Origin of the sequence: Lachnoclostridium phytofermentans, assembly GCF_000733755.1 — a bacterium.
In the GTDB taxonomy this organism is placed as follows: domain Bacteria; phylum Bacillota; class Clostridia; order Lachnospirales; family Lachnospiraceae; genus Lachnoclostridium; species Lachnoclostridium phytofermentans_A.
Window position 1 is genome coordinate 57,672 of sequence record NZ_JPOF01000007.1, and the last position, 115,343, is coordinate 173,014.

The following is a 115,343-nucleotide window of genomic DNA, read 5'->3' on the forward strand; positions in this document are numbered from 1 at the left end:
CCGAGACAATTTTTCATGGTACAGATGTTGGACACCAATACCAAACAACCGGTAAACGATTTTTGGATTATCTTAAACAGAATAACAAGGAAAGTTCTGAGCAATATTTGTTAGCACAGGAAGCAATCGAACAAGGTAAGTATTTTTATAAGAATACGGCTGATGCGTATCGTGAAAATAAGATGGCAGAGAACTTTATTCGAGAATTTGACAAGCTAAGTGGCGAAAGTGTTATGGGGATATTTGGTGCAGCGCATACTGAGTTTGATGCCATGGACTACAATACACAATCTGTTCCCTGTATGGCAAATCAGTTAAAGGAGAGTTACAATGACAATATTCATTCGGAGAATTTATCCCAGTTAGTAAAAGAAATAGAACCGACTAGGGTGGATACTTTCGTAATCAATGAAAATAATTATGAAGCATCTTATTTTGGAAAACAAGATTTGACTGGATTTAAAGATTATTCTTACCGTGAATTCTGGCGCTTGGAAAATGCGTATGATGATTTCAAGGATAAGCCTAAAACAGGAGATGAGCTACCTTCTGACAATTATCCTATGCTGATAGACATAGGTCAAGTTTTTGTTATAGACTATGCTAAAACAGACGGTTCGATTGCAAGGAAGTATTATATATCTGACGGAAAATTATGTGAAGATATGCTATCTACGCAGGAGTTTACGGCGGAGTAAAAAGTTAATGTAGGGCGTATCGTAGTTTGATAATCTATTATCAATTTTTTTGAATATAAAAACAGATAAAGAGGCTTATATAGATGTTTCTCGCATTTATATAAGCTTTTTTGTATAAAAGTCATAAAATATCAGATATTTTAACACAAAAATAGTTAATTTAATATCTAAATTGCATAATACGACACAATGTGATAAAATAAGATTACAAACAATTAAATGTCGTACAATTATTGTTGCAATAGATAGTAAAAGATTTTTATAGAATACGGAGGTATATTATGAATATACAATTACAAAATAAATATAAACTATATATCAATGGAGAATGGAAAGATGCATCGGATGGTGCAACCATTAAAACTTATAATCCATCTAATGGAGAATTTTTAGCTGAAATCGCAGATGCTACGAATAGTGATGTTGACGAAGCGATTGCTGCTGCAAGAGAAGCATTCAAAACATGGGGTAAAACAACTCCAGTAGAAAGAGCAGCTGTGCTTAATAAAATAGCAGACATCATTGATGAAAATGCAGAATTTTTAGCAACTGTTGAAACAATGGATAACGGTAAACCAATTAGAGAGACAACTGGTGCAGATATCCCTTTAGCAGCAGATCATTTTAGATATTTTGCTGGGGTAATAAGAGCAGAAGAGGGTACCTCTACTATGATTGATGAAAATACTCTCAATTTAATTCTTAGAGAACCAATTGGTGTGGTTGGACAAATTGTACCATGGAATTTCCCATTTTTAATGGCAGCTTGGAAGTTAGCACCAGTACTTGCAGCAGGTGATGTAAGTGTATTTAAGCCATCTAGTACAACTTCACTTAGTGTTTTAGAATTGATGAAACTAATTGAACATGTTGTTCCAAAGGGAGTGATTAACATTGTCACTGGCAAAGGTTCTAAGAGTGGTGAGTATTTACAACATCATAAAGGGCTTGATAAGTTAGCATTTACAGGTTCTACAGAGGTTGGTAGGGAAGTTGGTATATCCGCTGCACAGAATCTAATCCCTTCTACACTCGAACTTGGTGGTAAATCTGCAAACATTTTCTTTAGCGACGCAGATATGGATATTGCATTAGAAGGTATACAATTAGGTATCTTGTTTAATCAAGGTCAAGTTTGTTCCGCGGGATCAAGAATTTTTGTTCAAGAAGATTTTTACGATGAATTTTTGGAAAAAGCAGTTGCTGCTTTTGAAAAAGTAAAGGTTGGAAATCCACTTGATCCAACAACTCAGATGGGTGCTCAAGTAAGTGAGCAGCAATTAAATAAGATTTTAAGTTATGTGGAAATCGGCAAAAAAGAAGGCGCTAAAGTTGTTACGGGTGGCGAACGATTTGTAGAAGGTGATGCTGCAAACGGGTACTTTATGAAACCTACTTTATTAGTAGATGTAACAAACGATATGAGGGTTGCCAGAGAGGAGATCTTTGGACCAGTGGGCGTTGTGATTAAATTTAAGACAATAGAGGAAGTAATCGACATGGCGAACGATAGCGATTATGGTTTAGCTGGTGGTGTATTTACAAAAGATATTAACAAAGCAATTAGAGTTGCAAGAGGTATTAGAACTGGACGTATCTGGGTAAATACTTACAATACTTTCCCAGCGGGAGCATCCTTTGGTGGTTATAAAGACTCTGGTATTGGTAGAGAAACGCACAAGGTAATACTGGATCATTATAGTCAAATGAAGAATATCATAATTAATTTATCGGAAAAACCAGGTGGCATGTACGTGAAGTAATGAGTTATTAAACACGTATCTTAGTGTTTGATATAAGAAAAGAATCGGTTATATAGCCGAATTTTATCAACGTAAAAATGGAATCAGGGAAGAATTCATTATTGTGAATTTCTTCTCTGATTTTTTATACAATAAGAAATTCCTCAAACATACCTTCTCTAACTTCTAAAATAAGGTATCTGTGAGAAATGGTATAGAATATCTTGAGAGAAATGTTTGCCTTATCCCTAGAATCAAAAAAGAAAATTATTTACAACAGCTACTGCATTCGGTAAGATAGGAGATGAGATTAAATGTTAGGAGAATAGGGGATATGGGATGTTTAGGTAATGTTTTATGGTTCTTATTTGGCGGTTTCGTAAGTGGTTTAACTTGGCTTTTGGCAGGTTGCTTATGGTGCATTACCATTGTTGGAATACCAATTGGAATGCAGTGCTTTAAGCTTGCAGGATTGTGTTTCTTCCCGTTCGGGAAAGAAGTACAATATGGTGGTGGAGCGGCTTCGTTTTTATTAAATGTTTTATGGATTGTATTTTCTGGACTTATTTTAGCAATTGAGCATGTTGTCATGGGATGTATTTTATGTGTTACCATTATAGGAATACCGTTTGGATTACAACACTTTAAGCTTGCAAAACTGGCACTTATGCCGTTTGGTGCAGTAGTATATTAAGAAGGAGAACTACAGTAATTTAAAGGATTAGAAGGAAGAGCTATGCTTTACCTTTTTCTTAGTTGCCAATTCTTATAAAGATGAACTGAGTTATGATATAATTAGAAAAATCAAAAATACCAGGGAAGATACCTGGTATATATGCAGGTACAGCAGTACAAGCAAAGATGCGGATTGTACAAGGATTCCAGTATGCTGCCATAGGTACGGTAGAAACCATAGTTGATAATTCATTAAAGCAATTGTTAATGGAGTAAGAAATTAATATGAAATATTTTTATAAAAGTAATGAAAGAGAGAATACATTGATTTAGCGTGGGAGGAATTACAGAGTATGTAATTCCTCCTGTTTTAATTTACTGAGAATTCCTTCTATTTTTAAATACTGGATTTTTAAGCAAAATAATAAAAAAGAAAGATATCAAGAAAGAATTAAAATGTGTTTATGTAGTTGACAAATGAATATATCTAATAGTAATATTACTATTAGATATATAAAGCGTAAAAGGAGAGTGCAATGGAAAATATAATATTAAGCTTACTACTGATAAAGAGCATGACTATTTACGAAATGAGAATGTATATTCAGCAAAGTTTAAGTACGGTGTGTAGTGACAGTCTAGGAAGTATACAAGTAGCCATTAAAAAATTGAAAAGTAAAAATTGTGTTGAGTATCGTGAGTATATAGAAAATAACATTATGAAAATAGAATATAGCATAACTGAGATTGGATTAAATCAATTTCGAGATTGGATTCAAACTCCTATGAATATTCAGAAAATCAAGAATATGGAGGAAGGTAAATTCTTTTTCCTAGGAATGGCGCCAAAGGAGATTAGGATTCAATCTATCCGTGGCTATATTGACAGTTTGATATCCGAACAAGAGAAATTAGTATCCATTCAAACATATGTAGAGAGCACAAAAGAGGATGCGATACAAACGAATGTGGAACGAATAGCGAAGGAGTCGCAATTAGAAGATCACTTATTAGCAGTGTCTGGAGAAAAGACATTGGATAGCGTTGTTAAAAATATTTATGATTATCAAGTTTACAACTTAGAATATGGCTTGAAGCGTATTAAAGAAGATATTGCATTTTATCAAGCAATACTTGAAAGAGAACTAAATAGTAAGGAAAAATAAAGGGATAGAGGAAAGAAGTTAAAAGACAAGAAAAAATATGACAAGAAAAAGTAAGACAAGATAAAGGAGGGAAGATAGGAAAAGATGAGAGAAGAAGAAAAAGAAATATTCGCAACCAAGTTAGAGGAGCTATTTCATAAATCATCAAACTCATCGTTGATTTATGAAACTACGATGCATGTGGAAGATGGTAGTGGTGACTTTAGCTGGAGTAAAGGATATGGAGGAAGAACGGTAGATTCTATTATGAATCTAGCAAGCATAACAAAACTATTCACAACTTCATGTGTTGTTAATCTGTTACAGCAAGGAAAATTATCACTAGAGGATAAACTGGATCAATTTTTTGGTGCGGATATATTAGATGGATTACATTGTTACAAAGGAAAAGATTATTCTCATGAGATTACGGTTGGCAACTTGTTATTTCAAAATAGTGGTTTTCCGGATGTATTTGCGAAAGGTAAAGATAATCTAAACAAAAGGATGATAAGGGAGGATTTAAAGCTAACCTTAGAGGATTATGTAAAGATTGCGAAAGAAAACAAAAAGAAATTTGCTCCTGGAACACCTGGAAAAGCCCACTATTCAGACTTGAATTTTGAATTATTAGGGAAAATAATAGAGCAAATAGAGGGTAGTAGCTTACATGATGCTTTCAAGAAATACGTATTTTTACCGCTTCAATTAAAACACACCTATTTACCTGAAAAAGATAGTGATTATAGTGCTAAGATTTATTTCAAAAAAGAAGCGTTAGATCGCTCCAATTTATGGAGGAGTATTCCAGCCTGTGGGGGATGTATGAGTACCTCGGTAGAGGTTATGATCTTTTTAAAAGCATTTTTTAAAGGGCAATTGTTTGATAAAAGTATTTTTAAGCAGTTGAGAAAGTTTGCGATGATACAATATTGTCCTCCGCTTGGCCAATATGGTGGAGGATTTGTGCGGTTAAATATCTCAGGTATTGCAAGTATGTATCGTTGTAAGGGAGAATTAATAGGGCATATGGGAGGATCTGGTAGCTATGCATACTATTATCCGGAGAAGGACTTGTTTTTTGTTGGTGATGTCAATCAATTTGCGAAACCTGGTGAAGTATTTATATTACCTTTAAAACTCGCAAAACTCGCGAATAAATTTATCAGTTAGCACATGGAAAGAGAGGAAGGAGAATGATTTCAGGTGATATTATAAAGTATGGGCAACTGGACAATGTACAAAAAGATGAAGCAGTAGAGGTGTTTTTAGAAGGTTTTGGACATATGATGACTTTTTCTAAAAATAAGCAAGATTTAAAAGATTTATTTTCAGCCGCGTTTCATCCTGAATATATCTATACATACTTAGAGAATGGGATAGTTCTTGGAATATTAGGAATAGCGACAAATCATATACGACCTATAAAATTTGATTTAAATCAATGTGTGAAAACTTTGGGAAAACAGAAAGGCTATATAGTTTGTAAGCAGATAAATTTGATATTTCAAAGTCAAGCAGTAAAAAAGGAAACAGATATCTATATTGACGTACTAGCTACAACGAAGAGCGCGAGAGGAAAAGGTATTGCTACAAAATTACTGGAATACGCATTTGCTTTACCTAGATATAAAGAATACTATATAGAAGTTCTTTCTAAAAATCAGAATGCGAAAAGACTTTATGAAAAGAAAGGTTTTGTTGCATATAAAAGAAATTATGTTTCATTTATTAATCTAATGGGATTTGGATATCCAATTAAGATGAAACGCAATATGACTTAAAAAAATGATAATAGATGCTAGAATCGCTTGAGAAGTTATCTCAAAAGAATCGTAGCATCTATTTATTTGTATGCATTTCACCCCTAGTAGGGTAATTCTAAGTTATTTTTTTATTAAACATTATATATCGAATGTTTTTTTATAGTACAAAAATCTAACTAAACACCATTTGTAAGTGAATAGTAAAGAATTGTTTGTTTATTACCACAAGGACAAGTACAGCCTAGAAAAATTGTATCTTCATGGTTGAAACAAATGTGGTAAAGGTATCCATAATGATTTACTAGGTAGAAGAAGTAACTTAATTCTTCCTCAAAATCACAAGTGTTACAATAAGTGAAAACTTTAGCATACCAAGCTTTGCATGGTCCTTCTGGAACATACCAATCTATACCAAAATTTTCTGCAAGTATTTGCTTCATTTCATCTTCTTTTTTACCTTCAAGAAGTAGCGTTAATTCCTCTTTATTTAACATAATATCATCTCCTTTCTATATCATAGTATTCAATAAAATCTTATTTGACACCAAAATTTTTCTTAATTAGTTATAAATGTATTTTATTCTACAATATATAAATTATTGAGTTTTCATTTTCCTACAGGAAAAATAGATATAGTTATGGGATTATTTTAAGGGTTGATGATTCTATTGCAAAACCTTTTAGGTCGATGGATCTTATCGCAAGAGCGTAAACCCAACTCGAAAAAGATGAAGCAAAGAAAAGTTTTACTGAGTTTAATAGAGTTTTTAGACGGACAAAATTAAATTAACTATGACAGGAATCCTTCATTTTCTTTTGATATAATATAAGTATAAAGTTAGGAGGAAGCATTATGCAAGAGAAAGAAGGAAAAGAGATGGGTTACGGTATAACTAAGTTACAGGAAGTCATTGATTATATCGAGTCAAATCTTCTGGACGAGTTAACACTAGATTGTGTAGCAAGACAATTTTATTTTAGTAACAATGCTATTAATCAATTATTTCGTTGTGTGTGTGATCTTACGATTATGGAATATGTACGATATCGAAGGCTTTCTTTAGCAGGAAATGACCTCATGACTACGAACATACATATTCTTGATGCAGCATTAAAATATGGTTATGAAACACCAGAAGCTTTTTCAAAAGCATTCACTAGATTTCATGGATTTCCCCCTAGCTTAGTAAGAAGAATATACCCCAAAATAAAAGTATTCCATCCTATACAAATTAATATAGACGTAAAAGGCGGATGGCAAGAGGGAATAACAGTGGATAAATCGCTTTCATTGACAAAATCAGGTGAATTAGGACAGGAAAAATACATCCAGTACAGATATAATAACAGTACAAATTTAAGAGGAGGTTACTCTATGGAGCATCAAAATTGTAAATATCATATCAATACAAGTGATATGAAGCAAAAAGAGGATTGGAAAATTCTGTTACAACTTGTAAAAGGGTTAAAAGAAGCAGGAATCATTTTTAAGGTGGATGGAAAAACTATGATTTTTGCACATGGTCTAGAATTTAAACTTGATAAAATCTGTTTCACCTTCAAATGGAATGATGAGCAGAAAGTACTAAACTTCTTTGGTGAAGATGGAAATTTTTCAGAAACCTATCCGGGCTTTAAGTATTATGATACAAAGTATTCTGGGATGAAAGTAAGGTGTATTCTTTATGGAGAATTTCCAGGATCAGATACCAATGAAGTATTGTACCAAAATACTGATCTAGTGGAGATTGATGGAGTGATGACTCGTGTACAGTCATTGGAGTTCTATTATGAGAATGGAAATCCAAACGATAAATACTACAAGATGGTAGAAGAATATATCAAAAACAATAAAAAAAGTAAAAATTATTAAGTAACAAGCAAAAGCATGCTCTGTGAACTTTTCCTTGTCATGAATTATGCAGTCAGCCTTTTATAGTCTGGCTGCTTTGTTGTATAATAGTAGATGAAACCCTACATAAGTTTATTTCAAAAGTCGGGATAGAAACATTTCAGTCTGATATGATAGGAGCATGATGATGGACCTAATAACTGAATTAAACCTTGCAATTGAATATATGGAAGAAAACCTAATGGATCAGATGGCTTTAGAGGATGTCGCCAGCGTAACTTCTTATTCCTCCTATCACTTCCAGTAGAGTACTTCCTGACTATGAACAAGAAGAACAGGTACTTGATTTACTATACGGAGCTGTTTTTAACCGTGCCCTAGAACTTAGGAAGGGATTAAGCAATCGCGCATGCCAGTTGTGTATTGGTAATTATGATAAGGAAGAAGTTTATAATGCGCATATTCAGAAAAAAGGATGGCCAGAGCATGGAAATATATATCATCTATCAGCCCAAACGAAAGTAATGAATCACTATAGGGAAGAGAACGTAGTTGATGTCACATTTAAAGAGTTTGATTTAGCCAAACCTCATGTTTTAACTAACTTAGTTACGAATGATCAGATTTGCTTTAGAAATAGTATTTCAGGCCTTGATACCTATCAAAACATTACAGAAAACGAATATATTGCTTACGGTGCATTCGCTAATAACGATAGAGGGTAAGAAATTATTGTTGGTTCTGTTATCGTTGAAATTGACGAAAAATATACACCGGAGATTGTTAGTGTAATGGTTCTACCAGAATATCGCAGAAAGCATATTGCAGCAATTATGTTGGAATACACATTAGATGAATTGAATAAAAAAGGAAAAGAAAAGGTATGGCTTGTTACCCCATGTGACAATGACTCAGCTATATTGATGTATAAGAAACTTGGGTTTTCAATTGAATCCCATGAAAAAAGGTATATGAAGTATATATAGACGTGAAGATAAGGATGCTATCTGCTATTAGTAGAATACATCCTTATCAAGATGAATTCATTAGTAGTAATTGCATTTATTTTAAAGAAAGTTAGATATGTTATCAGTTATTGATACAAATATGGTATCAGATATTGATATATTTCTTAATATTAGATATTGATACAATGGTGATATAATTAATATTAGACATTGATACAATTATTGACACAATAGGATAATTATGTTAATGTATAATGAAATATACGTAAAGAGAGGCATTCCGATGAAGCGTTGTCTGTGATTGAAGCAACTAAATAATTTGTTTAAACCATGCGATACACATGGTTAATTGTTGTGGAAAATCGTAGACACATATATTACATTGCTTTAGGAAACTTAAAAATCGTGTATGATATTAGTAACTTACAGTTAAAATCTGTTAGGTGAATCATATACTTTATTTCTGCATGTATTTATATGTTTATTAGACCTTTTCCAAACATGGAAAAGGTTTTTTTAATATTAGTTGATAGGAGATTAAAGATATGGTTTATCAGATGAAGAATGCAATAATCGGATATCCAGGAAACAGATTGTTAGAAGGTGTTTCTTTGGAAATTAAAAATACAGAAAAGATTGCAATTGTAGGAAGAAATGGTTGTGGAAAGACAACCTTACTAAAAGTGATTGCAGGTAAACTTGAAGTAGATAATCTAGATAGTGATGAAGAGTTTTTTATACAAGCAGATGGAGAACCTAGTATTGGTTATCTGGAGCAGATAAGTTTTGATAAAGAAACAATTACGGTAAAAGAAGAATTACGAAAAGTTTATGAGAGAATATTTACTTTACGAGACAAGATGGAGGAACTAACAAGTCTTATGGAAGTAGAAGCGAGTGAGAAACTATTGGAACAATATGCGAAAGTCTCTGATCAATTTGAAAGACTTGGTGGTTATACCTATCAATATGAGATGGAACAGATTTTTACGAAATTTGGCTTTGAACTATCTGATTTAGACCGTCAAATATTAACTTTTTCAGGTGGGCAGAAGACAAGAATCGCATTTGTAAAATTACTTCTTAGTAAGCCAGATATTATGCTGCTTGATGAGCCGACCAATCATCTTGATATGCCAATGATTGAATGGTTGGAAGGATATCTAAAAAAATATAATCATGCTGTGGTTATTGTTTCTCATGATCGTATGTTCTTAGATAGAATTGTGGATGTTACTTATGAGATTGAGCATAAGAAAATGAAACGATATCCTGGTAATTATACTGCATTTTTAGAACGCAAACGTCTTGATTATGAGAAACTATGCAAAGATTATGAAGCCCAGCAAAAAGAAATTGAAAGATTAACAATATTTATTGAAAAATGGAAGAACACACCGACCAAGGTATCGATGACGCGTTCTAAACAAATGCAGATTGAACATATGGTGAAAATTCCAAAACCAATGCGTTTTGATACAAGAGCAATGCATGCAAAGCTTCAGCCAAACAAAGAATCTGGGAAAGAGGTTCTAAAGATGAAAGAATTAGAGATAGGATATGAAGCTGTGTTAGCCCGTGTTTCTATGGAATTAAAAAAAGGTCAAAAGCTTGCAGTGATTGGTGAGAATGGGAAGGGAAAATCAACCTTATTAAAGTCAATTGTAGGTCAGATAGGAGTACTTGGCGGAATGTATAAGTTTGGAAGAGATGCGGACTGGGTTTACTTTGATCAGGAACTACTGAACTTAGATGAGAGTAAAACCGTGATTGATGAGTTTTGGGATGCCTATCCAAGCCTAACACAAACAGAAGTAAGAACGATATTAGGCAATTTCTTATTTACTGGTGATGATGTATTTCAACCGTTAAGTCAGCTATCTGGAGGAGAAAAAGTTCGACTTTCACTGGCAAAGTTGATGAAACGTCAGGCAAATTTTATAATTCTTGATGAACCAACCAACCATTTGGATATGATAGGAAAAGAAGTACTAGAATCTATGCTAAAAAGCTATCAGGGAACTCTTCTTTTTGTATCGCATGATCGTTATTTTGTGCGTAATGTGGCGGATAGTTTACTTATTTTTGAGAATGGTGAGGTCAATTATTATCCTTATGGTTATGAGGAATATCATGAGAAAAAAGAAAAGAATTTATTAAGTAACACTGTCCATCTAAGAAATGAGAAGAGAGATGAATTATCAGAGAATACAGTTTGTGAACAAAAAATAATGACAGGTGATCAGCAATCTTATCTTAGTGGGAAGGAAAAAGCAAAGCGAGAACGGAGATTAGTTCAGGTTGAAAATGAAATATCTGTTTTAGAAGAAAAAATCAGCAGGCTAAAACTAAAGTTTAGTGATACTGAAATAGCTACGGATTATCAACAGCTTAGTGAACTCCAAGATAATATTATGAAAGAAGAACAGATATTAAATGATTTGTTGATCGAGTGGTCTGGTTTAGTTTAAGATAACTTCATCTGGGAAGTACGGGAAGTTCCTCGCTTTTAAGAGGGGTAAGGACTTGCCTGTTATAAAATGCCACAAGTGACAATGAGGTAGAGCTGGTAGCGTAAGGTTGCGAATATTCGCTTTGTATATTATAAGAGAGATAAATCTACTAGTATGCATAGGAGGAAAAATGATTAAGGGGGATAGGACAGAGGATGAGGACAGAAGAAATAAAAAAGAAAAATGAAACAAAGAGAGAAAGCCTTTTTGACGCAGTAAAACGATACTGGTATTTATTTGCGGTTTATATCGTGATGTCATACATCTTGACACAGGTACTTGTGAGTGGTAGCAGGCGAATTGCGTCTGCTACAGACAGCCTGTTTGCAGGGGAACAGCTTATCTTATCGGATTTGATTCAACCATTCTTGGTACTTACGGTAATAGGCACTTTGGCAGCATTTATTAAGAGTATTATGAAAAATACCTTTAGTATCAATGTACAGACAGCAATTAAGAATATGACTACAAAAAAGCTAGTTCGAATACAATATAGTTATTTTGATCAGACTGGAACCGGAGCTATTATGAATAAATTAATCTCTGACGTATATCAGGTGGAAGGGTTATTCTCAGAAGTATTGCCGGAATTTATTGTGGGAAGCATCACAATACTTACGGTGAGTATTTATATAGTTACAATAGATGTTAAGCTATTCTTTGTAACCGTTATAAGCTATCCATTGCTTTTATGGTTAGCGAATATACTGTCAAAGAAGATGGGAAAGTTATCTGGAAACCGAAGGATGTTATATGATGATTTGGAGAATACGGCACTAGACACATTTAACGGGATGACGGTGGGGAGAAGCTATAATTTATATCAAGAGGTGGAAAAACGTATTCATAAAGTGGTAACGGGGATTCTTGAGAATGAATATACAAGAACAAAAATCAGCGCTATTTCGCAAATATTGGGTAACATCATTCGTTGGATTCCAAGGATTATTTGTTATCTGTTTGCTCTATATGAGGTACAGAATGGAAGTATAACAATTGGTTCCTTGCTGGCATTTGTTATGCTTTTAGATCAGATTGTACATCCATTTGGCGAGATTCCAGGAATCATCAATGCAATACGAGAGCAGTGGATTTCATTTCAACGAATTGATGAGATAATAAAACAACCCGATGAAGTAAGCGGCACAGGTACCTTTTCACCAGTCCAAGGTGAACCAGTGATAGAGCTTTCTGATATTGAATTTTCTTATGATGGGGAACGTACCATCTTACATAATCTAACGATGAAAATTGAAAATGGAAAGCAAGTAGCGTTCGTTGGTACATCGGGAGGAGGAAAGTCAACAATATTTCGAATTCTATGTGGTTTTTACCTTCCTAAGAATGGTACGTATAAATTATATGGTCATGCCTATAAGGAGTGGGATGTGAAAGCCTTACGAAGTCAATTCGCTTTGGTATCGCAAAATGTATTCCTATTTTCAGGTACTATTGCTGATAATATAGCGTACGGTAGGGAGGGGGCAACCAAGGAGGAAGTAATCAGTGCTAGCAAGAATGCAAACATTCATGACTTTATCATGGGGCTACCGAATGGATATGAGACACAAGTTGGGGAACGGGGGGCAAAATTGTCTGGCGGACAACGACAAAGAATATCGATAGCAAGGGCATTTTTAAAAGAAGCACCAATCTTATTACTGGACGAGCCTACTTCTGCGGTAGATGTGGAGACAGAAAAACTAATTCAGGATGCAATTGATAGAATCTCAGATGGTAAGACTGTGCTTACGATTGCTCATAGATTAAGTACGATTGAACATGCTGATGTTATATTTGTTTTTGATCAGGGCAGAATCGTGGAAAGTGGCACACATGAGAAACTGCTTTCTGATGGTATCGTATATCAAAGCTTGTATCGGAAGGAAAAGGAAGCAGTAAATGTCGAAAGCGAGAAGGATTACGAAGTCATGATAGAGCAGGAAGAGCAGGAAGAGCAGGAAGAGCAGGAAGAACAGGAAGAGCAGGAAAATCAGGAAGAGCAGGAAGAGCAGGAAGAGCAGGAAGAGCAGATGACAGAAAAGCATCAGGGGGTGACAGCATATGAGCATCAGTGATCAGCTTATCTATGAATGTGGTAAGGAGACAGAAAGAAGTAAGACGAATGGAAAAGTGTTATTGCGGTTATTAAAGATGATGAAGGGCGGCTTTTTTCTCTATTTAGCATCGATTATTGCTATGAGTTTATCTATGTCAGGTTTTAATATTATTATAGCATTTTTACTAAAAAATATAATTCAGATGGCACAGTCAGGGTCATATCAGGGACTTTTATCCATGGTTTTAATTAATATAGCACAGGGATTAGGTGCTCTTTTGATTTATGCAATCAGCTTTTATACTTATACGATTCAAGCAAAGAAAGGATGTGCAAATCTCCAAAAAGCGATGCTTAATAAGGCGATGCGTATGCCATTTTATTACTATGAGAATACGCACAGTGGCGATTTTATGTCTAAGTTAATGTATGACTGTGGGAGGACTGAGGATGTTTATGGTTCCCGTTTTCGCCGAATTTTAATGCCTTGCCTTATGGTACTCTTTTATTTAGTTCCAATGTTTTATCTAAGCTGGCAAGTTACCGCGTGCTTGGTTGGTGTTAGTATCATAACATTTATTATCAATGGCTTGTTTATAAATCCTATGAAGAAAGTAAGTAAAGAGCTATCGGATTCTCATATGTCCCTCACAGAACGCTTAACTAATATCTTATCAGGTATCGAGCTTGTTAAAATATTTAACTTGGATAAAAAGCTAGTAGATCAATATGTGGAGGATAATGAAAGATTTAAAAAAGGACAAAAAAGGATGAATATGTTGTCGGCTGGTCTTGAAAGCCTGAACGAATGTTTTAATTTGCTTAGTTCTCTGGTATTCATTGCAATCTCTATCTTTTTTGTCAGTTTAGGAATTACAACGCTAGATAAACTAGCCGCGATCTATCTTATGTATGGTTCCATGAGCTGGAACTTTTTACAGATTGGTATCTATATTCCCTCAATGGCAAATTGTCTGATCAATGGACAGAAAGTACTCGATTTCATAGATTCTAAGGAAGAACCTGAAAGATATGCTAAGGTAGGTAAGGCAGCAGGAGATGGTTTTATTGAAATGGAGCATGTAGATTTTTCTTATGAAGAAGGATTACCGGTATTAAAAGATTTTAATCTGCATATAGAAAAAGGAAGTATAGTAGCGTTAAAAGGAGAATCTGGAAAGGGAAAGAGTACGATTGCTAAGATTATGCTTGGCTTTTATCCAATTCAAAAAGGAAATATAACGATAGATGGTAAAGCATTTAGTGAGATGCCTTTAAGCGTAATCCGAAATATGATTGGCTATGTACCACAGGAACCTTATCTATATGACGTAAGCATTGCTGAAAATATCGGGTATGGTAAGCCAGGTGCAACCTCGGAAGAAATTTATGAGGCAGCAAAGGCAGCGAATGCTCATGATTTTATCATAAAACAAGAAAAAGGCTATGAGACAAAGGCGGGTGAACGAGGAAATAGGCTCTCTGGTGGTGAAAAGCAAAGAATTGCAATCGCTAGAGCAATTCTTAAGAATGCACCAATCTTGATTCTTGATGAGGCAACTTCAGCTCTTGATAATGAGTCAGAGCGATTGGTAAATGAAGCATTGGAGCGTCTGATGGCAGGAAGAACCATCATCATGATTGCGCATAGACAGTCAACGCTTAAACGAGCAGATGTCATTGTGGAGATATAGTAAAAATCGTATGAGGTAAATAATGCTCTTGCTTATGGTGAACTGCATCCTAGGTAAGGGCATTCATATTATTATGATTTATTATATTCAAGATAAAAGCGAACAATTGTGAGGTTAATATTATAGATATGGAAAAGAGAAGGAAGTAAGATGACAAAGGAAGCTATAAAACAAATTTTATCGATATTAGATAAAGAATATGGAACCACCAAACAAGGATTTTTACATTATGCTGATTGGCAGCTTCTACTTGCAATTATGCTAAGTGCACAAAGTACGGATAAACAAGTATATGAGGTGCTACCGGAGTTGTGGAATAGATTTTCTTCTATCTGGCAGATGGCAGAAGCACACGTAGAGGAAATAGAAGATTATATTAGAACAATTGGATTATATAAGAGTAAAGCAAAACATATGAAGCAATGCTGTAAGCAAATCATAGAAGAATATGCTGGTAAAGTTCCTAAAGACATAGAGGAATTAGTTAAATTATCTGGAGTTGGAAGAAAAACAGCCACGTTATTTCTTGCAGATGCTTATCATATACCAGGGGTCACTGTGGATACCCATGTTTTACGAATTGCAAAGCGACTTGGTTGGGCTAATGGAAAGAACCCCATACAGGTGGAGAAGGAATTAATGCAAGTACTTCCAAAAGAAAATTGGAACCGTATTAATTTTCAGTTGATTTATCATGGACGTAGTATTTGTACTGCGAGAAAATGTTATTGCGACCGATGTTACTTAAATCAATGGTGTGAAAAGATAAGTGATTATTAGTTAGAAATTATCTCTTTTGTTAAGCAGATGAAAGTATCAAAAGTATATTGATTATAATAAAAGAATAAACCATTATTCACATATCGTGTGTTTTAAATCCTCTTAGATGAATTAAACTAAGAGGATTTTTTTAGTATTCCTATTTTTATCTATTTATTGTGACTACTTTTCTCATTTTAAAGTAAATGATGTTCTAGTTAGAAGATTTTACTAAAAATTCAGGGTTTTTCTAAATACGCGAACCAATTACACGCAAAGAAAAATATAGCAAATATATTGCTTATTTAGTTACATAAAATTGTCTATTTTAAGAAAGTCAAACAAATATTGACATATGGTAATAATTGGTATAACATGATAAAAAAATGAGCGCAGGCTCTCTTGATAAATTAAATCATGACTTCTGTAAAGTTTATAAAAAATACTTCGAATATTGCATCTACATATATCATAAGATGAAGTCAATAACTCCTGATTTTTGGGATGAGTATTATAAGAATTATAGGAAAAAAGTTGATAATAGTGTACTAAAGCAAGGAACCATCAACCATTTTATTTTGATAATATGGAGGTAAAAATGAAAATAGAATTACAGAATGTATCAAAGTCATTTTCAAAAAATAAAGCATTAGCGAATGTAAGTCTAGAAATTGATAAGGGGATATTTGGACTTCTCGGCCGTAATGGTGCAGGAAAAACTACTATGATGAGATTGATTTCTAATATACTGCGCCCAGATGAAGGTAAAGTATTAGTTGATGGAAAAGATATTAATGCGCATGAGGGTTATATGCAATCTATTTTAGGCTATCTTCCACAGAATTATGGTCTTTATCCATATCTTACAGCTTATGAAACATTAGATTACTTTACCAGGCTAAAAGGAATTACAAGTAGCGAGGATAGAAGGTCACAAATCAATCAAATATTAAAGAGAGTTGGACTTATAGATAAAAAGAATGTCAAGATCTCTAAATTTTCAGGAGGGATGAAGCAAAGAATCGGGATTGCTCAAGCAGTCTTAGGAAATCCTAAAGTGATTATAGTTGACGAACCAACTGCAGGGTTGGATCCAGAAGAAAGAATGTATTTTAAAAATATATTGGCTGAACTTGCAGAAGATAAAATAATAATATTATCAACTCATATAGTAAGTGATGTAGAGGATATCGGTAGTAGATTAGCAATTATAAATGAAGGGAAACTAATTTTTAGCGGAAGTACTAACACGCTCATAGATAGGGTATCTGGATTAACTTATGAGACGGTGATACCACAAAATGACGTAGAAAAGTACCGAAAAGAGTATTGTATAGTTTCAACGATACACACTGGTAATGAGGTTAAGATGAAATATGTAACTACTCATAATTTAATTGCAAATTCAAAAAAGGTTACAGCTTCTTTGATTGATTCCTATATTTATTCGATTGGGGGATTGGAACGTTGAGCAAAGTATTCGCAATAGGAAACTATGACTGTAAAATGAAGATGAGAAAGATTAGTTTCTGGCTAATCACGATTTTAATTACTATTTATACTTTACTTGATACGATACCTAGCAATTATACTAGATCCATGGATGTATTTAATAATCACAAATATGTTGCATTGCGCATCATGAAGGATACAATGCAGTTATTAAGTATATACATTGCTTTTTTATGTGGAGATTGTTTATTAAAAGATGAAAGATTAGGAATTTCAGAGATGATGGCTAGTACATCTTTAAAAAAGAGAGAATACATATATGGAAAGTTTATTGGAAATATAAGTATATCCACTGCTATTCTTTTCATCGTAACCGTGATATGTACCATTCCACAAATCTTTATGCATCCGAATGCATTTGAATTAAAACCTTATGTTATGTCATTTATCATTCTTGGAATAATTCCTGTGATCTTTATTTCAGGATTGGCAACGTATTTGCCGTATTATATTAGGAGTTCAAAGGTATTTTTAGTTATTTTTATATTATATTGGGCTCTTTGTGAGTTTGCGGAATTTAAAGGCATTGAATATATAAAATACATTGGATATGCAAAATTTAAGATTTTTCAAGGACAGGGAATATCTCCTCCTGAGTTAGGACCAGTACTAAACATGTGTTTTTTGTTAGCTGTTGGTATTATTCCAGTAGTGGTTTTAGCTAATACTAAATATATGAAGGATATCGGAAGGATATAGGAAGGATATTGAGATTGAACTAGTATGATTTGAAAGAGGTGAACTACGGATATGATAAAAATCGAAATGAAAATATTGAAGTATGAAACTTTTTTTATTATGGGATTATTAATGTTTATATTTAGTATTATTATCTACACTAGTACAGAAAAAAGCTTGCTAATACCTAATATATTTTTTGAAATAGTAGTTCCAGGTGTATGCTGTATCCTTTTTTCATTTCTTCTGAATATTGAAAATGATCCACCACTGGAATTATTACTTTGTACTAAATATTCTGTTATGAAAATTATACTACACAGATTTTTAGTACTAATGAGTGAAATAGCAATCACGTCTTTTGTTTATATGGTTATTCTAAAATATTTGTATATTGACTTTAATCTAGGAGAGCTGATGCTATGTAGTATTGTATCGGTCTTCTTTTTATCTGTTTTCTCAGTGACTTTATCAATTGTGTTTAATAGTAGTATAACGGGTAGTGCATTTGGCATTTTATACTGGATATTATTTTTATTAACTGGTGATAGATTAGGAAATAATATACTTTTTCAGTATTTAAATCCATTTGGTTATCTTAGAGGTTATTCAACTAATATTTTAATATGCAATAAAATAGTTTTGTTAGTAACCTCTTTCATTTTATTGTTAGTTATTTATAGGATATCAAGAAAAAGGGAGCACTTTATTAAATGAAGATTGCAACTCCTTTGGTTTTAAATGATGGTTGCGGTACACTGACTCTTAAATATAAAATAGAAAAGTATGCTGATATTAGACAGAAGTTAAAAAGGGATATTCCTAGTATGAAGAAGATTGAAGGAAAAAATTCAATGAAAAGTTATGTTGGAGTGTTTGATGCTGAAAATTATGGAAGAGCTAGAGTATATTTAGAAGACAAAAACAGCTCTAACTGTATAGCCTTAAAAACTAATGAGGAATATGTATTTATTAATCTAAAGTCAGAAAAAGAATCAAAAAGATTCTATGAAGAAATATCTAGCTTAATAGCAAATAAATGAAAAGACTAATACCATTATGGTATTAGTTAAAAAAAATATTGCATTTTAGAAAAAAGAGTATAAAATATACCAAGGACAAAAGAGTATAGGGAGAGTAACAGATGAAAAGTAATGCAATAAAGAATATGACAGTTGGATCCCCAATGAAATTAATCATGAATTTTTGGTTACCATTATTTATAGGTATGTTGTTTCAGCAATTCTATAATATGATGGACACAATGATTGTCGGACGTACTTTAGGACCAAAAGCGTTGGCAGCTGTTGGAGGAACTGGATCTATAAATTTTATGATTATCGGTTTTTGCATGGGAGTATGCAATGGGTTTGCGATTCCGGTTGCACAGTCCGTTGGTGCAAAAGATGAGTCTTCTCTTAGAAAATATGTAGCGAATAGTGTTTGGTTGTCTTCTGTTTTTGCGGTGATTTCAACAATTGTTGTGTGCTTTCTTTGCCGTAATATCCTTATCTGGATGGATACCCCAAGTGATATATTTGAAGGTTCTTATGAATATATTTTCGTCATTTTTCTAGGAATTCCTGTGGTTTATCTGTATAACTTATTATCAGGAATTTTAAGGTCACTGGGGGATAGTAAGACACCGCTTTATTTTTTAGTGATATCATCATTATTAAATATCGTACTTGATTTAATCGCTATCTTGGTTTTTAATATGGGTGTTAGCGGAGCAGCTTGGGCAACTGTTATTTCTCAGGCAATCTCAGGTGTTCTTTGCCTATTTTACATTGCCAAAAGATATCCAGTACTTAAGATCTCAAAAGAAGAATGGCGGCCAAACTTCTGGTTCATGCAAAAACTTTGTATGATGGGTATTCCGATGGGACTTCAATATTCTATTACTGCTATTGGTAGTGTTGTGTTACAAACCGCCGTGAATTCTTTAGGTTCTATGTCTGTAGCAGCAGTAACTGCCGGTAATAAAATTAGTTCGTTATTTTGTTGCCCATTTGATGCTATGGGTTCAACTATGGCTACTTATGCAGGTCAGAATAGAGGAGCAGGTAAATTAGACCGAGTAACGGATGGTATCAAAACCTGTAGTCTCATCGCATTGATATATTCTGTGATTGCATGTGTAGTATTGATTATTTTTGGAGAGGAATTATCCTTACTGTTTGTAGATGGTAAAGAAATTGCAATTATTAAAGATGCTGCAATATTACTTAAATGGCTAAGTATTTTCTATTTTCCGTTGGCATTAGTTAATATCATACGCTTTGCAATCCAAGGATTAGGTTTTGGTACATTAGCCATCTTTGCGGGAGTATTTGAGATGATTGCAAGAAGTATAGTTGGTTTCATATTTGTACCAATGTTTGGATATATAGCAGCTTGCTTTGCTAGTCCTGTCGCTTGGATTATGGCGGATATTTTTTTGATTCCAGCTTATTTCTTCGTAATTAGAAAATTGAAAAGAGAAAGTGCAAATATCATGGTTCAGTAAATTCTAATTGTAACAAAACCATACCTCAAAAAGGAATATGAGAAATTTACAGATCATAATAAATTTTAATTTTAAATCTGGACTATATTCGATAATGAATCGCATATTAGGAGACTCTTTCAATAATCTCCTAATATGCGATTTTTTCATATCAAATACTTATAAATTAATCTAAAAGGGATTATTCTTATCTTATTTTTCAGCTGTATTCTCAGAATTTTTACTAAATTTATGGCTTGAGGAAGATGGAAACTCATCACCACTTACATAATTATCTGCACTGTTCTCTGTGCTTTTAGGGCTAATGATAGAATTACCATTTCCTTTGCCTTCTTTCTTTTTGTTACTGGCGTTTAAATTATTATCAATCATAATTTACCTCATTCCTTAATATGTTTAACTTATTTATCACATTTATTGTTTACTAAACCTCAAGAAGTATTCTTTTTCTGTATTTTTAGTATTTATCCATCCAGATTTGTTATGTCGTTCCTTATTTTCGGGTAAAATATAGTTGGCGATTCCTAGGATTATGTATTACAATAAAATAAAAAGAAATATTAAAGGAAAATTATCAATGAAAAAAATATTACTATTCCAAGTGGACAACCCATTAAAAGTGAAACAGACAGTTGCTACCATGCGTTTGCGTGTAGAGTCCATACCAGCGGCGAAGTTTAATCAAACAGTAGGAAGCCTTGTAAGCGGTGGTAAGGAGGAAGAACTACCTTATAGTGGAGAAATACCAGAAGGTAGTCTTTTATTAATGTGTGGGCTTAGCAATTCTGAGGTTGATCAGGTGTTATATCGACTAAGAAGTCAAAAAATATTCACGACGTACAAGGCAATTCAAACGCCTACCAATACAGGTTGGAATGTTTTAGAACTTTATCAAGAAATGAAGAAAGAAAAGGAAGAAATTGAAGCAAGAAAAAAGCAACTGAAAACACAATAAAAGAGTGAGATAATAAAGCTGATATATCAAAAAAGGATATGCTCGCTGACTACTTAAAAGAGAGCAGTTCAAAACATGATGTATCAGCTTTTATTATTCATGACAAGGCACAAACAACGGAATTGCCCTTCATTCCTCTTACCTTGGCTTAAGATTAGAAGATCCAATGGAAAGAGCAATCAATTATCTAGGATTAACCGAAGATGTAGACAATTATTTTGGATATTAGTAGTTAGGCTTTATCGTAGGATAAAGGTATAGAATCATTTCATTCTATGCCTTATTGCAATTAAATATTTTAAAATGTTATTGACTTCGACACCGTGTCGTACTTTACAATCTACTCAGAAAGGAGATGAGTGTATGAAAACAATGACAATCAGCCAGGTATCTAAAACTTTTGATGTCTCAACGAGAATGCTTCGCTATTATGAAAAAATGGGCCTTTTGAATAGTCATCGTAAGGAAGATTATTCTTATCGATTATATGATGAAAATGCTGTAAGACGTCTACAGCAGATTCTTGTTCTTCGAAGACTTCGCATTCCACTAAAACAAATAGCGCTAATATTAGAGGATACGAAGCAGATGGAGATTATACATATTTTTCAAGAAAACATAGCTGAGATTGATGATGAAATGAATGCTCTTGGTACTATTCGGGATATATTAAGTACTTTTGTATCCAGACTTAGTTTGGGAGTGCAAAAAAACATCCGGTTGAACTTGTTAGAAGACAGTGAAATAATGAAGGTCGTTGACACTCTATGCCTTTCAAAATCAAATTTGAAGGAGGAACGGTCGATGTCAGAACTTAACAAAGCAAATGAAATTTTAAACAAAAATCTAAATATTAGAATGGTGCTATTATCACCCTGCACGGTAGCTTCTTATCATTATGTTGGTGAGAATCCAGAAGAAGTGGTTGGAGAACAAATGAGTAAATTTATACAGGAAAGTAAACTTTATGAGAAAAAGCCTGATGCAAGAATGTTCGGATTTAATCATCCAAATCCATCGGAATATACAGAATATCATGGCTATGAGGACTGGGTTACGATACCGGATGATATGGAAGTTCCAGCACCGCTAACGAAGAAGTATTTTGAAGGCGGTTTATATGCTGCACATACAATTACGTTTCCCAATTTCAATGAATGGTCACTTTTATCAAAGTGGGTAGAGGATAGTGATAAATATATTGCTAATTATAGCAAGCTTGGCGAGGAAATAATGGGAGGATGTTTAGAAGAACATCTCAACTGGATTTATTCTGCGCATAAGGAATGGCCGGAAAACGGTATTGATGGCCAAATGGACTTACTTCTTCCAGTAAAACTCAGATAACAAGTAATAGATTATTTAATGAGTTTATTTTATCAACTTCCTTCACTATAGTAGGAAGCCTTGCATATTCTATATAGTGATTGCTATTAAAGTAAGGATTCTATATGGAGTATTATGTAGTTTCATCATTGGAAATCCACTTGTTTTTCGCAAGAATTATGAAAGAACATTCATTTTTCTTAGAGGTTGGATTTACACAAGCAAATTGTGATTATAGGTCAGAAGCAATTTGCTATAAAGAAGCTTTCGAGGATTTACTGAATCAAGTAATCAGTTGTAGTGATGGCATTGTTGGCCCTTGTATCTTTGAGTCAGGGGAAGTATTTACGAACTATACACTTTGTTCTGAAGAAAAGTCCGCTAGACTGACAGGTAGTTGTATCGATACTAATATTACAAGACGTGAAGCAAAGCTATGTAAGTGCATGTGTCAACAAAGGTGTATTGATGATCGCTTAGTTCATGCAGTAAAGCAAATCAATTGCCGTTCCTTGGAGCTGTTAGAAGGTTTGATATGTTTAAAAGAGAATATACTTCATAATGTATTAAATTGTTGTATGTTTACAATGAATTATCCATTACTCATTGAGCATATTATCCGTGAAGCAAAATTATATCAGAAATATATTATGTATTTAGAGCAAGGGAAAGATTGCGTTCAAGAAGATCTAAGAGATATTGAATTGTTCTGGAATCAAATTATGATGGAACATGCATTATTCATTAGAGGACTATTAGATCCAACGGAAGATGATTTAATTATGACGGCGGATGATTTTGCAGATGAGTATGCCAAATTATTAGAGGAAGCTAGATGTATGACACAAAGGACTATGCAAGGTTTGACAAGTAAAACATTAAAAGAGACTATGAAATATCGTGATTTTAAACTTGCAGGAACCAAAGGAATCAACGAATGCGAAATTCGTAGTTTGATTCTTCCATTGTTAGCAGATCATGTATTGAGGGAAGCAAATCATTATATTAGAATCTTGGAAGAGGAGCAAACAAGCTGCTAGTAGAGTTTAAAAAAATTAACGCATATTTGAATTCTGAGATAAGAATTCTGGAGCATATTTAATTCTACTAATAATAAAAATGAGATTATCAAAATGATGTGACCTTTTGGATTGAAGAGTCGAGATGCTTGGAAAGAGTATTTTGACTCTTCAATTTTTCGTTTCAAGGTTTTGTATGCAGGTGTATGCAAGCTCCTATTTATTAATCTAATACATCGACCATTGGCTCATAGCAATCGCTTCTCGGAGTAATATCCCTCAAATAATGGAGGGTCATTGCCAGAGTAGAGTGCCCAAGGAGTTTCAGAATTCTATGAATTCCCTGTTCTTTGTTTCAGAGAAATTCTTATCACGTTTTGCAGCTTTTCGGCTAGTAGTACACATCTTTATTTATTGACTTCATAGATAGGAAAAAATATAATTAGTTTAATTATAAATTTATATTTACGTCTTTTTATCAAATTCACAACTTATATCAAGACTTTTTTTGCTTACATATATTATTCTACTTATGAAAGGAGGCGAACTAACTTGTATGAATGGAATGAAGCAGTTCAAAAAATGATTTATTGGCTGGAAGATAAATTGCATGATAATCCATCACTTCTTGACATGTCGGAGCAGATTGGATACTCACCATATTATTGTTCAACCAAGTTTCATGAAATAGTAGGTATGACGTTTAAAAGCTATATTGCTGGACGTAGACTTGCAAAAGCCACACTTGAAATACGTGATACTAACGAGCGTATTCTCGATATAGCTATTAAGAACGGTTATTCCTCGCAGGAAGCTCTGACGAGAGCTTTTGTAAATGCCTATGGATGTACACCAGCGGTATATAGAAGGAAGCCCATACCAATTGCTCTTTCAAATATACAGGTAGTTTTACATCCCGAATATTATAATAAAGGAGAGAAAACGTTGAGTAAAACATGCTTAAAAAATGCCGAAGTACGCATGGAATATCTTCCGGCACATAAGTACATCGGTATATGGAGTGATGAGGCAAATGGATATGGTAATTTTTGGAATAAACATAATTGTGATGAGGTGTGTGGTATTATTGAGAGTATGAGACATTTGTCAGACCCAGTTATTGGGTGTCATATGGCTGGCTGGCATTATGTAAATGGAGCCCGTAAGTATTTTTATGGTTTTGGTGTATCGCATGACTATGAGGGTGATATTCCTCAGGGCTTTGCTATTAAAGAATTCCCTGCAAGCTATTATTTAGTTTTTTTCCATCCATCCTTCGATTATTTAAAAGATAACGGTGAGGTAATGAAACAGGTAGAGAACCTTGCATGGAATTATGATATCGAGGCTGAAGGCTTTAATAATCAGAAATATCTATGGAATGAAGAAGTTTGTCAAGATTACCAACGTCATTATCCTGAAGTCCTCGGATATGAGGTTTTGCGACCAGTTAAGAGGAAATAATGTAAAAATTACAAACCTCTTCAAGTAAATATCTTCTTATTTCTCGTCATAACTCCTTACAGCGTGGTTTTGGAAAGTCGGGCACCATTTGGGCACCATAATCTTTTACAGAAATTTTCTCAATTCTCATTTTTGTTCCATTCCTTTCCGACTTTTCAGCGTAACTTTTAGAAGAGCAAGCATAGGAAGTGTGGCCACACTTCCGTAAAATATCTTGTTGGGAAGGATCCCAAACCCTATTTGTTTTTTACAACTGGCTATCTAGGAAACGTACCTCGAATGAATTGGAAAACAAGCAAGAGATATGGTATAATCTTTTCAAGGAAAATCACATGGAACATGAAGAAAATTTATATTTGCTTAACCTACTAATTGCAGCATAAAAAGTCGAGTTAAAATAAAATATTTGTTTTATTATTATAATGAGAAAAGGGGAAAAATATGGACTGGATTAAACAGCTTAACAAGATTATGGACTATATTGATGACAATTTGCAAGGCGAAATATCAAATGACAGAATATCCGAAATCGCATGCTGCTCCATATATAATTTTCAAAGAATGTTTTCGTATATTGCGCAAACTTCATTATCTGAATATGTTCGAAGTCGCAGAATGACTCTTGCTGCTTTTGATATTATAAAAGGCAATGAGAGAATTGTTGACATTGCATTGAAGTATGGTTATGATTCGCAAGATGCTTTTTCGCGCGCATTCAGAAACTTTCATGGAGTATTACCATCGGCAGTAAGAAAAGAATCAGTGCTGGTTAAATCTTGTCCTAAGCTCTCCTTTCAAATTATGGTAAAAGGAGAAGAGAAAATGAACTATCAAATTGAGCGTTGGCCCGCATTTAAAGTTTTCGGAATATCTAACAGGATAAAAACCAACGAAGCTTTTGCATTTGTACCGCAGATATGGGAGAAGGCATGGAAAGACGGCACTATGCAAAAATTCACAAAATACTTCCCTGATTATCGTCCGGCAGGTTTCTTAGGGATTGCCGATGGAGGCGAGTGGGGAAACTCAGAAGAAATGAACTACATTTTAGCCGTTACTAACCATGTGGATACACCGAATTGCGATTATGTCCCTGCGCCGGAAGGCATGATGGAATTCGCCTATCCTGCCGCAACTTGGGCAATTATCAACGCAGATGGTGAATTGCCGAATGCGGTGCAGGAGGTTTATAACAAATTTTATTCTGAATGGCTACCAAGCTCAGGATATAAACTTTCCGACCTGCCCGTGATTGAATGCTATATGCAGGATAACCATCAAGAAGTATGGATAGCAATTGAAGAAACGGAAAAACAGTTATGATATACTCATTTTCAGAAAAAATATTTGAGCAGGGCAAACGGCATTTTATTAAGATTCCGTTTAATGTTTGGGAGGAATGTGGTCAAAAAGGCTTAATTCCTGTTAAGGTTTATATTCAGGACTTAATATTTGAGTGTAGGCTTGTTCCAAAAGGTGCGGGCATTTACTATATTCCCATTTCCAAAAGCGTTACGAATCAGATTAACAACAGCGATGAGATAAGTATTTCCTTTAATCTTATCAGAGGTTTAACCCGTATTAATCATGACAGCCCCTATACATTGGAGAATCCTATCCGAAAAATAGATACGATTCAAAATGTTACATACTACAAAGACGGTTATTGCGGTCAGATTTGCATTGCGATGCTCACTGGGCTAAGTGTGGAAGAAATTACAGAGATTATGCAAGCAAAGGCTTGGCAGTGTTCCATCTCTAAACTGATAGAAACACTTGATTACTTTGGAATTTCTCACAATGAAAAGGTTATTTACACTAGAGGCAGAGAAATTGTTTTGCCTGAGTGCTGTATCGTTAATGTAAAAAGAGATTACATCAACCATCTTGCGCTTTATTACAAAGGAAAATATTATGATTCGATGAATTTTGGTGCAGACAAAATTATAAGTTATTTAAGAATCGATATTTAAATGGTACAGCTAAAGAGTATAATCCGTATGTTAGATAGCATAGTCAGTCGTCCTTGTCAACGATAAAATAAACGGCTTTGTCATCGTTGACAAGCCCGTCTGTCCCAACTCTATCAGTTCCGCAATGAAAGAATAGATGAACTGATATGGATGATAGTTGCGCAGAAAGTGAGTTCTTAGTTGCATGAAAAGAAAATTTATGTCATGATAAGAAGCAATGAGGTGAGGTTGTGAAAGAGAACTCCATCTGTAGCATCTTGCCTTATATTTTTTGCTACAATACGCAGAGTGGAGTTAGTAAGTAAAAGTATTTTTAAGATATTTAATTGGTAATTTAGGAGAAGAATTATAATGAAAGTAAATAAAGAAAAATGTATTGCATGTGGTCTTTGTGTGAATGATTGCCCTGCTAGATGTATCAGATTGAAGGACAACAAAGCAACTATTATAAATAAAATATGTATCGAATGCGGACATTGTATTGCAATATGCCCTAAGTTCGCAGTTACAACTGACGAAGATAAAATGAAGGAAGTAATCCCTTACAAGAAAGAAACCTTCCATATAGAACCAGAGAATCTTTTGAACTCAATTAAATTTAGAAGATCGATAAGACAGTTTAAAGACCAAGAGGTGGAGACTGAGAAAATAGAGAAGATAATTGAAGCAGGTCGCTTTACCCAGACTGCTAGAAATAATCAGGATGTTTCTTATCTCGTAATAAGAAAAGAGATAGATAAGCTTCGACTATTAGTTATGGAAAGCTTATATCATATGGGGCAGCATATTCTAGAAAATCTGACTCCAGAAAACATGTCTCACAAAAGATATGCAAAGATGTGGGTTGATGTTTACGAAGCGTATCAAAAAGATTCGAATATTGAGGATATAATTTATTATCAAGCACCAGCTCTAATACTAGTATTGTCGCCGACTCCGATTAATGGAGGATTAGCCTCTACGAATATGGAATTAATGACGAATGCATTGGGGCTTGGTACCTTCTATAGTGGATTTACGGTACGGGCAGCGCAGAATAATCAAAAGATAAGAGAGTTTCTAGGTTTAAAGGAAGAAGAACAAATCATTACTTGTATGGCAATTGGATACCCAAAGGTTAATTATTTAAGAACGGTACCTCGTAATGATGCAAAGGTCACTTGGTTATAGAAAAAATTGATTCCTTTTTATAGTTCGAGAGAAAATGTAACACTTCAATATAAATTGGACAACATTTCAAGATAAATTTAATTACACCTCAATCAATGTAAGATCAGCTCAATAAGAATTTAACAACAGTGCAAGATAGTTCTATAGAAAATAGAATAGTAATAAGATAAAATCCCGTAAATGCATAAAGTTAAAGTCCTTAACTGAAAGCAGTTGCGGGATTTTTTAGTATTGGAATCAAATATTAGTTTTTCTATAGATTGCAGTGAGTTTTTAACAAGTTAAAATACAAATTGATTCTTAAACTATTTTTATAATAGATTTGTAACACCATTTACATTCGCATGTTCATCCTCCTCCATTGGAATTACAATGCACTTTTTACCATCAATAATTTGTGAGGTGATTTGTTGCATTTTTTGTGGTTTCACTCTGAGGATAACATCATAGTTGCTGTTTGCAGATTCACCAGAAGCACTGTCGGAATTAATTCCGGTTACTTGGTCTTGACTGTTATCGCCATCACTATTACTATCATTTTCTTCTAATGAAACTGCTGCTTCTATATTGTCAAGATTATGAAGTCTATCACCGATGATTGTTACTTCTTCTAATTTTTCCTGTAGTCTTTGTACTTGTTCGGTTAGTTCTTGTTCTTTTCTTTTTTGTGCACTTGCGGCAAGTAATTTATTATCAATCAAATGATCAATTACCGGTGGCATATCGGCAAATTTTTCTGCATAGGATGTCTCAATTTTTGTTGTGATTTCCTCTGGCAGATCACTTGCAGAGAGGAGTTCTTGAATAGAATCATTGGTAAGGAACAGCGGTTCTTGTTTTGTATCCTTATATGCGGATTGTTCCTCTACCATTTGATTTAATGTTTCCTGTATTTCTAAGAATACTGCTTCACTTTTTTGATCGTCTTTTATAGCATTTGAGATAATTGATTGGAAGGTATGTTTCTGCTCGGTAGCAGTCTGTTTTGGTGGACATCCTAATACAAATTCCATAAACTCTTTGTGAGGCTCTTTAGCATCTTTGGTAAAGTATAAGAGGGAATGAATATCAGTGCTTCGGTCTGAAAATGCAGGAAAGACAAAACCAGTATCAGGAGCATTCACGACCCAGTCTCGGTTGCGTGGCCCTATACGGTTTTCTATTTCTAGATAACCAAGACCGGCTTTCGTCAGTGTAACAGGGCAGACAGCGCATAGCAGATAATCATATACTTCTTCTGATTCATCTAATTTGGCATTATCGGATGTTTTCGTCATAACATCATAGGAATCATGGAAGATTAGGATGAGATAATTCCCTGAATAATCATAATTGTCTATGACTAATTGATAGAAAGCTTCTAACAAAGCGCTGTTTTTCAATTTACTATCTTTTAAACCCATGAGAAATTGCTGCTTACCACCTGCTTTTTCTTCATCAATAGGAAATTCAAGTTCTAATAAGTTATTTCCAAGAGTACCGGATAATGTTTTTTTTGCAATCTCTAGATATTTATAAAATTCTTCCTCTTTTAAATTTAAAAATGTTTCCTCTAGATTTAGAATGATTTCTTTCTCCGCATTCACATAACAACCACACATTCTAGTAAAGGTACATTCGTTTTTTTTAAGTCGCCTTTTTAATTCTAATACATCTTTTTTTGTCATAGGAACCTCCGATAAAAACTGTTATTCTATAAAATGTTAAACGTAAGCCATACATAGAGCGATTAAGTTATTTATCCTAAATCTATGCTTAGCTCATATAAATAAAGAAACTGTAATATTGGAATATCTAAATTATAAATAAACGAGAGTTATAAATTAATAGGACAAACGTCTTCCAATAATTATAAAACAAATTCAAAAAAAATTCTATTCGAGGATGAATAAATTTTGTAGGAAATTTGTATTCAAGAATCAATAATTATTGTAGAAAATTTGTATTAAAGGATTAATAGATAGTGTAGAAAATTTGTATTCAAGGATTAATAAATATTATACAAACATGTATTAATAAGCTAATGAAATTAATTTTGGTATAATCACAGGATATGCTTTATGATGAGGTGATTTTTTCAGATAGATAGTTACCTAGCTTCTAATCTGTATAGCAGAAATGAGGAGTAAAAACCGCACTTTTTATAAACATTCTTTTCAGATTGTGAATATGACAGATTATGGATATAATTGTGTGAGAAGTACTTTTGATTTTACCAAGAGAAGGAAGGAAGTCAGTATTTAAATTTATTAGGGGAGATAAAAATATGTTGACCATAGCAATATGTGATGATGAGAATAAAATTTTGGATGAACTAAAAACTAGTGTAGAGGAAATCCTACGAATACACTTAAAACAAGGAAAAATTCTATTGTTTGATAGTGCAAGTGATTTTTATGAAGATTATAATAAAACACCGATTGATATCTTATTATTAGATATTGATATGCCAGATAAATCAGGAATGGAGCTAGCAAAGGAAATATCATTGGCAGAACAAGATATCGTATTTGCTTTTGTTACCAACCAGGAAGCTCTTGTATATCAATCTTTTGAATGTCATCCCTTTGCATTTCTAAGAAAAGATTACCTTAAAGAAGAGTTAGAATCCACATTACTACGAATGATTGATACTGTGTTTTCTAAAGCACAAACTTATTCTTTTAGTTATCGAGGGGGGATCAATAAGGTATTAATTGAAGATATCATATATTTTGAATCTGATCTGAATTATGTTAAGTTAGTTACGACGAAAGAGATATATCGATATCGTGAAACGCTATCTAATTTATGTGAATTATTTCATGGAAAGAAGTTTTTGCGTATACATAAAGGATTTTTATTAAACATGAATTATATCTATTCCATACGACAAGAGGAAGTAGAATTAACCAATCACACCGTGTTACCAATTGGGCGAACCAATAGAGAAGCAGTAAAGAATCAGTTATTTCGTTATCTTAGAGGGACTAGCTTATGATAAGTAGAAAGAGAAATAGTTTAAAACAAACTTTAGAGGATACATCAACGAATCTGTTAGCAGAGAAGATGGAGTTAGAATATCGCTATGAGGAACTGCTCAGAAAATATGAAGAACAGCAATATCAAAAAGACGAGATAAATAAGCTGCATGAAAACACCAGAAGGCTAAAGCATGATATGAAAAATCATATGCTAGTCTTAGCGAATTACCTAAATCAAGAAAATATATATGAAACTAAGCAGTATTTATCTAAGGTCCTAGATAAGTTAAATCATATCTATTCCTACATAGAAACAGGAAATACTGTCTTAAATTCTTGTATTAATGCCAAATTGGAAATGGCTCATCAGTTAGGGATTTCATTTAAAGCTGAAATAGAAAATCTATCATTTTCAAAATTAGGTAGTATAGACTTGTCAGCATTACTAATGAATCTTTTAGATAACGCGATAGAAGCTTCTCTAAAAGAAGAAAAGAAAGAAATACAGATACAGATTATTAAAAAAAGAGGGTATGAAACAATCTTAATGAAAAACTTAATCTCGGAGTCTGTATTACAATACAATAAGGATTTAATTACAACAAAGAAGGAAAACTCAAAAGAACATGGTTATGGTTTAGTACAAATTAGAAGTATAGTCGAGATGTATCATGGAATGATTGACATCTATGAAGAGGATGGATGGTTTTGTTGTTTTATTGCGTTTCCATTTTCAGATTAATTCATGACAAGGAAAAGTTCGAGAAGCGTGCTTTTTCTTAATTGCAGCATACTATTTATCCCAAACAGGATGCTGTATATCCCACACTAATTGAAAATATAGACATTTTATCTATACTGTAGATAGATAAGGAGGATATTTTGATTACTGCAAAGAATCTTCAACGAGAGTTTCATACTAAGATGGGAATTGTTCAGGCAATTGAAGATATAACATTTCATATACCTGAAGGTGAGATTGTAGGTATTGTTGGTGAAAATGGAGCGGGTAAGACGACCCTTCTTCATATGATAACCGGACTATTAGCACCAACGGATGGATATTTACGGACGATGAGGAAAATCCCCTATGCCTCAAGAAAATCTCTATCAAAAGATCTTGCTGTTTTATATGGAAGATGCTCTAGACTTCATGAACAAATGACAGTGAAGCAATCAATGGAACTTGAAGCAATTTTGTATGGAGTGTCAAAGGAGGAATATCAGAGAAAACTTTTGATATTAGATCCATTGCTTAATCTTAGCTCAATTCTTGATAATCATAAAGTACAGCTATCTCTTGGAGAGCGCATGCGAGCTGATTTAGGACTGTTATTATTAAGAGACTCAAAACTCATAATTTTAGATGAACCTTTCCTTGGGTTAGATGCTATGGTTCGTAATGCAGTTTCTGAATATCTTCTGGAACTAACAAGACAAAATGGAACCACTATAGTGTTCACCTCTCATGATATGCAAGATATCAAGTCATTGTGTCACCGTTTACTTGTATTAAAAAAGGGAAAAAGCCTTTATTATGGAAGCGTTAATTATGCTATCAACAAATTTCAGTCGAGGCGAAGCCTTGAACTTGAGATTCTTGGTAAGTTACCCGATTTATCTGATTTGCCTGTAAAACGGTACCAATATTGTAATCAACACTTAACAATTGATTATGATAGCGATTGCTTATCGACAAAAGTAATCATGAGACATATCATGGAGCAGACACAGGTTAGAAGCATCAAAACAAACCAAGGTGGCTTAGAGGAAGCTATGCAGTCCTTAATGAGAAAGGAAGAATAGGGAAAGAAAACTGTGGAAATAAAGATAGTGTGAAAAATCAAGATTTTTCACACACGAATTTGTACTGTCATCAAAATTAGCAGCATTGTGACAGAATGGAGGGGTTATATGGAAGATGTATTAATAAAGGTAAATCACATTAGCAAATCTTTTCGAATTGCAAAACAAAAACAAGGGATAATAAATGCTGTAAAGCAAATGATTAAACCAAATTACATATTAAAAAAAGCAGTAGATGATATTAACTTTACAATAAAAGAAGGAGAAATGGTAGGTTTTCTTGGACCCAATGGTTCGGGGAAATCTACAACAGTTAAGATGCTATCTGGAATCCTGCACCCAGATCAAGGAAGTATTGAGGTGGGAGATTTTATTCCGTATCGTGATAGAAAAAAATATGTGTCCCAAATTGGAGTTGTATTTGGTCAAAAATCACAGCTTGCCTGGGATTTACCTGTTTTAGAGAGTTTTGATTTATTAAAGCATATTTATCGCATAGAAGAAAAAAAGTATCAAGACAATCTGGAACGCTTTGTTACCTTACTTGATATGAAAGATTTTTTATTACAGCCAGTACGTCAACTATCTCTCGGTCAACGTATGCGAGCAGATATCGCTGCGTCGCTTTTACATTCTCCCAAAATAGTATTTTTTGATGAGCCTACCATCGGTGTAGATGTCGTTGGGAAAGAGAAAATCAGAGAATTTATTGTTGAGTTAAATAAAACAGACCGAATTACCATGCTGTTTACCACTCACGACATGCAAGATATTGAAAAGACTTGTGATAAAGCAATCATTATTGATCATGGGACTATGATTTATGATGGTACATTAGCTTCCATTAAGGAGCGATTTGGGAACACAAAACAGATTGAAGTAACTATGGATCAGCATCAAGAAATCGTAACGATTGAAAATGTATCAATTGAGAATGTTTCTCAACAAGGTGATTTTAAGTATCGATTCTCGTATGAAAAAAATAAGATATCATTGGATTGGTTAATGAAAGAAATTTTATCGACTTATTCTGTTAAAGATTTTTCTATAATAGAACCAGGGATTGAGAGTATTATACGGAAAATTTACGAAGGTCAGGTAATGATATGACAAATAAACCTCTAGGTAATGTTTATGTAGCGTTTGCAAAAAAAAGATTTTTATCTAGTATGGCATATCGATTTAATCATTGGATGACTATTTTAAGTTCAGTTTTTTCTGTATTTATCTTCTTTAATTTATATCGTGCTTTATATTATGGAAATACGGAATTAGATGGGATAACTTTATCAATGGTAGCAACCAATCTTATTATTTCTTTTATTATTGGAGATGCATTTGCCATGGATGATGACTTTTTACGTAATAAGATAAATAATGGTACCATAGCAAATGAATTCTTAAGGCCAGTGAATTTTAAATTGCGAATATTAGCAGAGGACTTGGGACAGACAATATTTAATTTGATATTTCGAAGCGGACCTGCATTTTTGATAACGGTACTGTGGATTGGTATGGAGCCACCGAAGAGTTCTGGGCATCTCCTACTAAGCATGATTGCTTTGATCTTTGGATTTTTGGTCTGTTGGAATTTGAGTTTTATTGTTCAGAGTTTAGCATTTTGGATTATTAATGTTTGGAGTATTTCTACTATAAAAGGTGTTCTGTTTAGCTTACTTTCTGGCTGCATTTTACCACTATGGTTTTTACCAGATGCAGTTCGTACGATAGCATCGTTTACTCCATTTGAATCTATATATTTTGGTACAGTTGAAATTTATCTTGGATTGGTTAATGAAAGAGAAATCGTAGCAATCTACTGTAAACAATGGATTTGGATTGTACTCTTATATCTCATTGGAGACTTCTTATGGAAACATGGACAAAAGAAATTGATTGTCCAAGGAGGTTAAGAATGAAGGATGCAATTGCAATGTTTTATCAATATTCCCGAGTAACTATGAAATCCTGGTTTCAGTACCGGGTAGATGCATTACTACGTTCTCTGGCAGTTTTTTTACGAGAAGCCACAGGGATTATTTCTATTATTTTGGTGTTTACAAAGTTTGATGTAAGCGGGATCAATAACTGGAACATCAATGAGTTAGTTTTTTTATATAGCTTTTTATTTAGCACTTATGGTGTTTTAATTATCTTTTTTACTGGATTACTTGACTTTGGAAAGACAGTTCAAGATGGTACTTTTGATCGCTTTCTATTGCGACCACGAGGGGTTTTATTTCAAATTATTGCGAGCGATGCCGATTGGTTTGCTGCGATTGGACATGGGACGCTGGGGATTGTATTATTCTCATATGCGACTAGTAAAATAGAAGTTATTTGGAACTTGGGAAACATTCTATATTTAGCATCTGCTTTTGTTGGAGCGATTTTGATTCAAGGAGCAATGTTTTTATTTTTTGCAAGCCTCAGTTTTTACTTTGTCAAAGCGAGTAATGTTCATGGAGTATTATTTTGGAATCTTCGCAATATTGCAGGTTATCCACTAAGTATTTTCCCTAAAATCTTACAATACATGTTAATGTATGTGGCTCCGTTTGCGTTCGTTAACTATTTCCCAGCACAATTTTTACTGCGAAATGATGATATTGTCAATTATCCAGATATTTATCTATATCTGACTCCAATACTTGGGATTGTAATGTATTTCTGTGCTTATTGCTTTTGGAGAGTGGCAATGAAGAGGTATAAAAGTACTGGTAATTAGATGCTATAGAAGTACTGGTATTTAAACATTATAAATGTAATAACTAAAAAATAATGTACTTTATAATTGAATAGAGGAAATCCTTGCTTGATAAGGAATGGAACGATAAAGTACATTCTTAATGGAATGTACTTTATTTTGTTTGTAGGGCTATCTTTAATAAACCACCGGCTAGGCCGGTGGATCACAATGGCTTCTAGCATTTTCATAATAAAACTCCTTTGTTATAATAAGTGTGGGTCTCAAACCGCACTAAATATAACAAAGGAGGTATCCAATTGGATAAGAATACATTATCACATACAACATGGGAATGTAAATATCATATTGTTTTTGCACCGAAATTTAGAAGGCAGATAATTTATGGAAGTATAAAGGCAGATGTTGCAAATATACTAAGTACATTGTGTAAAAGGAAAGGTGTAGAAATTATAGAGGCTGAATGCTGCAAAGATCACGTGCATATGCTAGTTAGAATACCACCGAATATAAGCGTTTCGGAATTCATGGGGTATTTGAAGGGAAAAAGTTCATTGATGATATTTGATAGACATTCAAATTTAAAATACAAATATGGAAATAGAAAATTCTGGTGTAGAGGATACTTTGTAGATACAGTTGGAAAAAATGCAAAGAAAATAGAAGAATACATCAGAAGCCAGTTGATGGATGACCAAGCAGAAGATCAACTAAGTTTGAAAGAATTTATTGACCCGTTCACGGGTGAGCCAGTAATAAAAGGCAAATAATAAACCCTTGTAAGGGTTAGCCAGAGAAAGTGGTGCGGTTGGGGCCTTTACTTTCGAAGGACCTTTGAGGTCCATGCCGGCAATAGCCCCTTACAGGGGCAGAGCAAACCACCAGTTCACACTGGTGGTGCTGATTTGAACTTTATTTTTATAAAGATAAAGTTCTTTTTTGTAGATAAAATAAAGTAGATTAGGGACAAAATAAAGTTCAAAACATGATCAACAGTTGCAGGGTAAAATAAATACATACAGTATATGATAACAACAAATCAAAATTCTTACTATTCGAAGACATGCATAAACAATGTAATTCAAAAGTAGAGAAGAAATAAAAATTACAGTAATTGTAGGTGAAGGTCTTTTGGACAATACCGTCAGGAGGGGGGAGCGCTACCGTTAGCTCAATCCGTTGAATCGCTGAATAACAAAATGGAGGTCCGACAGTAAAAACATAGCAAAATGGTAAATTATGGTTGTAAAGTGAGGTGCCAAATGATATTCTTGAATTGTACCTATACAAAACATTTACATTATTCGAGAGGAGTTATTATATGAAAAAAAAGTTACTAATTCCTTTAATTTTTGTAAGCGCGACTTTGACTATCGCAACAGTTGCGCTGGCAGTTCCAATATATAACAAAATATCTAAATTTAAGTCCATTAATGAAGTAATAAAATCCAATGATGGTGTAGCTTATTCAGTTCAAGGGCACAAAGAAAATAAGAAAATAAGTGATTCTATAGACCCTATCTCAGGTACAGCAAAATACAAATATGATATTAAAAATTTTGATTTGAACGAAATCAAATTGAAGAGTAATAGAAAAGAAATCAAAAAGTTAAATCTCATTGATGGACTTGTATCTACAGAACTTAATTTTACTTTTATTAAAAACAATAAAAATAAGTTGATACTTGTTGAGGATATAGATGAACCATACCATTTTGTACTTATTCCAGAAACGGAACAATACATTCTAGAGTATAAAAATAACTTATATAAGCTTGATTCAAAGAAAAATAGCATTACTCCATTACTTAAAGATGACGTTCTAGGTTATAACAAAAAAGAGTTGGGTGACAAGTGTATTAATGCACATGATAAAAATATGGTATTGAGTTGGGGAGAAAATCCATCTGTGAATTTGTCAGGAACAAAACTTACCTATATTTCTAATAGAAATGGAATTAAAAATGATAATGGTAAAAACATCGTTTGGATTAAAGACCTAGTAACTAATGAGGAAAAACCATTAGGAGAAATCGGGTATACTTGCCTTGGCTGGGATAAATCAGATAATGTATATTATTTAGATTTTGATCAAAACGTTATAAAAATTAATGCAAATAGTGGAGAAAAAACTACTATTGCTGAGAAAGTTAATCCAGAATCTAGTTACTTATATCCATACCTAATTATAGTTGGAGATAATCAAATAGCCCTACTAAACGTTGATACCAATGAACAAAAATCATATATAAATAGCCAAATTAATGACTGTTACTATTTGAAAAATAATAAAGAAAATTTAGTTGCATTTCAGGCAAGAGAAAAAGAGAACGTAGATCCAACATTAATTGTTATTTTAAACACTGTTGATTTATCTTATAAAATTATACAACCTCTAGAAAATACATTCTTTGAAGATTATAGTTGGTTGGATTCTGAAACACTTATTGTTACCTCTACAACAAGTGGTACTTTGGAACAGCAATCTTATGTTATTAATATAAATGAACTAAACTAAAGGAGGGATTTATTGATGAAAATAAAAAAGATTTTAGCAATAATTATTGTATCGGTTTTTTGCATAAGTTCATACACTAAAGTATTTGCATATAATGGGAAACACATGGATTTTTTAAGTGGTGATGCTATAGTGGGGAACTCTATCTATATAACTGCTTATACAATGAATGATAGAGTATGGCAAGATTTGATGGAGTAGAGGTGTATTATAAAGTTGGTAGCGGAAGTTGGTCATCTATCCCTAAATCAATGAAAAAGTTTAATACATATGGAAGATGGAATTTGATTTTAGTACAGTGGCTAGTAGAGGTCAAACTGTATATTATTATCTTGCTGAGTTAAGAACTGGAATAACAGGGGATAATTGGGGACTATGGCCACAATACTATGCTGGTTCACCAAAATTACCATCTAATTTTGGAAGTAATCCAATAAAATATGGTACAATAACAATTCCAAAGGATTAAATTGTAAATTTTAGTTTGTTAAAAAGGAGTTATTCAGAACGGGAGCGACAACATTTTGTTCGATTTACATAATAAAAAAGCGGGTAGAGCGTCAAAACCTCTACCCAAATTTTTTAATCATCACGAAAAATAAAGTGTATTTGTACTTTAATTCGAAATAACAAATTTACTTCTCACTTATAATAAAGTACATTTTTCATCAAAATTGTAGAATTATAAAATTTACTTCTAGCGCATTAGTATTAATATATATAAATTACTACATATTCTAAAAACCTCTAAATAGCAGAAAACATATTATCATTTCTTCTATCCAGAGGTTTATATTTTACTATATTACAAGCGAATATTATCCTTAATACAAGCTAATTTTAGGATAACGCTTTTACATAGGTAGCAGCTCTAATTCCTGCTACAGCACCGTCAGAAACTGCGGTGGCAATCTGTCGCACTACTTTTTTGCGGATATCGCCTGCTGCAAATACGCCAGGAAGGTTGGTTTCCATACTGTCATTTGTAACAATAAAGCCGTCTTCTAGTGTAACAGCTTCGTAGAGGGATGTATTAGGGGTGGAACCAGCAAAAAGATAGATACCGCATCCATCGACAGTAATGGATTGTACTTCATTTGTATGTACATCCGTAATATCTAGCCTGGTTACATGGTCGGTACCGTGAATCTGAGTTAATCTTGAATGCAGGCAAAGTGACAATTTAGGATTTACCTTTGCTTTCTCTACAAATTCGGAGATTGCACCAAGTTGATCTTCAAAATGTATTAAGGTCACTTTTGAAGCAATTTTGGTAAGGAACAGAGCTTCCTTTAATGCACCATCAGAACCGCCAACAACATAAACATCTTTTCCTTCGTAAGGTTTTCCTTCATTAGAAAGATTATAATGAACGCAGTTACCTTGGAATGCTTCTTCTCCTGGAATATTCAAATGACGTGGGGAGGTTCCGTTGGCTAGTACTACTGCTTTTGCTTCGTATACATTTTGATTGGTGATTACCTGTTTACTCTTATTTTCAAGGGAAAGAGACGTAACATCTTCGATACGAATTTCGACACCAGAATTAAGAGCCTGTGATTTTAATCGATCAGCAAAGGTAGTACCAGACTCATTCTCAAGGATTCCAGAATAATGTGTTACGGTAGAAACATTTCTTATGATACCACCAACAGCATCTTTTTCTAATACTAATGTTTTTAGGCCACGGCTTACAGCGTAGATTGACGCACTAATACCGGCAGGTCCGCCTCCAATAACAATAACGTCATATAACATGTTAATCACTTCTTTCTTTCAATTTGGTTGAAACATATTATATACCCAGAAAATTTGATTGTCTATGATTTATTATTTCATTTGTTCTTCTATCATTATTGATGGGAATAGAGTAAAATACAGTGGAAAGCTTAGAATGCTAATCTCAATAAGGTGGGGAATCAAAGTGGATAATATTAAAATTTTAAATGAAATCTATGTCAAAATAAATAAAAAGAAGAAAGAACTGATTCAGGCGTTGAAAGAAAAAGGAATTTCTTACCGATGGGGGTATTATAGTCAACATAGTGTAAAGATAAACGAGGAATGGATTACTGAGGAGTATCCGATACCAGTAATAACAATTGATCATATTGGTGATTTGGGGATTGATATTCCTCATATCTTTTTAGAGATAGCTATAACGAGGGAGCAGGCATTGAAGTTTGATTATCACAAGTTAGAATCCTATCCGTTTGAAGTGTATGGTATGGAGAATTATTTAAATGATTTTTATAATACTTCGCTATCTTTCACGGAGATTAAGGATAGAATTCAAAAAAGTAGTGAGGTATCGATAGGAATTAGTGTTTTCTTTTCAGTGGATGAGCCAGCGAGTGGAATCTGTCATAAAGTGATGGAAATTCAAAAATACTTCGCATAAAGATAGACACATAGTTTAATAGTTAGATTTTAGACAGAGATTAATGGTTTTGAAGTAATTCTAATGTCACTTTTATGAGAATCATGTTATAATAGAGTAGAAAATGACGATTGCTACTCTATGAATAGTCCTATGTTAGATTTCGTAATGGCTATTAGGAAGAGTTATTCCTCATTTTAAGTGTAATTAGAAAGGAGCTTATCGTGTAGTTCTATTATGCTGCACGGTATAAAATAGATATGAAATTAGTATCATGGAATGTAAATGGAATCCGTGCCTGTGTACAAAAGGGGTTCTGCGACTTCTTTAAAGAAATCGATGCAGACATCTTTTGTATTCAAGAAAGTAAATTACAGGCAGGACAGATAGAGTTAGATTTTGAGGGTTATTATCAATACTGGAATTATGCCGAGAAAAAGGGATATTCGGGTACTGCAATCTTCACAAAGAAGGAACCACTACAGGTTACCTATGGAATTGGTATTGAGGAGCATGACAAGGAAGGACGAGTAATTACATTAGAATTTGAAGATTTTCATATGGTAACAGTATATACGCCAAATTCTCAAAATGAGTTGGCACGTCTTCCTTACCGTATGGTTTGGGAAGATGAGTTCCGAAGCTTCCTTAAAAAATTAGAAGAAACAAAGCCGGTTATCGTTTGTGGGGATTTAAATGTAGCGCATAAAGAAATTGATCTTAAAAATCCTAAGACAAATCAGATGAATGCAGGTTTTACAATGGAAGAGAGAACAAAGTTTAGTGAATTGTTAGAGGCTGGATTTATCGATACGTTCCGTTATTTTTATCCAGATACCACTGATATGTATTCTTGGTGGTCTTATCGTTTTAAGGCAAGAGAAAAGAATACAGGTTGGCGTATTGACTATTTCTTAGCTTCCAAAGGGTTAGAAAGTAGATTGGTGGATGCAAAGATTCATTCCCAGATTTTTGGTTCTGATCATTGTCCAGTTGAATTGGAAATAAAGTAAAATATAAATATAGAAAATATAATTAGAAAAATAAAAAGAGAAATAATAAAAAGAGAAATAATAAAAAGGATTACGGCGATATTCATTATGAGATAACCCCTAAAAGTTAGACTTTATGGCGAGGTGGATTTTCGTCGTAATCCTTTTTTATGGGGCAATAATAAAACTTATAAACTAAGCAATAAATGCAATGTTATAAAATGTCAAAATAAAATCAACAAATAAAGTTGTACTTGTGTCTATGTTATTGACACAAGTACAGTCAATCCAAAGAGTAGTTATAAACTTACTTATTATAACGACCTGTATCAATCTTTTTAGAAACAGGGCGAATTGATTATGCCTCAAATCCTATTAATATGCCACCTTGCTCTGCATAATAGCTGCAAAGTCCACTTGTACTCATTATCTCGATATCATACTTAGGAAATAGCTTTTTGATCGAGATTGCTATGTATTCTGCAACATCCGCACTAAAACAGTGTGCGATTACTACTCTCCCACCTTTATAATTTTTTGATACCATCTTTTCGATTGCCTTATCATAAACAGTCAACTTACCACGGCATTTATCCAGCAGCTCAAGCGTTCCTTCTTCACTAGCAGTTCCCAAAACTTTAATACCGAGAATACCCGCCATGCTGGCTTTTAGTCTGCTAATACGTCCATTTTTCACAAGATTATCAAGTGATTTTAGGATAAAGAGGAGGTGAGTATTTTTACGATATTTTTCTATGTTAGTAACGATATCTTTAAAACTCATACCTTGATTGATTAATTCGGTTAATTTTCTCACGATCAATGTCATTTCAGGCCCTGTTGACTTAGAGTCAATGAGATGAATTTTACGGTCTGGATATTGGTCAAGAAACATATCTTTTGCTGTATTTGCACTGGTATAACTTGCAGAGAGTGTGCCTGTAATAGTAATAGCAAATACAAAGTCGGACTTTTCATATGCTCTCATATAGTCTTCTGGACTAGGAGCAGCACTTCCAGTTTTTCCTTTATAAGCGTACATTTCCTTCATAAATTCTTCTATATTTAAGTTTAGATCATCTGTAAATTCTTTCTCTCCGATATCAAGTTTTAAAGCTACTCTGGTAAAATCAATCTGCTTTTTTGTATCAAAATTAAGGCTTCTCATATCGCATCCTGAATCAACAACGATTCCGTATTTCATAGTTACCTCCATTGCCATGTTCCGTTATTTTAGTAAATCGATAAGTTACTACTTATCCAAATGTAGTTTTTATTACTATATCACATTGTACTACGAGCTATAATGTGTTACAATTTACAAAAGTGGTCAAAATGTTTATATATTAGGGGGATGATTATGAGAATAACGGAAGATGGTACAAACCTTACCGCGAGGAATCAATATATTAGAATGTGTATAGCCAGAACCTTAATTCATATAATGGAGGTAAAATCGTTAGAAGACATTACGATTACAGAGCTAGTGAAAAAAGCGAACGTATCAAGAATGACTTTTTACAAATATTATAAATCTAAGCAGGAAGTTTTATCTGATTATATGTACGAAATCGTGAATGATTATATGGAAGATGCGAGAAAGAGAACTGATATTGGCGGACTTCATGATTATAAACATATTTGTCATTGTTTTCAGTTTTTTAAACAGTTTAGTGATTTTATAAAAATATTATTGAATGCCAATATGTATTCTGTTATTATCAATGCCTTAAATAACTATATGGACAGTTATGTTTTACCAACCTCGAATCGTTCCAGATACGAACTCTATTATTATGCGGGGGCTTTATGTAATACTTACATTAAATGGGTGGAAACGGGGATGATAGAAACTCCAGAAGAAATAGCATCCATTGTATATAAACATGTAGGAAGGAAGGATTAATGAAAAAGACATTACTTGATTATTTAGATGTAATTCAAGAATTACCGCAAAAAGATAAATATGATAGACAGGAAATTTTAATCAATGAATTTCTTATAGAAAAAGATGAGGATATCGAAATATATTATGCCCCACATAATGAGTATAGAAACCCACATGCTAAGATTTTTATAATAGGAATTACACCAGGATTTCAGCAGATGAGCACTGCCATAGCAACAGCAAGGAAGGGGGTAGAGTTAAATCTTCCAAGTGAGCAAATCCAATATGAATGCAAAGTTGCAGGACGATTTAGTGGTGTTATTCGAAAAAATATAATACAGATGTTGGATGAACTAGAGTTACCTTACTACTTGGGCATAAAAAGTACAAGTGAACTTTTTTCAAAAGAGGATAACTTGTTGCATACGGTATCACTAATTCCATACTCCGTTTTTATCAATAAGAAAAACTATTCTGGTCATACCCCCAAATTGCTAAAATGCAGTTTGTTAAAAAAATATATTTATGAAAACTTTATAGAGGAATATCGTAGTTTAATAAATAAAGAAGATATATTACTGATACCGCTTGGACGAGCAGTGGAGGAAGTTCTTATTCAATTAGAAGAAGAAGGCTTGATATCAAAAAATCAAATATTATTAGGTTTTCCTCATCCTTCTGGTGCTAATGTGAATCGTATCATACAGTTTCAGGAGAATAAATTAATGATGATGGATTATCTTCGAAAAAGAAATTGGATAGTAAAGAAAAACATATAAAAACGAGAATCATATTAAAACGAAAAAGGAACGGTTGCATGAGAGACTTATTTTGCAATAGTTCCTTTTCTTTACTTAAAACCATCATACATAGAATAATTTAGATTGCCAATACTAGTATCGAAATAAACAAATAATATATCATTAAATATCGAAACTAATATTAAAAGTAAGGAGGAATCCAATGCCAAAGGATAGTCAACCGGATAATAAAGAAGCGAGAAAAGAGAAAGCAAATGGGCAGACACCAATTACAGAAGAAAATCAAAATCAAAATCCAAATGCTAAGAAAAAATCAATCCCAAACAATGACGTATAATTTCAAAAATCCAACATGGAATTTTATAAATAAAACCCTAATAGAGTTAAAATAAGTCACTAATAGAGAACAAATAAATCCCTAATACAGAATAAATTAATACCTAACACTAGGCGGCTTTTTAAGAGCCAGAAAAGAGGTTAATATGGAAGTTAAGAAAACAACTCAATCGAAAGATTGCGGAACAAAAAATGGAATCAATTTTGATTACGATTATAATACAGAATATGGTGACGGGGATATCCCAGATGTAGATAAAAACTGTGCAAAAAATGCGAAAGAAAATTCTAAGATTAGTTCCAAAAATTGTTCCAATAATTACAGGAATGTATCACCAGATGAAGTTCCAAGAAGAGATGGTCCTGGAGGAGAATAAGGATCTTAGAAAGGTGGCAATTAGTTATGATGAAATTTTTTAAATGTGATAACGACAGCTTAATAATACCTGTTACAAATAATTTTACTTCTGCTGACTCTTTAAAGTATGCGGAGGAAATAAGTCCAAATACAGTAGAAGCTAGTGCAGAGAAGCACATACCTGTTGTAAACTGTAGTGGTAATACCGTAAGAGTTAATGTTGGTAGCGTTTCTCACCCAATGACAGAGGAGCATTCCATCACAACTGTTATCTTAGAGACTCGATGTGGAGGACAGTATAAATTTTTACATCATGGCGATGAACCAATAGTTCAATTTGATGTATCTTCTGGCGACAAAGCAATGGCAGCCTATGCTTACTGCAATTTGCACGGTTTATGGAAAGCAGATATTGATTAAATAAACTCCTTACCCTAGTTCACTATTTTGTGATGTGGGTAAGGAGTTATTTACTCTTATAGAGTTCTTACTCCAAAAAGTTTAGGTTGGTAAGTTATGCTCCAATCTGTTGACATCTAAAATCAAAAGGAATACAATCACCTTAAGATATTGAAACGTAAATATCTGAAGTAATCCATAACTTAAACATTGATTATAGACGGCTTATTTATAAAATTCAAAAGAGGTAAGTCGATAGTAGGAAGGATACATTATTAAAAATTGGAGGTAACATTATGCGTAAAGTATTATATATAAAAGCAAACATTAAGCCGGAAGGTATTTCAAGAACATTTCAGGTGTCTGATTATTTCATTGAGGAATATAAGAAACAGCATCCAGAAGATGAAGTAATTGTACTAGATTTATATCAAGAGAACATTGATTTTTTACGACCTGCGGATTTAGAGGCAATGGGTCAAGTAAATGATGAAACTAAGAAGGATACTACAATCCTTAAGTATGCTTATCAATTTGCAGAGGCAGATAAATATGTATTTGCAGCGCCAATGTGGAACTTAGGTTTTCCAGCGATCCTAAAAGCTTATATTGATTATATTACGATAACAGGAATAACATTTCACTATACAGCAGAAGGACCGAAAGGTCTCTTACAAAATAAGAAGGCGGTTCACATTGTAGCCAGAGGTGGAGAGTATGGCAATGCTCCATATGAAATGGGAGACCGATATTTAAAAACGATATTAAATTTCCTTGGTGTTGATAATATACAGACCATCGCAATAGAAAATTTGGATATTGTAGGCGCTGATGTCGCAGCTAAGGTAAACGAAGGAAAAGAGAAGGCTGGATTAGTAGTAAAGGAATTCTAATGATTTCATTGCTGCAATCGATTCGGAAGAAGAAAATAATAAAATCTCTCGTAGGTGCACAGTCAAGAAAGAGATATCTTCCTATGTACACTATACGCATCTGAAACGCCCTGCAATTTAGGGCGTTTTTTTGAATTCATAGGAAATCTTGTCCTATGAATCAAACCCCCTCCGGGGGATAGTACTCTATGCTAAGGAAGTATGGCCGCTAAAGCGATCGCACTCCGTCCCGAGAGTTCCGCTTCCGGATTCTTTGTTCTTCATGACTAGGATAAACAGCATGGACGAATACTTTGTAATATGAGATAATACCTTAATAAGTTAGTCGTTAATAACGAACCGGATAAAGATACTTTCTAATAAAATACTGAAACTTAACTTTGATTGGAGTTGGGTATAGAAAAAATTGAATTAAAAGAGACATGATTGCTTATGTTCGATAAGTATAAAACTGCCAAATGGATTGGAGTGAATTAGAGATGAAGATAGATCGATTAATCGGTATCATTACTGTCTTACAAAATAATAAAAAAGTAACAGCACCTTATCTTGCTAAGAAGTTCGAAGTATCAAGGCGTACCATTAATCGAGATATAGAGGATATCTGTAAGGCAGGTATACCAATCGTCACGACACAGGGGAATGAGGGTGGAATTTCTATTATGGAAGGCTTTAAGTTAGATACTACAGTATTTACAACGGATGAATTGGAAGCCATTTTGGTAGGATTAAAATCATTTGATAGTGTCTCCACTCATTCTGCATCACATAGACTAATAAACAAAATATCACCGAATAGGCCTACTGTAATGTCTCTTGCTGACAGTATATCAATTGATTTATCTTCTCATTACAAAGATAGCTTAGCCCCGAAGATTGCACAATTAAGGGAAGCAATACAGCAAAAAAGAGTTGTTACGTTTCACTATTATTATAATAAAGGAGAGGATGATAAGAGGATTGAACCTTATCAAATAGTTTTTCAATGGTCTTCTTGGTACATATTTGGATTTTGCTTAAAGAAGCAAGAGTTTCGGCTATATAAATTAAATCGTTTATGGGATTTACAGACGACGGAGGAAGAATTTATCCCAAGAGAAATACCGGCAGAATGCTTGGATTTTAATCGACATATACCAGATCATTATGAGATTACAGCAGTATTTGATCCAAGTGAAAAATACCGGTTAATAGAAGAATACAGTTTTGGCTGCTTTCGAGAATTGGAAGATGGAAGATTACTGTTTAAGAGAGGTTTTACAAATCTTGAAGTAGCGGTGAGCTGGTTTTTAGGTTTTGGAGATCGTGTCGAAATATTAGAACCAATCGAAATGAGATCATTAATGAAGGGAGAAATTCAAAAAATGTTGAAGCGGTATCAGTCCTAAACACGACATACTGATGTCGTGTTTGCTATGATAAACTATAGCTAAAATGTAAAGTGTATTAAGGGTGTAAGATAAATTTTTCACTCAACAAGTTTGTGTCTGCGCCACGCACATAAACTTGGGATGCGCAGAAATGAGGAGAATAATGATTGATACACGATGCGGTTTACGCTGCGAAGGATGCTCATTTAAAGAAAGTCATGGGTGCAAAGGTTGCATTGCAACCTTTGGAAATCCTTTTCATGGAGAATGTTATGTTGCAAAATGTTGTCAAGAAAAAGAACAAGTACATTGTGGTGAGTGCAAAGGATTTCCTTGCAAAATTCTGATAGAATATTCGAATGATCCAGTACATGGTGATAATCCGAAAGGAGCAAGAATTGAACAATGTAGGCAGTGGGGAATTTCAGAATATGAATATGAAGTAAACAAATCTAAAGCAAAGGAAGCAAAAGAAGCAAAAGAAGCAAAAGAAGCAAAAGAAGCAAAAGAAGTAAAGGAAGTAAAGGAAGTAAAGGAAGTAAAGGAAGTAAAGGAAGTAAAGGAAGCAAAGGGGTAAATAGTGAAATGAACAGTAAAGAAAATAATGAAAAAAGCAAATCAATATCAGAGCTTAGAATAAAAAATTATCATGATTTTTACCAGGCATTACTGTTATGTGGATTTACAGTAGGAGGATCAAATCCAGAGGGGATTTTTTCTCTATGTAGTAAATTTACCGATAAGATTTGCTGGCATACAGAAAATCCTGAAACTGATCCTTGGGAATGGCGTATGCGGGTACTTGATGAACAGACAGATATTGCTTACGCGAAGGTATTTTTTAAGAAAAGCGGTTATATCACCAAAGAATGGATTCCATATTTTCTATCGGTAAGAAGAAAAGGAGAAAGTTTAGAGGAAGCTTACCTAGAAGGTACTATTTCTAACATGGCTAAGAGAATTTATGAGTTAATTGAAGAACATAAGTGCTTGGCGTTTCACGATATCAAAAAGTTAGGAAACTTTAATAAAGAGGACAATTATCGGTTTGAAAAAGCATTGATTGAATTGCAAATGAAGATGTTTATTACAATGTGCGGTAGAAAGCAAAAAACAAACCGCTACGGTGAAGGTTATGGTTGGAATTCTACTGTTTTTTGCACGACGGAAGAGTTTTGGGGAGAAGAACTATGTCAACTAGCGGATCAGATTAAGGTAACAGAAGCGGAGGAAAAAATTCGGGAACATATACTAATCTTAAATCCGTGTGCGGAGGAAAAGAAGATACGAAAATTTATCTATGGATAATGTGTATAAGATAATTATGCACGAGTTTTTATTGGAAGGTGATTGGTCTTCTATTTCATGAATGCTAAATACAGAAAATGATAACCGCTAGTATGTCTAGAAAAGGGAACTGTTTTAAGAGGACTGAGTCCTGCACAATTTGAGGATTCAGTCCTTATTAATTACCTAATATAAAATATGTCTGACTTTTGGGGTGAGATCATGATTGAGGGTCAGGTGTATGATTTTTTCGATTAATCCATTCCGTTGAAGAATCCATTGCCGCACGAGTAGCGTTGGTTTGATCTAATGCATTTAACATAACAAAATCATGAATGATTGCTTGAAAACGAACTGCGGTAACTTCAACTCCAGCGCAGCGTAATTTTCTTGCATAAGCTTCCCCTTCGGATCTTAATACATCAGCTTCTCCATTTAATATAATTGCTGGTGGCAGGCCTTCTAGTTGATCCGTTGTAGCACGTAATGGAGATGCTGTAATCTGATTGCGATCTTCCTCACATTTCGTATATTGATCCCAAAACCACATCATCCCTTCCCGATACAAATAATAGTCGACAGCAAATTCACAGTAAGATTCCGTGTCGAAACAGGCATTTGTTACAGGATAAAAAAGAACCTGTTTATGGATTTTAGGTCCATTTCTAAATTTTGATAGAATGGTCATAACAGTTGCCATATTACCACCAACACTATCACCAGCTACTGTTAAGGTAGAAAAGTTAACCTTACAGGAGAGTGCAGACATAAGTTCTGGCAGGCAGCACATGGTCTTATAACATTGCTCCACAGCAGTTGGATATTTTGCCTCTGGCGAGCGTGAATATTCTGGAAATACGAGAATAGAGTTTGTTCTTGCAGCTAGTTCATGTACAAGTTTTTTGTGAGTGTGTAAGCTACCAAACACCCAGCCGGCTCCATGAATATAAAAGATAATATTTGGTATACCAACAAGACAATCAGGTATAATACAATAAACCTTAATTGCACCCCATTTTCCAGTATCGACTTTGAATGCTTTTATTGTTGCTGGATAAATACAGACAGGAGTATTTTGAGCTTCTTTTAATCGGAGACGCCCTTGCTCGGGAGGTATCTGAAAAATTAGAGGTGGTATGGAACTTTGATCGCTTACTTTTTCAGCGGCTTGTTCTAAAGGTACACAACGCATTGTGAAAGCCTCCAAGTTATTTGCTTCTGGTAGTATTATATGGGAGTTTCATGATTAAGGTGTTTTTATATAGGAAAAATATTGTAAATATGGTATTTTATACATAAGTCATTGCTTAGGATAAATATTAACGCTGGGTGAAAGAAAAATCTAGTATTAAGTATATAAAATATTGATGTGTAGAAACTATTTTAAATACGAGTACTATAGTTTTTACGATTATGGATCTAAATCAATTATTACTACAGAGATTACGGATCATGTACACTTTAGGATTTCTTATGAATTAATCAACACTTTACAATGATTGATTCTGTATACTAGGGTGATACAAATTATCCATACGGTAAATAATCGCTATAGTAACATGAGTGGTTTTGATTAGTCTACCTCACGGAATTAGGAAGGAGGATGAGGAATGAATCCTAATATAACATTAGAAAATACGTATCTAACTCTACCAGAAGAGTTTTATACAGCTCAGTTGCCAAGTAAAGTTCCTTCGCCCAATCTGGTGAAATGGAACAGTTCATTAGCAAAAGAACTTGGTCTAGATTCTGAGTTCTTTCAAAGCAAAGAAGGTGTTTTGATACTCTCTGGTAATAAAGTTTTAGAGAATTCAACACCAATTGCAGAAGCGTACGCAGGACATCAATTTGGTTACTTTACTATGCTTGGTGATGGGCGTGCAGTACTTCTTGGAGAAATTGTTACGAAAGATGGAGAACGTTATGACATTCAATTAAAAGGGTCTGGTAGAACACCATATTCTAGAGGGGGAGACGGCAAAGCAACCCTTGGTCCAATGTTACGTGAGTACATTATTAGCGAGGGTATGAAAGGATTGAGAATACCAAGTACGAGAAGTCTAGCGGTACTAACTACAGGAGAGACTATACTACGTGAAACGATGTTACCCGGTGCTATTTTAGTTCGAACTGCAAAAAGCCATATCCGTGTGGGTACCTTCCAATATGCAAATCAATTCCTTGATACCAAAGAACTTAGAGCACTTGCAGATTATACGATTGAGAGACATTTTAGTGAAGTATCTTCGAAAGGAGAAAGATATCGAAATCTTCTTCATGAAGTTGTGAACAGTCAAGCTAGGTTAATTGCGAAATGGCAATTAGTAGGTTTTATTCACGGAGTAATGAATACAGATAATATGGCTATCTGCGGTGAGACCATTGATTATGGACCTTGTGCATTTATGGATACTTATCATCCAGAGACAGTATTTAGTTCTATTGATAGAGAAGGGAGATATTCTTATCAAAATCAACCAGGGATGGCATCTTGGAACTTAGCAAGATTTGCGGAAGCACTGTTACCTTTATTACATGATAATAAAGAAAAAGCGATTGAAATTGCACAGGAAGAGTTCAATCTTTTCTCTAAGTGGTATCATAACTATTGGTATGAAGGCATGAGAAAAAAATTAGGATTATTTCATAAAAATGAGATGGATGAACACTTAATAGAGGCTTTGCTAAGTATGATGTTAAAATACGAAGCAGATTTTACCAATACATTCCGTGATCTTACCTTGAGTCAGACTACGCAAATGAAATTAGCTGATTCAACGGAATATCAACAATGGATTTCCTTATGGCAGGAAAGAAGAAAACAGCAAGAAGAGTCCTTAGAGGAATCAAGAAAATTAATGGAATCAGTAAATCCAGCCGTAATTCCTCGAAATCATAGGGTAGAGGAAGCATTGGAGCGCGCCGTTAATTTTAAAGATTATGCCGCCTTGGATTCTTTAGTTGCAGTATTACGACATCCGTATGACTATCAAAACTTGAATGATTATTATACTACACCTCCTGGGGAAGCCGCATGTGGTTATCGAACATTTTGTGGAACGTAACAGAATAAGCGATATAAAAAAGTTGTGTTTCCAGCCGATTAAATCTCTTTTGAAAACTGGAAAATGGCATGGTTACTGGGGTTATGATAGCCTTTTCCTGTATGAAATCTGATGAAAATGAGCCCTATTTTTATTTGGTACCCAAATAAAAATAGGAGCTTAATTTGAGGAGGTAAGGCGAACTTGATAAGTGCTTACATGCAAATAGTAAATAATAAAATGCTTCTGTCATTTTACTGCAATTCATAACAAAGAAAATTACGCGAAGAGTGCATTTTCTAGTTTAAAAGAAGTCCTTTACACCTAGATTGCGACCTAGTATAATGGGACAGTGATTTGAAATTACGGAGAAGGAAAAGGATTTGAGATGTCAGATTTTGTATTTATTATTGAGATTATAGGTACAATTGCGTTTGCAATTTCTGGGGCAATTGTTGCAATCAAGAAGAATATGGATATCTTTGGAGTACTTGTATTAGGAGTAACGACAGCTGTTGGTGGTGGTATGATACGAGATATTTTATTAGGAGTCTTACCTCCTACTATGTTTCGTAAATCAGTATATGTAACGGTAGCTGTGATAACCACCTTGATCGTCTTTTTAGTAATGTATTTTTTACAGGGGAAAATAAATCGTTATTCCAAGCGAGTAGACCGAGTTATCAATGTTTTCGACGCAGTAGGTCTTGGTGTATTTGTCGTTGCTGGTGTAAATACTGCTGGTAACAATGGATTTGGTGAACTAGCATTCTTATCCATCTTCGTTGGTGTTGTAACAGGGATTGGTGGTGGAATACTTAGAGATATCTTGGCAGGTAGGATACCGGTTGTTTTACATAAACAAGTATATGCTGTGGCAGCGATTGTTGGTGCATCCGTATACTACTATACTAGTGACTGGATTGGAACGAATGCAGCGATGATAGTCGGACTTTCGATGACTATTACACTACGTATGTTAGCAACTTACTTTGAATGGAATTTACCGAAGATTGGTGATAAGGCTTAAGATAAAAGTTATTAATTTGATATTATGAGTAGGCAGGAAGAATCAGTATAATAACAACTAATCATTAAGGAATCACTATATAGATAAAATAAAAAATTGCAAGGATGGTAACAGTTTAATTACTTAAGTACCACTTTCTAATTTTAGCGCCTTTGGTTCAATGACCTAGGGCGTTTTTTATTCATGACCAGGAAAAGTACGAGAAGCGTACTTTTTCTTGTTTATGATAAGTAAAGATTCTCGAAGCGTGCACTTCTTGTTTTAATACCATATATTGACAATTCCCATAACTTATTATATCTTAGCATTAAGAATAGTGATAATTGACGGGGGTGACTGATTTGAAGATAGTTGTGATCTATAGAAGCAAGACAGGATTTACTAAAATGTATGCAAAATGGATATCGGAAGAGCTTCTATGTACTGCTGTACCCTATGAGGAATTAAAGGAGGTTAAGATTTCAGAGTATGATCTCATCATATTCGGTAGCCGTATCCATGCTGGAAAAGTCGATGGATTTCGTAAGTTCAAGCGGCAGTTGGAGGGAAATACTACAAAATTGATTGTATTTGCAACCGGAGCGACACCTGCAAAAGCAAAGGATGTTATCGATAAAATCTGGAAGTCTAGTTTTTCCAAGGAAGAGCTATCTGAAATCCCTCATTTTTATATGCAAACGGGATTGAATTATGAAAGAATGAGGGCTGGTGACCGTCTTATCATGAAAGCACTTGCCAAAGTTTTACGCAATAAAAAGGAAAAAGATAGCGAAGAAAAAGGATGTGAACAGGCAATAAAAAATTCTTATGACATCTCTTCCAGAGAATTCATCACTCCTTTGATAGATTATATAGGTAATAATAAGGTGTGCCAATAATTCCCTATTCATTTCTTCCTGGGTTTGTATCGTAATAATGGATAAAAAGTAACTTATTTTGTCAATCTATCTATGTAACATATTGTATGATTATCGATATGAAATGTTAGGTTCTATGTTATCATATTTGATTGACTGGAGATAGGAAGACAATGAAAAAGAAAATTACGTTTCCATCTGCTTATACGATTCTATTTATTGTATTAATATTGGCAGCAGCGTTAACCTATGTGGTTAATGCGGGTTCTTATGCAAAGCTAAGTTTTAATTTAGATACTGGTAATTTTGTTGAAATATTACCAGATGGGACTAAGAAGACTTATGAAGGTACGCAAGAAACTTTGAATCAGCTAGGAGTTGCAAATGATATTGCTAAATTCAAAGATGGAAGCATCAACAAACCGATCGCAATTCCTGGGACCTATGAAAGAGTAGCTCCAAATCCACAGGGAGTAGTTGATGTATTATTGGCTCCAATAAAGGGTGTATATGACAGTATTGGAATCATTTTGTTTGTGTTGATCATAGGTGGTGTTATTGGTGTAGTCAATGAAAGTGGCTCTATTAATGCAGGGATTGCCGCACTTTCACGAGTAACGAAAGGTCATGAGTACTTACTAATCGTTTTTGTGACCTTCTTGATCGCGCTTGGTGGCACAACGTTTGGACTGGCAGAAGAAACGATTGCATTTTATCCGATTTTAATGCCCGTTTATCTGGCGGCTGGATATGATGCTATTGTTTGTATCGCAGCAATTTACATGGGATCATCGATTGGTTCTATGTTTTCAACTACGAATCCGTTCTCTGTAGTAATAGGTTCCAATGCAGCAGGTATTAATTTTACACAAGGGATATCCTATCGGGTGATTGGCCTAGTCCTTGGTTTTCTCATTACGACCTGGTATATCGTGCGTTATGCTACAAAAATAAAAAAGAATCCTGAAAAATCTCTTGTTATTGAGATGAAAGATGAAATAAATCGAAATTTTAGTAAGAAAGAGGACGCAGAATTTACAACCAGGAGAGTATGGATCTTATCCATCTTTGCTATCAGCTTTGTTGTTATGATTTATGGTGTCTCAAAACTAGGTTGGTGGTTTGAAGAAATGACAGCACTCTTCTTAGTATCTGGTATTTTAATCGGAATTATTGCAGGGATTGGAGAAAAAGCATTCGTTCATACATTTGTCGGTGGGGCAGCGGATTTAGTTGGAGTTGGTCTTGTCATTGGTATTGCAAGAAGTATTAATATCATATTGGAAAATGGTCTTGTATCAGATTCTATTTTATATAGTTTATCTAATCTCGTTTCTGGTATGAGTCCGAATATATTTGTTATTTTAATGATGTTTGTATTTTTAATCTTAGGCTTTTTTATTGCATCTTCTTCAGGACTTGCTACGCTTGCCATCCCAATTATGGCTCCACTTGCAGATGCTGTTGGTGTCCCAAGAGATGTGATTATAACAGCATGCGTGTTTGGTCAGGGACTGATGTCGTTTATTACACCAACGGGGCTAATCCTTGCAAGCCTTGAAATGGTGAACGTAACCTATAATAAATGGCTTAAATTCATTCTACCATTATTAGGTATGATAGCGGTTTTGGCGATAGCGATTTTATTATTAGAAGTGAATATATAAGATGTGAATTATGAAGAAAGTTTAACTATAATGATGGCATAATAGATAGAAAAGGAAGGTAGTGTGAAAAATCAAGATTTTTCACACTGTTTCGACAGAAAGGAGGATTTATATGAGGATTTTTATTGCGATAAATCTAACGGAAGAGTTAAAGGTTAAATTATTCGAGCAGATTACTGAATTAAAACAGCAATCAGTGAAAGGAAATTTTACACGCAAAGAAAATCTTCATCTAACGCTGGCTTTTTTAGGAGAGGTCGGTGAAAATCAATTAAAAAAACTTAACAATGTAATAGAACAATTCGAGTTCTCTAAATTTACTATAGAATTCTCTAATATGAGTTCATTCCGTAATGGGGATGAATTTTTACCCTGGATAGGTATTGTTGCAAATGCAAATTTGCATCAATTACACGATCAGCTAATAAAAGAATTAAAGGCAGCGGGTTTTACCCCAGATGATAAAGAATTCACTCCTCACATCACCTTAGGACGAAAAGTAATTCTGAAAAGTAATTCCGAACGAAACATAAATGGCAGATTAATTGGTAAAGAAATGATGGTAAGTACAATTAGTATAATGAAATCCGATAGAATTTCTGGAATCTTAACTTATACTGAAATATATAGACGAAATCTTTCTTAATTAGTTAAAGAAAGATTTCTTATTCATGGCAAGGAAAAGTACGCGAGTTCATTCCATTAGTTACAATAAAGTTATGTTTGTGTTCTAGTTATTTTGGAACGTAAATATTATTATTCATAAAAAAAGGTCTTCACATACCGTGAAGACTTTTTTTGTAGTTTTCTGTATGCAATAGGTAGTTTACCAGACTGTTATGTTATATAATGGAAGCAAATTGAAAATAGTATATATGGCTAATTATGAAAAAAAATATACATATTATCTGGAGGAAAAGTATGAGAAAATACGTGGTCGAAAATGTCTTTGGATGTGAAAATATATTGTTTTTCAATCGAAAAGTAGTTCATGGTATTTACAAAGGTTTTCATGTTGTAATGTATAAAAATGAAGATACCGGTATTACATTACATATTAATGGTACAAGCATACATGGTGATGAAGTGACGGAAGAATTGATAATGGAATATGCAAATTATCTATATCATATGAAACACTTTGCGGAATGTGGAGGTGTAAATCAACGACTGCTAATGATAAGATTTGAAACATCAATATTTAAAAATAAATGTGTTCGTCAATTGAGGATGCTTCTTGATGACGTAATAAATTTTTTCCTTCAACATGAGTTTATAACTACTTGTACGGATTGTGATAATTCAGATAGAAACATAGGAATGGCGTCCATAAAAGGAGATGATTATCCTTATCAAGTACTTTGTCCTTTATGTTATAAAAAACGTGTCATAGAATTTGAAAATTCTAAATGGAATAAGAGAGAAGAGGAAAAAATCCCGATAAAGTCATATGTCTTAACAATACTTGGAATTATTTTTACCAGTATTGTTTATAATATTTTAGTTTATTTGGGAGAATTCGGTCAACCTGGACTGCTGCTTCTTTTTGTGATACCGTATTTTAGTTTTCAAATCCATGGCGGTATCTATACGAAGAAGAGATTAAGGATTGTATTATTATTTATCTTTTTAGGTTTTCTTTTCGTAGAATATTTTGGTTTTATTACAAGATATTTAATTTATGATAACTCCGTAACTATAACCTATGCTATGAAACATTTATTTGATTTTATAATGTCGATTGAGCGTAATATAAGAATGCTTATTTTTGATGGTATATTTTTTGTATTCGATGTCATCGTGTTAGGATTAACAAACAAACGAATTATAAAGAATGACTTTAATATAAGAAAATTCAAGTATTATGGTAAATAGCGGTAGGAAGGGAAGTCAATATGAGAATTTTTATTGCAATAGTTCTTTCGTCATTTTAGGAGATTTAGAAAAAACTGATTGACTTTAACGCAGCGTAATAGTTTATACTTCATTTCGAGGTGATAATAATGGAATACACAGTAAACAAGTTAGCGAAAATTTCAGGGATAAGTACACGAACCTTACGTTATTACGATGAAATCGGCTTATTATCGCCTGAAAGAATCAGTTCGAATGGTTACCGCATTTATGGGCAGTTACAGGTTGACTTGCTACAGCAAATATTATTTTTTAGAGAACTTGGATTGAGTCTAGAAGAAATCAAAGAGATTGTATACTCGAAAACTTTTGACCGAAACAAGGCTTTGGAAAATCATTTAGCCGCTCTTTATCGAAAGAAAGAGCAAATTGATCTGTTGATACAAAATGTTAGTAAAACAATTCGAGCTACGAAAGGAGAACTTATTATGTCTGATAAAGAAAAATTTGAGGGATTCAAACAAGAGCTAGTGGAGGAGAATGAAAAGAAGTACGGAAAGGAAATACGTCAGAAATACGGTGACGAAGTTGTGGAAGCTTCAAATGCAAAAGTAAAAAATATGACAAAGGAGCAGTATAATGAGGTAGAACAGCTATCAAAGGAAGTGAATGAAACACTAAAAGAAGCAACATTGTTTGGAGATCCGGCAAGTGAACTAGCGCAAAAAGCATGTGATTTGCATAGACAATGGCTTTGTTACTTCTGGCCAGAGGGGATGTATTCGAAAGAAGCACATAAAGGACTTGCTACTATGTATTGCGAGGATGAGCGATTCAAGGCCTATTATGATGCAATTACACCAGGCTGTGCAGAGTTTCTTCGTGATGCAATTAATATCTACTGCAAATAATCTAGAGCTTACTATGCCGTTATGTCTTCTTGCCGCTATAACGGCATAGTACTTCTTTTTCATGACAAGGAAAAGTCCGCTAAGCGTGCTTTTTTGTTAAGTATAGTGTACTTGAGTAGTTTTACTTGACGGATTACAAAAAGATAGTTACAATGAACCTAATTTATTTGTCAGAGAGGAGATTTACAATGTTCTTAACTAAAAAACATCATCATAATCATGGTAAACAATAAGCCTATGTAATTACATGGGCTTTTGTGCGTTGCATATGCCCATGATGCATAAACGGTGATGATTTAGAAAGAATAACGAATCTCGTTGAATCATAGTCATTTGGGTATATGCCTAAATGGCTTTTTTGTTGTAGAAAGAAAGAATGAAAGAAAGATACAAAAGGGGTAAGCGTGATAGTAGTTGCAGAATGATAAAGCAACAAAGAAAAGAGGTAAAATATGAAAATCAGTACAGTAAAAGGCATGAATGAATATTCACCAAAGGAAGCTTTCTTAAGAGACTATTTGCAGAATGTAATCTTAACAACCTACCAATCCTTTGGATTTGAAAAGATAAGCACTCCCGTCATGGAGGATATCGAAAATCTTGAAAATAGTGAAGGTGGAGAAAATCTAAAACTATTATTTCGGGTATTAAAGCGTGGAGATAAACTAGAAAAAGAAATATTAGATGGAAACTTTGATAAATTATCTGATTTAGGACTACGATACGATCTAACCCTACCATTGTGTCGCTATGTGGCTAATAACAGATTTAAGCTACCAACTCCATTTCGCTGCATCCAGATAGATAGGGTATATCGGGCTGAGCGTCCACAAAAAGGCAGATTGCGAGAATTTGTGCAATGTGATATTGATATCATAGGAACGGATTCCTATACTGCAGAAATTGAACTTATTACAACCACTGCAAAGGCTTTACAGGAAATTGGAATAAGGAATTTTGTGATAAAGATTAATAATAGAAGACTCTTAAACACACTACTCTTATCCCTTGGTTTCACAACAGAGCAGTTGGAAGGAGTTTGCATCTCCTTTGATAAAATGAGCAAAATTGGGGTTGGAGGTGTAAAAGCAGAGCTAATTGAGAAAGGCTGTAAGGAAGAAGCAATTACTAGATTTACAGATTTTCTGTTGGATATGCCAATAGCGCTAAACACAATTCGTGAAATGTTAGGTGAGAATGAAGACATTAGAAATCTTGAAACAATCATGAATTCGTGTAACAAACTATCGGGTGGTAATTACCAAATGGAATTTGATTTATCCTTGGTAAGAGGACAAAGTTATTATACCGGAGCGGTGTTTGAAATTGTAAGCAATGACTGGAATGGTTCGATTGCTGGTGGTGGAAGATATGATAATCTGATAGGAAAGTTTACGAATGAGGTGATTCCTGCGGTTGGTTTTTCTATTGGTTTTGAACGCATTTATCAGATGTTACTAGATAACAATTATCAAGTACCCAATAAGAAAAAACGTTTGGCAATCCTTTATAAAAAAGATGCAATTGTGAAAGCGTTGCAGGAAGCGAGGAATTACCAGCAGGACTTTGATATCGTTCTTTGTGAAGAAAAATCCAATGTTCGAAAGCAGATTGGAAAGATGAGAACACAAGAATACGATGCTTTTTTACAACTGGATCAAAGCGAAGGGATAAAATTCCTTTCATCTGTTTAACAAATCTTAAAGAAGAATAAATAAGTCAAGTTTGTTGCCAATATAGGATTGGCAACAAACTTATTGCACCTGTTCTTTAGGATTACTTAGTCAGTTTTACCTTATCTCTCACCCACCAGTCAACATATTCCGCTACTTCTGATACGGTCTTTTTGGTAATATCAAATGTGTCAATATTGCCACTTGGCAAGGTACCATTTTCCATGAACCATCGATTGTAGTCAATGGAGCTACAGATCCAATCTTCATTTGTAATCTGTCTGCCTTCCATCATGCGCTTCTCCAAAGCCTCCTTGCTGCAAACTAGAGCCAAATAATAGATGTTAGAGAAAAAACGTCGATGATAAGTAACTTCGAATTTGTCTAAAGCACCAGCAATCGTCCATAGGAGTGGCTTACCGCTTTACATGATAGTAAGTGAAAATTCCATGATATGTTCCACCCAATCTAGCAAATCTTCCTCTGTCTCATGTGGCATGATATTATAGAGAATATCTGCATCCATTACGATGTAGTTCGTTTCTCTTTGAAGTAGCTCCTGCGCAGTAGTGGTTTTTCCTACTCCGCTACAACCTGTTAAGATAAAAGTATTCTAAGTAGTGTAAAATAAAAGTATGGAAATCGGATTCGCTTGCCACGTGAGTTTTCTAAGTAACCGCGTTATAGGATAGAGAAGTATCTTATGGTACATTTGTGATATTACAATAAGGAGGTTTGATATGACAGCTACTATGGATCTAAAAATAGCACAATTAAGAAAACGAAAAGGAGTAAGTCAACAGGAATTAGCAGATTTTTTAGGGGTAACGTTTCAATCTGTTAGTAAATGGGAGACAAAAACAACATTACCAGATATCACATTGCTACCACTTATAGCAGATTATTTTCAAGTATCCGTTGATGAACTTCTGGGGTTAAAACCTATCGAAGATTTAAAGTATATGCCCCGTAATACGGATGACCGGGAGAACTGGAAGAATCGGACGAATGTGATAGAACACGATCGTCTATTCTTTTGGAATGAGGATTATCTTAACTATCTCATAAAAGAGGTGTGGAGAATTCAGAAACCAGTTAATATCATTGAATTTTGTTGCTGCGATGGTGATCTTGGTAAGAGAATTCTTCCACTACTCCCAGATGGAAGTACTTATACCGGAGTTGATAGCCAATGTTTGATTGAAAGAGCGAAGAAGAATTTCTATGGAGAAAATGTAACCTACATTAGTACTGATATCTATCAATTTCATGCGGAATGTAAGTATGATGTAAGCATATGTCAGGCAGCGTTACGTCATATGAACTATCCGTTACAGATTTTAGATAGTATGAAAGAGGCTGTTTTGCCGGGCGGTCTTGTAATCTGTGTGGAAATTAATCGAGAGATTGAAAATGTTGGTTTCTACGTTGAAGGAATGAAGTATGATTCACTTTGCAATTCTTTTGATTGGAGAAAATTATGGTTAAAAGAATTGGATTGTGAGGGAAGGGATTATGCAATTGGAATGCGTTTACCTTTTCTTATGAGAGAGATAGGGTTAAAGGACGTTGACGTTAGAATGAATGATAAAGTATCATTTATCACTCCAGATAACAAGGATTATGAGAATCTATGTAATTCTTTTCAAACCTATCGAGGATTTTATCAAACAGAAGAGCAGACTATTTCAGAACAGGGAATTGAGTTCTATATGAGTAGAGGATACAAGCGTTCGGAAATAGAAAAGTTGATAAAATTTCAAATTGAGATGTCGAAGAGTTTTACGGATAATCAAGGTAACCTATCTTTCTTATTCTTCTTTGGATTTTTAATTTCATTTGGTAGAAGATAGTTTATTCCTATAGTTATCATACATATAATGGGTCAAGATAAGAATCCAATGAAAATAGAATCATTGGATTTTTTCTTATCCCATAAGAATGGTGCATGCATTCTTGTTACAACGGTACTTTTCATTCATTCGATCAATTACTATTTTGAAAAGAAGAATTAATATTTTAGTGTAGAAAATTATGTAAATAACTGTTAAAATAAAACTGGTAAGAACAAGATTTAATATGTAATATAGAGTTATTACTAAAGTTATTTTAGTATTTTATGTGGAGGGGAGTATGAATTATTATCAAGAGACAATAGAAACAGACAAAATAATTCCAGCCAGGATATATTTGGGAGATTCAAGTTCTGGTAACAATCATTATCCGCTCCATTGGCATGAACATCTGGAGTTTGATTTGGTTTTATCAGGAAGGATCAGAGGATATGTTAATCACAAACAGATAGAAATCGGTGCTGATGATTTCTTTTTTGTAAATAGCGAGGAACTTCATGAGACAAAAGCGGAGGATAGTGCACCATTTCGTACAGTGACGATCTTGCTATCCTATCAATTATTAAAAGAATATTGTCCGGAGATAGATCATTATGAGTTTGATTTCAAAGGGAAAAATATGGCAAAACAAAAGATTATTGAATTAATGAAAGAATGCGCCAGAGTCTATGAACGAAAAGAAGAGTATTATGAACTGGAACTTTCAATCTTGCTCAGAAAAATAGGTTATGTCTTATTAACGGATTGTAAAAGAAGAAAAGAAGTAATCAGTACAAACAGAGAGTTAAAGGATATGCACCAGATTAAAAAGATTCTCAGTTATATGGAGGTTAATTATGAAAACAGCTTTACACTAAATACAATTGCGGGTGAAATCGGAATGTCTCCTACCTATTTTTCTCGGTTCTTTAAAAAGTGTACTGGGGAATCTTACTATCATTACTTGAATAAAATCAGGCTTTATCATGCGCAGCTTGAATTGATGAATAGTGATTCTAATATTACCGTTATAGCTTATAGTAATGGATTTTCTAATGTTAAGTCCTTTATTGAAGTATTTAAAAAAGTTTATCATATAACTCCTGCAAAATACAGACTATCTAAGAAGCTTGATGCTATGTCTTGATACATAGTTTAAAGCGTCTTTTTAAGGAATAAGTTTATGAAAATTAACCTTCGGTTTTTATATCTTACTGCTATCGTTTAAACCTTTTTAACAAAAAATAGAGTTAAAGATAAAAATCTACAAAAAGATGGCTAAAATTAACAATACTTCTTTTCCTTCCCGTGATACGATGAACATATTACGAGAAGGGGAGGTACTAAGATGCATAGAGATTTGGAAGAAGCTTTTTTCAGAGTAATTGAGATATTAAAATTAGACAAAAGGTGTAAGGGTGGGTGGCATTATGGCTCAATCAGCCGTGGGGAATCAGATCTTTATTCTGATTTTGATCCGGTATTTTTAGTTGCGGATTCTGATTTTAAAGAATTTGCCGCAGACGTACCAAAGATATTAGAAAAGGTATCAGATGAGTTATTGATTTTTTGGGGAGAAAGCTTTAATGATGAGCATTTTAAAAATTATTGCAGTGTCATACGTTTGGGAGAAAACTTACATCAGTTTGATTTTTTTATCATTAATGAAGATTTTCCAGAAGATTGGATGTGCAGACAGCATTGTAAAGGTTGTACTAGAGAAACTATAATTTTTGACCGGGAAGGTGGAGTGGAAAGATTTCTTGACCATGGCTACCGTACCAACAATGACATCCCAGATACGGTACGTGCGATAGATACTTATTGGTTTCACGCAGAGATGCTAATTAAGTACTTTAAACGAAAAGATATATTTAAATTAATTAAAAATGTTGATATTCTTTTTCACAGCCATGTTGATTTATTACTTTCACAATATGACAACTTGGATTGGGGAGCATGGGAAAGTAAGGTAAAGCATTGTGTCCCAGCCGATAAGCAAAATCATCTAACCCAATATTTTGCAACCGCAGATTTTTCTTCTTATGAGAGTATGGTAAAAGAATGTATGCCTATCTTTTATGAGGATGCGAAAGAAATATGCAAAATCAAAGGTATAGAATATCCTGAAAATATTGCAAGAAAGGTAATGTCATACTTTCAGGATAGAATGCGAAAGGACGCAGAGTGGTAATATTATTAGCACTATTGTTTGGAAGGTTTACTTTCTTTTCTGTTTTGTATCACCTAATTGTCTTGCAGTTCCTATGATACGTTGGATTCTTGTACTATGGATATAATTAAATTCATATATTATATCAGTTTCACTAAAACGTGGAACCTAATTAAAATTCACGTTTGAAATCATGTTGTTATGATAAAATGGGAGGTGGACGATGAAAAGAGAGGATTTACCGCTACTTTTAGTAGACAACAGGAATGTTATGTCGATGATGAATGAAGGAGAATTTCGATGCAGCGGATTAAGTTTTGAGGAGGCAAAAGCAATTATCGAGATGCATGAGGAACGTGATATTATCCGTTGCTTTGCTGGTTATGACTTAGAAGAAATCGTATTTGATTATCTTGGCATTGAACAAAGAGGAATAAAGTATAAGAATATTGCGAACATGAGAGTTGGTCAAGATGCTATCGCTTTCAAGTTATTTATCACACCATCGGAAACACAGCCAGTAATTCAGACTCCAATCGGTTCAGAAGCAAAAAAGATTCAGAATATCTACGTGTATTGCCAATACATAACTAGGATTAGTTAGGAGAAAAAACTACGGAGATTCCAGTCACTATGAAATGGAGGAAGTATGAGGGAAGGATTAAGTCTTAGGATATTTCAAGATTCTGATTTAGAATATATGAAAGACTGGCTCTATCAGGATTATGTTGCTAAGTGGTATGAGCACCCGTTATCCTGGATTAGCGAAATAGCACATAGAAAAGATGTATATTCGTGGATTCATCATTTTATAGTGGTATATCAAGGATTGCCAATCGGATTTTGCCAGTATTATGAGTATAGGCAAAGTGGTGAGGATTGGCATGGTAACGTTGAGTTAGAAGGTACCTACAGTATCGATTACTTACTGGGTGATAGAAACTATCTGGGAAAAGGATATGGTACAGATATGGTTTACTTGCTGATTAATGAAATATCAAAACAGGATAGAGCAATACGTATTATTGTAAAACCTGAAGAAGAGAATAAAGCTTCGTGTAATACTTTATTATCTGCGGGTTTTACTTATGAGACGGAGAGCGATTTATATTTGTTTTGTTTAAAATAGGAAGGAATCAGTTACTCCTAATGAGATAATAGAAATAGAAGTAAAAGAGAAATAACACTATGTCAGATATGCATCGACAGATGAGATCAAGGAATTTCAGAATGAAAAGGAAAAAGCTTGATGAAAAGAGTTTGACAAAGGGAAGTGATTCCTAGTAATATAAAGAGGCTTGTAAAGAACCGTCACAAATCTTTTCATCGGTTTGTGACGGTAACTTTTTGCATTAAGATTCCTATTTATGTGTAACCTATCATACTGTAAAGTAAAATAGTAAAAGCATATGTTGTTATAGATATTTTTGGGACTTAAGCAAAAAACTACAAAAGAGAACTTGATAGGAAAGGAGCAACTTGTGAAACAGGGAAAATTAAGTGGTTTACTCCCGATAGGAGTTTTTTTAATATTGTTTATAGGAAGCGGAATATTGTTTGAGGATTTTTATGCAATGCCTGCCATTGTCGCGTTTCTACTGGCACTTGCAGTAGCTTTGATTCAAAATCCAAAAAAAAGCTTGTCTGAAAAGCTTCGTGTTGTGACAAAAAGTATGGGAGATGAAAATGTCATGACAATGTGTCTAATCTTTATATTAGCTGGGGCATTTTCAGGTGCTGTGCAGGCAGCAGGTGGAGTGGAAAGCACGGTGAATTTTGGGTTATCCATTATGCCACCCAAAATTGCTGTAGCTGGGCTTTTTATCATTGCTTGTTTTATCTCTATTGCAATGGGGACAAGCGTTGGAACAATTGCTGCTTTAACACCGATTGCGGTTGGGGTTGGTGAGAAAACAGGATTTACCATGGCTATGTGTATTGGTGCTGTTGTTTGCGGTGCAATGTTTGGAGACAATCTTTCTATGATTTCTGATACAACGATAGCTGCAACGAAGACACAAGGTTGTGAGATGAAGGATAAATTTAGAGAGAATTTTAAGATTGTACTACCAGCAGCGATTATTACAATTCTTTTATTCCTTTTATTAGCTGGGAATTCTGAATATAAAATAATTGGTGAACTTGAATATAATCTCTTTCGGATTCTACCGTACTTGGTCGTTCTAATTGGTGCTTTAGTTGGGGGCAATGTATTTGTAGTTCTTTTACTTGGAACATTTTGTTCCATTCTGGTAGGAGTTGTGAGTGGAACGATTCCGATTGCATCGATTTTTACTGTGATAGCAAGTGGTACGGATGGAAAAGGTGGTATCATGAGCATGTATGACATAACGGTAATTTCCATCGTGGTTGCAGGTATCATAGGTTTAGTGAAGGAAAATGGAGGAATCGATTATATCCTATCTTTAATTAAAAAAAGAGTAAAAACAAACAAAGGAGCGCAATTTGGGATCGCAGCGTTAAGTTCCTTAGTAGATATTTCTACTGCTAATAATACAATTGCGATTGTCATGGCTGGACCGATTGCGAAGGATATTTCAGAAGAGTTTCAAATTGAACCTAGAAGAACGGCTGCTTTACTAGATATTTTCACCTCAGTTTGGCAAGGAATCATACCATATGGTGCTCAGCTTTTATATGCTAGCGCAGGTGCTGCTGCTGTTGGAGTAACAATCGCACCGATGGAAATAATTCCATATCTCTTCTACCCTATTCTGATGGCTGTATCTGGGATTATCGCAATTCTTTGTAGTAAATCACCACGAGTGAAGTAAATCGATAAGATAAGAAAAGTAATAGGAAAAATATAAAGCATTCCTCTATCAAATGCTGTTAATGTAAGGATATCAACTCACCCCTGAAAAGGAGACAAATGTATCTTTATCCATGCATCAAGAGTGCTTGTCATGAAGGGAGACATTTGTCTCCTTTTTTTGATGAAAGAACTTTTTTGTAAACGAAACAATCAGAAAAAAATTTTGTAAGAGCAAAGACAATGTTATAATTCTTCCATCTTTTCATACTGAGTTATATCTGCTACAATTAATAAAATAATGAGTGAGGCTTAACAATGCTATTATAGGTAAGAGGTGTTTCTTGTCCTATCATTCGTACATTAAGTAAGGGGAAGGGAAGGTAGCCATGGGATATACATGTCTGGTAGTAGATGATGAGAAGGAACTTGCTATAGCAACTTGTGAATATTTTAATATGTTTGGTGTATCAACGACCTATGTGAGGAAGGAAAGAGACTGTCTTATGTTTCTTGAACAAAACGAAGTTAAATTATTATTATTAGATATTAATTTACATGAGGAAAGTGGATTTGAATTGTGTAAAAAAATACGTCAGTTTTCTGATGTTCCTATTTTTTTTATTAGTGCAAGACAAAGTGATGATGATATTTTAATGGCTCTTAATATCGGCGGTGACGATTATATTAAAAAACCGTATGCTCTTAGTGTATTACTTGCTAAGGTTAAGGTGGTACTAAAAAGACTAGAGGATACAAGAGAAAAACTTCCAATGCACTCAGGTAGAATAAGGGTTGATATACAGGCAAGGAAGGTGTACGTGGATGATAAGGAGATAGAGTTGAAAAACAAAGAGTTTAAGCTATTTCTTTATCTATATAAACATCCAAACGCTGTGATAACAAAAGATGAGTTATTTGCTAATGTTTGGGGAGATGCATTTTTTAGCGATGGTACATTAAATGTACATATTCGAAAGTTAAGAGAAAAGATTGAGAAAGACGCAAATAATCCAGAAATCATTAAAACAATCTGGGGAACGGGATATCGTTTGGAGTTATGAAACTAAAAAAATGGATGATCGGGATAACTTTTTTCATAGTTGGGTTGTATCTACTTACAATAGGATATCTAATGGATCAAACAGTCTCAAAATTAGATATATCTCAAATGAATGCAATAGTAAAAAGTGTAGAAAAACACCTTCTAAAGGGCGATGCAATATCTGACACTAAGAATACGATTACAGTGAGCCATGGCATTGATTTCGAAGTCATTCTGTGTGACGATCCAGAATATGACAAAAAAAATTATCAGGGATTAGCCTCTAGAGCTACGATTATGGATATTAAAAATGGTGAAACCATGATAGGAAAGGTTATATTTCCTCTTGATACCATGGCAGTGGATTCATATCGAAATCATTTATTACGAATGAGCACATTACTATTTGGATGTCTTTTACTTTTTGTATGGGGACTTGGTGCATTTTTTTATGTAAATTTTGTTTGGCCATTTATAAATCTTAAAAGCTTTGCTGCGAGCGTTGCTGCAGGGAATCTCGATCTCCCGCTACATATGAAAAAGAAAAATTATTTTGGTGCTTTTACAGAAAGCTTTGACCTTATGAGAGAAGAACTCAAAGCGGCAAGATTAGGAGAATTTGAGGCAAATAAAAGCAAAAAAGAGTTAGTAGCTAGTCTATCTCACGATATCAAAACTCCAGTATCAACAATAAAGGCATATTGCGAGCTGATTACAGTGAAAAGTAAGGAGACTGATACCGTACAAAAAGTTCAAATTATTAACGAGAAAGCGGATATGATTGACCATTTAATCAGTGATATGTTTCATGCTACATTAGAGGATTTAACCGTTCTAAAAATTAATGGTAAGGATGAATTAAGCACAATACTTAATGACATGCTGGAGCAGCTGAATCACTTTAAAAAAATACATATCGTAACACCAATTCCAGAATGTTTAATTTATTGTGATGCACTACGACTTAGCCAAGTAATCGATAATATCATCAACAATTCGTACAAATATGCAGGAAGCAAAATAGAGGTAACCACCTGTATTGAGCAGGAGTATCTAAAAATAGCCTTCCGTGATTTTGGAGAAGGAGTCGAGGAATGTGATTTACCTATGCTATGTGAAAAGTTCTATCGCGGTAAGAATAGCTCTAATACAAGCGGTTCTGGACTTGGGTTATATTTGGCAAAACAGTTTATGGAAGGGATGAAAGGAAGTCTTGATATCTATTGTGATCAGGGATTTGTGGTTACCTTATATCTTCGATTAGGATGAAGTGTAAAGAGAATTTCTAAGCGCCAAAAGACGACACCAAAGAAATTCTAAAGCTTTACACTTTTCATGCATAGTTTGTGCCTGCGTAATCCTCGGCACAGAATACAGAATGATTTCTTACTGAGTAGGCATGTTTTCAATAAAAGAGAAGGCGATGTTATAAAATAAGAAGATTTAAGAAACAGATAAGGATTTCATAAGAAATGGAAAAAGACTACTTAAGGTTCCAAACGTATAATAAGTTTATAAATTATATGGAGGAATGAAGGATGCCAACGATTTTAGAAGCGAAAATGTTATGTAAAACATTTTCTACTGGAAGTATACAGCAGCATGTATTAAAGAATCTTAATATACAGATAAAACAAGGAGATTTTACTGTTATTATGGGAAGTTCAGGTTCTGGGAAATCAACCTTATTGTATGCGTTATCAGGAATGGACCGTCCAACGTTAGGTGAAATAATCTTTCGAGATACTATGATTAGTCAGTACTCCAATGATAAATTAGCCATATTTAGAAGATCTCATTGCGGATTTATCTTTCAACAGATTTATCTAAACGAAACAATGAGTATCCTAGATAATATTTTAGTCAGTGGACTATTGGTATGTAAGGACCGTAAAACTATTTCAAGGAGGGCAAAGGAGTTACTTTCACAGGTTGGCTTGGATGATATGTGTTATAACAAATTTCCTTCCCAACTTTCTGGTGGAGAGGCACAAAGAGTTGCAATTGTTAGAGCATTGATTAATGAACCTGAGATAGTATTTGCTGATGAACCAACTGGTGCGCTTAACTCTGAAAATGCAACGAATGTTTTAGACGTCATGACAAAGATGAACGAAAAAGGTCAGTCCATCGTTATGGTTACTCATGATATTAAGACTGCAAGGAGAGCAAATCGTATTCTCTACCTTAAAGATGGTGTGATTCTAGATGAGTGTAACTTAGGTCCTTATAAAAAAGATGATAAAAATCGCCATACCAACCTTCATGAATTCTTACAGAAAATGGGGTGGTAAGTATGAAGCTATTTTTAATTGCAAAGAACAATATCAAAAGTTCACTTGCTACTTCTATTATTTTGGTTCTCCTTGTCATACTATCTACCTTTATGATGTATACCGGAATTGGTGTGGAAAGTCAGCTAAATGAGTTTGTAGATATTAAAAATGAAAGGCTAAATGGTGCTGATAGCACCCTCCTTGTTGGGAAATCAAGCCTTGATAAGGTAATTACCTTACTGAACCAAAGAGATGAAGTTAGTCAATATGAAGTACATGACAGTGTCTATTATACCTCTCCAAAGATTCGCAATATTACGAAACAAGATAAGGAAAAAAATCTGATTACTATTGTTTTAAATGCAAATGATCCTTACGAGATCAGCCAAATTCCTATTATTGATGAAGCTTCGGAAAAGTTAGAAAATGGTATCATAGTACCTTATATATTAAAAACTGCTGATCACTATGAAACTGGTGATGAGCTTGAGATTAAGGTTGATAATCATACTCATACTTATGTGATTGCAGGATTTTATGAAAATGTTATCTTTGCTACGCCAAGTAATATCTCGATGTATCAGTTTTTTGTGAATGATTCCATGTTTCAAACTCTTAGAGAAGATGTGGGAGAAAGTGCAAAACAAAGTGTTATTAATCTTCGCTTAGAGGGATTAAGTAGCGAGGAGTTTGAGAGAAGTTTTGGTCTTGAATTTAAAAGTATGACAGAGGAAAATGATTTTTTACAGATTCTATCTTATGATACGTTTAAAGAAGGGACCACAATGTTTGTGAACATTCTTATGGTCATACTAATTGCTTTTTCTCTGATATTATTAGTGATTGCTTTAGTTGTAATCCGATTTTCAATTATCGTTCATTTAGAAAAGAATATAAAAAATATAGGTTCTCTTGAGGCTATTGGGTATACAACAAAGCAGATAAAATATGCTTTATTACTTGAATTCTTTATGTTAACACTAGGAGGAATACTAGCAGGTCTGGCTATCGCTATACTAACGTCTTCTCCTGTTGGAAATATTATATCAGCTTCCATAGGGTTACAATGGATTGGGAATATTAGCGGTTTAGGAATCATTATTAGTATCATAATAAATTTACTAATGATTATTATTGTAACAGCTATGACCGCAAGTAAATTAAAAAGAATTACCCCATTGGTTGCTCTGCGTAGTGGTATTGAAACACATAACTTTAAAAGAAATTATATTCCGCTTGAAAAATCAAAATTAAATCTCAATTTAGCCATTGGTATTAAAGGGCTTTTGTTTAATAGAAAACAAAATATTGTGATGTCGGTGATTATCTCTCTTCTAACATTTGCTTGTGTATATGCGATTGGAATGTATTACAACTTTGTAATTGATGATTCTGCTTTACTAAACCTAGTAGGGGTGGAAACCTCTGAAATTCAAATGTCAGTGGATGCAAAAGACTATGATAAGGTTATTGACAAAGTGAAGGAAATGAAGGAAGTCACCAAGGTTCTTGATTACAATTGGGAAGATATGCTATTAAAAAATGGGGAAAAGGAGAGCCAGGTACGATTAGAGATAACGGATGATTTTTCGCTGCTTGAGATAGATACATTAATGACTGGTAGACTTGCGGAATATGAGAATGAAATCGTGGTTAGCAATAAAACGCTAGCTGATCTTGGATTAGAGTTAGGTGATAGTGTTACAGTATCCTCCTTCGGTAATGAAATGCAATATCTAATTGTTGGTGTGAAACAACATATTAGTGGACTTGGGAAGGGTGCTAGTCTTACAACAGAAGGGGTTAAGAGGCTAAAACCAAATTATAAGATAACAATGGCTTCTATCTACCTTTCAGATGGAGAGAATGTAGATGCTTTTATTAAAAAACTAAACAATGAGTTTTCTGATGTTGATAAACTGATTATTAATATTGAAGAATCTATTAATACAGTGATGGAATCATTCAACGGTTCCGTCTCAGCACTTTGCATCGTATGCGGTGGAATTACTATCATCACTGTAGTGCTAATATTGCTACTTTTAATCAAAGTGAAAATCATTAAGGAACAAAAGCAATACGGTATTTACAAAGCTCTAGGTTATACCACCTCGCAATTAATTTTACATGTTGGTTATAGTTATCTGCCAGTATTTTTATTGGGTGGTGTAATAGGATTAATCTTGGGAGTTCTTATGTCGAATCCATTTTCTCGGATGTTGCTAGCAAGTAATGGGATAATGAAGGTTAATTTTATCATGCCTTATCAATATATAGTTTTTATCCCGATAGGAATTGTTCTTATTTCAGTGGTAACGATATTGGTATCTTCACTAAGAATTAGAAGAATATCACCTACTAAACTATTTGATCAATAAGAGAATTTGAAAAAAATAATAGGGGGTGTATCAGAAAAAATACCAAAGACTTTTGTGATAGAACTTAGGAGTAATGTAGGTTAGGTTTTACTGCTTATAATTTGGAGTTATAAAGATAGTCATGAGTAAATGAGTGCTTTGGTTAGAAGGTGACTGATGGTATAGTAAAGGTATTATAATTAGTTATAAAAAAGTGGGTTCAAACATAATATTCCAAGAATTATTTACTGGAATATTATTTGAATCCACTATTTCATTTAATAGTCTTAATTTGAACCTATTTTATATATTTTTAGTCTTAATTTGAACCTATTTCATTTATTATAGCTTTAATTTGAACCCATTTTTTCTATTAAGACCTTAACATGGACCGACAAATTCTATTGATAAGTTATTTTACAGAAATATAGCGATCCTTCTTCGATTACTTTAATAAATTAATGAAGATAGTAATAACGGCTGAGTTAGCAAAATCGATAAAGAGGCAACCAACGATAGGAACAACAAAGTAAGGAGTTGGTACAAAGCCATACCGATTGGTTAGTTCGTCCATATTAGCTATTGCATTCGGTGTTGCACCCATACCAAAACCACAGGTGGCAGATGCAAAGACCGCTGCTTCATAGTTTTTTCCCATAAAGCGAAATGTAATAAAATATGCAAACAGTCCAACCAAGAATACCTGTGCTACCAATAAAATCAGAAGAGGTAGTGCCAAATCAAATAATTCCCATAGCTTTAATCCCATTAGAGCCATTGTTAAAAAGAAAGAGAGGCTAAGTCCACCAAGTGTCTCTATTTCTTTTTCTACAATTTCTATATGATTCATATCATATAGATTTCGGATGATTGCTGCGACGACCATTGCACCAATATAGGAGGGAAAGGTTAACTCCATGGTTTCAATCCATTCGGAGAAATAAGAACCTAGTCCCATAGCCAGAAACAGTAAGCAAGCACCCGTCATTAACTTTTTAAAAGATAGAATATTATGATTTTCTTCATTATAGTCGCCAACTGTGTTAGGCTGAATTTTTGAGTTTTCATCATGAACTGTTTTTAATTTTTTACGATGAATCAGGCTTCTGGCAACTAAGCCTCCAACAAGACTTCCCATGATAAGTCCAAAGGTAGCAGAGGCAATTGAAACGGTGGTAGCCCCAGAGACACCCATGTCTTCTAAAATCGGGCCAAAAGAGCCGGCAGTGCCGTGCCCTCCGACCATAGGGATAGAAGCGGTACAAAGCCCAAGTAATGGAGAAAAATCAAATAGGGCAGCCAATGATACACCTATCGTGTTTTGAAGAACAACAAGAAGTACTGCAAGTCCTAAAAAGGAAATAACTTTTAACCCACCTTTTTTTAATATTTTAAAACTTGCTGTAAATCCGATGCTAGTAAAAAAAGCAGTCATAAAAATGTCTTGTAGTGTAGTGTCCAATGTAATAGTCGCAAGATTGGAAAGTTTTAAAACTAATACTAAGAAAGAGAAAAGAATTCCACCAATGACAGACGGTGGGATACAGAATTTTTTTATCATTGTGAATTTATTATGCAAATATTTTCCAATATAAAAAACAATGGAAACCAAAGCCATTGTTTTATAAATGTCTAAATGTAGTTCCATAGAATTTGGTCCGTCCTTCGATGTAAAGTATAGTATTAGTATACTTGATATGAAGGAAAAAAAACATAATTTTAAAAGAATTATTGCATGGAAAAAAATCCAAGTAAACTTTTAGGGAGAGGAAACAAGCTTACTTGGATTTTCTGGGATATATTAGGTTATGTTAGAAATTAATCTCTTCGTTGTAAAAGCATGCCTTTAATAACTTTTCCATCTCTTCCTGAGTTGGGATTCTTGGATTTGAGCCAGTGCAAGCATCACCGATAGCATTGGCAGCAACTTCTGGTAATTTCTCTAAAAATTCTTTTTCATTAATGATTCCATTCTCATAATCCTTGATACAGCTTGGAATATTTAAGGAACGGTTCATTTGATTTAACTCTTCGATAAGAGCATCTACAAGTTCTGTTGTTGTATTACCCTTTAAGGAAAGTGCAGTTGCTATTTCAGCATAACGCTTTGCAGCTTCTTCATTTTTTGAATTAAATTTAATAACTTTTGGTAGGTACATTGCATTTGCACAACCATGAACAATATGTCCACCAGAGTAAGCTGCACCAGTTTTATGAGCCATCGAGTGAACGATACCAAGTAATGCATTGGAGAATGCCATACCTGCTAAGCATTGTGCATTGTGCATCTTATCACGTGCTTCCATGTTACCATCATAAGAAGGCTTTAAGTTTTCATGAATCATGCGGATAGCATGCATTGCAAGAGGGTCTGTATAGTCACAATGTAGTGTTGAAACATATGCTTCCACAGCATGAGTCATAGCATCCATACCAGTATGAGCGGTAAGTTTTGCAGGCATTGTTTCAGCTAAATCAGGATCTACGATAGCAACGTCAGGAGTAATGTTAAAGTCAGCAAGAGGATATTTAATACCTTTGTTATAATCAGTAATTACACTAAAAGCAGTAACTTCAGTTGCTGTTCCGGAGGTGGATGGAATAGCGCAGAATTTTGCTTTGGTACGTAAGGTTGGGAAGTTAAATGGAATAATCAGATCCTCGAAAGTTGTATCAGGATATTCATAGAATGCCCACATAGCTTTCGCTGCGTCAATTGGAGAACCACCACCCATGGATACAATCCAATCTGGTTCAAATTCTCTCATCATAGCAGCGCCCTTCATTACAGTTTCAACACTAGGGTCTGGTTCTACATTTTCAAATAATGAAACCTCCATACCAGCTTCTTTTAAGTAATCAATGGCTTTATCTAAAAAGCCAAAACGTTTCATGGAGCCGCCCCCAACAACGATAATTGCTTTTTTACCTTTTAAGTTTTTAAGTTCTGCTAAAGATCCCTTTCCATGATATAAATCTCTTGGTAGTGTAAAACGTGCCATAAATTGAGCCTCCTTTATGTATCTTTGTTAAATTGTTAAATCTTTAACAATAGAATAACACAGGTGATTGATATGGTCAATAGTAAAATGTTAAAAAAATAACAAACATTTCTCTGTTTTTTTGTTAGAGATTGATACTTAATTATACATAAAGATTACTGTTTCAATAAAATTATGTGGCAGATATATTTTATAGAATTTCAATAGAAAGGATGCTATAATAGGATAAATTTCAATGATTAGAGGGAATTGTATGGAAAAGGATAATCAAAAAAGATTAGAAGCATTTGAAAAGATGCTAGCAAGTGTTTCGGAAGAATATAATGATATCGTATCTAGGATGGAACGACTTAAAGCACAAGAGAAAGTAAAGTCCGTTACTTATCAACAACTTTTGGCAAGAAAATTAATGTATACCAATATGTTGGCTCTTTATGAATTATATGATTTAAGAGATAAGCAACTAAAATAATATATTATATCATATAAACATGAAGAATACCAGTAAAAACCAATAGAAAAATTTTGACTATTATGATAGAATGAAAAAATCTGTGAGGGAGTAGTTTGCAGCCAATGGCTGTGGTTATGTCAACATCATGATGAAAATCTGGCATTATCTTAAATAATGAGACTCATGGACAATAGGATTATCTTATTGTTCATGAGTCTTTTTTTTTCGGTGTGAAGGGATAGAAAAGGATAAATTAGAGGAATACTTATCATTAAATTCTTTATTCATCAAAATTGTTGCGTAGATAATTGTATTATGAATTATTAAAAATTTGTTTGGTACAAATACTACAAAAGACACATGGATAAATTACATTATCAATTGGAGGAAGACTATGATTTTCGTATTGTACATCATTGTAGCGATAGGGGTGATTTACTTGTCAAATAAAGCATCGGAGTATGTTGATTTACTTGATAAGACAACAAGCCTATCCGGAGCTTTCATAGGAGGAATATTACTTTCTGCGGTTACTTCATTACCAGAGTTATTTACAAGTATATCATCCACGTTATTTTTGGACAAACCGGGATTATGTATTGGAAATATCTTGGGTAGTAATTTGTTCAATATAGCAATTTTATCTCTGTTTATCTTAGTTATGAGTAAGGCATTCAAGCAGGCAAAACTATCGAAGAGCCATACCTATATTAGTATTTCAGTATTAATTATCTATATCGTGATACTGTTAAATAAAGCGAAAGTTCTTAATTTTGAGCTCTTAACGATTAGTATTACATCAATTATTATTGGTGTTCTTTATTTTCTTGGTGTTAAGAATATGTCATCAGAAAATGGGGAAAACGCTTCCGTGGAAGATTCTCATCAGGTGACCAATTTAACACTTAAGCAGATAATAACAAGATTTATCTTAGTAAGTATTGGTATCATTGTACTTAGTGTTATCATTACTTATATTACGGATGAGATTGCAGGGCGTCTTGGCCTTGGTAGTGGGTTAGCAGGTGCTATCTTTTTAGGAATTGCAACTTCTCTTCCGGAGGTATCCTCAACGATTGCTTTATTTAGGATGAGAAACTTTGATATAGCTGTTGGTAATATTATTGGTAGCAATTTATTTAACTTTTTAATTCTTTCCATTGCAGATGTTTTATACTTTGGTAATGGAATCTATGATTTTAGTGATCCGAAGACAATAAATCTAGCAGTATTTGGATTAATCGCTGCGGTTTTATTTACAATTTTCTTAAAATTAAGAGAAAAAGGGAAAAAGATTTTATATCCAATTGGAGTAATTGCTTGCTATCTTCTGTTTTTAATCGTGTAAGATAATAGGTTTCCAACAGAATCCATTATGATTTTTAAAACTCATCGATTATAATAACCTTGTAATCCTATAGAGGATAATTTCTAGGTTAGAAAAATTCTAATCTTAATCGTATAAAGGAGTTTTATCATGGAAATAAATAAAGAAAAAGCGATATGTAGATGCAAAAATGTGTTTTATCATGACATTGAGAAAGCAGTAAAAAATGGAGCTTCAACTTTTGAAGAAGTGCAAGAGGTCACAAATATTAGCACGGGATGCGGAAGATGTGAAAAAGAAGCCAGGGAAATTGTTGAGCACATCATTAAGACGAAAGCAAATCAATAATTTGTTATCAAAATAATTAAATAATTCACTGGGAAGCTGTAAACGAATATGTTTATGGCTTCTTTTATTTATGACAAGGAAAAGTTTACAAAGTGTGCTTTTTTTATTTAAGAATGAAAAAGTCTGTAAAGCCTGAGTTTCCTTGTATTATGTTAAATAATAGTTATATTTTATGAAGAAATAACAATCCGTCTCCCTACAGGTATGGCCAAACCTACTTTTTATATAGCTTGTATTTAAAAAGTGTTTTTAGTAAAATAAAAGTTATTAGATACATAGGAGTGGGAAGCATGAATATGAAAAGTATGGTACAGTTTTATCCTTCTATAGACGATAGTAAACTTGACTTCGCAGTTTTAGTAGCATTTTACCATGGAAAATGGGTATTATGTAAACATAGAGAAAGAGATACATATGAATTTCCTGGAGGAAAAAGAGAATGTGGAGAATCGATAGATGTGACCGCAAGAAGAGAACTGTTTGAAGAAACAGGTGCGATTAAGTATAATCTGAAACCAATTTGTGTCTATTCTGTAACAAGGGAAGGAGAACCGGAATCTTTTGGTATGCTTTATCTCGTAGATATCTTTGAATTTACGAATCTTCCAAACTATGAGATGGAGAAAGTTATTATAATTTCCAAACTTCCTGAGCAATGGACCTATCCAGATATACAACCAAGATTATTACAATATGTAATGAAAACAGACGAATACCATGAAGTTACTAAAAATAATAATTAGTCAAAAATACAGATTAGCTTAAAAAATAGAAATTAGCTCAGAAAATTTGTATAAAGGGGAGTCGGTATGACAAAATCAGAATACATAAATAATCCTGGCAGGATGGCATCTCTTCCTTTTTGGAAAGAACAAAAGTATGGTAACTTAAGCACAATGAAAATAATTCATGAGGAAAATTATCTAGAATCGGATTATAAAGTTTATTCAAAGAAACATTACTTTAAGCTAACTCATCGTTTAAATGAAATACCACGACAGGAAATAGATTCCACTCTTGAAGTAGGTGAAATAAAGAAAGAACAGATTGAATTAGTTGCAGAATTTATTAATCAATGTTATAAAAATATACATGTATCTAAGGATGAAGTGAAGAAGTGGATGGAAGAGAGAGTGTATTCGCGTGTGGCATATTTTATCACCACTCATATAGCATATTGGACAAAAAGAGACTGAAATTATGAAACACCTTTTACGAAAATAGGAAAGAAATAATTTACAGTAGTCATAGTGAAAATATATAATGTAAAATACTGATTACGAAAAAAATTAATAGTATAGGAGAATAAGATGTTTTGCGAGAAAGAACCATATATCTTAGTTTTTGGAGTTTCTATCTATGATATCATAGGATTCACTAATCAAAACTATAAGCCACATGATTCTAATCCTGGAAAGGTTAGAGTTTCCTTCGGAGGTGTCTGTAGGAATATTGCTGAGAATATGGCTAGAGTAGGAGTCAATACAAAGTTTATCTCAGTTGTTGGTGATGATGAAAAAGGAAGAAGTTTATTAGAGCATGCGAAAAAGATGAAGCTTGATATGAATGATTCTTTAATTGTAAAGGGAGAGTCCACACCAACCTATATGGCAATCCTTAATGAAGAAGGGGAGCTAGAAGCTGGAATTGTAGATATGAAGGTTACAGAATACATTACAGAGGAGTTTATTGATTCTAAGGCTGAATTGTTTGAACAAGCGGACTATGTGGTACTTGGTGCAGACAATCCACCGCTTCTTGAGTATATTCTAAAGAAATTTTATGGGAAAACTAAGTTTATTATGGATCCTGTTTCTTCAGCCAAAGCAAAACATTTAAAGCATCTGCTCCCATACCTTCATACAATAAAACCAAATCGCTTAGAAGCTGAAATCCTATGCGGATTTCCAATAAAGGATATGGCAGATGTAAAACGTGCAGGAAAACACTTTTTGGAGCTTGGTTTACAAAAAGTTTTTATAAGCTTAGACATGCAGGGTGTATATTATAATGATAGTAAATCGGAAGGCCTATTAAAGGCGGACAAAGTATCCGTTGTAAATGTTACAGGAGCTGGTGATTCATGCGTGGCTGGTTTAGGATTTGGTTATATGAACGATATGAACACTCTTAATACATTAAAGATGGCAATCGCAATGTCAGTAATAACAATTGCTCATGAGGATACCATACATCCTGATATGAGTTATGATTTAGTGGAAAAATCGATGGAATCAATCACATGGGTAGAGGATAATGTATTCTAACAAATCGTAAAAGCTATTGTAAGAGTGCAATACATTCATTAATATTAGACTGTATGTATACTATTTCAATGTGCAGAATATGGCCATCTAAAATATGGCTTAGGAATTGATCGTTCCGAAAAAGGTATTACAAGTTGAAACGGTAGGATGGAAATATCTGTTTGAAAAGGAGTATCAAGAGGAATGTTATCTTGAGTTTGAGTATCCGTGGCAGCAGGGGCTTAATCGGTTGTTTTTGTTACGAAAAAAATCAATGGAAAGATTCTGCGATAAATAGCTCAGATAAAGATCTTAGTATTACGACAGATAACGCTTTAAAAGAAATAGAGTGTTCACTCTAAAAGAAAGATTGACATATCTATCATATACGGTAAAATTATATTATTATTAAGGTTTTCAAATTTTATCGAGAGGATGTGTTTTGCTCGTCATCGGCAAACTGTGTAATCATAAACTGTTAAGCTGATGTACGGAAAGAGAATAAATCAAAAGTAAAGCTAGGAAAAACTCTGCTGTAATAGCAGCTTTTTTTCGTATGTTTCTTTTGAATTTATCTCGGCAAAACTTTTTAAGGCTGCAGAGATATTCTGTGGCCTTTTTGTGTATGTCAATTTGTTTATAAGAATTACAATGTAGACTTACTTGTTGTACATACTATTCCGTTTTGACTGATGGCTAGGATTCTTAAGAAACTTAGAAATTTAATTGTTTTTGTATAAAATGAAATTCTTGATATGAAATATGTACTAGTGAAACGAGCTTATGATGTAAATAAAGTCGTTATAGTGACAGAAGAGAGGAAAGTATGAAAATAGAACAAGTTAAGAATACAATAGAACGCAAAGCCATTACTAAGCATGTCTTAACGAAGTTACCAGATTGGTTCGGAATACCAAGCTCAACAAATGAATATGTCGAAAACAGCGGCTCCTTATCAATGTGGGCAGCTTACCATGGGGAGGAAGTAGTGGGATTTCTATCATTGTTACAACATAATGAGTACAGCGTAGAAATCTACGTCATGGGAATAATCCCTAATTATCACCGGAGAGGAATCGGAAAAAGGTTATTTCACTGTGCTTATGAATGGTGTCAAAGCAATAAGATAGAATATATACAAGTTAAGACGCTAGATGAGAGTAGTAATGATCCATCCTACGCAGAAACAAGAGAGTTCTATTACAGTATGGGATTTCGTCCACTAGAATGTTTTAAAACTTTATGGGATGAATGGAATCCTTGTCTTGTTATGGTACAAAAGATTGAAAGATGATGATATTTGCACTTTATTTTGTTCAGTGGTAGAATAGCGTTAGTTAACGAATAGCCAATTGAATAATAGGCATTCTATGAAGCAAGTTTGTGCTGCGCCAAACTTGAGCCATTAGCTGCTCGAAAAGACAGTCGCAGCATGGAGGATAAATATGACATTGTACGAACAATTGAAAAATTATAAACCATATAATGAGCAAGAGGAGAGAGATAAAGAAGCAATGTTGTGGTTTATGAAACATTCTGAGAATGTTTTTACACGGGATAATACAATTGCTCATTTTACTGCATCTTCATGGTTGGTTAATAAAGATAGAACAAAGGTAGTCATGGTGTATCATAATCTCTATGATTCTTGGGCATGGACAGGTGGACATGCAGACGGGGAGGAAGACTTGTTACATGTGGCAGTAAAAGAGGCGAAAGAAGAAACCGGATTAAAGAATGTTACACCTGTCAATTCAGACATATTTTCAGTCGAAATGTTGACGGTGGATGGGCACATCAAGCGTGATTCCTATGTTTCTTCTCATCTTCATATCAATGTTACTTTCCTTTTAGAGGCTAACGAGAAGGAAGATTTATCAGTAAAACCAGATGAGAATAGCGGAGTTAGATGGTTTACCTTAGAGGATGCAGTTACAGCGTGTAGTGAGCCATGGATGAAACAAATTTATCAGAAACTTAATGAGAAACTTAAAAAGTATAGTGACTAAATCACATACAATTGGTATAATTTTGTTATAGCATGTAGGATAATTGGGTATTTTGACCCAAAATGTACAAAAAGGGTGAAAATTGTTTAAGGGGCTAAAGAAAATAGTAGGAAAGAATTCGGATATGGCTATTGTAGTAATGCAAAATACAATGTAAATGTAAAAGGAGAAAGTACTATGAGATTGAGACGAAAAGGTTCTTGTGCTGAGATGGGTTGCATCTTAAAGTTTGTAGAGGATGCGATGTCAGGCAAGGAGGTTAGTTGGCCTTCCAGTAATCATGCGATTCACAATCAGGTAATGAATAATTTTAATACCTTGATTGAGAATGAAAAAAGAATGTCAATGGCAGCGAAGGAAGTATTGGATATTGCAAGTTCCATCAGTAGTTTTGATGTGGGCATGTCTTATATTTCAACAAAATTAATGAATTTTGCAAAAGAAATGGCTTCCGTAAGTGAATCCAATCTCGCGATTGTGGAAGAAACAACTGCAACAATGAATCAAGTAAATGAAACAATTGATTATACAGCAGATACCTTAGAGAACCTGTCCCATGAATCTGAAGTTTTAGCTTCTAAGAACAATGATAGTAAAGAGCTATTAAATGATGTTACAGCGTTGAAAGAAAATGTAATTGGTGATACCAAGATTATGAATGATAAAATTGATCAACTTGTTGTTTTAGCAACCGAAGTTAGCAAAATTGTAGAAAGTGTTCAAACAATTGCAAATCAAACGAATTTGTTAGCATTAAATGCAGCGATAGAAGCAGCAAGAGCAGGAGAGCAAGGAAAAGGTTTTTCTGTCGTAGCAGAAGAAGTTCGTAAGCTTGCTGATGATACAAAGCATAATCTCGAAGGAATGAGAGCATTTGTAGATGATATTCACAATGCCTCGAGAGAAGGAAAAGAAAGCATGGATCGTGCATTAGTATCAACCAATCAGATGAGTGAGAAGATTGATATGGTATCTGGTACAATTGGTGAGAATATCGAAATGCTTCAAGGTGTAGTATCGAGTGTAAGTGAAATACATACTTCAATGCAAGGAATTAAGCTTGCGGCCAATGAGATTAGTAGTGCTATGGAAACATCAAGTGCTGATGCGCAACATCTTAGTGAGATGACTCAGGAGGTTTCTCATGATGCTCTAGAGAGCGTAAGATATTCAAAAAATATTGGAGAAATAGATGATCGATTGACGGAAGTACTAAATCATATGTTTGAAGGATTACGTACTGGAACACAAGCAGTTACGAATGCAGAACTTCAAAATGTGATTGAGAAGGCAGGAAAAGCCCATACTGAGTGGATGATAAAGTTAAAAGATATCGTGGATACCATGCAGTTAGCTCCATTACAGACAAACTCTCACAAGTGTGCTTTCGGGCATTTTTATCATGCACTTGTAATAGAGCATGAGGCAATTGTGAAGGAATGGAAACAAATCGAAGGATTCCATGACCAATTCCATAGTATGGGAGATAAAGTGATAAAAGCTGTGAAGGATAAAGATAGGAAGCTGGCGAGTGAATTATACAACGAGGCATCTGGTGTCTCTACACAGATACTAGACTTACTGAATACCGTGAATCAAAAGATTGATGTATTAAATAAACAAGGGATTAAAATATTTGAATAAGTAAAAACAATAAAAGAGCAGTTAAGACTGCTCTTTTATTACATTTAAATTTCTGATTTCATTTCGTAGCTTAAAAAGATTACTGGTTAAATCGATTGGTGCAATTATTCTAGCATAAGACAAAAACTGGAGACTGGAAAGATAATCAACAATAATACAACTATTTTCTAATGATTCATCGGAAAGCATGTCAATTCATATACTAGTAATGATAGCAAAAAAGAGAGTTTCCATGGGAAAATATAAAGTTGCAGTTTATACTATATGTAAAAATGAAGAAAAGCAGATAGAACGCTGGATGGAGTCTGTGAAAGAAGCAGATCTCATTATGGTTGCCGATACGGGGTCAACAGATAAATCGGTGGAATTATTAAGAGAAAAAGGGGCTACGGTTCATTGTATTGAAGTAATTCCTTGGCGATTTGACGTAGCTAGAAACAAAGCACTTTCTTTCTTGCCAGAAGATGTTGATATCTGTGTTTCTGTTGATCTTGATGAAATATTTGATCCTGGTTGGAGAGAAAAATTAGAAAATGTTTGGACTAACACGACTACGAGAGCTAGATATTCCTATACTTGTCTTTTTTATGCAGATGGTTCTAGGGGGCCAACCTTTTTATTCAATAAAATTCATAGTAGAACAGGATATCGCTGGATAAAGCCGGTGCATGAGGAATTAGAATTTATCGGTGAAGGCGAGGAACAAATTGTCATTGAAAGCACCATACAGCTAAATCATTATCAAGATTTAGCGAAGTCAAGATTTCAGTATCTACCACTTCTTGAGATGTCTGTTGAGGAATCTCCTAACGAGGATAGAAATGTGCATTATTTAGGAAGAGAATATATGTTTCATGGACAACATGAGAAGGCAATCCAGATGTTAAAAAGGCATCTGTCTTTAGAATCTGCTAAGTGGATAGAGGAAAGAGCTGCTTCGATGAGATTTATTGCACGTTGTTATCTTTCTTTAAATAATCTATCGGAAGCAAAATCCTGGCTATACCGTGCAATCGCAGAAGCACCAAATCAGAGAGAACCCTATGGCGAGATGGCGCGTTTTGCTTATCAAAATAAAGAGTATCTACTCGCACTTTGTATGATAGAAGAAGCTTTTAAAATAAAAGTGAAGCCTAACTACTATCTGGATGAAAAATTTTGCTGGGATGAAACCTTATACGATATTGGTGGGGTCGCTGCTTTTTATGTGGGATTAGTAGAAAGAGCGTTAGAGTTAACAAAGAGAGCCATGGAGTTGGCTCCGGATGATCAGAGGATTCGAGATAATTTTATTTTGATACAAAATAAATTACAATGATTAAGGTAAGAGGATAACCAACAAAGCTATAGAATGTTATTTGAAGTTACTTGCAAATTGCATTCTATAGCTTTTCTCTATCATTCAGTTTTTGTTATTACATTTCTACAGTATATTCCATAACATTCTATAACAAAGATGTAGAAAGTTTAGATTTGAAGAACTTTGTGACTTTTTAGATTCATGGCAAGAAACAGTTCGCGTAGCGTGCTTTTACTTGTTGATAGGGAGATTACAGGTATTGCCCTGTTAATTCTTTAAAACTATAAGATACGTAATTCCTCACAAAAACATAAGATAGAAATACGTTTCACATTATTTCTCCAAATGTCATTATAGATTTCATCTATATCTTCACTAATTTTCTTAGCTTCTTTACAAATACATGGAACATCATAGTAAGCAGCAACTACAGTGAAACAACTTTTGTCTTCTTTGGATTGATAAAGTTGCAACCCTGCATAAAAATCAGGGTATTTACTGCAAAGATACTCGTCTAACTCATTGCTAAACTTGATATAATCGTCAACATAGTAAGGTCTCACGAAAATTCCATTTACATTTAATAATAGGTTGGAGAAATCGTTATTATTTTTTATAGATTCACTCATATAGACACCTCCTTTATCTACGGGATGACTCTACAATATCATATGTCGAATAGACTAGAATGGTGTCATATTATGTTGTTATTAGGTATTGTAATCTAACGAATTACAAAACCCTCTCCGAGAACTTCGTTGGACTCAAGGATAATGATAAAACAATCTGGATCAACATGTTTTACAGCCTGTTCTAACTGATACATTTGCTTATTGTTACAAGCACACATCACTACTTGTTTGTCTTCCTTTTTGTAACCTCCAGCTGCATTCAGTATTGTTGAGCCCCTTTGACAAGATTGTTCAATTGTTTCGGTTATTAAGTCACCATGAGGTGTGACGATAAGAGCTACTTTACCAGAATTGATACCATACATAACTTTATCCACTGCAATTGCAAATAAATAGTTAATTATCATACCGTAGATGATACCATCCATATCACGGAATAGAATTCCACCAATTAAAATAATACCTACGTCTGATAAAAATGCAATCTTACCTAAAGAAATGTGTGGATGTAAAGCTTTTACAGACATAATAATAAAATCGGATCCGCCAGTGGAGGAGTTTCTCATGTAGATCATAGCGTAACCAAGACCACCTAATACACCAGTACATATAGCCGCTAGTAAACGGTCACCTTCGTACATTGGAAGAAGAGGACCAACGTAATCGATCATTAAGGAAGAAATAATCATACATCGAAAAGAACGTAAGAAGAATCCTCTTCCCAATAAACGATAACAAATTAGAGCGACAGGGATATTTAAGACGATTGTGGTAATACCAATAGGCAATGAAAAGAGTCGATTTAAGATAAGGGCAATCCCTGAAAATCCTGTCATTGGAAATTCTGCTTGTGCGGCGAAATTATAAAGACTAATGGCAATCAAAAAGCTACCGATTATTTCTACAAGAATATCAATTGCTACTGTTTTATTACATATGGAGGAACGAATCTTTTTTAACGATTCGTTTAGCATTAATTTATTAGTTACGTTTCGTTTCATAAGGAATCCTTTCTGCATGGTTTTCTGAATTGTGCTCGTATTATTTATTTTCATCCTATTTTATAGGATGTGTAAACTTACATAACTTTACACAAAAAAAAGAGCGGTAACGAATTAAAAAATTATAATTCGCTAACGCTCTTCTTTTAATAACATATCATAACTTGATAATTATGTCAAATAAGTCCTTACTATTGATGTATTGTTGGTATGGTAATGTAAATAAAAAAGAATAACAGTAACAGTGTTAAGGTGTAGGAGATGTAACAGTTTCATACACCTTTCAGCGTTCAAAAAAATGGAGGATAAGTGTATTCTTCCCTTTTCTTCATCAAGTATCTTTAGTTTAGTATAATCTCTTGGAGTCATACTGTCGCACTAAACGACGGTAGACAAAGGGGCTGATGAAAATAACTGAGTAGTAATCAGTTGTACGAAAAAAACATACACCAGAAAAAATATATGTGATAATACGCTTCGATTATGGTATACTTTTTATATCGTATCGGGGCTCTTTCCATTATGAAAGGAGCGTTACTATGAGTGCAAAAAGACGAGATAGCTTGAATCGTACAGATATTGTTTTGGACAATGGAAGAATCAATGTTACATTACAGAAAATGAAAAGTTGTAAAAATACTAAATAAGCAAAGAAAAGACTATAATAAAGGAGTTTACAATACATGATAAAAGTACTATTTGTCTGCCACGGCAACATCTGTCGTTCACCAATGGCAGAATTTGTATTCCGAGATATGATTAAGAAAAACGGTCTAGAATCTAGGATTAGTTGTGAATCTAGTGCAACAAGTACGGAAGAAATCGGTAATTCGGTTCATTATGGGACTAAGAAAAAACTAAAAGAGGTTGGTATCTTAGTGGAGGGAAAACAGGCAGTCCAACTAAAGCGTAGCGATTATGATAAATATGATTTGCTTTTAGGAATGGAACAACGAAATGTAACTAATATGCTTAGAATTCTAGGTAGTGATCCAGAAGGAAAGGTTAGGAGACTTCTTGATTATTCCAAACATCCACGAGATATAGCGGATCCTTGGTATACGGGAGATTTTGAAACAACTTATCAAGACGTTTATGAGGGATGTGATTGTTTATTGACATACCTTCTAGATCATTATGGTAATAAATAATAGTAGATAATAGTTACTAAGGAGACGTGCAAGTATAGGAAGTGTGACCATACTTGCGAAAGAGTGTTGGAAGCATCCAAATCCACTGTGTAAAGCTAGAACTGTCAATCCCGGTACAAAAGAATTGTACATCGGATTAGGATTTCAGATTTATAATTTTGCGTTATGAGAGTAAAACTTAGTTAGGTAGCAGAGCAAACTGCAATTCAATGATAAAGGGAACTGGTTATGTAGACAACTCCATACAGGAAGTAAAAACAGATTAGGTAAAAAAGAAAATTAAAATTATAAATGAGGTTATCATGCTTAATATATTATATGAAGACAAGCATATTATTGTCTGCGTCAAGCCAATAGGAGTATTATCACAACCAGCTCCAGGGGAAGATATCGATATGGTTACTCTTTTAAAAGAGTATCGGAAAGAAAAAAAGGAATTAGATTACATTGGCCTTATTCATCGATTAGACCGCAATGTCGGTGGAGTAATGGTTTTTTCTAAGACAGAGCTAGCAACTAAGAAATTATCAGTTGCAATCATGGAACGAAATTTTACGAAAGAATATATGGCTGTAATCCATGGAAGACCGACGGAACAATCAGGAATTTTAAAGGACCTCATGTTTAAAGATTCTTCAAAAAATAAATCATTTGTTGTGAAACGAATGAGAAAAGGGGTAAAAGAGGCTTCTCTAGAATATCGTGTTATTGATACCGTCTCCGTAGAAGATGGAGAGTTTTCGTTAGTAAGAGTGAAACTTCATACAGGACGTACCCATCAAATACGTGTGCAATTCTCATCTCGTAAATTACCACTCGTTGGAGATGGAAAATATGGAGGAAAGGATAATCAATGTGATGCTGCATTATGGTCATATCGATTAGCGTTTGTCCATCCAATTATGAATACATTGGTGGATATAAAGAAATTACCACCAGAACAGTATCCTTTTTGCTTGTTTTCAGATGAACTTATCAAAGAGGAAGAAAACAAAGGAACAATAATAGAAGATTAAGAAAGATGATATGCGAATAAGCATACTTGATATGCAAATCATATCATAACAATGGAGGCAAAATGAAGATAAAATTTACAGAGGAACAAACTGCGTTATTAAAGAAAATGGGTATTGCATTTTCATTACAGGGAAATTTAGATAACGATCATTTAATGGAACTTGATATGGTAGTTACGGATTACATGATTGAATATGGAATAGAAGAGGATGAGACTGTAAATGAAGTTGGAAAGCTTTGTGAACAGATTTTAGAGAAGATCAATGAATAATTTACAAAGTAGTACAAAACCAAGGTTTAAGAAGATTTATATCGAAATTACAAATGTCTGTAACTTGCAGTGTGATTTTTGTCCCAAAACAAAACGTATGCCTAAATTTTTATCTATACAGGAATTTGAGCATGTTATTGATCAAGTCGCACCTTATACAAACTATATCTATCTTCACATAATGGGAGAACCATTACTGCACGAAAATCTGAAAGAGTTTATAGAGATAGCAGCAAAGAAAAAGATAAAAGTTAATCTTACTACTAATGGGACATTATTAAATGAAGAAAAAGATTTTTTACTTGAGTTAAGTGCTCTTAGGCAAATTAATATATCTCTTCATAGTTTTGAAGCGAATGACCAAAATCGGACATTACATGATTATGTTAAGTCTGTTATGAATTTTGTAAAAAAAGCTACAAAGCATTCAGAGCTTTTATGTAGTGTAAGATTATGGAATATGAATTTTGGAGATATAAAAGGAGCAAATTCCTTAAATAGAGAAATAGTTGAGTTGATAGAACACGAATTGGAGATTAAGGAATCCTTAGAGGAGAAACTTTGCCAAGATCATAGTTGTAAGGTTAGTCATAATGTTTATCTTAACATGGCCAGAAAGTTTGAATGGCCAGATATAAAGAAGGAGAAGTTTCAGGAAGAAGTATTCTGTTATGGATTACGTGACCAGATAGGAATCCTAGTGGATGGCACGGTTGTTCCTTGTTGTTTAGATAGTGAGGGAACAATTAATCTGGGGAATCTATATGAGGATAATTTGGATAAAATCCTTTCTTCAGAACGAGCGAACAATTTGTATGAGGGTTTCTCACGTCGAATAGCAGTGGAAGAGTTGTGTCAACGTTGTGGGTACGCTACTCGATTTTAATATAAATGCTGATAGAAATAAAACTTTATGTAAATGTATCAGACGTTTTATTAGGTAAGTATTCCAAGTTTTGCTTTCTATGTATAGTTAAAGTAAAGGTGTCTGGTAATTTATAAGGAGGGTGAAGTAAGTATGAAACAAAAGACAAGTTGTGAATGCTGTTCAAACTATCAATATAATGAAGATTATGAGTGTTATGAATGTGAAGTCAACTTAGACGAGGATGATATGGTACGCTTTTTAAGTGATAGTTTTTATAATTGTCCATATTTTCAATTAGAAGATGAATATAGAATAGTAAGAAAGCAAATGTAAAAAATCAATGTTAAAAAAATAAATGTAATAAAGTCAGGGGATTAACAGTAAAGATTTCGATATAAGAGTTTTCGCTTATATGAAGTCAATCGTTTATCCCCTGTTTCTCATTTCGTGACAAGAAAACTCTATAAGGAAATGGATTTAAAAACTGAAAATAGAATATTGATAAATAGATTATTTACAGATGCATTCAAAAGATGTAACGGATACCTAAGAATTATTAAGGAACAATTACTTATAAAAAATAAATTTTATAAAGTCCAAACTTTCTATATAAAAAAAGCATCTAAAAACTGTAAGGAAACATTTCTTACATGCGCATCTCGTAAGAGGTTATTTATCATGATAAAGGAACGCACCATGGAAAATAAATTTGAAACACTAAAAGAATACATAGTTGGAAACCAAGCAAAATTTTATCGGTTGGCTTATAGCTTTGTACTCAATCAGGAAGCAGCACTTGACGTTGTGCAGAATGCTATCTTAAAAGCTTTGGAAAACTACCAAAGTATTAGAGATATGAGTTATTTGTCAACTTGGTTTTATCGTGTTTTGGTAAACGAATGCTATGCTTATCTAAAGACCAGTAAAAGGATAGTATTATATACTCCAGAAGCTATGCCAGAGGAAAGTTATCTTGAGAAGGCGTATGAATGCTATCAAGATGAGGTGTTTCGTGAGGTTGTTAAGCTTCCCAAGAAGATACGTACTGTTATTATACTACGTTTTTATGAGGAACTTTCTCTAAATGAAATCTCAGAAATTACGAAAACAAATTTAAGCACTGTAAAAACTAGACTGTATACAGGATTAAAGAAATTAAAAGTTAGTTTAAAGGAGTGGAAGAATGAACCATTTTAAATTATCAAAACAGAATTATCAAAAGATGAAGGTCCCAGAAGAATTAGAAGAGCGAGTGAATCAGACTATAGCTAATTTTGAAGCAGGTAATTCAAAGAATCATAATGATAAAAGAAAGAAAAGTCACCGAGTTTCCTATTCCACAATCTCTGCAGTGGCAGCGGCAGCAGCTTTTGCTATCTTGGTGGTAGGTCTTAATACGAGTGAAGTTTTTGCTATGAAGCTCGGTGATTTACCAGTGGTTGGTGCTATTGCTAAAGTTCTAACGGTAAGAGATTATGAAAAAAGCAATGATGACATGACGATTACAGCTCAGATTCCTGAAATTGTTGTGGATTCAGAGCAAGATGAGGTAAAACTTGCGATCTCAGATATTAATGCAGAGATTGATGAATTGGTAGAAAAGCATATAAAACTAGCAGAAGAGAACATATTGGAATACAAAGAGGCTTATCTTGAAACAGGTGGTACAGTTGAAGAATTTGCTAAAAAGAATTTGAAAGCGGATGTTACGTATGAAATAAAAAGCCAAACAGATACGATGGTTTCGATTGTAATAACATCAGCAGAAAGCTGGTCAAATGCTTATAAAGAGCAATATTTTTATAATATTAATTTAGTTACCGGTAATCAGTATACCTTAAAAGATTTTCTCGGTGAAAATTATATTACAATTGCAAATGAATCGATTGTAAAGCAGATGAAAGAAAGAGAGCAAGGAGAAGATGAAATAAAGTATTTTGTAGGAGAAGATGGTTTTCAATCCATTGATGATTCTACTAGATTTTATGTAAATCAAGAAGGAAATCCGGTCATTGTATTTGCTCGTTATGAAATTGCTCCTGGTGCCTATGGAGTTCAAGAATTTGAAATAATCTCTGAATAAGAAAACTTGAATAACCTAATTTTACTCCTCATATGATATGGTAAAGAATGTTTTTAGGAAATTTCATAAGGTCGACTTCCTAAGATTACTTACATAGAATAGGGGGGGAATATGAAGATAACCAAAGGTACGATTATACGTACAATTATGCTATTTCTTGTATTGATTAATTTGATTCTAAAGCAAACAGGCAGACCAGTTCTTGAAATAGAAGAAGGAACGGTAGCTAGTTTTGTCGAAACGGTGATTGAGCTCGGTACGATTGTTGTTGCTTGGTGGGAGAACAATAGTTTTACTAAAAATGCAAGAAAAGCAGACGATTATTTAAAGAAATTAAATACGGAAAAGTAAAATAAAAAGATGGATGAAAAATAGTAATTCGATTGGATTACTAGAGCTTCATCCATCTTTTTCTTGCAGGAAATAGATGGAATAATTATAATGTAACTAAGAAATTGCAGAATGTTTAAGTAGCTGGAAGCTTTCTCGTTAAAAGGCTATGTTTCACCACTGATGTATTCGAGATAAAATTCCTATAGTTAGTTGCGAAATATCTGTAATTGGGTTTCGATATCATAAATAATAGATGGTAACCCTTACTCTTATGCGATATAATTCATGGCAGTGACTCGTAAATTAAAAGATGAGTAAAGTGTAATAAAAAGTTCACTAATAAATTATATTGGTGCTGCGGCAAAAACTGTGTAATCGGCAGCGCAGAAATGAGGATAAATTATGAACCAAAGTACTAAGGTAAGAATCGCATTAATCGGCGTTGTCAGTATGGGAAAAAAGTATGCCATGATGCTAGAGATGGGGAAAATTTCAAATCTTACATTGACAGCCGTCTGCTGTAGAAGTCAGGAAAATCAGAATTGGGTAATGGAAAATCTGAGTGGGAGTGTTTCCTTGTATCGAAGTAGTGAAGAATTATTTGCACATCCTGAGGAATATGATGCTGTATTAATTGTCACTCCTCACAAAAAGCATCCAGAACTAGCGATAAGAGCATTTGAATTAAAAAAACATGTATTTTGTGATAAACCTGCTGGAATTTCATTGCTCGATGCGCAAAAGATGGAACAAGCACACAAAGAGTCTGGCTGTAAGTATGCTATGATGTTTCATAATCGAACCTATCCGGTTCTAAAAAAAGTAAAGCAGTTATTAGAAGATGGGTTTGTTGGGGAATTAAAACGTATTCAACTTGTAAATACCATATATTATCGAACAGAATTTTATCACCATTCCAGTGATTGGAGAAGTAGTTGGCACGGAGAAGGCGGAGGAGCTCTAATAAATCAAGGGCAACATATCCTAGATTACTGGCAATGGTTTTTTGGGATGCCGAATACAATTTATGCCTCAATACCTTTTGGAAAATACAATTCTTTTGCTGTGGATGATGAAGCAACTTTACTAATGGAGTACCCAAATAAAGTTACGGCTACTTTTATTCTATCCACCGGTGAAATTCCAAGAGAAGAGATTTTAACGATAGTTGGAACAAAAGGACGAATACAAGTAACGGGAAATGAAATCGAGCTTACAAGTTACAGTAGGGACTCTATCCAATATGGGAAAGATGCAAAGACTAATTCAAGAGAAGAGATACAGCAAACCAAGGAGTTATTTATTTGCAATGAACCAAAAGAATCCTATGAACAGATGTTACTTAATTTTGGGGATGCAATCCTTCGTGGAAAACCTCTCATCGCTCCAGGGGAAGATGGAACGAAGGCGTTAGAGTTAACAAATGCAGCTTATTTTTCTGCATTTTTAGGAGAACGAGTAAGTCTTCCAATCGATAGTTATGAGTATGAGAAATTACTGGAAAATAAAATCGAAAATGAGAACATATAAATGGAGGATATTATGGCACAAATGAGACTTGGTAAGACAGAACTACTTGTGGACAGAAATGGATTTGGTGCTCTTCCGATACAAAGAGCGACGTTAGATAATTCAATCAAAATCCTGCAAAAGGCTTATGAAAACGGCATAAACTTTTTTGATACTGCAAGATTTTATACAGATAGTGAAGAAAAAATTGGACAAGCTCTCTCAAAAGTGAGAGAGGATATTTTTATTGCAACGAAGACAGCAGCAGTGAAGGAAGAGTCGTTTTGGCGAGATTTAGAGACATCGCTAAATAAGTTAAAGACGGATTATATTGATTTATACCAATTCCATAATCCTTCTTTTTGCCCGAAACCTGGGGATGGAACTGGTCTTTATGAAGCAATGTGCAAAGCAAGGGAACAAGGTAAGATAAGGCATATCGGAATTACGAATCACCGTTTAGCCGTAGCTCATGAAGCTATCGACTCGGGGTTATATGAAACCTTACAGTTTCCATTTTGTTATTTATCCACAGAGAAAGAACTTGATTTAGTGAGGAAGTGTAAGGAAGCAGACATGGGATTTATAGCGATGAAGGCGCTTTCTGGAGGATTGATTACGAATGCAAGAGCTGCCTATGCTTATCTTGCTCAGTTTGATAATGTATTACCAATCTGGGGAATTCAAAGAGAACATGAACTTGACGAGTTTCTTTCGTTTTCTAGTAATCCGCCAACCTTAGAGAAAGAGTTGCTTGATGTAATAAATCACGATAGAGATGAGCTTTTAGGTGAGTTTTGTCGTGGATGTGGTTACTGCATGCCATGTCCTGTTGGTATTGAGATTAACAATTGTGCAAGAATGTCTCTTTTGCTTAGAAGATCTCCTTCCGAACTTCAATTGACTCCTGAAGCACAGCAAAAAATGAAGAAGATAGAAGATTGCTTACATTGTAATCAATGTAAGACAAAGTGTCCATATGGATTGGATACCCCAAGTTTACTAAGGAAAAATTATGAGGATTATCAAGAAGTTTTAAAAGATCGCAGTAAGGTGTCAGTATAGAGGTGTCTATACTGACACCTTTTTGCGTGAGCTTTCTTTTTGCTACGTGCTTTCTTATGAAGCAATTAAGTTATTCTGTGTTATTATGCGAAATGTCAACGAAACATGAAAAACTTTGTAAAATGTGATGAAGAATAAACAAATTTTGGAAAATATATTGACGAAACTTACGAATTAAGATAATTTAATCCTATAGGATGTATAATATTTCATTTATCCAAAGGAGAGGAAGCATTGATGCATAGAAGAAAAATGGTTTCCTATACAGTTACGTTAATTTTATTTTTGTTATTTTTATTGAGCCTTTATATTGGAAATAGACCAATGAATAAGACGAAGGAGATAATGCTATTTCAAGCAATAACGGAAAAAGATTATACAAACTCTGATTTTAATGTTGTGATTCGTACATCAAAACATTGGGATGATAATGATTATACGGAGGTTGGAGCCCAATACGATGGTGTTTTTTACAATAATACAAAGATCGATGTTTCTGATTGGAGAATAGAAGTCGATGTGCCTAGTGAAAGCAGGATTGACAGTGCTTGGAATGGAATATATAAATTAGAGGATGGGAAACTTATTATTACTTCTGTAGACTATAACGAAAAGTTGTCTGGTGAGGAGTCGATGACGTTTGGTTTTGTCATGTATACGAAGAATAGCTTTGAGGTTCATAATATTACCTTGCATCTAAGTAGATTAATAAGGCTGTGTGATTATCCATTATACTGGGCGTTTATCATTGTACTATTTATACTCTTTATAACATCCATCGTGTATTGCTTTTTTGAGTTAAGGTTTCGAGGGCTAAAGGCGAAGCAGAGAGTATATAAAGCTGTTATTGAGCAGTCTCTTCGGACATTTGCTAACATTATTGATGCAAAGGATGAGTACACAAAAGGACATTCTGAGCGGGTTGCAATATACTCTAGGGAGATAACAAAACGTATGGGAGGTACAGAACAGGAACAAGAAAACATCTATTATATGGCACTCCTACATGATATCGGGAAAATTGGGATTCCAGATAACATCTTAAATAAGCCAGGCAGACTTACAAAGGAAGAACATAATATTATTAAAACGCATTCCTCTATAGGGGGAGAAATTTTAAAAGATTTTACAACAATACCTGGTATCAGTGATGGCGCATGCTATCACCATGAACGTTATGATGGAAATGGATATAATGAAGGATTAAAAGGAAAAGAAATACCAGAGTGTGCACGGATCATCGGCATTGCAGATGCCTATGATGCTATGGCAAGTGCACGTTGTTATCGTCCACCACTAAGTGAAGAGTACATATTACAAGAACTAAAAGATTGCGCAGGGAAACAGTTTGATCCTATGATTGTTACTTACATGATTACTATGATACATGAAAGATACGCACCTTTAGCACAATAGTAGGATTTCAACACGGAGGAATACTGTACCTATAATGGTTGAGACTTGGTTGCAATACTATGAAGTTTTGAATAATTTAGTGTAGATTGATAAATAAAATCCAATAAGAGGTTTGGTGACTTCTTATTGGACGTTTATTCATGACAAGGAAAAGTTCGCGAAGCGTGCTTTTCTTGTTTGTACTTTATTTTGTATTTTCCTTTTTTATAGAAACCTTTAGTTTCCTATCTTATTCTATCTTTTCTTATAACTTTCCTATTATTATAATAGAAGTTTCTCAAGCTCTGTTAATGCCATTGGTTTGTAATAAAGATAACCTTGAGCCTTATAACAGCCACATTCTATTAAAAATTGCTCTTGTTCTTTCGTCTCTACTCCTTCTGCAATCATATCCATACCCAATTCAGCTAGCATCGATATTATGTGACGAATCACAGTACGACCTTTTGAACTTTCTAGGTTGCTTAAAAAGAGCCGGTCAATTTTAACTTCGTCTATTGGTTCATCTTTTAGCATGTTCATTGAGCTGTAACCGGAACCAAAATCATCCATAGAAAAAGAAAATCCTTTTTCTTGTAGCATTCTCATACAATAAAACAAATAGGAAGAATTCTCTGCTAAAGCACTTTCTGTAATTTCTAAGGTAATTAGACTTGGAGGTATTTTATATTCTCTTGATAGACGACATAAAACTTCGACAAAATCTTTTTGATATTCATGAAGCCTTGATACGTTGAGTGAGATAGGGAGAGGAGTCACGCCTTGATCAATTAATTTTCGTAAGAACTGAAAAACTTCGGTCCAAACATAGATATCAACATCAACAATATAACCACTTTTTTCAAGCACTGGAATAAATAAATTTGGATACAGGTAGCCCTCCAGAGGATGTTTCCAACGTAATAATGCTTCTCCGCCAATAATGTCACCTGTTTTCATATTTACTTTAGGCTGTATATGTACTTCTAATTGTCTTTCCGTTAATGCAGTAGTAATCTCATTTTCTATCTTTTTTTCTAAAAGTAGAGAAGTACGAAGATCCTTATCATAAAAGGAGTAAAAGGAAAATACTTTACCTTTGATTGTTTGTAAAGCTAAATTAGTATAATCACTTAATAAACTAATATCCATACCATATTCCGAGATACAGATACCAAAAGCAGGAAGTAACTTACAGGATATCGGAAATGAAGTTATTTTTTCAGCTAGCGAAGACACAATATGAATCAGGTCATCTGTTTCTTGATAAGGGGTACATAAGGCGAAAATATCTGCACGTAAATGACCAACGACAGTATCTTCCGCTTCATAAACTCGGAAACAATCTGCAATATGCTTTAATAATGCATCACCTTGACTTCGTCCACAAAATTCATTTACTGTCTTAAAGCGATATAAATCCATACGAATTAAGGCATATTTTTTTTCTTTATGTACTCTTAAACATTCATTTCCTTTATAAAAAAAAGCATTATTCCCATATAGACCAGTTAGATTATAGCGTGAAGTAGTAGCATTTTGTTCTGCCATCTTCTTTAGTGAATATAGGTATAATTCTTCCTTTCCTTCCTCTGTCAGCATAGGTGAGGAAGAGGTTTCTAATCCTTTAGCAAAACTCATAATGATGCTAGCCCTTTCTTCCATGATTTTAATATAGTACTACCCATATTTTAGCACATATCACTTAATAATACAATATTCAACAAAAAGTGACACAAATATAAGGAAGAAACGTGACTTTTTTGAATCCTTATACTATAATAACAATAAATTGTAGGAAACTAAGAAGAAATGGTTTTTAGTAAAAAAATTAGAAAAAAGTTAATGAATAAGAAATCGGGGCGATGTTATGATCTGTTTTTATCTAGTTGGAATAACTTCCTTCCTGTCTCTTTGGGCAGTAAAGGGGATAAGTGTATATGATGTTCTGGCTAACTTCTTTTTCTATAGTTTTTTGGGTTGGATATATGAAAGTACCCTAGTGAGCGTACGTAAGAGGACACTTACAAATCGTGGTTTTCTCAATGGTCCCATCATACCAATTTATGGTTTTGCTGCAACCTTTATTTATATGGCATTTTATAATGAGTATGCCATATCACTAACAGGAGAGGTAAATGCACTACATATCAGTGAAGTCTTCTTTTTCGGGATGGTAATTGCTTCTATCTTAGAATATATTACTTCCTATCTGATGGAGAAGTTCTTTCATGCAAAATGGTGGGACTATAGTAATTATCCACTTAATATCAAAGGTAGAATAAGCCTTCCCTCCTCTTTATTTTGGGGATTACTATCTACTGTAATGGTTTATCTGATCCAACCAGCAGTAAATAATTTGCTTCTACAGATACCAAGACCTTTAGGAGATTATGTTTTAATTGCAGCCGTTGCAGCAGGGAGCTGCGACCTTATCCTAACAGTGGCTGTGACGTTAAAACTAAACAAGAAACTAGAAGTTCTAGAACGCTTAAGAGAAGAAGTGTTCGAGTATACGATGGGATTAAAGTGGTATGAAAGAAGAGAAGAACTGAAAGGACGCCTTACTCATAGTAAGGTTGGTGAGTTTGCAGAGGAGTTATTAGGTCTTGTGAATAAGAGCTATGAAAAGCACCTACAAAGAAAAGTCTCTGAAGATAGTATGGAGCGCAGAAAAATACGTATTGACATAGAACAAAGGATTAAAAAATTTATGGAACTCTATAATAAGTCTGGTAATACACATCTGCAAAAGAGTATTTATAAGCGTATGTTCAAGGCGTTTCCGAATATGAAAATGGTCGGAAAAGAAGGGGTGTTTGCGGATTTTAAAGATAAGATTAAGAAAACATCAAATAGAAAAAAGAAGTAATGATGTTCATCTGGATAATATTCCAAGTGATTTTTTCTTATCTATCTATTAAATATTCAGCTAAGTATGTCGATGGTAATTATATAATTCTAGGTCTTTTATACTAGAAGAGAAAAAATTATAGGGTAACTAAGAGGAGGCGTAATGAAATACATGTTAGAAAAGTTAAAAAACATAAGAATCAGAATAAGAGTGGCTTCTTTGGCTGCATTGGCAGTGCTATTTTTGATTATGATGTTATGCGTATCTTTTGTAAATGATAATATTATATTAAAGGTGGTTATCTTTGTCTTAGCTGCGATTACAGGTTTTGCTTATACAAAACTTATTTCCCTCTCTATTCTTGGGGAGATAAAGAGCTTAAAATCCATTATGGTAGAGGTTTCAGAAGGTAATCTATCTGTTAATGTGGATGACAGTGTTAAGACAAAGGATGAATTTGGTGATTTTGCGCAAGCAATGGAGAAAACTTTAGTTCATCTGAATACATATCAGTCTTATATTGATGAAATCGCAGATGTTCTAAATAAGATGGCAGAAGGAAAGATGGAATTAGAGCTTCACCAAGCATATGATGGACAGTTTATGGTAATTAAGAAGGCTTTAATCAGTATTTCAACTTCCCTAAACCGTACATTAAAAGAAATTAATATATCCTCCGATAAGGTTGCAAAAGAAGCAGAGAATATGCAGATGACTGCAATACAGGTTTCCAATGGAACAACGGAGGAAGCTGCTACGATTGAGGAATTGACAGCTTCTATTCAGGAAATAACTTCTCAAGTAAGTGTGAATGCAGAAGGTGCGGTAGATGCGAAAAGTAAAATTTCTAATATGACTGATACAGCTACAATAAATAATGAGAATATGACGCAACTTTTAGGAGCGATGGAGGATATACGAACTTCCTCGAATGAAATCGTAAACATCATACAAACAATAGAAGGAATTGCCAGTCAAACGAATTTGCTTTCCTTAAATGCATCTATTGAAGCGGCAAGAGCAGGTGAGATGGGCAAAGGATTCGCAGTTGTTGCTGGTGAAATCGGTAATCTGGCGAATCAAAGTGTGACTGCAGTGAAAGTTACTTCCCAGTTAATTGAAAATACAATCAAAGCTGTGGAACACGGTGTGAACCTTGCTGATGAATCAGCAAAATCCTCCAATGAGGTAGCTAACGTAGCAAAAGATATTACTAAGATTATGGATGATATTTCAGATAGTTCTCAATCTCAAAGTGATCTTTTACAGCAATTTGCTGAGGCGGTGGAACAAATTGCAATTGTTGTGGATGGAAATAAGGCTGCAGCAACATCGAGTGCTCAGATGTCAGAAGTTTTAACCAAAGAGGCAGTTCACTTAAAACAGATGATAGACCAATTCGAACTTTATGAAGAGTAATATGTAGAAGAATCCTATGGATCACGCTGAATCTGTGGGGATAGTATTGTATTTGATGAAAGAACATGGAAAGATACCTAAAAAGGGGAGAACGGCTCTTTTTGGGTATCTTTTTTATCAGTCCTTATGTTTATCATGTGATTCTATTCCTTCCGTTCTTAAGGAAATACTCAGTATATTTTAATTGATTCTAATCTTAGTTTAATTTGAGTATTGCAAACGTTTGTTTTATAATAGGTGTAATTGAGCTACTAGCTAAAATACGTGAATATGTATTTTTTGACTTGGAAAATAGGAGGCAGAGAAATGGGTAAACAATTAGTTCATAGTCCATTATTTCGTGATCCAATTTATGACGGTGCAGCAGATCCCGTGATCATATGGAATCACATAGAAAAACAGTGGTGGATGATATATACAAATCGTCGTGCGAATATAAAAACTCCTGGAGTGGAATGGGTACATGGAACTGATTTGGGAGTTGCTTCTTCGAGTGATGGTGGGCATACCTTCGTTTATCGGGGAGTATTAGAAGGGCTTTCGATTGAACCAGGAAGAAATACGTTTTGGGCACCTGAGATTATCTATGAAGATGAAATCTATCATATGTATGTGTCTTATATTACTGGTGTCCCATCTACTTGGGATTTTGAGCGACATATCTTACATTATACCAGTAAGAACTTGTGGGACTGGGAGTATATCGGAAGGTTACCTCTATCTTCTAATCGTTGTATTGATGCTTGTGTACATAAGCTTCCAGATGGTAAATACGGACTTTGGTATAAGGATGAAGTAAATGGTTCTCACACTTATATGGTAGAAAGTAGTGATTTGTTTGAGTTTCATAATCCAATCGCAGTCTTAGAGGAGTTCGCTCATGAAGGACCCAATGTATTTCGTTTTAAGGGATTTTATTGGATGATTATTGATACTTGGAAGGGGCAAGGAGTGTATCGAAGCAAAGATGCTATGAACTGGAGCAGATGCAATGATATTTTATCAGAAACCGGACATAAGGAGGATGATTATGGGTTTGGTTTCCATGCAGATGTGCATGTTCAAGAAGATGAGGCATATATCTTTTATTTTACGCATCCTGGAAGGATACCATGTGTGGAAGAGAATTTTTATGAACAACAAAGAACTTCTCTTCAGATACGAAGACTAACGGTAAAAAACGGGGAACTCTCTTGTGACCGTGAGGAAGAATTTGTGTACGAATTAATTTAATAGGGGGAATAAGTAATGAAAGAATTGCTGTTAAAGCGTAAGGGGAAATTTATACAATATCTAGCAGCATCCTTTATGTTTAATATTGATCGGTATGTTCAAATGGGCATTTTTGCCCTCATCATGTGGGCTGTCGAAAAAGGTAAGGATACCAATTACTCAGTAGTAGTAATTGTCACCATTCTAGCTTCGGTTTATAGTGCTGTAAGTTTTGTGATTTCACGTATGCTTCGAATAGGTTATATGAGGGATACCATTTTGGATGTCCGACAACAAGCATTTGATAAAATCATGAGAATGCCATTTAAACAATTTTCCAAGAAAGGAAAAGAAATTTATCTATCTAATTTAATCAATGATATTAATCAGTTTGAATCGGATTTCTTCATTAGTTTCTTAAACTTCTTGATTAACTCTGGCATGTTTATTATCAGTTTTATCATCTTATTATGTTTAGATCCAGTTCTAGCTGCGGGGATGTTCATCGCTTCGATGCTCTTATACTTGGTATCTAGCATCTTCTCAAAGAAGACAGTAGCATTAAAAGAGGAGGTATCGACTGCTTCTGAAGAATTTACTCAAGAGATTTCCAATACTTTTCATGGACTTGAAATTCTCAAACTAAATCGCATTGAGGATAAGTTTTTACAAAAGAGTATATCTTCGATTCGAAAGGTGGAACGAAAAAAATGTATCTCGAGTGTATTTACAGAAGGACAAAGAAATATTATTCAGATACTTTCCTACATTGTCACCTGTGGTGTTATGGTATACTTATGTATTAATTTTAAATACGGAATGTCACTAGCGCTCGCAACGTTTATCTTCCAGATTGCAAGTGCAATGAGCTTTAATTTAGTGGAAGCCTTCCCTCTGTGGAATGCTATGAAAGCATCCATTCGTATCTATCATAAGATTACAGATGATGAAGTAGAGGACAAACAGAAGAAGGAAGAGAACCAAGAAGGATTAGACCGGATTCATTCTTTCGATTTTAAGAACGAAATTGTGGTGTCTGATGTATCGTTTGCCTATGAAAATAAAACAATTTTATCTCATGCAAATTTTAAGATTAAAAAGGGAAAGAAGTACCTAATTAAAGGGGTTAGTGGTGCTGGTAAGTCAACACTCATGAATCTACTCTCTATGACCTATGATAATTATGAGGGTGAGATTAGAGTAGATGGAATTGAGTACAAGACTATAATGGAAAAAACATTCCATGATAAAGTGGCATTTATTTATCAGGATGTATTTCTTTTTGAAGATACCATTCGTAATAATATTACACTGTATAAAGATTTGCCTAAAGAGCGTGTAGATTTTGCAGCAAAAGCATGTGAATTGGATTCCGTAATAGCGGATCGAAAACTGGGTTTAGATGAGCCATTATCAGAAAACGGAAAGAATCTATCAGGCGGTCAGCGCCAGAGAATCTCGATTGCCAGAGCGATTGCAAAGCAAGCAGAAATTTTATTTGTGGATGAAGGCACCTCAAGTCTGAATGAAGATTTAGGAAAAGAAATTGAGAAAGTGTTCTTATCCTTACCTCAGACAGTAATTGCAATCAGCCACCGTTATTATGAAGGGGTTACAGATCAATACGATTATGTGCTTGAAATCAAAAATGGTCAGATCCATCAATATGAGGCGAAAGAATATTTTGGGGAGGCAGTGACATGTTAAAAAAAGTATTTAAAAGTACACCACAGATGGTAGTTGCCCTACTCTTTGCTGCCTTTAATAGCTTTTTAGAGGGTGCTGTTACTGTTAAGATGATGGGACTTATTGATTTTGCAATCGCAGGGGACTTAGAACTCTTAAAACAAAAGATACCAGGCCTTTTGATTCTTGCGCTAACGCTTTTACCAGTCGGCATCTTAACATCTATTACGAAAGCCTGGTATAAAAAAGATGCAAATTTAGCAATAAAAATGCATTATATCAGGGGAGTATTTAAGAAAAACATATCAGAATTTCAAAAAGAAAATACAGCAAATTATATCTCTAGACTTACCAACGACTGCAATACCATTGATAAAAACTTTATTGAAGGTATCTATACCGTATTCCAAGGTATCGCTAATTTTTTCGTTGGTATATGGATTATCTCTACGGTAAGTCCATGGATGATATTACTTTCCTTTGTAATTATGTTAGCTAATGTTATCATCGCTGCCGTTATGCAAAAACCGGTAGAGCGAAATTATAAAGAACGTTCTGATATGTTTGATGGTTACACTTCCTATATCAAAGAAGTATTATCCGCTTTTCATATTGTTAAGAGTAATAATTTGCAGGAGAAAGTCACGAAGGATTATTATGAAAAGAGCAATGAGATTCAAAAGAAAGGTTATCTCATTGAGAAGATGATGACTTTTATCAATGGCGCACAAAATCTCACTATGAATACATCGATGTACGGTATTTTATGTATCCTAGGCTATCTAACGATACAAGGGAAGATTACAGCCGGTGGATTATTAATTGTAACACAAGGAATTCAAAAACTTGCTTGGCCATTATTTATGTTAAGCGAAGCCTTACCTAAGGTATTTACCTCAAAATCTCTTAGTGAAAAAATTGGAGATAGTCTTAAAAATTCCGATACTTACGAAGAAAATATAGCAATGCCAGTATTTAAAGAGGGGATTGTTCTTAAAGATGTAGAGTTTCGGTATGAAGATGAATTGGATAACAAGAAAATTCTATCTGGTGTGAATTTAAACTTAAAGAAAAATGGCAAGTATTTAATTGTAGGCCCTAGTGGTGGAGGGAAATCTACCTTGCTTAAACTCCTTCGAAAGTATTTTGCTCCAACAAGTGGGAATATTTTAATTGATGGAATACCACTTCGTGATGTCAAGAAAGAAGATTACTTTGCAATGATAGCAAATGTAGAGCAGCAAGTATTTATCTTTCATGATACCTTAAGAAATAATATAACTCTTTATAAATCATACAGTGAAGAAGAAATAGGGGCAGCGATTGAAGCAGCCGGCCTTACAGGCTTTGTGCAGAATCTCCCAGATGGACTTGATACTATGATTTATGACAATGGACGGAATATTTCTGGTGGTGAGCGTAGCCGTATTGTGATAGCAAGAGCTATGTTAACAAAAGCAAGTATTCTATTTATGGATGAAGCATTTGCATCGCTTGATATGGAGCGGGCAAGAGAGATTGAACAGACGATTTTAAAACTAAAAGATATCACTGTAATCAATGTTAGTCATGTTGTATTCCGAGATACCAAAGAGCAGTATGATGGAGTATTTACAGTGAAGGGAACAGTAAAACCATTACTCAGTCAAGAATAATATTATCGGATACCTTATTAACTTAAATATATTGAATTAAGCTTATCACAAAACCTAATACACACCACATCTGTTCGCAGATGTGGTACTGCTATTAAAAATCTGAAAATATCTTTTTCATTTTTATAATAATGTTGTATAATGGTTACGCAGATGAAATATGGAAAAATAAAATATGCATAGCAAATACGAATATGCGGAAAAGAGGGGACTATGTCGTTACAAGTACAAAATTTGATGAAAAAGTATGGAGACAAGGTAGTTGTTGAAGATTTAAGTTTTGAGATTACAAAACCAGGAGTGTATGCTTTACTTGGTACGAACGGTGCTGGTAAAACAACCTCACTACGTATTATTCTAGGTATGTTAGCCCACGATGGTGGCAAAGTACTTTGGAATGGAGCACCACTGGATCCTGTAAAGGCAAATGTAGGATACCTTGCAGAAGAACGTGGCTTATATCCGAAATACTCTTTACTTGACCAGTTATTGTACTTTGCGAAATTAAAGAATGTTCCTAAGAAAACAGCAATGGAACGAATTAAATATTGGTCGGATCGTTTACAAGTAAATGAATATGTATTTCCACCAAAGACAAAAGGAAAGAAGTCGAAAGCAAACAGAGCAGATCAATTATCAAAGGGTAACCAACAGAAAGTTCAGTTAATGGCTGCTTTAATTTCAGATCCTAAATTAATCATCTTAGATGAGCCGTTAAGTGGTTTGGATCCGGTAAATACGGACCTATTCAAATCAATTATTCGTGAACAGATTGCACAGGATAAATATCTTATCATGTCAAGTCACCAGATGCCTACGATTGAAGAATTCTGTAGTGACATCACAATCTTAAATCGTGGTAAGGCAGTGTTACAGGGAAATCTGAATGAAATTAAAAAAAGTTATGGTAGAGTAAATCTTTTTGTTAAGAGCGATGTAGATATTGCTTCTTATATTGAAGAGTTTGGATTAAGAATCGTGAATAAAACACCAAGTGAATATCACTTAAAAGTTCAGAATGAGCAACAGGCAATGGATTTTCTAGCAAAACTCATTGGAGAAAAGATTCCAGTAGTTAAATTTGAGCTGCGCGAGCCATCGTTGCATGAAATATTCGTAGAAAAGGTGGGAGATGTTCATGAAGAAAAGTAGTATCACTGGATGGAAGGACGTCTTTTCTTTTACCTTGATTCAAACCTTAAAGAGTAAGGCGTTTATTGTTAGTTTTATTATATTTGTTGTATTGTCTATCGTTTCCATGCCGGTACTTTCCATGATTATGAATAAGGATTCAAAGTCAGAGGATGGCACTAATCCGATACAAAAAGTCTATATTAATGATCAGGTTGCTTGGTCTAATGGTGGTTTTATACCAGTACTTAGTCAGGAGAACTTAAGTCATATTAAGTTTGAATCGCTCACGGAAGATTATGATACGGTTGTGAATCGTATCGAACAGGAAGAGAATACCTCAGTTATTGTTAACATAACTGAAACAGAATCAACCTTTCAATTGGAATTTATAAAAGCGAGTAATGAAAGTGTAAAAGAGTCTCATGTGCAGACATTAAGTGAAGCATTGCTAGAGGCATTTGATGGATATCGAATTACTCAGTTAGGAATCACACATGATCAGTTATCCCTGATTCAAGCAAGCGTTACAACTTCTGTTACTGTAGCGGACATGAATGGAAATGCAGTGATCAGTGAGGATACCTCGATCACAGATTCTCAATACTGGTTTATCTATGGGATATTATTTATGGTCTTAATGGTCAATGTAATGGCAAGTTCCCAGATAGCGTCTTCTGTCGTTTCTGATAAATCTTCTAAAGTGTTAGAGTATTTATTAACTTCTGTGAGACCATTGGCTATTATGATTGGTAAAATCCTTGCAATGCTTGCTGCTGTGTTAATGCAATTTGCTGGAATTTTTGTTTGTATATTGATTTCAAATTCGGTTACTTCGAAGGTTTTCTCGCCAAATGGTGAAAATATGCTTACTGAATCTCTACCTTCCGGTATCTTTGATAATATTAACATAGTTAATATTATATTATGTATTGCAGTGGTATTGCTAGGTATGATCTTCTATGCTACTCTTGCAGGGCTTGCCGGTGCTACCGTAAGCCGTATCGAGGAAGCGAGTGAGAGTTTAACAGTGTTTACCTTTGTCAACCTAGCTGGTGCTTATATCGGTATGGGGGCAGCAGGTGTGCTGATGGCTAGCGGTACCAATGGCTTTGTAACATTTGCCTTATTATTCCCGTTATCTTCCCCATTTTTATTGCCTGGAGCGATGTTTGTTGGAAAGGTATCGGTAGGATTATCGATTCTATCTATCGTACTCCTAGTGATTTTTGTTATCTTACTATTTAAATTCGTAGCTAGAGTATATGAAACTTTAATCCTTCATAATGGAACTAGAATCGGACTGAAGGAACTAGTAAAGATTTCTAAGAATGTTTAGGAAGGCTGAAATGGGAGGTAAATGTGATGAATGAAATGCGGCAAAATAAGAATTCCAACCTAGGCTCAAGCTTTCGAGGATGGAAATCTGTCTATAGTTTTACGTTTCGACAGGCTACCAAAGGTGCTGGATTTAAAGTAGTAACAGCACTCATTGCGATATTGATTATTGCTGGCTTTATCTTAATGAATGTACTAGTAGCAAAGCCTGATAAAGAGGAAGAAATTAATCCTTCCAAGATTACAAGTGTCTATGTACAAGATCAGAGCGGTATCGCTCCGGCGGATTATGAAAGCTTGATGAAGCAGTTTTCACCAGTCATCTTTGGAAATACGAAATTTAACTTAATGGAGACAGTAGAACTCACAGAAGCTATAAAAAGTGCAATGAATGATTCTAATACTTCCATTGTAGTTAGTATTACAAAGAATGAAGAGGGTTATCAAATAGAAGCATTCATACCAGAGGGATCTATCATAGAGGAATCCGCTACTACTGAACTTCTTGAAACGATGAAGCAGTGTTTTGAAACAAATAAGTTAGTTCAAGCAGGTCTTTCAGTAAACCAATTAACAACAGCGTTAAAGCCAATGAATACGATGATAACTGAAGTGGGTGAGGATAATAATCCGGCTACGTTTATTATTAAAATGATAGCACCTATGATATTTGGGTTAGTGCTATACTTTATGTTATTATTACATGGTCAGACAATCAGCAAGGAAGTTTCAACAGAAAAAACTTCAAAGTTAATGGAAACTTTGTTAACCTCTGTTCATCCGTATGCGATGATTACAGGTAAGGTACTAGCAATCTCATCCATTGCCATCTTACAGTTTCTAACATGGGTTATTTCTATATTTGTTGGATTGTATGGAGGTACTGCGGTTGCTCATGCAATTTATCCAGAGTATGAGAATACAGCTATCACAATTATTAATTTCTTAAAAGACAATATTGGAGAATCAGCATTCTCTTTACCAGCAGTAATATTAGCAGTCTTAGTGTTCTGTGTAGGCTTCTTGTTCTATTGTGTATTAGCAGGACTAGCTGGCTGTATGGTAACTAGACCGGAGGACGCAGCAAGTACACAGGGTGTTTTTGTCTTCCCTATTGTAATCAGCTGGATGGTATGCTATTTTGCTTCCGCTGCTGGAAATGAAGGTGTATTAAGAATTGCAAGATTTGTTCCATTCACAACACCATTTAGTGTTCCGGTTGACTTGATTACTGGTACGATTGGGATTGGACAGGGTATAGTTGCATTCTTACTTTTATTAATATTCTCCCTGTTAGTTATTATGTTAGCTGCGAGAATCTATCGTGGCTTAGTGTTATACAATGGACAGAAGTTAAGTTTAAAAACTATGTTTCAGGTTTTAAAAGCGAAGCAATAGGAAATAAATAGATTAGATAATAGATATAACTGTTGTAAGATAGCTCCTATGATACTTGGAGAATTTTATCTTACAACAGTTTTTTTATGTATTATTTAAGTTATCTTTTTATACATTTCTGTTGAACTGAAATAAAGATAAGGAGGGGAGGCTATGGTATCAGAGGATAAAGAATGTTTTCACCGTTAACGTTAACGAAAAAACACAATTAGTTTCATATTTACTAGTGACAAATGTAGTCAGATGGTTTATAATGCAGATATAAGTGCTTTATAAGGTGAAGCTGATAGGTGACAGGAACGCTATATATTAAATTACATCGTATTACAACAGGAATGAAATACATATTATGATACAATTAAAATTAACGTAATATAACGTAAAATAACGGAGTGGGGGGATAGGATGAAGAAAAGAGTGACTATCGCTGAAATAGCAAAGAGGTGCAATACTTCCATTGGTACAGTGGATCGTGCTTTAAATAACCGAAGTGGGATTCATTCAGAGACGAAGGATTTCATTTTACAGACAGCGAAAGAGATGGGATATCAAACCAATCCTATTGCAGGAGCTTTAAGTCGAAAGAAGTCAATACGCTTAGGGATTGTATACTGTGAAAATCATGCGGATTTTTATGACTATGTAAACAGAGGAATTGAACAGGCAGCGAAAGAATTACTGATTTACGGAGTAGAAGTAACTAAGTGGAAGACAAAGAACCTTTCATGGGAAGAACAGCTAGAGTTATTAGAATCGATAGATTTAAATTCCTACGATGGTTTTGCAATTAATTCTGCTGGTATGCAAACTGATGCAATTCTAAATCACATCGTGGACTTGGGAATTCCTGTCCTGACCTTTAACACAGATGCTCCGGCAACAAAGCGTTTTTGTTATATAGGAGCGAACGCCAGACAGGCGGGGAATTTAGCTGGTGAACTGATTGGGAAGCTAATGGGGCAAGAAGGAAAAGTTGCAGCGCTTGGAAGTTTTTTAGCAACCAACTCCTTCATTGAACGATTTATTGGGTTTTATGAAGTAATCCAACGGGAATATCCGAAGATAACACTATGTCCATTTTCTGAATGTTTTAATGATACAAAAAGTGCTTATCATGAAACATTACGAGTTTTAGAGAAAGAATCAGATATAAAAGCGTTGTATATTACAGGATCAGCTGGTACGGTTGGTGCCATAGAGGCAATAAAAGAGCTTGGAAGGAAAGATATGATATTAGTTGGGTATGATATTACTGAGCCTACCATACAGGCATTAAAGGAAGGCTGGTGTACCGCTGTTTTATATCAGGATCCTTATTTTCAAGGATATCATGCAGTGAAAGTTTTAGCGAAACACATGTTAGAAGGATTTGTTCCTAGATCACCGTTATTGACAGTTGATACTAAAATTATGATGAAGTACAACCTAGAAGAATGTGAGAATACAGCATTATTTTTATCATAATGCAAAACTTGGGGAAGGAATATTTTATCTGAGCCTGTAACTAAAAATGAGACACAAGTAAACAATAATAAAAATAATCTATAGAAATTTAAGGAGGAATATGATATGAAGATGACATTTCGTTGGTATGGAGAAGGCAATGACAGTATTACTTTAAAACAAATCAAACAGATCCCTGGTTGTAGCGGATTGATGGGTGTACTTGATCAGTATGCTGCAGGGGAAGTTTGGGAGGAGCCTGTGATTGCAAAGTATGTAGAAGATGTTCATAAAGCAGGGCTTTTGGTTGAAGTAATTGAAAGTGTAAATGTACACGAAGATATTAAGTTGGGACTTCCTAGTAGAGATCAGTATATTGAAAATTATAAGCAAACCATCAGAAACTTAGCAAAACATGGAATTAAGGTAATTGTTTATAATTTTATGCCGGTACTCGATTGGTTAAGAACAGACTTGGCACGTATTATAGCAGAAGATGGATCAAATTCCCTATATTATGATGAAGAAGAATTATTAGGTTTAACTCCGCTTCAAATAGTTGAAAACACCAGTAAGAATTCAAACGGTTTTCGTCTTCCTGGCTGGGAACCAGAACGCCTGAAAGAATTAGAACGAGTTCTTGCTATGTATCAAGATATCAATCCAGATAAGCTAAGAGAAAATTATCGTTATTTCTTAGAAAGAGTAATACCGGTATGCGAAGAGTGCGATGTTAAGATGGCAGTTCATCCAGATGACCCAGCCTGGCCAATTTTTGGATTACCAAGAATTGCTCATTCCAAGGAATTATTTGAGAAAATTCTCGAGTTATATGACAGTCCAAATCATACAATCTGCCTTTGTACTGGTTCTCTAGGTTCTAATCCAGAGAATGATATACCAGAAATTATACGTTATTTTGGAAGTAAAAATCGTGTGGGATGTTTCCATGTACGTAACGTTAAGTATTTGGGATATCGTAAGTTTAGAGAAAGCTCTCATTTATCCAGTGATGGTTCGCTAGATATGTATGAGATTATGAAGGCAATCTATGAAACAGCTCCAGATACTTATATCCGCCCAGACCACGGACGAATGATTTGGGATGAAGTTGGAAGACCAGGATATGGTTTATATGATAGAGCTTTAGGAATAGCATATTTAAATGGTTTATGGGAAGCACTAGAGAAATCCAATAAATAATGGAATATGTTCTAGGCTAGTTGGCAATGTGACCTAGATAACTTAGTTAACTAGATAGCATAGGAAAGATTGGTAAAGTTAATCTACTTGATAACATGTTGATTTATATTTCTAAATAAGGATATTCCTATAATAAGTTCGTATCAAGTTGAAAATGATACGAAGAAGCGAGGCTGATATGAAGTTGAATAGAAAAGAAATCTTAGATCAGATAGAGAGCTTTCAAAAGGCTCAGATTAAGCTTCCTATCTTTGATTATGAAAAGGTGAAGGAAGAAACTATAAAAAATCCGACTTGGCTACATTTTGGAGCTGGTAATATTTTTCGTGCGTTTCCTGCTGCATTGCAGCAAAAACTTCTGGAAGATGGTATAGAAAATAAGGGTATCATTGTTGCAGAAGGTTATGATTATGAGATTATAGATAAGCTTTTTATCCCACATGATAATTTAAGTCTTTTAGTAACCTTAAAAGCAAACGGCTCCATTGAAAAGACTGTGATTGGCAGTGTGGTAGAAGCGTTACGAGTGGATGCTGCATTTGAAGAAGATAAGCAGAGACTAAAAGAAATCTTTTGCTCCCCATCTCTTCAGATGGTAAGTTTTACGATAACGGAAAAGGGATATCAGATTAGAAGGAACGATGGGGAAGTGATACCGGATATTGCAAAAGATTTCGAAGCAGGACCGGAGAATGCACAGAGTTATCTTGGAAAATTAACAGCTCTTTGTTATGAGAGATATCTTGCAGGTAAATTACCGTTTTCTCTTGTTAGTATGGACAACTGTTCCCATAATGGAGATAAGCTTTATACTGCAGTAGATACCTTTGCTAAGGAATGGGAAAAAAGAGATTTAGTAGAGGAAGGTTTTGTAGCTTATATCGAAAATAAAGCGTTGGTTGCATTTCCTTGGAGTATGATTGATAAAATCACACCTCGTCCAGATGAGAGTGTGAAGAAGATGCTAACAGAAGTTGGATTTCAAGATGTCAATGATGCAGTAACCAGTAAAAATACTTATGTTGCTCCATTTGTAAATGCAGAGGAAGCAGAGTATCTAGTGATTGAAGATGCCTTTCCAAATGGAAGACCTGATTTAGCAAAAGCAGGTGTTATCTTTACGGATAGAGAGACAGTAGATAAAGTGGAGAAGATGAAGGTTTGTACTTGCCTTAACCCTCTTCACACCGCTCTTGCAGTATTCGGTTGCCTCCTTGGATTTACAAAAATAAGTGAGGAAATGAAAGATGGCGATTTGGTAAAACTTGTGGAACGTCTTGGCTATGTGGAAGGGCTACCTGTTGTTGTTCATCCAGGTATCATGGAACCAAAAGATTTCTTAGACACTGTAATTAAGGTAAGAATTCCAAATCCATTTATGCCAGATACTCCTCAGCGTATCGCAACAGACACCAGCCAAAAGCTATCCATACGATTCGGGGAGACGATTAAAGCTTATCAAAAAGAAGGTTTAGTGGTTCAAAGTTTAAAGGTAATTCCGTTAGTGCAGGCTGCATGGTGCAGATACTTACTTGGTGTAAACGATGAGGGAGAAGAGTTTACCGTAAGCCCAGATCCGTATTATGAAGAACTAAGTAAGATACTAGAAGGTGTTGAACTTGGAAAAGCGTTACCACTAACCTTCCAAATCTCAGACATCTTAAGTCGCAAAGACATCTTCGGAGTTGATTTGCATGAGGTTGGATTAGCAGAGACCGTAGAAGAGTACTTTGTTAAGATGATACAAGGTAAGGGTGCTGTTAGAAAAACTCTGAGGGAAGTATTAAATGCATAGTTAAATTTATGATAGATAAAAAAAGAGTGTCCCAGAAAAGATTATAATTTCTTTTGTGGGACACTCTTTTTATACAGTCACAAGGAGAAGATGTCTTTTCTATTCTACCGTGATTATTACAATTTCAGATTTACTGCCTAGCCTTAATGGGTATCCCCATGCACCTATACCAGAAGATACAATCGCTTTGTAGTCTCCAATTTCTTTTAATCCATAATTTATTTCGTTGATCTGAAATAATTTTGCAATTGTACCTGTTGGCCATATCTGACCACCGTGAGTATGTCCAGAAAGCTGTAAGTCAACTCCAAGCGAGGCTGCAGTTTCAGTCTCTAGTGGTTGGTGATCTAACAGTATCATATATTTATTTGTATCCAATGGTTCAAGTAGTTGAGCTATTGTTTTTCTGTTTGAATTTTGAAAAAAGCTTACATCGCTTCGACCAATGAGATAAAAACTATGATTAATTAAGACACTTTCATCATCTAAAACTGTGACATTATTCTTTGTTAAGTTACTAATAATATCTTCTTTTGAAAAACTGGCAAGTGGCCTACGAATATTAACATCATGATTACCGAACACATAATAGGTTCCAAAAGTGCTTGATAAGGTGCTAAATGCTTCACAAGCAAGCTCCATACTTTCCTTACTTGTACTCTCATCGAAAATATCACCTAGGAGCAAAATGATATCTGGATTCTTTTCGTTGATTTGGGTACAATATTCCTCTAATTTCTTTATATTCATAGTGGTATCCATATGCAGGTCAGTGATTACTGCGATTGTTAACTGATTGCTTTGTAAGTCCTTTTCCGTATGCAATGCATATTCTTTCGTTACAACATGAATCGCATTGTAATAACTAAAGATAAGTAAACATATGGTGATAAGAAAGGCAAGTATTCCACTGGAATAGATGCGACTCCACAGGTTCTTTTGAGTGTCTTTCCTTAGGACGCGACGAAGAAGTAAGTGAAGAATATCACTGATTACAAAGGCATAGATCAAAAAAAGAGTTATGATCAAAGCGGATGCGGATACTGAAAAAGTAAGGACTAAGCATAGTGCGACCAAAAATATCGCTAATAAATTTGGAAGCCAAGCTGGATGAGTAAAACAACGAATCCAACTTAGGTTCTTAAAATGAATATATAAATATGCGATTGATAGCAGCATAATAAGGATTAATAATATTATAAAGAAATAATACATTCACACGTCTCCCAGCTATAATTTATCTAATGCTTTAGTGTACCATGTATTGAGAAATAGTATCAAGTGATTTAGCACTAGCTTAAAAAAATTTATAATTATTTTATATAATGTTTTGAAATTCCATAAATTGTTATTTGAATTTTATTTGTATCATAAAAAGTTATAAGATATAATAATTAGAAAAAGGAGGGATAATATGTACCGAAAAAGAATTGTTTGCGGAATTGTTGTGCTAATTGTTCTAATTGGAAGTATCATCTATTTACGTGTATCGGAAGCTCGCGGTTTAAATCAAAATGATGATAACCATGTGGAAGGCAACAGTATCATCCTAACTCCTACGGAAATACCATTTGATGACGAGGCTGTTCCTATTTCGCCCAGGTAAGAATTTCCAACAATATAATGTTGATTATCTATTCTTTCCATGGTATTATATGTACGACTATGAAAACGTCTTAGTAACATAAAGACATTGATAGAGGCGCAATAATTATGAGTACCCCATCTGTATTCAGGCTTTGGATGCTGGGAAAGGAATTGTTGCCGAAGTGGTCTACACTGCCTGTGAGTAAAGACTGCTGGTCTGGTGCAGAATATGTATCAGATTGTCACATGATATAAAAACAAGTGAAGAAAAGAATCTTTGCTTGTATGTGGAGCGCTATCATTACTGAAATAATTGCATGTACGGAATGTTTCCGTTATT

General features: G+C 34.2%; 110 protein-coding genes and 1 riboswitch (1 of these 111 only partly in view). Of the genes, 96 read left to right on the top strand and 14 right to left on the bottom strand.

Features of this window, described 5'->3' with window-relative positions:
- From CC92_RS0116155 to CC92_RS21845, 6 genes are all read left to right on the top strand, one after another.
- A protein-coding gene (locus CC92_RS0116155; protein ID WP_029501604.1) for a hypothetical protein crosses the window boundary here: on the top strand, positions 1-698 show its 3' portion. It extends 379 nt beyond the left edge of the window; 698 of the gene's 1,077 nt are visible here — the last part of the coding sequence; its start codon lies off the left edge, out of view; its stop codon occupies positions 696-698.
- Positions 699-979: 281 nt separating this feature from the next.
- Complete coding sequence (locus CC92_RS0116160; protein ID WP_029501603.1) at positions 980-2,461, top strand: aldehyde dehydrogenase family protein; 1,482 nt, start codon at positions 980-982, stop codon at positions 2,459-2,461.
- Positions 2,462-2,774: 313 nt separating this feature from the next.
- Positions 2,775-3,134 (top strand): YccF domain-containing protein, encoded by a 360-nt coding sequence (locus CC92_RS0116165; protein ID WP_029501602.1) that lies wholly within the window; start codon positions 2,775-2,777, stop codon positions 3,132-3,134.
- A gap of 517 nt (positions 3,135-3,651) precedes the next feature.
- On the top strand, positions 3,652-4,281 hold the full coding sequence (locus CC92_RS0116170) for a PadR family transcriptional regulator (RefSeq protein WP_029501601.1): 630 nt from the start codon (positions 3,652-3,654) through the stop codon (positions 4,279-4,281).
- A gap of 84 nt (positions 4,282-4,365) precedes the next feature.
- The gene (locus tag CC92_RS0116175; protein WP_029501600.1) at positions 4,366-5,433 is read left to right on the top strand and encodes a serine hydrolase domain-containing protein; all 1,068 of its coding nucleotides are present in this window, start codon (positions 4,366-4,368) and stop codon (positions 5,431-5,433) included.
- Between the two features lie 23 nt (positions 5,434-5,456).
- On the top strand, positions 5,457-6,044 hold the full coding sequence (locus CC92_RS21845; RefSeq protein WP_029501599.1) for a GNAT family N-acetyltransferase: 588 nt from the start codon (positions 5,457-5,459) through the stop codon (positions 6,042-6,044).
- A 158-nt stretch (positions 6,045-6,202) separates the two neighbouring features.
- Here the strand turns inward: CC92_RS21845 and CC92_RS0116185 are convergent, their stop codons facing one another.
- Complete coding sequence (locus tag CC92_RS0116185; protein ID WP_029501598.1) at positions 6,203-6,520, bottom strand: hypothetical protein; 318 nt, start codon at positions 6,518-6,520, stop codon at positions 6,203-6,205.
- Between the two features lie 359 nt (positions 6,521-6,879).
- On the opposite strand from CC92_RS0116185, the gene CC92_RS21850 reads away from it, so the two are divergent.
- The 11 genes from CC92_RS21850 (at position 6,880) to CC92_RS0116250 (ending at position 20,570) form a co-directional block, all read left to right on the top strand.
- Positions 6,880-7,899 (top strand): helix-turn-helix domain-containing protein, encoded by a 1,020-nt coding sequence (locus CC92_RS21850; protein ID WP_051650585.1) that lies wholly within the window; start codon positions 6,880-6,882, stop codon positions 7,897-7,899.
- Between the two features lie 395 nt (positions 7,900-8,294).
- Entirely contained in the window at positions 8,295-8,603 is a 309-nt protein-coding gene (locus CC92_RS0116200; RefSeq protein ID WP_029501596.1) for a hypothetical protein, read from the top strand.
- Positions 8,604-8,609: 6 nt separating this feature from the next.
- Positions 8,610-8,864, top strand: a complete 255-nt coding sequence (locus CC92_RS0116205; protein ID WP_278245253.1) for a GNAT family N-acetyltransferase — start codon at positions 8,610-8,612, stop codon at positions 8,862-8,864.
- Positions 8,865-9,391: 527 nt separating this feature from the next.
- On the top strand, positions 9,392-11,317 hold the full coding sequence (locus tag CC92_RS0116210; protein WP_029501594.1) for an ABC-F family ATP-binding cassette domain-containing protein: 1,926 nt from the start codon (positions 9,392-9,394) through the stop codon (positions 11,315-11,317).
- 197 nt (positions 11,318-11,514) lie between these two features.
- Positions 11,515-13,437 (top strand): ABC transporter ATP-binding protein, encoded by a 1,923-nt coding sequence (locus tag CC92_RS0116215; RefSeq protein ID WP_029501593.1) that lies wholly within the window; start codon positions 11,515-11,517, stop codon positions 13,435-13,437.
- Positions 13,424-15,112: an ABC transporter ATP-binding protein gene (locus tag CC92_RS0116220; protein ID WP_029501592.1), complete on the top strand. Its 1,689-nt coding sequence runs from the start codon at positions 13,424-13,426 to the stop codon at positions 15,110-15,112. Before CC92_RS0116215 ends, CC92_RS0116220 begins: the two co-directional genes overlap by 14 nt.
- A gap of 150 nt (positions 15,113-15,262) precedes the next feature.
- Positions 15,263-15,892, top strand: a complete 630-nt coding sequence (gene nth, locus CC92_RS0116225; protein ID WP_029501591.1) for an endonuclease III — start codon at positions 15,263-15,265, stop codon at positions 15,890-15,892.
- A 577-nt stretch (positions 15,893-16,469) separates the two neighbouring features.
- Complete coding sequence (locus tag CC92_RS0116230; protein WP_031420477.1) at positions 16,470-17,342, top strand: ABC transporter ATP-binding protein; 873 nt, start codon at positions 16,470-16,472, stop codon at positions 17,340-17,342.
- A 182-nt stretch (positions 17,343-17,524) separates the two neighbouring features.
- Positions 17,525-18,082: a hypothetical protein gene (locus CC92_RS0116235; protein WP_156037022.1), complete on the top strand. Its 558-nt coding sequence runs from the start codon at positions 17,525-17,527 to the stop codon at positions 18,080-18,082.
- A 692-nt stretch (positions 18,083-18,774) separates the two neighbouring features.
- Entirely contained in the window at positions 18,775-19,104 is a 330-nt protein-coding gene (locus tag CC92_RS0116245; protein ID WP_029501587.1) for a hypothetical protein, read from the top strand.
- A gap of 101 nt (positions 19,105-19,205) precedes the next feature.
- Complete coding sequence (locus tag CC92_RS0116250) at positions 19,206-20,570, top strand: MATE family efflux transporter (RefSeq protein ID WP_029501586.1); 1,365 nt, start codon at positions 19,206-19,208, stop codon at positions 20,568-20,570.
- A gap of 192 nt (positions 20,571-20,762) precedes the next feature.
- Here CC92_RS0116250 and CC92_RS0116255 read toward each other — a convergent pair whose 3' ends face one another.
- Positions 20,763-20,942, bottom strand: a complete 180-nt coding sequence (locus tag CC92_RS0116255) for a hypothetical protein (RefSeq protein ID WP_029501585.1) — start codon at positions 20,940-20,942, stop codon at positions 20,763-20,765.
- Between the two features lie 205 nt (positions 20,943-21,147).
- On the opposite strand from CC92_RS0116255, the gene CC92_RS0116260 reads away from it, so the two are divergent.
- The 7 genes from CC92_RS0116260 (at position 21,148) to CC92_RS0116290 (ending at position 28,477) form a co-directional block, all read left to right on the top strand.
- Positions 21,148-21,525 (top strand): DUF3783 domain-containing protein, encoded by a 378-nt coding sequence (locus CC92_RS0116260; RefSeq protein WP_029501584.1) that lies wholly within the window; start codon positions 21,148-21,150, stop codon positions 21,523-21,525.
- 363 nt (positions 21,526-21,888) lie between these two features.
- Positions 21,889-22,872, top strand: coding sequence for an effector binding domain-containing protein (locus CC92_RS0116265; RefSeq protein ID WP_029501583.1), 984 nt, complete (start codon positions 21,889-21,891; stop codon positions 22,870-22,872).
- A gap of 104 nt (positions 22,873-22,976) precedes the next feature.
- Positions 22,977-23,891, top strand: coding sequence for a DUF2935 domain-containing protein (locus CC92_RS0116270; protein WP_029501582.1), 915 nt, complete (start codon positions 22,977-22,979; stop codon positions 23,889-23,891).
- Between the two features lie 531 nt (positions 23,892-24,422).
- Positions 24,423-25,334, top strand: coding sequence for a helix-turn-helix domain-containing protein (locus CC92_RS0116275; RefSeq protein WP_029501581.1), 912 nt, complete (start codon positions 24,423-24,425; stop codon positions 25,332-25,334).
- Positions 25,335-25,775: 441 nt separating this feature from the next.
- A complete protein-coding gene (locus CC92_RS0116280) occupies positions 25,776-26,657 on the top strand; it encodes an AraC family transcriptional regulator (RefSeq protein WP_029501580.1) in 882 nt (293 codons plus the stop codon).
- Positions 26,654-27,307 carry a DUF1905 domain-containing protein gene (locus CC92_RS0116285; protein WP_029501579.1) on the top strand — a complete coding sequence of 218 codons (654 nt, stop codon included), beginning with the start codon at positions 26,654-26,656 and terminating at the stop codon, positions 27,305-27,307. Before CC92_RS0116280 ends, CC92_RS0116285 begins: the two co-directional genes overlap by 4 nt.
- A 351-nt stretch (positions 27,308-27,658) precedes the next feature.
- Complete coding sequence (locus tag CC92_RS0116290) at positions 27,659-28,477, top strand: nitroreductase family protein (protein WP_330372772.1); 819 nt, start codon at positions 27,659-27,661, stop codon at positions 28,475-28,477.
- Positions 28,478-28,788: 311 nt separating this feature from the next.
- Here the strand turns inward: CC92_RS0116290 and CC92_RS0116295 are convergent, their stop codons facing one another.
- Positions 28,789-30,144 carry a DUF4317 domain-containing protein gene (locus tag CC92_RS0116295; protein WP_029501577.1) on the bottom strand — a complete coding sequence of 452 codons (1,356 nt, stop codon included), beginning with the start codon at positions 30,142-30,144 and terminating at the stop codon, positions 28,789-28,791.
- Between the two features lie 599 nt (positions 30,145-30,743).
- On the opposite strand from CC92_RS0116295, the gene CC92_RS0116300 reads away from it, so the two are divergent.
- The 10 genes from CC92_RS0116300 (at position 30,744) to CC92_RS0116350 (ending at position 38,940) form a co-directional block, all read left to right on the top strand.
- Complete coding sequence (locus tag CC92_RS0116300) at positions 30,744-31,457, top strand: LytR/AlgR family response regulator transcription factor (protein ID WP_029501576.1); 714 nt, start codon at positions 30,744-30,746, stop codon at positions 31,455-31,457.
- A complete protein-coding gene (locus CC92_RS0116305; RefSeq protein ID WP_029501575.1) occupies positions 31,454-32,182 on the top strand; it encodes a sensor histidine kinase in 729 nt (242 codons plus the stop codon). Before CC92_RS0116300 ends, CC92_RS0116305 begins: the two co-directional genes overlap by 4 nt.
- 140 nt (positions 32,183-32,322) lie before the next feature.
- Complete coding sequence (locus CC92_RS0116310) at positions 32,323-33,246, top strand: ATP-binding cassette domain-containing protein (RefSeq protein ID WP_029501574.1); 924 nt, start codon at positions 32,323-32,325, stop codon at positions 33,244-33,246.
- Positions 33,247-33,354: 108 nt separating this feature from the next.
- On the top strand, positions 33,355-34,356 hold the full coding sequence (locus CC92_RS0116315) for an ABC transporter ATP-binding protein (protein WP_029501573.1): 1,002 nt from the start codon (positions 33,355-33,357) through the stop codon (positions 34,354-34,356).
- A complete protein-coding gene (locus CC92_RS0116320) occupies positions 34,353-35,159 on the top strand; it encodes an ABC transporter permease (RefSeq protein ID WP_029501572.1) in 807 nt (268 codons plus the stop codon). The genes CC92_RS0116315 and CC92_RS0116320 overlap by 4 nt, the downstream gene beginning before the upstream one ends.
- Positions 35,117-35,974 carry an ABC transporter permease gene (locus tag CC92_RS0116325; RefSeq protein WP_162175532.1) on the top strand — a complete coding sequence of 286 codons (858 nt, stop codon included), beginning with the start codon at positions 35,117-35,119 and terminating at the stop codon, positions 35,972-35,974. Before CC92_RS0116320 ends, CC92_RS0116325 begins: the two co-directional genes overlap by 43 nt.
- Before the next feature lie 278 nt (positions 35,975-36,252).
- Positions 36,253-36,723 carry an IS200/IS605 family transposase gene (gene tnpA / locus CC92_RS0116335; RefSeq protein ID WP_029501569.1) on the top strand — a complete coding sequence of 157 codons (471 nt, stop codon included), beginning with the start codon at positions 36,253-36,255 and terminating at the stop codon, positions 36,721-36,723.
- Positions 36,724-37,274: 551 nt separating this feature from the next.
- Positions 37,275-38,471 carry a hypothetical protein gene (locus CC92_RS0116340; protein ID WP_029501568.1) on the top strand — a complete coding sequence of 399 codons (1,197 nt, stop codon included), beginning with the start codon at positions 37,275-37,277 and terminating at the stop codon, positions 38,469-38,471.
- Between the two features lie 15 nt (positions 38,472-38,486).
- Positions 38,487-38,672, top strand: coding sequence for a hypothetical protein (locus tag CC92_RS0116345; RefSeq protein ID WP_029501567.1), 186 nt, complete (start codon positions 38,487-38,489; stop codon positions 38,670-38,672).
- 76 nt (positions 38,673-38,748) lie between these two features.
- Positions 38,749-38,940: a hypothetical protein gene (locus CC92_RS0116350; RefSeq protein ID WP_029501566.1), complete on the top strand. Its 192-nt coding sequence runs from the start codon at positions 38,749-38,751 to the stop codon at positions 38,938-38,940.
- 371 nt (positions 38,941-39,311) lie between these two features.
- On the opposite strand, the gene CC92_RS0116355 is transcribed toward CC92_RS0116350, so the two are convergent.
- Positions 39,312-40,229: an NAD(P)/FAD-dependent oxidoreductase gene (locus CC92_RS0116355; protein ID WP_029501565.1), complete on the bottom strand. Its 918-nt coding sequence runs from the start codon at positions 40,227-40,229 to the stop codon at positions 39,312-39,314.
- A 166-nt stretch (positions 40,230-40,395) separates the two neighbouring features.
- Between CC92_RS0116355 and CC92_RS0116360 the strand changes: the two genes are divergently transcribed.
- A complete protein-coding gene (locus tag CC92_RS0116360) occupies positions 40,396-40,872 on the top strand; it encodes a DUF3201 domain-containing protein (protein WP_029501564.1) in 477 nt (158 codons plus the stop codon).
- A 239-nt stretch (positions 40,873-41,111) separates the two neighbouring features.
- Positions 41,112-41,864: an exodeoxyribonuclease III gene (locus CC92_RS0116365; protein ID WP_029501563.1), complete on the top strand. Its 753-nt coding sequence runs from the start codon at positions 41,112-41,114 to the stop codon at positions 41,862-41,864.
- 337 nt (positions 41,865-42,201) lie between these two features.
- On the opposite strand, the gene CC92_RS0116370 is transcribed toward CC92_RS0116365, so the two are convergent.
- Positions 42,202-43,047: a DegV family protein gene (locus CC92_RS0116370; protein WP_029501562.1), complete on the bottom strand. Its 846-nt coding sequence runs from the start codon at positions 43,045-43,047 to the stop codon at positions 42,202-42,204.
- 156 nt (positions 43,048-43,203) lie between these two features.
- Here CC92_RS0116370 and CC92_RS0116375 point away from each other — a divergent pair, with 156 nt between their 5' ends.
- The 9 genes from CC92_RS0116375 to CC92_RS0116415 all read left to right on the top strand — a co-directional run bounded on the left by CC92_RS0116375 (position 43,204) and on the right by CC92_RS0116415 (position 49,156).
- The gene (locus CC92_RS0116375; RefSeq protein ID WP_029501561.1) at positions 43,204-43,749 is read left to right on the top strand and encodes a TetR/AcrR family transcriptional regulator; all 546 of its coding nucleotides are present in this window, start codon (positions 43,204-43,206) and stop codon (positions 43,747-43,749) included.
- On the top strand, positions 43,749-44,510 hold the full coding sequence (locus tag CC92_RS0116380) for a hypothetical protein (RefSeq protein ID WP_029501560.1): 762 nt from the start codon (positions 43,749-43,751) through the stop codon (positions 44,508-44,510). Before CC92_RS0116375 ends, CC92_RS0116380 begins: the two co-directional genes overlap by 1 nt.
- Before the next feature lie 184 nt (positions 44,511-44,694).
- Complete coding sequence (locus CC92_RS23245) at positions 44,695-44,829, top strand: hypothetical protein (RefSeq protein WP_278245207.1); 135 nt, start codon at positions 44,695-44,697, stop codon at positions 44,827-44,829.
- Between the two features lie 145 nt (positions 44,830-44,974).
- Complete coding sequence (locus CC92_RS0116390) at positions 44,975-45,205, top strand: hypothetical protein (protein ID WP_029501559.1); 231 nt, start codon at positions 44,975-44,977, stop codon at positions 45,203-45,205.
- A 26-nt stretch (positions 45,206-45,231) separates the two neighbouring features.
- The gene (locus CC92_RS0116395; RefSeq protein ID WP_029501558.1) at positions 45,232-45,606 is read left to right on the top strand and encodes a desulfoferrodoxin family protein; all 375 of its coding nucleotides are present in this window, start codon (positions 45,232-45,234) and stop codon (positions 45,604-45,606) included.
- Positions 45,607-45,881: 275 nt separating this feature from the next.
- Entirely contained in the window at positions 45,882-46,478 is a 597-nt protein-coding gene (locus tag CC92_RS0116400) for an FMN-dependent NADH-azoreductase (RefSeq protein WP_029501557.1), read from the top strand.
- 479 nt (positions 46,479-46,957) lie between these two features.
- On the top strand, positions 46,958-47,866 hold the full coding sequence (locus CC92_RS0116405; RefSeq protein ID WP_029501556.1) for a helix-turn-helix transcriptional regulator: 909 nt from the start codon (positions 46,958-46,960) through the stop codon (positions 47,864-47,866).
- 145 nt (positions 47,867-48,011) lie between these two features.
- Positions 48,012-48,425 carry a DUF3795 domain-containing protein gene (locus CC92_RS23090; RefSeq protein ID WP_242847874.1) on the top strand — a complete coding sequence of 138 codons (414 nt, stop codon included), beginning with the start codon at positions 48,012-48,014 and terminating at the stop codon, positions 48,423-48,425.
- An 8-nt stretch (positions 48,426-48,433) separates the two neighbouring features.
- On the top strand, positions 48,434-49,156 hold the full coding sequence (locus CC92_RS0116415) for a hypothetical protein (protein WP_029501554.1): 723 nt from the start codon (positions 48,434-48,436) through the stop codon (positions 49,154-49,156).
- 199 nt (positions 49,157-49,355) lie between these two features.
- Here CC92_RS0116415 and CC92_RS0116420 read toward each other — a convergent pair whose 3' ends face one another.
- Complete coding sequence (locus CC92_RS0116420; protein ID WP_029501553.1) at positions 49,356-50,327, bottom strand: alpha/beta hydrolase; 972 nt, start codon at positions 50,325-50,327, stop codon at positions 49,356-49,358.
- A 418-nt stretch (positions 50,328-50,745) separates the two neighbouring features.
- On the opposite strand from CC92_RS0116420, the gene CC92_RS0116425 reads away from it, so the two are divergent.
- From CC92_RS0116425 to hisS, 8 genes are all read left to right on the top strand, one after another.
- Entirely contained in the window at positions 50,746-52,200 is a 1,455-nt protein-coding gene (locus CC92_RS0116425; protein WP_029501552.1) for a protein adenylyltransferase SelO, read from the top strand.
- Positions 52,201-52,567: 367 nt separating this feature from the next.
- A complete protein-coding gene (locus CC92_RS0116430) occupies positions 52,568-53,209 on the top strand; it encodes a trimeric intracellular cation channel family protein (protein WP_029501551.1) in 642 nt (213 codons plus the stop codon).
- 341 nt (positions 53,210-53,550) lie between these two features.
- A complete protein-coding gene (locus CC92_RS0116435) occupies positions 53,551-54,087 on the top strand; it encodes a flavodoxin domain-containing protein (protein WP_029501550.1) in 537 nt (178 codons plus the stop codon).
- A 152-nt stretch (positions 54,088-54,239) separates the two neighbouring features.
- A complete protein-coding gene (locus tag CC92_RS0116440; protein WP_029501549.1) occupies positions 54,240-55,733 on the top strand; it encodes a YfcC family protein in 1,494 nt (497 codons plus the stop codon).
- 112 nt (positions 55,734-55,845) lie between these two features.
- Positions 55,846-56,379 (top strand): RNA 2',3'-cyclic phosphodiesterase, encoded by a 534-nt coding sequence (thpR, locus tag CC92_RS0116445; protein WP_029501548.1) that lies wholly within the window; start codon positions 55,846-55,848, stop codon positions 56,377-56,379.
- Between the two features lie 275 nt (positions 56,380-56,654).
- Positions 56,655-57,608, top strand: coding sequence for a hypothetical protein (locus tag CC92_RS0116450; protein ID WP_029501547.1), 954 nt, complete (start codon positions 56,655-56,657; stop codon positions 57,606-57,608).
- A gap of 128 nt (positions 57,609-57,736) precedes the next feature.
- The gene (locus tag CC92_RS0116455; protein ID WP_029501546.1) at positions 57,737-58,498 is read left to right on the top strand and encodes a MerR family transcriptional regulator; all 762 of its coding nucleotides are present in this window, start codon (positions 57,737-57,739) and stop codon (positions 58,496-58,498) included.
- A 452-nt stretch (positions 58,499-58,950) separates the two neighbouring features.
- Positions 58,951-60,192 carry a histidine--tRNA ligase gene (hisS, locus tag CC92_RS0116460; protein WP_029501545.1) on the top strand — a complete coding sequence of 414 codons (1,242 nt, stop codon included), beginning with the start codon at positions 58,951-58,953 and terminating at the stop codon, positions 60,190-60,192.
- A gap of 82 nt (positions 60,193-60,274) precedes the next feature.
- Here the strand turns inward: hisS and CC92_RS0116465 are convergent, their stop codons facing one another.
- Positions 60,275-60,478: a hypothetical protein gene (locus CC92_RS0116465; protein ID WP_155998579.1), complete on the bottom strand. Its 204-nt coding sequence runs from the start codon at positions 60,476-60,478 to the stop codon at positions 60,275-60,277.
- 117 nt (positions 60,479-60,595) lie between these two features.
- Positions 60,596-60,775 (bottom strand): AAA family ATPase, encoded by a 180-nt coding sequence (locus CC92_RS23660; RefSeq protein ID WP_155998656.1) that lies wholly within the window; start codon positions 60,773-60,775, stop codon positions 60,596-60,598.
- Positions 60,776-60,911: 136 nt separating this feature from the next.
- On the opposite strand from CC92_RS23660, the gene CC92_RS21150 reads away from it, so the two are divergent.
- The 10 genes from CC92_RS21150 (at position 60,912) to CC92_RS0116520 (ending at position 72,648) form a co-directional block, all read left to right on the top strand.
- The gene (locus CC92_RS21150) at positions 60,912-62,024 is read left to right on the top strand and encodes a helix-turn-helix domain-containing protein (protein ID WP_034218557.1); all 1,113 of its coding nucleotides are present in this window, start codon (positions 60,912-60,914) and stop codon (positions 62,022-62,024) included.
- A gap of 280 nt (positions 62,025-62,304) precedes the next feature.
- The gene (locus tag CC92_RS0116480) at positions 62,305-63,150 is read left to right on the top strand and encodes a helix-turn-helix transcriptional regulator (RefSeq protein WP_029501543.1); all 846 of its coding nucleotides are present in this window, start codon (positions 62,305-62,307) and stop codon (positions 63,148-63,150) included.
- Between the two features lie 201 nt (positions 63,151-63,351).
- Positions 63,352-64,197 (top strand): aminoglycoside 6-adenylyltransferase, encoded by an 846-nt coding sequence (locus CC92_RS0116485; protein WP_029501542.1) that lies wholly within the window; start codon positions 63,352-63,354, stop codon positions 64,195-64,197.
- 202 nt (positions 64,198-64,399) lie between these two features.
- On the top strand, positions 64,400-64,780 hold the full coding sequence (locus tag CC92_RS0116490) for a hypothetical protein (RefSeq protein ID WP_029501541.1): 381 nt from the start codon (positions 64,400-64,402) through the stop codon (positions 64,778-64,780).
- Between the two features lie 45 nt (positions 64,781-64,825).
- Positions 64,826-65,305, top strand: a complete 480-nt coding sequence (locus CC92_RS0116495) for a GNAT family N-acetyltransferase (RefSeq protein WP_029501540.1) — start codon at positions 64,826-64,828, stop codon at positions 65,303-65,305.
- Between the two features lie 352 nt (positions 65,306-65,657).
- The gene (locus tag CC92_RS0116500; protein ID WP_242841316.1) at positions 65,658-66,971 is read left to right on the top strand and encodes a Na+/H+ antiporter NhaC family protein; all 1,314 of its coding nucleotides are present in this window, start codon (positions 65,658-65,660) and stop codon (positions 66,969-66,971) included.
- Between the two features lie 367 nt (positions 66,972-67,338).
- On the top strand, positions 67,339-68,013 hold the full coding sequence (locus CC92_RS0116505) for a response regulator transcription factor (protein WP_029501538.1): 675 nt from the start codon (positions 67,339-67,341) through the stop codon (positions 68,011-68,013).
- 71 nt (positions 68,014-68,084) lie between these two features.
- Positions 68,085-69,263 (top strand): sensor histidine kinase, encoded by a 1,179-nt coding sequence (locus CC92_RS0116510; RefSeq protein WP_162175531.1) that lies wholly within the window; start codon positions 68,085-68,087, stop codon positions 69,261-69,263.
- A gap of 269 nt (positions 69,264-69,532) precedes the next feature.
- Positions 69,533-70,288: an ABC transporter ATP-binding protein gene (locus CC92_RS0116515; RefSeq protein WP_029501536.1), complete on the top strand. Its 756-nt coding sequence runs from the start codon at positions 69,533-69,535 to the stop codon at positions 70,286-70,288.
- A gap of 2 nt (positions 70,289-70,290) precedes the next feature.
- The gene (locus CC92_RS0116520; RefSeq protein WP_029501535.1) at positions 70,291-72,648 is read left to right on the top strand and encodes an ABC transporter permease; all 2,358 of its coding nucleotides are present in this window, start codon (positions 70,291-70,293) and stop codon (positions 72,646-72,648) included.
- Positions 72,649-73,072: 424 nt separating this feature from the next.
- On the opposite strand, the gene gltS is transcribed toward CC92_RS0116520, so the two are convergent.
- A complete protein-coding gene (gltS, locus tag CC92_RS0116525) occupies positions 73,073-74,275 on the bottom strand; it encodes a sodium/glutamate symporter (RefSeq protein ID WP_029501534.1) in 1,203 nt (400 codons plus the stop codon).
- A 163-nt stretch (positions 74,276-74,438) separates the two neighbouring features.
- Positions 74,439-75,629, bottom strand: a complete 1,191-nt coding sequence (locus CC92_RS0116530) for an iron-containing alcohol dehydrogenase (protein ID WP_029501533.1) — start codon at positions 75,627-75,629, stop codon at positions 74,439-74,441.
- A 253-nt stretch (positions 75,630-75,882) separates the two neighbouring features.
- Here CC92_RS0116530 and CC92_RS0116535 point away from each other — a divergent pair, with 253 nt between their 5' ends.
- The 10 genes from CC92_RS0116535 to CC92_RS0116580 all read left to right on the top strand — a co-directional run bounded on the left by CC92_RS0116535 (position 75,883) and on the right by CC92_RS0116580 (position 84,975).
- Complete coding sequence (locus CC92_RS0116535; RefSeq protein WP_029501532.1) at positions 75,883-76,101, top strand: hypothetical protein; 219 nt, start codon at positions 75,883-75,885, stop codon at positions 76,099-76,101.
- A gap of 376 nt (positions 76,102-76,477) precedes the next feature.
- The gene (locus CC92_RS0116540) at positions 76,478-77,431 is read left to right on the top strand and encodes a sodium:calcium antiporter (protein WP_029501531.1); all 954 of its coding nucleotides are present in this window, start codon (positions 76,478-76,480) and stop codon (positions 77,429-77,431) included.
- A 129-nt stretch (positions 77,432-77,560) separates the two neighbouring features.
- Positions 77,561-77,758 carry a (2Fe-2S)-binding protein gene (locus tag CC92_RS0116545; protein WP_242841315.1) on the top strand — a complete coding sequence of 66 codons (198 nt, stop codon included), beginning with the start codon at positions 77,561-77,563 and terminating at the stop codon, positions 77,756-77,758.
- A gap of 290 nt (positions 77,759-78,048) precedes the next feature.
- Positions 78,049-78,501 carry an NUDIX hydrolase gene (locus tag CC92_RS0116550; protein ID WP_242841314.1) on the top strand — a complete coding sequence of 151 codons (453 nt, stop codon included), beginning with the start codon at positions 78,049-78,051 and terminating at the stop codon, positions 78,499-78,501.
- Between the two features lie 66 nt (positions 78,502-78,567).
- Positions 78,568-78,954: a hypothetical protein gene (locus CC92_RS0116555; RefSeq protein WP_029501528.1), complete on the top strand. Its 387-nt coding sequence runs from the start codon at positions 78,568-78,570 to the stop codon at positions 78,952-78,954.
- A gap of 114 nt (positions 78,955-79,068) precedes the next feature.
- Entirely contained in the window at positions 79,069-80,025 is a 957-nt protein-coding gene (locus tag CC92_RS0116560; protein ID WP_029501527.1) for a carbohydrate kinase family protein, read from the top strand.
- 805 nt (positions 80,026-80,830) lie between these two features.
- Entirely contained in the window at positions 80,831-81,298 is a 468-nt protein-coding gene (locus tag CC92_RS0116565; protein ID WP_029501526.1) for a GNAT family N-acetyltransferase, read from the top strand.
- 151 nt (positions 81,299-81,449) lie between these two features.
- The gene (locus CC92_RS0116570) at positions 81,450-82,013 is read left to right on the top strand and encodes an NUDIX hydrolase (RefSeq protein WP_029501525.1); all 564 of its coding nucleotides are present in this window, start codon (positions 81,450-81,452) and stop codon (positions 82,011-82,013) included.
- A gap of 177 nt (positions 82,014-82,190) precedes the next feature.
- Positions 82,191-83,657 carry a methyl-accepting chemotaxis protein gene (locus CC92_RS0116575; protein WP_029501524.1) on the top strand — a complete coding sequence of 489 codons (1,467 nt, stop codon included), beginning with the start codon at positions 82,191-82,193 and terminating at the stop codon, positions 83,655-83,657.
- Between the two features lie 232 nt (positions 83,658-83,889).
- A complete protein-coding gene (locus CC92_RS0116580; RefSeq protein ID WP_029501523.1) occupies positions 83,890-84,975 on the top strand; it encodes a glycosyltransferase in 1,086 nt (361 codons plus the stop codon).
- Between the two features lie 263 nt (positions 84,976-85,238).
- Here CC92_RS0116580 and CC92_RS0116585 read toward each other — a convergent pair whose 3' ends face one another.
- Positions 85,239-85,586, bottom strand: a complete 348-nt coding sequence (locus tag CC92_RS0116585) for a hypothetical protein (RefSeq protein ID WP_051650584.1) — start codon at positions 85,584-85,586, stop codon at positions 85,239-85,241.
- Positions 85,587-85,681: 95 nt separating this feature from the next.
- The gene (locus CC92_RS0116590) at positions 85,682-86,563 is read right to left on the bottom strand and encodes a YitT family protein (protein ID WP_051650942.1); all 882 of its coding nucleotides are present in this window, start codon (positions 86,561-86,563) and stop codon (positions 85,682-85,684) included.
- 710 nt (positions 86,564-87,273) lie between these two features.
- Between CC92_RS0116590 and CC92_RS0116600 the strand changes: the two genes are divergently transcribed.
- From CC92_RS0116600 to CC92_RS21855, 11 genes are all read left to right on the top strand, one after another.
- Positions 87,274-87,741: a low molecular weight protein-tyrosine-phosphatase gene (locus CC92_RS0116600; RefSeq protein ID WP_029501520.1), complete on the top strand. Its 468-nt coding sequence runs from the start codon at positions 87,274-87,276 to the stop codon at positions 87,739-87,741.
- Positions 87,742-88,043: 302 nt separating this feature from the next.
- Positions 88,044-88,757, top strand: a complete 714-nt coding sequence (locus CC92_RS0116605; RefSeq protein ID WP_029501519.1) for an RluA family pseudouridine synthase — start codon at positions 88,044-88,046, stop codon at positions 88,755-88,757.
- Positions 88,758-88,819: 62 nt separating this feature from the next.
- Positions 88,820-89,029: a hypothetical protein gene (locus tag CC92_RS0116610; protein WP_029501518.1), complete on the top strand. Its 210-nt coding sequence runs from the start codon at positions 88,820-88,822 to the stop codon at positions 89,027-89,029.
- A complete protein-coding gene (locus CC92_RS0116615; RefSeq protein WP_029501517.1) occupies positions 89,022-89,915 on the top strand; it encodes a radical SAM/SPASM domain-containing protein in 894 nt (297 codons plus the stop codon). Before CC92_RS0116610 ends, CC92_RS0116615 begins: the two co-directional genes overlap by 8 nt.
- A gap of 132 nt (positions 89,916-90,047) precedes the next feature.
- Positions 90,048-90,230, top strand: coding sequence for a DUF6472 family protein (locus CC92_RS0116620; protein ID WP_029501516.1), 183 nt, complete (start codon positions 90,048-90,050; stop codon positions 90,228-90,230).
- Positions 90,231-90,575: 345 nt separating this feature from the next.
- On the top strand, positions 90,576-91,094 hold the full coding sequence (locus CC92_RS0116625) for an RNA polymerase sigma factor (RefSeq protein WP_242841313.1): 519 nt from the start codon (positions 90,576-90,578) through the stop codon (positions 91,092-91,094).
- Entirely contained in the window at positions 91,081-91,980 is a 900-nt protein-coding gene (locus CC92_RS0116630; RefSeq protein WP_029501514.1) for an RsiV family protein, read from the top strand. Before CC92_RS0116625 ends, CC92_RS0116630 begins: the two co-directional genes overlap by 14 nt.
- 111 nt (positions 91,981-92,091) lie before the next feature.
- A complete protein-coding gene (locus CC92_RS0116635) occupies positions 92,092-92,331 on the top strand; it encodes a phage holin (protein ID WP_029501513.1) in 240 nt (79 codons plus the stop codon).
- A 384-nt stretch (positions 92,332-92,715) separates the two neighbouring features.
- On the top strand, positions 92,716-93,843 hold the full coding sequence (locus CC92_RS0116640) for a Gfo/Idh/MocA family protein (RefSeq protein ID WP_031420489.1): 1,128 nt from the start codon (positions 92,716-92,718) through the stop codon (positions 93,841-93,843).
- Positions 93,844-93,855: 12 nt separating this feature from the next.
- A complete protein-coding gene (locus CC92_RS0116645) occupies positions 93,856-94,887 on the top strand; it encodes an aldo/keto reductase (protein ID WP_029501511.1) in 1,032 nt (343 codons plus the stop codon).
- Between the two features lie 237 nt (positions 94,888-95,124).
- A complete protein-coding gene (locus tag CC92_RS21855; RefSeq protein WP_051650583.1) occupies positions 95,125-96,303 on the top strand; it encodes an HD domain-containing phosphohydrolase in 1,179 nt (392 codons plus the stop codon).
- 261 nt (positions 96,304-96,564) lie between these two features.
- Here CC92_RS21855 and CC92_RS0116655 read toward each other — a convergent pair whose 3' ends face one another.
- Positions 96,565-97,923, bottom strand: a complete 1,359-nt coding sequence (locus CC92_RS0116655) for a putative bifunctional diguanylate cyclase/phosphodiesterase (protein ID WP_029501509.1) — start codon at positions 97,921-97,923, stop codon at positions 96,565-96,567.
- Positions 97,924-98,152: 229 nt separating this feature from the next.
- Here CC92_RS0116655 and CC92_RS0116660 point away from each other — a divergent pair, with 229 nt between their 5' ends.
- The 11 genes from CC92_RS0116660 to CC92_RS0116710 all read left to right on the top strand — a co-directional run bounded on the left by CC92_RS0116660 (position 98,153) and on the right by CC92_RS0116710 (position 113,416).
- Positions 98,153-99,154, top strand: a complete 1,002-nt coding sequence (locus tag CC92_RS0116660) for a putative ABC transporter permease (RefSeq protein WP_029501508.1) — start codon at positions 98,153-98,155, stop codon at positions 99,152-99,154.
- 144 nt (positions 99,155-99,298) lie between these two features.
- Positions 99,299-100,555 carry a methyl-accepting chemotaxis protein gene (locus CC92_RS0116665; protein WP_051650582.1) on the top strand — a complete coding sequence of 419 codons (1,257 nt, stop codon included), beginning with the start codon at positions 99,299-99,301 and terminating at the stop codon, positions 100,553-100,555.
- Positions 100,556-100,861: 306 nt separating this feature from the next.
- Positions 100,862-101,788, top strand: a complete 927-nt coding sequence (locus CC92_RS0116670) for a family 43 glycosylhydrolase (RefSeq protein ID WP_029501506.1) — start codon at positions 100,862-100,864, stop codon at positions 101,786-101,788.
- 15 nt (positions 101,789-101,803) lie between these two features.
- Positions 101,804-103,474 (top strand): ABC transporter ATP-binding protein, encoded by a 1,671-nt coding sequence (locus CC92_RS0116675; RefSeq protein ID WP_029501505.1) that lies wholly within the window; start codon positions 101,804-101,806, stop codon positions 103,472-103,474.
- A complete protein-coding gene (locus CC92_RS0116680) occupies positions 103,468-105,108 on the top strand; it encodes an ABC transporter ATP-binding protein (RefSeq protein ID WP_029501504.1) in 1,641 nt (546 codons plus the stop codon). The genes CC92_RS0116675 and CC92_RS0116680 overlap by 7 nt, the downstream gene beginning before the upstream one ends.
- A gap of 213 nt (positions 105,109-105,321) precedes the next feature.
- Complete coding sequence (locus CC92_RS0116685; protein WP_029501503.1) at positions 105,322-106,260, top strand: ABC transporter ATP-binding protein; 939 nt, start codon at positions 105,322-105,324, stop codon at positions 106,258-106,260.
- Positions 106,247-107,578 (top strand): ABC transporter permease, encoded by a 1,332-nt coding sequence (locus CC92_RS0116690; RefSeq protein ID WP_242841311.1) that lies wholly within the window; start codon positions 106,247-106,249, stop codon positions 107,576-107,578. Before CC92_RS0116685 ends, CC92_RS0116690 begins: the two co-directional genes overlap by 14 nt.
- Before the next feature lie 26 nt (positions 107,579-107,604).
- A complete protein-coding gene (locus CC92_RS0116695) occupies positions 107,605-108,975 on the top strand; it encodes an ABC transporter permease (RefSeq protein ID WP_242841310.1) in 1,371 nt (456 codons plus the stop codon).
- A 405-nt stretch (positions 108,976-109,380) separates the two neighbouring features.
- Positions 109,381-110,439 (top strand): LacI family DNA-binding transcriptional regulator, encoded by a 1,059-nt coding sequence (locus CC92_RS0116700; protein WP_029501500.1) that lies wholly within the window; start codon positions 109,381-109,383, stop codon positions 110,437-110,439.
- Between the two features lie 105 nt (positions 110,440-110,544).
- Positions 110,545-111,621 (top strand): mannonate dehydratase, encoded by a 1,077-nt coding sequence (gene uxuA / locus CC92_RS0116705; RefSeq protein ID WP_029501499.1) that lies wholly within the window; start codon positions 110,545-110,547, stop codon positions 111,619-111,621.
- A gap of 178 nt (positions 111,622-111,799) precedes the next feature.
- A complete protein-coding gene (locus tag CC92_RS0116710) occupies positions 111,800-113,416 on the top strand; it encodes a mannitol dehydrogenase family protein (RefSeq protein ID WP_029501498.1) in 1,617 nt (538 codons plus the stop codon).
- Between the two features lie 99 nt (positions 113,417-113,515).
- On the opposite strand, the gene CC92_RS0116715 is transcribed toward CC92_RS0116710, so the two are convergent.
- Positions 113,516-114,631 carry a metallophosphoesterase gene (locus tag CC92_RS0116715; protein ID WP_051650581.1) on the bottom strand — a complete coding sequence of 372 codons (1,116 nt, stop codon included), beginning with the start codon at positions 114,629-114,631 and terminating at the stop codon, positions 113,516-113,518.
- 199 nt (positions 114,632-114,830) lie between these two features.
- Between CC92_RS0116715 and CC92_RS0116720 the strand changes: the two genes are divergently transcribed.
- Positions 114,831-115,022, top strand: coding sequence for a hypothetical protein (locus CC92_RS0116720; RefSeq protein WP_029501496.1), 192 nt, complete (start codon positions 114,831-114,833; stop codon positions 115,020-115,022).
- Between the two features lie 83 nt (positions 115,023-115,105).
- Positions 115,106-115,309, top strand: a riboswitch (Lysine riboswitch).
- The last annotated feature ends 34 nt before the right edge of the window (positions 115,310-115,343 follow it).

Bases quoted from the DNA above. Each gene is read 5' to 3' on its own strand.
- CC92_RS0116160 (WP_029501603.1), top strand. From the start codon at position 980: ATGAATATACAATTACAAAATAAATATAAACTATATATCAATGGAGAA.
- CC92_RS0116165 (WP_029501602.1), top strand. From the start codon at position 2,775: ATGGGATGTTTAGGTAATGTTTTATGGTTCTTATTTGGCGGTTTCGTA.
- CC92_RS0116170 (WP_029501601.1), top strand. From the start codon at position 3,652: ATGGAAAATATAATATTAAGCTTACTACTGATAAAGAGCATGACTATT.
- CC92_RS0116175 (WP_029501600.1), top strand. From the start codon at position 4,366: ATGAGAGAAGAAGAAAAAGAAATATTCGCAACCAAGTTAGAGGAGCTA.
- CC92_RS21845 (WP_029501599.1), top strand. From the start codon at position 5,457: ATGATTTCAGGTGATATTATAAAGTATGGGCAACTGGACAATGTACAA.
- CC92_RS0116185 (WP_029501598.1), bottom strand. From the start codon at position 6,520: ATGTTAAATAAAGAGGAATTAACGCTACTTCTTGAAGGTAAAAAAGAA.
- CC92_RS21850 (WP_051650585.1), top strand. From the start codon at position 6,880: ATGCAAGAGAAAGAAGGAAAAGAGATGGGTTACGGTATAACTAAGTTA.
- CC92_RS0116210 (WP_029501594.1), top strand. From the start codon at position 9,392: ATGGTTTATCAGATGAAGAATGCAATAATCGGATATCCAGGAAACAGA.
- CC92_RS0116215 (WP_029501593.1), top strand. From the start codon at position 11,515: ATGAGGACAGAAGAAATAAAAAAGAAAAATGAAACAAAGAGAGAAAGC.
- CC92_RS0116220 (WP_029501592.1), top strand. From the start codon at position 13,424: ATGAGCATCAGTGATCAGCTTATCTATGAATGTGGTAAGGAGACAGAA.
- nth (WP_029501591.1), top strand. From the start codon at position 15,263: ATGACAAAGGAAGCTATAAAACAAATTTTATCGATATTAGATAAAGAA.
- CC92_RS0116230 (WP_031420477.1), top strand. From the start codon at position 16,470: ATGAAAATAGAATTACAGAATGTATCAAAGTCATTTTCAAAAAATAAA.
- CC92_RS0116235 (WP_156037022.1), top strand. From the start codon at position 17,525: ATGCAGTTATTAAGTATATACATTGCTTTTTTATGTGGAGATTGTTTA.
- CC92_RS0116245 (WP_029501587.1), top strand. From the start codon at position 18,775: ATGAAGATTGCAACTCCTTTGGTTTTAAATGATGGTTGCGGTACACTG.
- CC92_RS0116250 (WP_029501586.1), top strand. From the start codon at position 19,206: ATGAAAAGTAATGCAATAAAGAATATGACAGTTGGATCCCCAATGAAA.
- CC92_RS0116255 (WP_029501585.1), bottom strand. From the start codon at position 20,942: ATGATTGATAATAATTTAAACGCCAGTAACAAAAAGAAAGAAGGCAAA.
- CC92_RS0116260 (WP_029501584.1), top strand. From the start codon at position 21,148: ATGAAAAAAATATTACTATTCCAAGTGGACAACCCATTAAAAGTGAAA.
- CC92_RS0116265 (WP_029501583.1), top strand. From the start codon at position 21,889: ATGAAAACAATGACAATCAGCCAGGTATCTAAAACTTTTGATGTCTCA.
- CC92_RS0116270 (WP_029501582.1), top strand. From the start codon at position 22,977: ATGGAGTATTATGTAGTTTCATCATTGGAAATCCACTTGTTTTTCGCA.
- CC92_RS0116280 (WP_029501580.1), top strand. From the start codon at position 25,776: ATGGACTGGATTAAACAGCTTAACAAGATTATGGACTATATTGATGAC.
- CC92_RS0116285 (WP_029501579.1), top strand. From the start codon at position 26,654: ATGATATACTCATTTTCAGAAAAAATATTTGAGCAGGGCAAACGGCAT.
- CC92_RS0116290 (WP_330372772.1), top strand. From the start codon at position 27,659: ATGAAAGTAAATAAAGAAAAATGTATTGCATGTGGTCTTTGTGTGAAT.
- CC92_RS0116295 (WP_029501577.1), bottom strand. From the start codon at position 30,144: ATGACAAAAAAAGATGTATTAGAATTAAAAAGGCGACTTAAAAAAAAC.
- CC92_RS0116300 (WP_029501576.1), top strand. From the start codon at position 30,744: ATGTTGACCATAGCAATATGTGATGATGAGAATAAAATTTTGGATGAA.
- CC92_RS0116305 (WP_029501575.1), top strand. From the start codon at position 31,454: ATGATAAGTAGAAAGAGAAATAGTTTAAAACAAACTTTAGAGGATACA.
- CC92_RS0116315 (WP_029501573.1), top strand. From the start codon at position 33,355: ATGGAAGATGTATTAATAAAGGTAAATCACATTAGCAAATCTTTTCGA.
- CC92_RS0116320 (WP_029501572.1), top strand. From the start codon at position 34,353: ATGACAAATAAACCTCTAGGTAATGTTTATGTAGCGTTTGCAAAAAAA.
- CC92_RS0116325 (WP_162175532.1), top strand. From the start codon at position 35,117: ATGGAAACATGGACAAAAGAAATTGATTGTCCAAGGAGGTTAAGAATG.
- CC92_RS0116340 (WP_029501568.1), top strand. From the start codon at position 37,275: ATGAAAAAAAAGTTACTAATTCCTTTAATTTTTGTAAGCGCGACTTTG.
- CC92_RS0116345 (WP_029501567.1), top strand. From the start codon at position 38,487: ATGAAAATAAAAAAGATTTTAGCAATAATTATTGTATCGGTTTTTTGC.
- CC92_RS0116350 (WP_029501566.1), top strand. From the start codon at position 38,749: ATGGAATTTGATTTTAGTACAGTGGCTAGTAGAGGTCAAACTGTATAT.
- CC92_RS0116355 (WP_029501565.1), bottom strand. From the start codon at position 40,229: ATGTTATATGACGTTATTGTTATTGGAGGCGGACCTGCCGGTATTAGT.
- CC92_RS0116365 (WP_029501563.1), top strand. From the start codon at position 41,112: ATGAAATTAGTATCATGGAATGTAAATGGAATCCGTGCCTGTGTACAA.
- CC92_RS0116370 (WP_029501562.1), bottom strand. From the start codon at position 43,047: ATGAAATACGGAATCGTTGTTGATTCAGGATGCGATATGAGAAGCCTT.
- CC92_RS0116375 (WP_029501561.1), top strand. From the start codon at position 43,204: ATGAGAATAACGGAAGATGGTACAAACCTTACCGCGAGGAATCAATAT.
- CC92_RS0116380 (WP_029501560.1), top strand. From the start codon at position 43,749: ATGAAAAAGACATTACTTGATTATTTAGATGTAATTCAAGAATTACCG.
- CC92_RS23245 (WP_278245207.1), top strand. From the start codon at position 44,695: ATGCCAAAGGATAGTCAACCGGATAATAAAGAAGCGAGAAAAGAGAAA.
- CC92_RS0116390 (WP_029501559.1), top strand. From the start codon at position 44,975: ATGGAAGTTAAGAAAACAACTCAATCGAAAGATTGCGGAACAAAAAAT.
- CC92_RS0116395 (WP_029501558.1), top strand. From the start codon at position 45,232: ATGATGAAATTTTTTAAATGTGATAACGACAGCTTAATAATACCTGTT.
- CC92_RS0116400 (WP_029501557.1), top strand. From the start codon at position 45,882: ATGCGTAAAGTATTATATATAAAAGCAAACATTAAGCCGGAAGGTATT.
- CC92_RS0116405 (WP_029501556.1), top strand. From the start codon at position 46,958: ATGAAGATAGATCGATTAATCGGTATCATTACTGTCTTACAAAATAAT.
- CC92_RS23090 (WP_242847874.1), top strand. From the start codon at position 48,012: ATGATTGATACACGATGCGGTTTACGCTGCGAAGGATGCTCATTTAAA.
- CC92_RS0116415 (WP_029501554.1), top strand. From the start codon at position 48,434: ATGAACAGTAAAGAAAATAATGAAAAAAGCAAATCAATATCAGAGCTT.
- CC92_RS0116420 (WP_029501553.1), bottom strand. From the start codon at position 50,327: ATGCGTTGTGTACCTTTAGAACAAGCCGCTGAAAAAGTAAGCGATCAA.
- CC92_RS0116425 (WP_029501552.1), top strand. From the start codon at position 50,746: ATGAATCCTAATATAACATTAGAAAATACGTATCTAACTCTACCAGAA.
- CC92_RS0116430 (WP_029501551.1), top strand. From the start codon at position 52,568: ATGTCAGATTTTGTATTTATTATTGAGATTATAGGTACAATTGCGTTT.
- CC92_RS0116440 (WP_029501549.1), top strand. From the start codon at position 54,240: ATGAAAAAGAAAATTACGTTTCCATCTGCTTATACGATTCTATTTATT.
- thpR (WP_029501548.1), top strand. From the start codon at position 55,846: ATGAGGATTTTTATTGCGATAAATCTAACGGAAGAGTTAAAGGTTAAA.
- CC92_RS0116450 (WP_029501547.1), top strand. From the start codon at position 56,655: ATGAGAAAATACGTGGTCGAAAATGTCTTTGGATGTGAAAATATATTG.
- CC92_RS0116455 (WP_029501546.1), top strand. From the start codon at position 57,737: ATGGAATACACAGTAAACAAGTTAGCGAAAATTTCAGGGATAAGTACA.
- hisS (WP_029501545.1), top strand. From the start codon at position 58,951: ATGAAAATCAGTACAGTAAAAGGCATGAATGAATATTCACCAAAGGAA.
- CC92_RS21150 (WP_034218557.1), top strand. From the start codon at position 60,912: ATGACAGCTACTATGGATCTAAAAATAGCACAATTAAGAAAACGAAAA.
- CC92_RS0116480 (WP_029501543.1), top strand. From the start codon at position 62,305: ATGAATTATTATCAAGAGACAATAGAAACAGACAAAATAATTCCAGCC.
- CC92_RS0116485 (WP_029501542.1), top strand. From the start codon at position 63,352: ATGCATAGAGATTTGGAAGAAGCTTTTTTCAGAGTAATTGAGATATTA.
- CC92_RS0116490 (WP_029501541.1), top strand. From the start codon at position 64,400: ATGAAAAGAGAGGATTTACCGCTACTTTTAGTAGACAACAGGAATGTT.
- CC92_RS0116495 (WP_029501540.1), top strand. From the start codon at position 64,826: ATGAGGGAAGGATTAAGTCTTAGGATATTTCAAGATTCTGATTTAGAA.
- CC92_RS0116505 (WP_029501538.1), top strand. From the start codon at position 67,339: ATGGGATATACATGTCTGGTAGTAGATGATGAGAAGGAACTTGCTATA.
- CC92_RS0116510 (WP_162175531.1), top strand. From the start codon at position 68,085: ATGGATCAAACAGTCTCAAAATTAGATATATCTCAAATGAATGCAATA.
- CC92_RS0116515 (WP_029501536.1), top strand. From the start codon at position 69,533: ATGCCAACGATTTTAGAAGCGAAAATGTTATGTAAAACATTTTCTACT.
- CC92_RS0116520 (WP_029501535.1), top strand. From the start codon at position 70,291: ATGAAGCTATTTTTAATTGCAAAGAACAATATCAAAAGTTCACTTGCT.
- gltS (WP_029501534.1), bottom strand. From the start codon at position 74,275: ATGGAACTACATTTAGACATTTATAAAACAATGGCTTTGGTTTCCATT.
- CC92_RS0116530 (WP_029501533.1), bottom strand. From the start codon at position 75,629: ATGGCACGTTTTACACTACCAAGAGATTTATATCATGGAAAGGGATCT.
- CC92_RS0116535 (WP_029501532.1), top strand. From the start codon at position 75,883: ATGGAAAAGGATAATCAAAAAAGATTAGAAGCATTTGAAAAGATGCTA.
- CC92_RS0116540 (WP_029501531.1), top strand. From the start codon at position 76,478: ATGATTTTCGTATTGTACATCATTGTAGCGATAGGGGTGATTTACTTG.
- CC92_RS0116545 (WP_242841315.1), top strand. From the start codon at position 77,561: ATGGAAATAAATAAAGAAAAAGCGATATGTAGATGCAAAAATGTGTTT.
- CC92_RS0116550 (WP_242841314.1), top strand. From the start codon at position 78,049: ATGAATATGAAAAGTATGGTACAGTTTTATCCTTCTATAGACGATAGT.
- CC92_RS0116555 (WP_029501528.1), top strand. From the start codon at position 78,568: ATGACAAAATCAGAATACATAAATAATCCTGGCAGGATGGCATCTCTT.
- CC92_RS0116560 (WP_029501527.1), top strand. From the start codon at position 79,069: ATGTTTTGCGAGAAAGAACCATATATCTTAGTTTTTGGAGTTTCTATC.
- CC92_RS0116565 (WP_029501526.1), top strand. From the start codon at position 80,831: ATGAAAATAGAACAAGTTAAGAATACAATAGAACGCAAAGCCATTACT.
- CC92_RS0116570 (WP_029501525.1), top strand. From the start codon at position 81,450: ATGACATTGTACGAACAATTGAAAAATTATAAACCATATAATGAGCAA.
- CC92_RS0116575 (WP_029501524.1), top strand. From the start codon at position 82,191: ATGAGATTGAGACGAAAAGGTTCTTGTGCTGAGATGGGTTGCATCTTA.
- CC92_RS0116580 (WP_029501523.1), top strand. From the start codon at position 83,890: ATGGGAAAATATAAAGTTGCAGTTTATACTATATGTAAAAATGAAGAA.
- CC92_RS0116585 (WP_051650584.1), bottom strand. From the start codon at position 85,586: ATGAGTGAATCTATAAAAAATAATAACGATTTCTCCAACCTATTATTA.
- CC92_RS0116590 (WP_051650942.1), bottom strand. From the start codon at position 86,563: ATGCTAAACGAATCGTTAAAAAAGATTCGTTCCTCCATATGTAATAAA.
- CC92_RS0116600 (WP_029501520.1), top strand. From the start codon at position 87,274: ATGATAAAAGTACTATTTGTCTGCCACGGCAACATCTGTCGTTCACCA.
- CC92_RS0116605 (WP_029501519.1), top strand. From the start codon at position 88,044: ATGCTTAATATATTATATGAAGACAAGCATATTATTGTCTGCGTCAAG.
- CC92_RS0116610 (WP_029501518.1), top strand. From the start codon at position 88,820: ATGAAGATAAAATTTACAGAGGAACAAACTGCGTTATTAAAGAAAATG.
- CC92_RS0116615 (WP_029501517.1), top strand. From the start codon at position 89,022: ATGAATAATTTACAAAGTAGTACAAAACCAAGGTTTAAGAAGATTTAT.
- CC92_RS0116620 (WP_029501516.1), top strand. From the start codon at position 90,048: ATGAAACAAAAGACAAGTTGTGAATGCTGTTCAAACTATCAATATAAT.
- CC92_RS0116625 (WP_242841313.1), top strand. From the start codon at position 90,576: ATGATAAAGGAACGCACCATGGAAAATAAATTTGAAACACTAAAAGAA.
- CC92_RS0116630 (WP_029501514.1), top strand. From the start codon at position 91,081: ATGAACCATTTTAAATTATCAAAACAGAATTATCAAAAGATGAAGGTC.
- CC92_RS0116635 (WP_029501513.1), top strand. From the start codon at position 92,092: ATGAAGATAACCAAAGGTACGATTATACGTACAATTATGCTATTTCTT.
- CC92_RS0116640 (WP_031420489.1), top strand. From the start codon at position 92,716: ATGAACCAAAGTACTAAGGTAAGAATCGCATTAATCGGCGTTGTCAGT.
- CC92_RS0116645 (WP_029501511.1), top strand. From the start codon at position 93,856: ATGGCACAAATGAGACTTGGTAAGACAGAACTACTTGTGGACAGAAAT.
- CC92_RS21855 (WP_051650583.1), top strand. From the start codon at position 95,125: ATGCATAGAAGAAAAATGGTTTCCTATACAGTTACGTTAATTTTATTT.
- CC92_RS0116655 (WP_029501509.1), bottom strand. From the start codon at position 97,923: ATGAGTTTTGCTAAAGGATTAGAAACCTCTTCCTCACCTATGCTGACA.
- CC92_RS0116660 (WP_029501508.1), top strand. From the start codon at position 98,153: ATGATCTGTTTTTATCTAGTTGGAATAACTTCCTTCCTGTCTCTTTGG.
- CC92_RS0116665 (WP_051650582.1), top strand. From the start codon at position 99,299: ATGAAATACATGTTAGAAAAGTTAAAAAACATAAGAATCAGAATAAGA.
- CC92_RS0116670 (WP_029501506.1), top strand. From the start codon at position 100,862: ATGGGTAAACAATTAGTTCATAGTCCATTATTTCGTGATCCAATTTAT.
- CC92_RS0116675 (WP_029501505.1), top strand. From the start codon at position 101,804: ATGAAAGAATTGCTGTTAAAGCGTAAGGGGAAATTTATACAATATCTA.
- CC92_RS0116680 (WP_029501504.1), top strand. From the start codon at position 103,468: ATGTTAAAAAAAGTATTTAAAAGTACACCACAGATGGTAGTTGCCCTA.
- CC92_RS0116685 (WP_029501503.1), top strand. From the start codon at position 105,322: ATGTCGTTACAAGTACAAAATTTGATGAAAAAGTATGGAGACAAGGTA.
- CC92_RS0116690 (WP_242841311.1), top strand. From the start codon at position 106,247: ATGAAGAAAAGTAGTATCACTGGATGGAAGGACGTCTTTTCTTTTACC.
- CC92_RS0116695 (WP_242841310.1), top strand. From the start codon at position 107,605: ATGAATGAAATGCGGCAAAATAAGAATTCCAACCTAGGCTCAAGCTTT.
- CC92_RS0116700 (WP_029501500.1), top strand. From the start codon at position 109,381: ATGAAGAAAAGAGTGACTATCGCTGAAATAGCAAAGAGGTGCAATACT.
- uxuA (WP_029501499.1), top strand. From the start codon at position 110,545: ATGAAGATGACATTTCGTTGGTATGGAGAAGGCAATGACAGTATTACT.
- CC92_RS0116710 (WP_029501498.1), top strand. From the start codon at position 111,800: ATGAAGTTGAATAGAAAAGAAATCTTAGATCAGATAGAGAGCTTTCAA.
- CC92_RS0116715 (WP_051650581.1), bottom strand. From the start codon at position 114,631: ATGTATTATTTCTTTATAATATTATTAATCCTTATTATGCTGCTATCA.
- CC92_RS0116720 (WP_029501496.1), top strand. From the start codon at position 114,831: ATGTACCGAAAAAGAATTGTTTGCGGAATTGTTGTGCTAATTGTTCTA.